At 33.9% G+C, this 105,381-nt stretch carries 96 protein-coding genes and 3 pseudogenes; 42 read left to right on the plus strand and 57 right to left on the minus strand.

What is annotated here, in order from left to right:
- The first annotated feature begins 272 nt into the window (after nucleotides 1-272).
- The 3 genes from ACTF54_RS11130 to ACTF54_RS11140 all read left to right on the plus strand — a co-directional run bounded on the left by ACTF54_RS11130 (nucleotide 273) and on the right by ACTF54_RS11140 (nucleotide 3,903).
- Nucleotides 273-662 (plus strand): hypothetical protein, encoded by a 390-nt coding sequence (locus tag ACTF54_RS11130; RefSeq protein WP_438969366.1) that lies wholly within the window; start codon nucleotides 273-275, stop codon nucleotides 660-662.
- A gap of 161 nt (nucleotides 663-823) precedes the next feature.
- Nucleotides 824-1,693 (plus strand): cation diffusion facilitator family transporter, encoded by an 870-nt coding sequence (locus ACTF54_RS11135; protein ID WP_100871389.1) that lies wholly within the window; start codon nucleotides 824-826, stop codon nucleotides 1,691-1,693.
- Nucleotides 1,694-1,935: 242 nt separating this feature from the next.
- Nucleotides 1,936-3,903, plus strand: a complete 1,968-nt coding sequence (locus tag ACTF54_RS11140) for a DUF2075 domain-containing protein (RefSeq protein WP_438969367.1) — start codon at nucleotides 1,936-1,938, stop codon at nucleotides 3,901-3,903.
- Between the two features lie 54 nt (nucleotides 3,904-3,957).
- Here the strand turns inward: ACTF54_RS11140 and ACTF54_RS11145 are convergent.
- Nucleotides 3,958-4,311: pseudogene (locus tag ACTF54_RS11145) on the minus strand (transposase); the annotation flags it as partial.
- A 746-nt stretch (nucleotides 4,312-5,057) separates the two neighbouring features.
- Here ACTF54_RS11145 and fumC point away from each other — a divergent pair.
- The 5 genes from fumC to ACTF54_RS11170 all read left to right on the plus strand — a co-directional run bounded on the left by fumC (nucleotide 5,058) and on the right by ACTF54_RS11170 (nucleotide 10,504).
- The gene (gene fumC, locus ACTF54_RS11150; protein WP_438969368.1) at nucleotides 5,058-6,452 is read left to right on the plus strand and encodes a class II fumarate hydratase; all 1,395 of its coding nucleotides are present in this window, start codon (nucleotides 5,058-5,060) and stop codon (nucleotides 6,450-6,452) included.
- A gap of 223 nt (nucleotides 6,453-6,675) precedes the next feature.
- Nucleotides 6,676-7,866: an NAD(P)/FAD-dependent oxidoreductase gene (locus tag ACTF54_RS11155; RefSeq protein WP_347197556.1), complete on the plus strand. Its 1,191-nt coding sequence runs from the start codon at nucleotides 6,676-6,678 to the stop codon at nucleotides 7,864-7,866.
- A gap of 148 nt (nucleotides 7,867-8,014) precedes the next feature.
- The gene (locus tag ACTF54_RS11160) at nucleotides 8,015-9,022 is read left to right on the plus strand and encodes an iron ABC transporter permease (RefSeq protein ID WP_347197557.1); all 1,008 of its coding nucleotides are present in this window, start codon (nucleotides 8,015-8,017) and stop codon (nucleotides 9,020-9,022) included.
- Nucleotides 9,022-9,780 carry an ABC transporter ATP-binding protein gene (locus ACTF54_RS11165; RefSeq protein ID WP_347197558.1) on the plus strand — a complete coding sequence of 253 codons (759 nt, stop codon included), beginning with the start codon at nucleotides 9,022-9,024 and terminating at the stop codon, nucleotides 9,778-9,780. Before ACTF54_RS11160 ends, ACTF54_RS11165 begins: the two co-directional genes overlap by 1 nt.
- A gap of 499 nt (nucleotides 9,781-10,279) precedes the next feature.
- Nucleotides 10,280-10,504 carry a hypothetical protein gene (locus ACTF54_RS11170; RefSeq protein WP_438969369.1) on the plus strand — a complete coding sequence of 75 codons (225 nt, stop codon included), beginning with the start codon at nucleotides 10,280-10,282 and terminating at the stop codon, nucleotides 10,502-10,504.
- A 306-nt stretch (nucleotides 10,505-10,810) separates the two neighbouring features.
- Here ACTF54_RS11170 and ACTF54_RS11175 read toward each other — a convergent pair whose 3' ends face one another.
- Both ACTF54_RS11175 and ACTF54_RS11180 read right to left on the minus strand, forming a co-directional pair.
- Entirely contained in the window at nucleotides 10,811-10,987 is a 177-nt protein-coding gene (locus tag ACTF54_RS11175; RefSeq protein WP_347197560.1) for a hypothetical protein, read from the minus strand.
- Nucleotides 10,988-11,088: 101 nt separating this feature from the next.
- Nucleotides 11,089-14,811 (minus strand): metallophosphoesterase, encoded by a 3,723-nt coding sequence (locus ACTF54_RS11180; protein ID WP_438969370.1) that lies wholly within the window; start codon nucleotides 14,809-14,811, stop codon nucleotides 11,089-11,091.
- A gap of 44 nt (nucleotides 14,812-14,855) precedes the next feature.
- Between ACTF54_RS11180 and ACTF54_RS11185 the strand changes: the two genes are divergently transcribed.
- Nucleotides 14,856-16,055, plus strand: a complete 1,200-nt coding sequence (locus ACTF54_RS11185) for a Pycsar system effector family protein (protein ID WP_347197562.1) — start codon at nucleotides 14,856-14,858, stop codon at nucleotides 16,053-16,055.
- Here ACTF54_RS11185 and ACTF54_RS11190 read toward each other — a convergent pair.
- Nucleotides 16,036-18,402: a GAF domain-containing protein gene (locus tag ACTF54_RS11190; RefSeq protein ID WP_347197563.1), complete on the minus strand. Its 2,367-nt coding sequence runs from the start codon at nucleotides 18,400-18,402 to the stop codon at nucleotides 16,036-16,038. The two genes, ACTF54_RS11185 and ACTF54_RS11190, sit on opposite strands and share 20 nt — an antisense overlap.
- A gap of 111 nt (nucleotides 18,403-18,513) precedes the next feature.
- Between ACTF54_RS11190 and ACTF54_RS11195 the strand changes: the two genes are divergently transcribed.
- A complete protein-coding gene (locus ACTF54_RS11195; RefSeq protein ID WP_438969371.1) occupies nucleotides 18,514-19,635 on the plus strand; it encodes a redoxin domain-containing protein in 1,122 nt (373 codons plus the stop codon).
- Nucleotides 19,636-19,639: 4 nt separating this feature from the next.
- On the opposite strand, the gene ACTF54_RS11200 is transcribed toward ACTF54_RS11195, so the two are convergent.
- Entirely contained in the window at nucleotides 19,640-20,275 is a 636-nt protein-coding gene (locus ACTF54_RS11200; protein WP_347197565.1) for a rhomboid family intramembrane serine protease, read from the minus strand.
- A gap of 49 nt (nucleotides 20,276-20,324) precedes the next feature.
- On the opposite strand from ACTF54_RS11200, the gene ACTF54_RS11205 reads away from it, so the two are divergent.
- Nucleotides 20,325-21,236: a lysophospholipid acyltransferase family protein gene (locus tag ACTF54_RS11205; protein ID WP_347197566.1), complete on the plus strand. Its 912-nt coding sequence runs from the start codon at nucleotides 20,325-20,327 to the stop codon at nucleotides 21,234-21,236.
- Here ACTF54_RS11205 and glmM read toward each other — a convergent pair.
- Entirely contained in the window at nucleotides 21,196-22,590 is a 1,395-nt protein-coding gene (glmM, locus tag ACTF54_RS11210; protein ID WP_347197567.1) for a phosphoglucosamine mutase, read from the minus strand. The genes ACTF54_RS11205 and glmM overlap by 41 nt on opposite strands.
- Nucleotides 22,591-22,780: 190 nt before the next feature.
- On the opposite strand from glmM, the gene ACTF54_RS11215 reads away from it, so the two are divergent.
- On the plus strand, nucleotides 22,781-23,365 hold the full coding sequence (locus ACTF54_RS11215) for an acyl carrier protein phosphodiesterase (protein WP_347197568.1): 585 nt from the start codon (nucleotides 22,781-22,783) through the stop codon (nucleotides 23,363-23,365).
- An 89-nt stretch (nucleotides 23,366-23,454) separates the two neighbouring features.
- On the opposite strand, the gene ACTF54_RS11220 is transcribed toward ACTF54_RS11215, so the two are convergent.
- The 4 genes from ACTF54_RS11220 to ACTF54_RS11235 form a co-directional block, all read right to left on the minus strand.
- Entirely contained in the window at nucleotides 23,455-23,718 is a 264-nt protein-coding gene (locus tag ACTF54_RS11220; protein ID WP_438969372.1) for an OmpA family protein, read from the minus strand.
- Nucleotides 23,719-23,883: 165 nt separating this feature from the next.
- Nucleotides 23,884-24,258 carry a hypothetical protein gene (locus ACTF54_RS11225; protein WP_347197570.1) on the minus strand — a complete coding sequence of 125 codons (375 nt, stop codon included), beginning with the start codon at nucleotides 24,256-24,258 and terminating at the stop codon, nucleotides 23,884-23,886.
- 63 nt (nucleotides 24,259-24,321) lie between these two features.
- Nucleotides 24,322-24,570 (minus strand): hypothetical protein, encoded by a 249-nt coding sequence (locus ACTF54_RS11230; RefSeq protein ID WP_347197571.1) that lies wholly within the window; start codon nucleotides 24,568-24,570, stop codon nucleotides 24,322-24,324.
- A gap of 142 nt (nucleotides 24,571-24,712) precedes the next feature.
- The gene (locus tag ACTF54_RS11235; protein WP_347197572.1) at nucleotides 24,713-25,723 is read right to left on the minus strand and encodes a threonine aldolase family protein; all 1,011 of its coding nucleotides are present in this window, start codon (nucleotides 25,721-25,723) and stop codon (nucleotides 24,713-24,715) included.
- Between the two features lie 188 nt (nucleotides 25,724-25,911).
- On the opposite strand from ACTF54_RS11235, the gene prfB reads away from it, so the two are divergent.
- The 3 genes from prfB (at nucleotide 25,912) to ACTF54_RS11250 (ending at nucleotide 30,142) form a co-directional block, all read left to right on the plus strand.
- Nucleotides 25,912-27,018 carry a peptide chain release factor 2 gene (gene prfB / locus ACTF54_RS11240; protein ID WP_347197573.1) on the plus strand — a complete coding sequence of 369 codons (1,107 nt, stop codon included), beginning with the start codon at nucleotides 25,912-25,914 and terminating at the stop codon, nucleotides 27,016-27,018.
- Nucleotides 27,019-27,088: 70 nt separating this feature from the next.
- The gene (locus ACTF54_RS11245; RefSeq protein ID WP_438969373.1) at nucleotides 27,089-29,548 is read left to right on the plus strand and encodes an outer membrane beta-barrel protein; all 2,460 of its coding nucleotides are present in this window, start codon (nucleotides 27,089-27,091) and stop codon (nucleotides 29,546-29,548) included.
- A 96-nt stretch (nucleotides 29,549-29,644) separates the two neighbouring features.
- Nucleotides 29,645-30,142 carry an outer membrane protein gene (locus tag ACTF54_RS11250; protein WP_438969374.1) on the plus strand — a complete coding sequence of 166 codons (498 nt, stop codon included), beginning with the start codon at nucleotides 29,645-29,647 and terminating at the stop codon, nucleotides 30,140-30,142.
- 58 nt (nucleotides 30,143-30,200) lie between these two features.
- On the opposite strand, the gene ACTF54_RS11255 is transcribed toward ACTF54_RS11250, so the two are convergent.
- The 16 genes from ACTF54_RS11255 to ACTF54_RS11330 form a co-directional block, all read right to left on the minus strand.
- On the minus strand, nucleotides 30,201-30,680 hold the full coding sequence (locus ACTF54_RS11255) for a protease complex subunit PrcB family protein (protein WP_347197576.1): 480 nt from the start codon (nucleotides 30,678-30,680) through the stop codon (nucleotides 30,201-30,203).
- On the minus strand, nucleotides 30,634-31,770 hold the full coding sequence (bshA, locus tag ACTF54_RS11260) for an N-acetyl-alpha-D-glucosaminyl L-malate synthase BshA (protein WP_347197577.1): 1,137 nt from the start codon (nucleotides 31,768-31,770) through the stop codon (nucleotides 30,634-30,636). The genes ACTF54_RS11255 and bshA overlap by 47 nt, the downstream gene beginning before the upstream one ends.
- Before the next feature lie 11 nt (nucleotides 31,771-31,781).
- Nucleotides 31,782-34,715: a glycoside hydrolase family 3 N-terminal domain-containing protein gene (locus ACTF54_RS11265; protein ID WP_438969402.1), complete on the minus strand. Its 2,934-nt coding sequence runs from the start codon at nucleotides 34,713-34,715 to the stop codon at nucleotides 31,782-31,784.
- A 131-nt stretch (nucleotides 34,716-34,846) separates the two neighbouring features.
- Complete coding sequence (locus ACTF54_RS11270) at nucleotides 34,847-36,157, minus strand: DUF3570 domain-containing protein (RefSeq protein ID WP_347197579.1); 1,311 nt, start codon at nucleotides 36,155-36,157, stop codon at nucleotides 34,847-34,849.
- A 24-nt stretch (nucleotides 36,158-36,181) separates the two neighbouring features.
- Nucleotides 36,182-36,394, minus strand: a complete 213-nt coding sequence (locus ACTF54_RS11275) for a DUF4266 domain-containing protein (protein ID WP_438969375.1) — start codon at nucleotides 36,392-36,394, stop codon at nucleotides 36,182-36,184.
- Nucleotides 36,391-37,386, minus strand: coding sequence for an FAD:protein FMN transferase (locus ACTF54_RS11280; protein ID WP_347197581.1), 996 nt, complete (start codon nucleotides 37,384-37,386; stop codon nucleotides 36,391-36,393). The genes ACTF54_RS11275 and ACTF54_RS11280 overlap by 4 nt, the downstream gene beginning before the upstream one ends.
- On the minus strand, nucleotides 37,370-37,810 hold the full coding sequence (locus tag ACTF54_RS11285; protein WP_347197582.1) for a thioredoxin family protein: 441 nt from the start codon (nucleotides 37,808-37,810) through the stop codon (nucleotides 37,370-37,372). The genes ACTF54_RS11280 and ACTF54_RS11285 overlap by 17 nt, the downstream gene beginning before the upstream one ends.
- 363 nt (nucleotides 37,811-38,173) lie before the next feature.
- Nucleotides 38,174-38,656 carry an ABC transporter ATPase gene (locus ACTF54_RS11290; protein ID WP_347197583.1) on the minus strand — a complete coding sequence of 161 codons (483 nt, stop codon included), beginning with the start codon at nucleotides 38,654-38,656 and terminating at the stop codon, nucleotides 38,174-38,176.
- A gap of 326 nt (nucleotides 38,657-38,982) precedes the next feature.
- On the minus strand, nucleotides 38,983-39,204 hold the full coding sequence (locus ACTF54_RS11295; RefSeq protein ID WP_347197584.1) for a hypothetical protein: 222 nt from the start codon (nucleotides 39,202-39,204) through the stop codon (nucleotides 38,983-38,985).
- A gap of 4 nt (nucleotides 39,205-39,208) precedes the next feature.
- Complete coding sequence (locus tag ACTF54_RS11300; protein WP_347197585.1) at nucleotides 39,209-39,421, minus strand: hypothetical protein; 213 nt, start codon at nucleotides 39,419-39,421, stop codon at nucleotides 39,209-39,211.
- Entirely contained in the window at nucleotides 39,418-39,630 is a 213-nt protein-coding gene (locus ACTF54_RS11305; RefSeq protein ID WP_347197586.1) for a hypothetical protein, read from the minus strand. The genes ACTF54_RS11300 and ACTF54_RS11305 overlap by 4 nt, the downstream gene beginning before the upstream one ends.
- A gap of 4 nt (nucleotides 39,631-39,634) precedes the next feature.
- Nucleotides 39,635-40,426 carry a (Fe-S)-binding protein gene (locus ACTF54_RS11310; RefSeq protein WP_347197587.1) on the minus strand — a complete coding sequence of 264 codons (792 nt, stop codon included), beginning with the start codon at nucleotides 40,424-40,426 and terminating at the stop codon, nucleotides 39,635-39,637.
- Nucleotides 40,427-40,528: 102 nt separating this feature from the next.
- Complete coding sequence (locus ACTF54_RS11315; protein WP_347197588.1) at nucleotides 40,529-40,960, minus strand: LNS2 domain-containing protein; 432 nt, start codon at nucleotides 40,958-40,960, stop codon at nucleotides 40,529-40,531.
- A 3-nt stretch (nucleotides 40,961-40,963) separates the two neighbouring features.
- Nucleotides 40,964-42,304: a (Fe-S)-binding protein gene (locus ACTF54_RS11320; RefSeq protein ID WP_347197589.1), complete on the minus strand. Its 1,341-nt coding sequence runs from the start codon at nucleotides 42,302-42,304 to the stop codon at nucleotides 40,964-40,966.
- A gap of 6 nt (nucleotides 42,305-42,310) precedes the next feature.
- Nucleotides 42,311-43,264 carry an MlaD family protein gene (locus ACTF54_RS11325; protein WP_347197590.1) on the minus strand — a complete coding sequence of 318 codons (954 nt, stop codon included), beginning with the start codon at nucleotides 43,262-43,264 and terminating at the stop codon, nucleotides 42,311-42,313.
- Between the two features lie 73 nt (nucleotides 43,265-43,337).
- Nucleotides 43,338-44,420 (minus strand): N-acetylmuramoyl-L-alanine amidase family protein, encoded by a 1,083-nt coding sequence (locus ACTF54_RS11330; RefSeq protein ID WP_347197591.1) that lies wholly within the window; start codon nucleotides 44,418-44,420, stop codon nucleotides 43,338-43,340.
- A 142-nt stretch (nucleotides 44,421-44,562) separates the two neighbouring features.
- On the opposite strand from ACTF54_RS11330, the gene ACTF54_RS11335 reads away from it, so the two are divergent.
- From ACTF54_RS11335 to ACTF54_RS11345, 3 genes are all read left to right on the plus strand, one after another.
- Nucleotides 44,563-47,274, plus strand: coding sequence for a putative LPS assembly protein LptD (locus ACTF54_RS11335; RefSeq protein ID WP_438969376.1), 2,712 nt, complete (start codon nucleotides 44,563-44,565; stop codon nucleotides 47,272-47,274).
- A 90-nt stretch (nucleotides 47,275-47,364) separates the two neighbouring features.
- A complete protein-coding gene (locus tag ACTF54_RS11340) occupies nucleotides 47,365-47,751 on the plus strand; it encodes a DUF6122 family protein (protein WP_438969377.1) in 387 nt (128 codons plus the stop codon).
- A gap of 440 nt (nucleotides 47,752-48,191) precedes the next feature.
- A complete protein-coding gene (locus ACTF54_RS11345; protein ID WP_347197594.1) occupies nucleotides 48,192-48,539 on the plus strand; it encodes a DoxX family protein in 348 nt (115 codons plus the stop codon).
- Here the strand turns inward: ACTF54_RS11345 and ACTF54_RS11350 are convergent.
- Complete coding sequence (locus tag ACTF54_RS11350; RefSeq protein WP_438969378.1) at nucleotides 48,536-48,907, minus strand: DoxX family protein; 372 nt, start codon at nucleotides 48,905-48,907, stop codon at nucleotides 48,536-48,538. The genes ACTF54_RS11345 and ACTF54_RS11350 overlap by 4 nt on opposite strands.
- Before the next feature lie 619 nt (nucleotides 48,908-49,526).
- On the opposite strand from ACTF54_RS11350, the gene ACTF54_RS11355 reads away from it, so the two are divergent.
- Nucleotides 49,527-50,732 (plus strand): sensor histidine kinase, encoded by a 1,206-nt coding sequence (locus ACTF54_RS11355; RefSeq protein ID WP_347197596.1) that lies wholly within the window; start codon nucleotides 49,527-49,529, stop codon nucleotides 50,730-50,732.
- Between the two features lie 93 nt (nucleotides 50,733-50,825).
- Here ACTF54_RS11355 and ACTF54_RS11360 read toward each other — a convergent pair whose 3' ends face one another.
- The 7 genes from ACTF54_RS11360 to ACTF54_RS11390 form a co-directional block, all read right to left on the minus strand.
- Nucleotides 50,826-51,254: a PepSY-like domain-containing protein gene (locus ACTF54_RS11360; protein ID WP_347197597.1), complete on the minus strand. Its 429-nt coding sequence runs from the start codon at nucleotides 51,252-51,254 to the stop codon at nucleotides 50,826-50,828.
- A gap of 83 nt (nucleotides 51,255-51,337) precedes the next feature.
- Nucleotides 51,338-52,888 carry an SDR family oxidoreductase gene (locus ACTF54_RS11365; RefSeq protein ID WP_347197598.1) on the minus strand — a complete coding sequence of 517 codons (1,551 nt, stop codon included), beginning with the start codon at nucleotides 52,886-52,888 and terminating at the stop codon, nucleotides 51,338-51,340.
- Between the two features lie 135 nt (nucleotides 52,889-53,023).
- Complete coding sequence (locus tag ACTF54_RS11370) at nucleotides 53,024-53,944, minus strand: EamA family transporter (protein WP_347197599.1); 921 nt, start codon at nucleotides 53,942-53,944, stop codon at nucleotides 53,024-53,026.
- Between the two features lie 577 nt (nucleotides 53,945-54,521).
- Nucleotides 54,522-54,716: a cold-shock protein gene (locus tag ACTF54_RS11375; RefSeq protein ID WP_015363839.1), complete on the minus strand. Its 195-nt coding sequence runs from the start codon at nucleotides 54,714-54,716 to the stop codon at nucleotides 54,522-54,524.
- A gap of 345 nt (nucleotides 54,717-55,061) precedes the next feature.
- Entirely contained in the window at nucleotides 55,062-55,511 is a 450-nt protein-coding gene (locus tag ACTF54_RS11380) for a KTSC domain-containing protein (RefSeq protein WP_347197600.1), read from the minus strand.
- A 160-nt stretch (nucleotides 55,512-55,671) separates the two neighbouring features.
- Nucleotides 55,672-56,661: a UDP-3-O-(3-hydroxymyristoyl)glucosamine N-acyltransferase gene (gene lpxD, locus ACTF54_RS11385; protein WP_438969379.1), complete on the minus strand. Its 990-nt coding sequence runs from the start codon at nucleotides 56,659-56,661 to the stop codon at nucleotides 55,672-55,674.
- 126 nt (nucleotides 56,662-56,787) lie between these two features.
- Nucleotides 56,788-57,837, minus strand: coding sequence for an NAD(P)-dependent alcohol dehydrogenase (locus tag ACTF54_RS11390; RefSeq protein WP_438969380.1), 1,050 nt, complete (start codon nucleotides 57,835-57,837; stop codon nucleotides 56,788-56,790).
- A 191-nt stretch (nucleotides 57,838-58,028) separates the two neighbouring features.
- Here ACTF54_RS11390 and ACTF54_RS11395 point away from each other — a divergent pair, with 191 nt between their 5' ends.
- Complete coding sequence (locus ACTF54_RS11395; RefSeq protein WP_347197667.1) at nucleotides 58,029-58,478, plus strand: tRNA (cytidine(34)-2'-O)-methyltransferase; 450 nt, start codon at nucleotides 58,029-58,031, stop codon at nucleotides 58,476-58,478.
- Between the two features lie 117 nt (nucleotides 58,479-58,595).
- Here ACTF54_RS11395 and ACTF54_RS11400 read toward each other — a convergent pair whose 3' ends face one another.
- Nucleotides 58,596-59,027 (minus strand): Hsp20/alpha crystallin family protein, encoded by a 432-nt coding sequence (locus ACTF54_RS11400; RefSeq protein ID WP_347197668.1) that lies wholly within the window; start codon nucleotides 59,025-59,027, stop codon nucleotides 58,596-58,598.
- A 106-nt stretch (nucleotides 59,028-59,133) separates the two neighbouring features.
- On the minus strand, nucleotides 59,134-59,544 hold the full coding sequence (locus ACTF54_RS11405; RefSeq protein ID WP_347197669.1) for a hypothetical protein: 411 nt from the start codon (nucleotides 59,542-59,544) through the stop codon (nucleotides 59,134-59,136).
- Nucleotides 59,545-59,616: 72 nt separating this feature from the next.
- Here ACTF54_RS11405 and ACTF54_RS11410 point away from each other — a divergent pair, with 72 nt between their 5' ends.
- The 3 genes from ACTF54_RS11410 to ACTF54_RS11420 all read left to right on the plus strand — a co-directional run bounded on the left by ACTF54_RS11410 (nucleotide 59,617) and on the right by ACTF54_RS11420 (nucleotide 60,919).
- Nucleotides 59,617-59,739: a hypothetical protein gene (locus tag ACTF54_RS11410; RefSeq protein WP_347197670.1), complete on the plus strand. Its 123-nt coding sequence runs from the start codon at nucleotides 59,617-59,619 to the stop codon at nucleotides 59,737-59,739.
- A 134-nt stretch (nucleotides 59,740-59,873) separates the two neighbouring features.
- Nucleotides 59,874-60,071: a DUF2254 family protein gene (locus ACTF54_RS11415; RefSeq protein ID WP_438969381.1), complete on the plus strand. Its 198-nt coding sequence runs from the start codon at nucleotides 59,874-59,876 to the stop codon at nucleotides 60,069-60,071.
- Nucleotides 60,068-60,919, plus strand: coding sequence for a DUF2254 family protein (locus tag ACTF54_RS11420; RefSeq protein ID WP_438969382.1), 852 nt, complete (start codon nucleotides 60,068-60,070; stop codon nucleotides 60,917-60,919). Before ACTF54_RS11415 ends, ACTF54_RS11420 begins: the two co-directional genes overlap by 4 nt.
- A 62-nt stretch (nucleotides 60,920-60,981) precedes the next feature.
- Here the strand turns inward: ACTF54_RS11420 and ACTF54_RS11425 are convergent, their stop codons facing one another.
- From ACTF54_RS11425 to nadC, 4 genes are all read right to left on the minus strand, one after another.
- Nucleotides 60,982-61,407, minus strand: a complete 426-nt coding sequence (locus ACTF54_RS11425; protein WP_438969383.1) for a DUF2147 domain-containing protein — start codon at nucleotides 61,405-61,407, stop codon at nucleotides 60,982-60,984.
- Nucleotides 61,408-61,475: 68 nt separating this feature from the next.
- Nucleotides 61,476-62,039 (minus strand): chalcone isomerase family protein, encoded by a 564-nt coding sequence (locus ACTF54_RS11430; protein WP_347197673.1) that lies wholly within the window; start codon nucleotides 62,037-62,039, stop codon nucleotides 61,476-61,478.
- A 26-nt stretch (nucleotides 62,040-62,065) separates the two neighbouring features.
- The gene (locus ACTF54_RS11435) at nucleotides 62,066-62,998 is read right to left on the minus strand and encodes a YihY/virulence factor BrkB family protein (RefSeq protein WP_347197674.1); all 933 of its coding nucleotides are present in this window, start codon (nucleotides 62,996-62,998) and stop codon (nucleotides 62,066-62,068) included.
- On the minus strand, nucleotides 62,991-63,857 hold the full coding sequence (gene nadC / locus ACTF54_RS11440; protein WP_438969384.1) for a carboxylating nicotinate-nucleotide diphosphorylase: 867 nt from the start codon (nucleotides 63,855-63,857) through the stop codon (nucleotides 62,991-62,993). Before nadC ends, ACTF54_RS11435 begins: the two co-directional genes overlap by 8 nt.
- 119 nt (nucleotides 63,858-63,976) lie before the next feature.
- On the opposite strand from nadC, the gene rlmH reads away from it, so the two are divergent.
- The 5 genes and pseudogenes from rlmH to ACTF54_RS11465 form a co-directional block, all read left to right on the plus strand.
- Complete coding sequence (gene rlmH / locus ACTF54_RS11445; RefSeq protein ID WP_438969385.1) at nucleotides 63,977-64,450, plus strand: 23S rRNA (pseudouridine(1915)-N(3))-methyltransferase RlmH; 474 nt, start codon at nucleotides 63,977-63,979, stop codon at nucleotides 64,448-64,450.
- A gap of 32 nt (nucleotides 64,451-64,482) precedes the next feature.
- Nucleotides 64,483-65,319: a DUF6671 family protein gene (locus ACTF54_RS11450; protein ID WP_438969386.1), complete on the plus strand. Its 837-nt coding sequence runs from the start codon at nucleotides 64,483-64,485 to the stop codon at nucleotides 65,317-65,319.
- A gap of 296 nt (nucleotides 65,320-65,615) precedes the next feature.
- Nucleotides 65,616-67,799, plus strand: a complete 2,184-nt coding sequence (locus ACTF54_RS11455) for an endonuclease MutS2 (RefSeq protein ID WP_347197678.1) — start codon at nucleotides 65,616-65,618, stop codon at nucleotides 67,797-67,799.
- On the plus strand, nucleotides 67,799-68,200 hold the full coding sequence (locus ACTF54_RS11460) for a thiol-disulfide oxidoreductase DCC family protein (RefSeq protein WP_438969387.1): 402 nt from the start codon (nucleotides 67,799-67,801) through the stop codon (nucleotides 68,198-68,200). The genes ACTF54_RS11455 and ACTF54_RS11460 overlap by 1 nt, the downstream gene beginning before the upstream one ends.
- A gap of 458 nt (nucleotides 68,201-68,658) precedes the next feature.
- Nucleotides 68,659-68,814 (plus strand): annotated as a pseudogene (locus ACTF54_RS11465) (IS256 family transposase); the annotation flags it as partial.
- A 156-nt stretch (nucleotides 68,815-68,970) separates the two neighbouring features.
- Here ACTF54_RS11465 and katG read toward each other — a convergent pair.
- The 5 genes from katG to ytxJ form a co-directional block, all read right to left on the minus strand.
- Nucleotides 68,971-71,208: a catalase/peroxidase HPI gene (gene katG / locus ACTF54_RS11470; RefSeq protein WP_347197680.1), complete on the minus strand. Its 2,238-nt coding sequence runs from the start codon at nucleotides 71,206-71,208 to the stop codon at nucleotides 68,971-68,973.
- Between the two features lie 252 nt (nucleotides 71,209-71,460).
- Nucleotides 71,461-72,354 carry a DUF6252 family protein gene (locus ACTF54_RS11475; RefSeq protein WP_438969388.1) on the minus strand — a complete coding sequence of 298 codons (894 nt, stop codon included), beginning with the start codon at nucleotides 72,352-72,354 and terminating at the stop codon, nucleotides 71,461-71,463.
- A gap of 10 nt (nucleotides 72,355-72,364) precedes the next feature.
- Nucleotides 72,365-73,705: an MFS transporter gene (locus ACTF54_RS11480; RefSeq protein WP_438969389.1), complete on the minus strand. Its 1,341-nt coding sequence runs from the start codon at nucleotides 73,703-73,705 to the stop codon at nucleotides 72,365-72,367.
- 49 nt (nucleotides 73,706-73,754) lie between these two features.
- On the minus strand, nucleotides 73,755-74,579 hold the full coding sequence (locus ACTF54_RS11485) for a M48 family metallopeptidase (RefSeq protein WP_347197683.1): 825 nt from the start codon (nucleotides 74,577-74,579) through the stop codon (nucleotides 73,755-73,757).
- A gap of 3 nt (nucleotides 74,580-74,582) precedes the next feature.
- A complete protein-coding gene (gene ytxJ / locus ACTF54_RS11490; protein WP_438969390.1) occupies nucleotides 74,583-74,981 on the minus strand; it encodes a bacillithiol system redox-active protein YtxJ in 399 nt (132 codons plus the stop codon).
- A gap of 228 nt (nucleotides 74,982-75,209) precedes the next feature.
- Here ytxJ and clpB point away from each other — a divergent pair, with 228 nt between their 5' ends.
- The 4 genes and pseudogenes from clpB (at nucleotide 75,210) to ACTF54_RS11510 (ending at nucleotide 79,678) form a co-directional block, all read left to right on the plus strand.
- The gene (gene clpB, locus ACTF54_RS11495; protein ID WP_438969391.1) at nucleotides 75,210-77,816 is read left to right on the plus strand and encodes an ATP-dependent chaperone ClpB; all 2,607 of its coding nucleotides are present in this window, start codon (nucleotides 75,210-75,212) and stop codon (nucleotides 77,814-77,816) included.
- Nucleotides 77,817-77,925: 109 nt separating this feature from the next.
- Entirely contained in the window at nucleotides 77,926-78,264 is a 339-nt protein-coding gene (locus ACTF54_RS11500) for a hypothetical protein (protein ID WP_438969392.1), read from the plus strand.
- A 9-nt stretch (nucleotides 78,265-78,273) separates the two neighbouring features.
- Nucleotides 78,274-79,089, plus strand: a pseudogene (locus tag ACTF54_RS11505) (glutamate synthase-related protein).
- Between the two features lie 70 nt (nucleotides 79,090-79,159).
- The gene (locus tag ACTF54_RS11510) at nucleotides 79,160-79,678 is read left to right on the plus strand and encodes a hypothetical protein (RefSeq protein WP_347197687.1); all 519 of its coding nucleotides are present in this window, start codon (nucleotides 79,160-79,162) and stop codon (nucleotides 79,676-79,678) included.
- A 16-nt stretch (nucleotides 79,679-79,694) separates the two neighbouring features.
- Here the strand turns inward: ACTF54_RS11510 and ACTF54_RS11515 are convergent, their stop codons facing one another.
- Complete coding sequence (locus ACTF54_RS11515; RefSeq protein ID WP_438969393.1) at nucleotides 79,695-81,878, minus strand: M1 family metallopeptidase; 2,184 nt, start codon at nucleotides 81,876-81,878, stop codon at nucleotides 79,695-79,697.
- Between the two features lie 70 nt (nucleotides 81,879-81,948).
- Between ACTF54_RS11515 and ACTF54_RS11520 the strand changes: the two genes are divergently transcribed.
- On the plus strand, nucleotides 81,949-82,476 hold the full coding sequence (locus ACTF54_RS11520) for a methyltransferase (protein WP_347197689.1): 528 nt from the start codon (nucleotides 81,949-81,951) through the stop codon (nucleotides 82,474-82,476).
- A gap of 6 nt (nucleotides 82,477-82,482) precedes the next feature.
- On the plus strand, nucleotides 82,483-83,346 hold the full coding sequence (locus ACTF54_RS11525; protein WP_438969394.1) for a glycosyltransferase: 864 nt from the start codon (nucleotides 82,483-82,485) through the stop codon (nucleotides 83,344-83,346).
- Here the strand turns inward: ACTF54_RS11525 and ACTF54_RS11530 are convergent.
- A complete protein-coding gene (locus ACTF54_RS11530) occupies nucleotides 83,336-83,827 on the minus strand; it encodes a DUF6646 family protein (protein WP_347197691.1) in 492 nt (163 codons plus the stop codon). The genes ACTF54_RS11525 and ACTF54_RS11530 overlap by 11 nt on opposite strands.
- 55 nt (nucleotides 83,828-83,882) lie before the next feature.
- Entirely contained in the window at nucleotides 83,883-85,577 is a 1,695-nt protein-coding gene (gene pafA, locus ACTF54_RS11535) for an alkaline phosphatase PafA (RefSeq protein ID WP_347197692.1), read from the minus strand.
- Between the two features lie 97 nt (nucleotides 85,578-85,674).
- Between pafA and ACTF54_RS11540 the strand changes: the two genes are divergently transcribed.
- The 3 genes from ACTF54_RS11540 to ACTF54_RS11550 all read left to right on the plus strand — a co-directional run bounded on the left by ACTF54_RS11540 (nucleotide 85,675) and on the right by ACTF54_RS11550 (nucleotide 87,872).
- Nucleotides 85,675-86,412 carry an MlaE family ABC transporter permease gene (locus tag ACTF54_RS11540; RefSeq protein ID WP_347197693.1) on the plus strand — a complete coding sequence of 246 codons (738 nt, stop codon included), beginning with the start codon at nucleotides 85,675-85,677 and terminating at the stop codon, nucleotides 86,410-86,412.
- Nucleotides 86,412-87,176 carry an ABC transporter ATP-binding protein gene (locus tag ACTF54_RS11545; RefSeq protein ID WP_347197694.1) on the plus strand — a complete coding sequence of 255 codons (765 nt, stop codon included), beginning with the start codon at nucleotides 86,412-86,414 and terminating at the stop codon, nucleotides 87,174-87,176. Before ACTF54_RS11540 ends, ACTF54_RS11545 begins: the two co-directional genes overlap by 1 nt.
- Nucleotides 87,177-87,272: 96 nt before the next feature.
- Nucleotides 87,273-87,872: an MCP four helix bundle domain-containing protein gene (locus tag ACTF54_RS11550; protein ID WP_347197695.1), complete on the plus strand. Its 600-nt coding sequence runs from the start codon at nucleotides 87,273-87,275 to the stop codon at nucleotides 87,870-87,872.
- A gap of 103 nt (nucleotides 87,873-87,975) precedes the next feature.
- Here ACTF54_RS11550 and ACTF54_RS11555 read toward each other — a convergent pair whose 3' ends face one another.
- The 3 genes from ACTF54_RS11555 to ACTF54_RS11565 are packed head-to-tail and all read right to left on the minus strand — an operon-like array spanning nucleotide 87,976 to nucleotide 91,195.
- Nucleotides 87,976-89,472 (minus strand): DUF389 domain-containing protein, encoded by a 1,497-nt coding sequence (locus tag ACTF54_RS11555; RefSeq protein ID WP_347197696.1) that lies wholly within the window; start codon nucleotides 89,470-89,472, stop codon nucleotides 87,976-87,978.
- Entirely contained in the window at nucleotides 89,472-90,548 is a 1,077-nt protein-coding gene (locus ACTF54_RS11560) for a mannose-1-phosphate guanylyltransferase (RefSeq protein WP_438969395.1), read from the minus strand. Before ACTF54_RS11560 ends, ACTF54_RS11555 begins: the two co-directional genes overlap by 1 nt.
- Nucleotides 90,548-91,195, minus strand: coding sequence for a SprT-like domain-containing protein (locus tag ACTF54_RS11565; RefSeq protein ID WP_438969396.1), 648 nt, complete (start codon nucleotides 91,193-91,195; stop codon nucleotides 90,548-90,550). The genes ACTF54_RS11560 and ACTF54_RS11565 overlap by 1 nt, the downstream gene beginning before the upstream one ends.
- A 141-nt stretch (nucleotides 91,196-91,336) precedes the next feature.
- Between ACTF54_RS11565 and ACTF54_RS11570 the strand changes: the two genes are divergently transcribed.
- The 5 genes from ACTF54_RS11570 (at nucleotide 91,337) to miaA (ending at nucleotide 99,236) form a co-directional block, all read left to right on the plus strand.
- A complete protein-coding gene (locus ACTF54_RS11570) occupies nucleotides 91,337-92,026 on the plus strand; it encodes a TIGR00730 family Rossman fold protein (protein WP_347197698.1) in 690 nt (229 codons plus the stop codon).
- A 127-nt stretch (nucleotides 92,027-92,153) separates the two neighbouring features.
- Complete coding sequence (locus ACTF54_RS11575; RefSeq protein WP_438969397.1) at nucleotides 92,154-94,979, plus strand: aminopeptidase; 2,826 nt, start codon at nucleotides 92,154-92,156, stop codon at nucleotides 94,977-94,979.
- Nucleotides 94,980-95,038: 59 nt separating this feature from the next.
- Nucleotides 95,039-97,453 carry an alpha-ketoacid dehydrogenase subunit alpha/beta gene (locus ACTF54_RS11580; RefSeq protein ID WP_438969398.1) on the plus strand — a complete coding sequence of 805 codons (2,415 nt, stop codon included), beginning with the start codon at nucleotides 95,039-95,041 and terminating at the stop codon, nucleotides 97,451-97,453.
- Between the two features lie 3 nt (nucleotides 97,454-97,456).
- Entirely contained in the window at nucleotides 97,457-98,332 is an 876-nt protein-coding gene (locus tag ACTF54_RS11585; RefSeq protein ID WP_347197701.1) for an ion transporter, read from the plus strand.
- Nucleotides 98,325-99,236 carry a tRNA (adenosine(37)-N6)-dimethylallyltransferase MiaA gene (miaA, locus tag ACTF54_RS11590; RefSeq protein WP_438969399.1) on the plus strand — a complete coding sequence of 304 codons (912 nt, stop codon included), beginning with the start codon at nucleotides 98,325-98,327 and terminating at the stop codon, nucleotides 99,234-99,236. The genes ACTF54_RS11585 and miaA overlap by 8 nt, the downstream gene beginning before the upstream one ends.
- Before the next feature lie 6 nt (nucleotides 99,237-99,242).
- Here the strand turns inward: miaA and ACTF54_RS11595 are convergent, their stop codons facing one another.
- The 6 genes from ACTF54_RS11595 to ACTF54_RS11620 form a co-directional block, all read right to left on the minus strand.
- On the minus strand, nucleotides 99,243-99,959 hold the full coding sequence (locus tag ACTF54_RS11595; RefSeq protein WP_347197703.1) for a response regulator transcription factor: 717 nt from the start codon (nucleotides 99,957-99,959) through the stop codon (nucleotides 99,243-99,245).
- Between the two features lie 18 nt (nucleotides 99,960-99,977).
- Nucleotides 99,978-101,501 carry a sensor histidine kinase gene (locus ACTF54_RS11600; RefSeq protein WP_438969400.1) on the minus strand — a complete coding sequence of 508 codons (1,524 nt, stop codon included), beginning with the start codon at nucleotides 101,499-101,501 and terminating at the stop codon, nucleotides 99,978-99,980.
- Between the two features lie 113 nt (nucleotides 101,502-101,614).
- Complete coding sequence (coaE, locus tag ACTF54_RS11605; protein ID WP_347197705.1) at nucleotides 101,615-102,211, minus strand: dephospho-CoA kinase; 597 nt, start codon at nucleotides 102,209-102,211, stop codon at nucleotides 101,615-101,617.
- Nucleotides 102,212-103,141 carry a hypothetical protein gene (locus tag ACTF54_RS11610; protein WP_347197706.1) on the minus strand — a complete coding sequence of 310 codons (930 nt, stop codon included), beginning with the start codon at nucleotides 103,139-103,141 and terminating at the stop codon, nucleotides 102,212-102,214.
- Nucleotide 103,142: 1 nt separating this feature from the next.
- Complete coding sequence (locus ACTF54_RS11615) at nucleotides 103,143-104,135, minus strand: glycosyltransferase (RefSeq protein ID WP_347197710.1); 993 nt, start codon at nucleotides 104,133-104,135, stop codon at nucleotides 103,143-103,145.
- A gap of 82 nt (nucleotides 104,136-104,217) precedes the next feature.
- Nucleotides 104,218-105,381 (minus strand): T9SS type A sorting domain-containing protein (locus tag ACTF54_RS11620; protein WP_438969401.1); only part of this gene is annotated, 1,164 nt, incomplete at its 5' end.

Raw genomic sequence — 105,381 nt, forward strand, 5'->3', positions numbered from 1 at the left:
GTATATAATAACCTTATTCCTCTCTTTTGTTCTTTCTTATTTATATCTAAATGTAATAAGATTCAAACTTAAGACGTATATAACTCATAGCTAGTCAGTTGCTTTAATGAAGTTAATGCATATTTGCCAGTCCGCCAAATTTTTTAATTTGGCTTATTGAGAAAAAAGGTAATAAGAAAAATTAAAAAATTCGGCTCGTGCTCAATCCGAAAATATTTTCATAATTTACACGCTACGAGCCATATACAAGACCGTTGGCAAACATTTGAAAAATGAAAATACCTTATAAGAAAAAACAGTTGAATATTAATCTGATACTTGGAATTGTTTGGTTGATTAACGGAATTGTCCAAACATATTTTGACGAAAAATTGAGATGGTATAATTTCGGTTGGTTTTTTCTCTCGGGAGTTTATTTTATCATTTATATAAATCAGAAAACGAAAAATTATCTGACAATAGAAAACGGAATTATTAAAGAAAACTATCCATTTGGGAAGAAAATAAATCTCGACGAAATCAAATTGATTAAACATTTTGCTGGAGATATTATCTTGAAAACAGGAAAAACTGAATTAACAATCAATACACTTCTGATTGATGAAAAATCAATACCTGAGTTAAAAACGGAATTGAAAAAGCTAAATGTTGAATGGAAATAAAAAACGATTTGCCAACAATGTATAAAAATAATTGCTCAATTTTGGGCTTAACCAAAGGTCGTTGCAAGTTTACTACGTCTGATTTTCCTTCGGAAAATCCTCGCACGTAAACCCGCAACTATTCTTATACTAGACCGTTGTGTGCAACCTAAAAAAAACGAATGAATAACGAACAAACTGCAATACGAACAACTTATTTCAGCATAATTGGAAATACTGCGTTGGCTTTGATAAAAGGACTTGCAGGATTTTTTGGGAATTCTTATGCTTTAATTGCAGATGCGATTGAATCAACAACTGATATTTTTGCTTCATTTTTAGTTTTATTAGGTTTTAAATATGCAAAACGACCAGCAGACGAAAATCATCCCTATGGACACGGAAAAATTGAACCATTAATTACATTTGGAGTAGTTGCTTTTCTTGTTGTTTCTGCCACAATAATCGCTTATGAAAGTATCCTAAACATTCAAACACCACATAAAATCCCGAAATCTTGGACTTTGATTGTTTTGGGTCTAATAATAGTTTGGAAAGAAATCTCATTTCAAATCGTAATTAAGAAAAGTAAACAAACGAATAGTTCTTCCCTAAAAGCAGATGCTTGGCATCATAGAAGTGATGCAATAACTTCGGTAATGGCATTTATCGGAATTTCAATAGCAATCATATTTGGAAAAGGTTATGAAACAGCAGATGATTGGGCTGCATTATTTGCTTCCGCATTTATCTTATATAATAGTTATTTAATCTTACGACCAGCTTTAGGAGAAGTTATGGACGAGCAACTTTATGAAGACCTAATACTTGAAATTAGAGAAAAATCAATAGAAGTTAAAGGTGTTTTGGATACTGAAAAATGTTTCATTCGAAAATCAGGAATGAAATATCACGTTGATTTACACGCAATTGTAAATAGTGAAATAACAGTAAAATCAGGGCACGATATTGCACATAAATTAAAGGACTATTTACGAGAAAAAATACCGAATTTAGGACACGTACTAATTCATATTGAACCGAATGAATAAAGGCAGCACACAACAATGTATATAAAAAATAGCGCGAGCAGTTGCTAACACAGAGGTTCGCACATTTTTTCGAGGTCGCCAAATTTTTAAATTTGGCTATTTGAGAAAAGAAAAAAAATAGAAAAATTTGAAAATTCGACTTGAGTTTAACCGCATGGATAGCGTGCAAATCAGCGCTACTTTTCATATACTCGACCGTTGTGTTTCATGCGAACAAACCGAAATAATCAAGAAGACCATATATGAGAAGAGCCTATTACTCGAATAACATACAAGACTTTTTACTAGATCCTGATTCGAGTATTCTGGGTGAATTAACCGCCAATCATAGCAACAGAACTCTTGAAGAGTTACAAGTAAATGCATGGCGTAAACAAATCACGATTCTTAAAAATCAATTAACTGAATTTGATGGTCAAATTTATTTTGAGTTTGCTATTCCAAGAATGGGTAAGCGAGTTGATAATATCGTAATCATTAATAGTGTTGCCTTCATAATAGAATTTAAAGTTGGTGACGGTGGTTATGAAAAACATGCAATTGAACAAGTAATTGATTATACCATTGATTTGAAAAACTTCCACGAAGGAAGCCACGATATTAAGCTCATACCAGTTTTGGTTGCCACAAATGCAGCAAGTGTTGCTGAACAGAATAATCAGGTTCTAGCCCATAAAACTGCCGCTAAATCTAATCGATTTGGTTTAGCCGAGACACTCAAACTATATTTAAAGGACAACAGTAAATCTATTGATATTGAATATTGGGAGAACTCTATTTATAAACCAACACCTACAATCGTAGAAGCCGCTCAAGCTCTGTACAAGGGACATAATGTCAAAGAAATAACTAGATCAGACTCAGGAACCATTAATCTGTCTAAAACCGCAGAGTGCATTAATTCCGTCATTGATAAATCAAAATCAAAAGGAATTAAATCAATTTGTTTTGTGACCGGTGTTCCTGGAGCGGGAAAAACCCTGGCAGGTCTGAATATAGCGGTAGAAAGAATGAAAACTGATGAAGATGAACATGCAGTTTTTTTATCTGGTAACGGACCGTTAGTTGATGTTTTAAGAGAAGCGTTAACAAGAGATGAAGTGTTAACGGCAAAAGAATATGGCGAAAAGCTGAGCAAGAAGCAGGCTGCAATTAAAGCAAATGCTTTCATTCAAAACATTCATCACTTTCGAGATGATAATTTACTTTCAGATAAAGCACCAATAGAAAAGGTTGTGGTTTTTGATGAAGCTCAAAGAGCTTGGACAAACGACCAAGTAAGTTCATTCATGAAAAGAAAAAAGGGAGTTGAAGATTTTAACAAATCCGAACCCGAATTTCTGATTGATGTAATGAATAGACATTCTGATTGGTGCACTATAGTTTGTTTAATTGGTGGCGGACAAGAAATAAATACAGGTGAAGCAGGATTGGAAGAATGGGTGAGTTCACTAAAGAATCATTTTCCTGACTGGGACATTCATTATTCGAGCTCAATATTGGAAAGCGATAATTACTTAAAATCCGAAGAATCAAGAAAATGGTTAATTGGTAATGGAATAAGTGAAATCGAATTACATCTTGCAGTATCTGTAAGATCATTTAGATCAGAACAACTGTCTAATTTCATACACGAGTTACTCAATGTGAAAATTGATAACTCAAAACGCATATACTCTGAGATAGAAAATTTATATCCAATAGTTCTAACTCGAAATCTTGAAAAAGCAAAAGAATGGCTTAGACTTAAAGCCAAGGGAAGTGAAAGGATTGGATTAATAAGTTCGTCTGGTGCAAGACGACTTAGGCCATTAGGTATTGACGTAAAAAATGAAATATCTGCACCCAGTTGGTTCCTTAATAATAGCCAAGATATTCGTTCTTCTTATTTCTTAGAGGAAGTAGCTACAGAATTTGATATTCAAGGACTAGAAATAGATTGGGCTTGTGTTGCTTGGGGTGGTAATTTCTATATGAATAACACGGATTGGAAATATCAGAATTTTAAAGGGACTAAATGGCAAAATATCAACAAAGAAATTGACAAGGAATACCTGAAAAACACTTACCGAGTTCTTCTAACCAGAGCAAGACAAGGTATGGTAATATTTGTTCCCGAGAGTAGTGATCTTGACCACACGAGACCCAAGGAATTTTATGACAGAACTTTTGAATACTTAAAGGAAATTGGAATAAAGGAAATTGAATAAATAAAACACGAAAACACAACAAAGTACTGTGGTAAAAAACAAGTAAAATCTACTTTATTTTATCACTAAAGAACTTCTGTACGAATCATCATAAATGAGTCCTGATTTTGCAATGGCAAAGGCTTGTTTTAAGAGCTTATTACAGACCGCGATTAGGGCTAGTTTTTTGCTCGTGTCTTCCTCTCGATCGTGCCTCACTCGTCGGAGACAAGTCGCAACAATTCGTTCATAAATTTCTCTACAGGCCTTGTTGTATTTGCACGCGTTAAAACTGTACATAAATAATAGGTTTCTTAATTTTTGATTACCTATTTTACTGATTCTGGCGCGTCCGTTTACGCTGGTGCCACTCTTTCTTATCACAGGTGTTAATCCGGCATAACTACATAATTCTGCAGCGCTAGTGTAGGCTTCCCCTTTTTGGGGAAGCCTACATTTTTAGGGAAGCCTACATTATCTTTTCTGAGGTCAATAATAAATTGAGAAATACCGATTTCAAATCTGAAAATGAGGTTTTAGAATTTTTCAGAGAAAACATAGATAAAGAAGATTTCTTTATCAACCCAACCCAATTGATCCGGATATAAAAACGCTTTAAAATAGAAAACTGAGATAAAAAATCTCAATTATGAGATAGAATTATTAAGGTTTTTTTTATCTCTTTAATTTGAAATTTAAAGCAAAAAAAACCGTCTAGAATTCTAAACGGTTCATATGATATAAAATTAAAAAGATTAAGAATTACTTTCTTCTTCTTTTCTTTTTGCTTCTTTTTTCAATTTTCTTTTTTCTAACAATGTACCAGTGATCCAGTAAGGAATGATACCGGTTAAAAAAATCATTAACCAAAATCCTATCGTTAAGATTGCTAAAAATGCTAAAAAGCCTAAGTATTGATCAAATTCGAACATTGTCTCTCTTTATTTGAATGCAAAGATAAAGACTACAATTTAATAATTCAATGACTGGCGCGCATTTATCAACAAAAATGTGTTCATAACGCCGGTTACAACCTAAAATGCCTTTAATTCTTTGAGAAGATGGTAAGGATCTCGCTTTCGCGAAAGCGGAACACGTATCCATCATGTTATAATTATCCTTAACCATAAGTGTAAACTACTTCTAGGTTTTATATTTGTAAAAAAAATTATCACATGGAATATAGAATAGAAAAAGATACAATGGGTAACGTTGAAGTCCCAGCAGATAAGCTTTGGGGTGCACAAACACAACGTTCTAGAATGAATTTTAAAATAGGTGCTGCTGGAAGTATGCCGCTAGAAATCGTTTATGGATTTGCTTATTTAAAGAAAGCTGCAGCTTATACCAATTGTGATCTAGGTGTTCTAACAGAAGAAAAACGTGATTTAATAGCACAAGTTTGTGATGAAATTCTAGAAGGAAAACATGATGACCAGTTTCCATTAGTAATCTGGCAAACTGGATCTGGTACACAATCTAATATGAATGTGAATGAGGTGATTGCAAATCGTGCGCACCAGCTAGCAGGAAAAACTATAGGTGAAGGCGATAAAACGATACAACCTAATGATGATGTAAATAAATCACAGTCTTCTAATGATACGTTCCCGACAGGAATGCACATTGCTTGTTATAAAAAAGTGGTGGAAGACACTATTCCTGGAATCAAGCAATTACGTAACACATTACACAATAAGTCTATTGAGTTTACAGATGTTGTAAAAATAGGTCGTACTCATTTAATGGACGCAACGCCTTTAACCTTAGGACAAGAATTTTCTGGTTATGTATCTCAATTAGATCATGGAATTATTGCTTTAGAAAATACATTAGCTCATTTAAGTCAGCTGGCTTTAGGTGGTACTGCGGTAGGAACTGGTTTAAACACTCCAGAAGGTTATGATGTAAAAGTAGCCGACTATATCGCTCAATTTACAGAATTACCATTTGTAACGGCTCACAATAAGTTTGAAGCTCTCGCAGCACATGATGCTTTGGTAGAAACTCATGGCGCATTAAAACAAATCGCTGTTTCTCTTAATAAAATTGCACATGATATCAGAATGTTAGCTAGTGGTCCACGTTCTGGAATAGGTGAATTGATTATTCCTGCAAACGAGCCAGGAAGTTCTATCATGCCAGGAAAAGTAAACCCTACACAGGCAGAAGCGATTACTATGGTTTGTGCTCGAGTGATGGGTAATGATACGACCGTTACTGTAGGTGGCATGCAAGGACATTTTGAATTGAACGTTTTTAAACCAGTAATGGCTGCTGCAGTTCTAGAAAGTGCTCAATTGATCGGTGATGCTTGTAGAAGTTTTGACGAGAATTGTGCCGTAGGAATTGAGCCTAATAAAGAAACGATTAAATCTTTACTAGATAATTCATTGATGCTGGTAACTGCTTTAAATACTAAAATAGGATACTATAAAGCTGCCGAGATTGCAAACAAGGCTCATGAAGAAGGAACAACTCTTAAAGCTGCCGCCCTTGTCTTAGGATACGTGACTTCAGAAGAATTTGACGAATGGGTAAAACCAGAAGATATGGTAGGTCATAGATAATCCATGATCACTACAAATAGTAAAAGCCATATCATTTTTTGATGTGGCTTTTTTAATGATTGTTGTTTCGCTTTCGCGAAAGCGAGATTCATTAATAACTTGTTAGAATTCTATTATGCTTAAATTGTACTGATAATCAAATGTAGCTTATATTTTTATCTATGTAAAGATGTATTTCACAAATAAAACAAAGGTTTTATCATAGTATCCCTACTTTTGCCCCATGAGAAAAAAGGTAGCAATTATAGGTGGTGGACCATCGGCATTTATGCTTGCTGCAATCTTAGATCCAAAAAAGTTTAAAGTCACTATCTACGAAAAGAATAAAACTTCTGGTCGTAAATTTTTAGTTGCTGGAAAAGGTGGTTTTAATTTGACTCATTCAGAATCTATGGAGCAACTGGTTCAAAAATATACACCTCATAATTTTCTAGAAGCTGCCCTACTCCATTTTAATAATGTGGATTTTAGAAACTGGTTGGATCAAATAGGAATACCAACATACATAGGAAGTAGCAAAAGAGTCTATCCAAAAAAAGGAATCAAACCTATAGAAGTTCTGAAGGCTGTTTTAAAACACCTGAAAGAAAAAAGTGTAAAAATCAATTACGAGCATAGGTTTACTGGCTGGAATGAACAGAATCAACCTATTGTAAATGATACAGCCATAGCATCAGACTACACCATTTTTTGTTTAGGTGGTGCCAGTTGGAAAGTAACCGGTTCTACTGGAAACTGGTTAGATGTATTTTCAAAAAAAGAAATTAAAACCAAATCGTTTCAAGCCTCTAATTGTGCGTATGACATCCACTGGAAAGGTGATTTCATCAAAGGTCATGAAGGAACACCATTAAAAAACATTGCGATCTATTGTAATGAATATTTACAAAAAGGTGAAGCGGTGATTACAAAATCTGGATTAGAAGGAAATGCTATTTATGGTTTGAGTCCGCAAATAAGGCAGCAACTTCATACTTCTTCCAAAGCATTGATCTATGTTGACTTCAAACCTTCTTTAAGCCTTGAACGTATACAAGAAAAAATAGAACAATCTATCTATAGCAATACAACGCGTATTCTTAAAAAAGAACTCAGATTAACTGCTGCACAAATTGATTTATTAAAACTATACTTGAGTAAAGATCAATATTTAAATAACACCACTTTATCTCAGTTCATTAAAAAATTTCCGCTAGAAATAACTGGTTCAGCAACTATTGATGAGGCCATATCTACCGTTGGTGGTATTTCTTTGAACGCGATTACTGAAAATTATGAATTAATAAAATTACCCCATCAATTTTGTATAGGTGAGATGCTAGATTGGGATGCGCCTACTGGTGGTTATTTATTACAAGGCTGTATGAGTATGGGAAGTTTTTTAGGCGCTTATTTGAATGAGGAAAGTTATTGATTTGCCCACTTCAAATTATGTTTGAACAATGAAATTTGATTCAATTATTATAAAATTTTTCAATTTCACAAACGGAAGCTATGATTCTCTCACAATCTATTTCAGAATATTATATTCGTAGCCGAATCAAAACGAGTTCAAAAACCCATTGAAAAAACAATTTCTCATACTATTCATTTTACTCATCGTCTTCTTTATTGCAGATGTTTGTTTGGGAACGGTTTACATTGAGCCTGGTCAAGTATTAGATGCCATTTTAGGACTTAAAAACCCACAAACAGGTAAGACAGTGCGTTATATCGTTACAGAACTGCGATTACCACGAGCCATTATGGCTGTGCTCACAGGCGCAGGACTCGCTATTGCAGGATTATTGATGCAAACCTTATTTAAGAATCCGCTGGCAGGACCATTTGTTTTAGGTATTTCTAGTGGTGCAGGATTAGGCGTTGCCCTAGTAATTATGGGAGCAACCGCTTTTGGATTAGGTGTGATATCTGGAATAGGAATTATCACCGCAAGTGTTGTAGGAAGTCTTGCTGTTCTCTTACTAATTATTTTGATGTCCTTAAGAATAAAGGACACCATGGGATTATTGATTGTAGGTCTTATGGTTGGAAGTCTAAGCAGTGCAATTGTAGGTATTCTAAGTTACTTCAGTAGCAGTGAAGAGCTGAAACGCTATGTGTTCTGGTCTTTAGGAAGTTTAGGGAATATTAACTGGGATGATTTATTGATTATCACCTTTTTATTTTTGATTGTGATTGTTCTACTGTTTTGGATCATCAAGCCTTTAAACGCTTTATTATTAGGTGAAAGCTATGCATTAAGTCTTGGAATCAACATTAAAAAAACTCGCTGGATTATTATTATCATTACCAGTATTTTGGCCGGTAGTATTACGGCTTTTGCAGGTCCTATAGCCTTTATTGGACTTGCAGTACCACACTTATCACGATTAATTTTACCTACAGTGAATCATAAAATTTTAATACCTATGGCTATTTTATTAGGCGCCACGCTCCTACTTTTTTGCGATTTGGTATCACAATTACCGTTTTCAAGTTATTCTTTGCCTATTAATGCTGTTACTTCATTGTTAGGCGCGCCGCTTATTATCTGGTTGATCATGAGAAAACGTAACCTACACTTTTAATGATACAATTAGAAAACATACAGGTAGGATATGGTCATTGTGTTGTGGCACAAATGGAAGGTGATCTCGCTTTCGCGAAAGCGAAACTCATAGCCATCATAGGACCAAACGGATCTGGTAAATCAACATTTTTAAGAGCCGTCGCAAGTGGTCAGCATATTATTGATGGAACAGTCAAACTAGAAGACAAAAACTGGAACGATTATAGCGCAGAAGAAAGGTCGAGATTCATCTCTATCGTATTAACCGAAAGAGCTTTCAGTTATTTCTTAAGTGTAAGAGAATTACTAGAATTAAGCCGTGCGCCGTACACGAATTATATAGGAAAACTGGCCGATGAAGACCACGCCATCATTAATAAAACACTGGAAAGTTTTGACCTAAAATCACTCGAAAAACGTAAAGCAGGAACATTGAGTGATGGACAATTACAACGTGTATTAATTGCCAGAGCCATAGTTCAAGATACCCAATATATATTGATGGATGAACCTACAAGTCATCTAGACATCAACCACAAAGCAGATCTTCTGGTGCTACTACGCGATTATTGTCATAAAAATAATAAGACGGTAATTTTTGCTACTCACGAGCTGCAACTAGCCATGGCATTAAGTGATGAAATAGTAAGCATTCATCACAGAAATATCAAACATAATTCTACACAGGATTTCATGAACTCTAATGAGCTACAAAAGATATTTCCATCACCACATGTTAATTTTGATAAAGGAAAAGTCGATTTTAGGTTTGAATAAAGTCTATAGTCTTTTAAAACCATCGTGTCAAACCCTTTAAGTAAATCGCTATTGCTTCTTTACTTTTTTACCTTTTCAAAGGAAAAAGCTTTGTTTCGATATCAATTTATTGATAGATTGTAAGCAATTACATAGTATAATTACATAACAAAAAGCTTATTATAATTCTATTACTAAAGGCCAGTCACATAAATCAGATATTCCTATTAAAAAAACCTTGATCTCTCAAGGCTTTTTATTTTGATAATGTATCACGTCCTAAAATAGGGATACACTAAAACTTTAGTGTAATGGAAACACCATTTAATAGTGATTATGTAAAACAAACCCAAAAGACTACTCGCTTTCTTTTAAGCTTTAAGTAGTAGAAGAAATTGAGTCAGGTCAACTTGATAGATTCAATGCGCATTTAAAATATGGCATTAAAACTAGATCAACAATTACTGCGTGGCTTCGTAAATATGGTACCTTTGATTAGGAAAACCTATCCGTTTTAAGCATGACCAAAACACTTGAACAAAGAGTTATAGAACTGGAAGCAAAAGTTAAGCTGCTTGAAAAGCAGAAAGCAAGAGCTGAACATCTAGCAGAGCGAGCAGACAAGAAAGTAATTATTTTTGATATGCTAGTAGATATGGCAGAAAAGGAATACGACATTGAGATCAGAAAAAATTACAAGCCCGAGTCATCAAAAACTTCAATGAAGAACATAAAGAAACAATAATAGTTTGTGCCTATAACTACTTAGGCCTAATAGACAGGTCTATTATCGAGCTTTAAAGAAAAGAGCTCATAATCAACATACAGCATAAAAAGTTATTGCCTTAGTTAATGATATATGTCCTAAAGTTTACATTTAATTACTAACGATAATAAATTAAATTATCAAACCAGCTGGTTAGGTAACGTGTCGATAGGATTACTTCATGATGAACTAGGAAAACTTTATTTACCCATGAATAAAACTCCTTTCCACAAAAAATAAACTAGCTGCTTCTTTATATCTCATGGTAGTGATGTTTTACATTTATTACTTTTTTTGACGCTTTTTATTTTGCCAATAAAAGTAGACACCAACAAGCTCTGCAAAAAAGCCTATGATAATCATTCCTTTTGATCCTACTATTTCAGTTAGATACATTACAGCACCTAGTATAACTATCACGCTACCTAGTGCTATAAGATAAATGGAGCCTTTTATATTCATATTACAAAAATAAAGGCTTCTCGATAATAAACGAGAAGCCTTTTGATAAAAGGTTCTAAAATTATAGATATTGACTTATACTAGAATGACTCTTATATCAATTAAAAACTAAATCCGACTTGAAAGCTAAAACGAGGTCCATCTTCTCCTGCAAAAAGATTGAACGTTGCTCCTATTGCTTCAGAACTATTGATCCAAAAACCGCCACCTACATCATTATTCCATCTCTTGCTATCCTCTCCATCAAACCATACACGACCAACATCTGCACCTAAAAATATACCCATTTGTAAAGGAACAAGCCCAGTTTTAAATTCGTTAAAACTATACCTTACATCTGCACTAGTTGCAAAAGCACTTTCACCAGAAAAACGCTGGGTACGGTAACCTCTTAAACCATTATTTTGCCCTAGTTGTGCACTTTGATAAAATTGGAAATCATCTCCTATGTTAACGGTAGCTTGCACTAATGTTTTAAGAACGAGTTTGCGATCACGACTTAAAGAATTATAAAACCCTAACTTAGGCATAATATAACCAAATGCGCTGCCTAGGTCATCTTTGTCCACATTAATACCGGCTTTTACATCAAATAACATTCCTCTAGTTGGATTAAGGTTGTTATCGTAACTCTCATAATTATAACCAGCATTTAATTCTATAAACCACTTGCGTTCATAAAACTCTGGATTAGTATCTGGATTTGCATTAGGAAGTGTTTCTAAAAACCTGCCTTCATCATCTTCTACTTCAAATCCTTGAATTTCTAATCCTCCGAACACATTAGATCCATATTCTCCTCTATAGTTAATTCCTAGACCTGCAGAAAGTTCACTTAATCGTACACGATTAAAATCAAAATCTACATTACTATCGTTATTAATGGTCTCATTTCCAAAACCGAAAAAATTCTCTGCAAAAGTTGGTGCAGAATATCTTGCTTTAACTGTTAGATTTACTTTATTAAAAATACCTGCAAAAGTTCCATTGTAATTGATATCAAATCCATCTGTAGCAAAATAATAACCAGCTTTAATTTGATGAGTTCTTGTATTAGGATTACGATTAAATCCATTTACCATAAAAGTATTTTGAACACCTATTTTAAAACCATCATCAGGATTGAATCCTAGACCTGGCGTTAAAACATTAGAAGTAGAAATACTATTTTTAGGATTATAAAGATTAGTGTTGTAACTATCAGAAAGCCTTACACGAGCACCGGCTTTATTTTTGAATGTATTCTCTTTAGATTTATGATCATAAATAGAAATACCTTTACCATTTTGTAGATCATAAATATCATTATTCTGTCCACCAATAACTCTCACTTTAATACGATCTTTTCCACTTCCTATGGCTTCAATAATGTCATCATCATCTAGAGCATAAACCCAAATCTCTTTAGTATCTTCTTTTAGAAATAATCGATCAACTACTACATCTGCTTTTTTACCATCTTTATTTCTATAAATAGTTACTCTAGTCTGACCATCTACTACTCTATTTACAACTATATAATCATCTTTATCAGTACCAGTTACAATAGCAAGGTCTGATAAGTAATCGTAATACCTCTTTGCAATATCAACTATTTTACCTCTACGTATCTTCATGTTTTTTATAATCTTTGCTGTAGAAGCATCTGGATAAATTGCTGCAGGAAGATCTTTAAATGCGGCCTCTATAACTTCATCAGATAGATTATCCTTAATAAATTGTGCTTGAGAAACCCACATGTCTCTATCTGCTTCTTGGGCAAGAGTTCTATCTAAATAAGTAGCAGCTGTATTGAACCATTTTACATTATTCAAATCTTCATCATAGGTAGCAAATTGTTTAGTTAAGCCTATCATTGTTCTCAAAGTAGCAAATAAAGCACCATCAAAATTAGAGTACACTTGGTCTCTATCTCTTGGGATAGGTTTAAAAATGCTGCTTCCATCTTCTTGTTTAAATTGAGACCATCGCCATTGATCCTGATGCCTATCCCAGTCACCTAATAACATATCAAACAAACGTGCTCTTACAAATGCCTCTTGATCAATAGAATACTTTTCATCTTCCCTTAATTTCTCAAAAATATCTCCTGTACTTTCAATATCATCTGGCTTTCCAAAACTAGCTAGATCTTTATGGTTCTCTTCTGGTCGTTCTACCAATAGATAGAGTTCATCACCGTATTCATTATTGTAATTACCTAGGGCTTTTTGTTTTGGAACATAATAAACCTCTGGATTAGTGTGATATATACCGACAGCGTCACTCAGTTTTGGTAACGTTAATGCACCATACGGATGTGCAGCTGTATAGAAGTCAAATAACAAATCTTCTGCAGCGGTATCTTCAAAAGAGGCTGCAACAGTATTTTCTTTAAAAACTGTTGTCTGTAAGAATTGGACCGCGCTTTTCTTTAAAGCTCGTAAGTTGTATTCCTTACCATCTTTATCAATAAGTCTCAATGACCTAGTTTGATGACCACCACCAGCACGATCTACTCTTAATCCACCTTTTAAGGTATCTAATATAGCGACTTTAGCATCAATATTAGTCCCATATAAATCTCTATATTTTGTTCCCCATACAGATTCAAAGACAGCGCTTTTCTCTACTCTCTCTTGTTCGTACACACTCGCTTTCGCGAAAGCGGGAAATGTATCTGGCAATTTTTCTATATCAAATTCTATAGGTGCATCAATAGCTTTATGGGTGAAAATTAATTTTTCCTTTCCTTTTTCAAAACCGTAATAGCGCACCCAACTACTGCCATCTTTCATAACATCCAGTCTTGCAAAACCCATCCCACCATAAGAAAACAAACCATCATTACTTAAAGTAGCATAACTTTGCTTTGCTCCACTACCAGAAACAATCTGACGTATACCTTCATTTTCTATGTATTGTAATGTGTGTTCATGACCACTAGTGAATATAATTCTAGGTGCTGCAGATGCGCGTGCAAGAGTGGCAATTCTATCTACCATTTCTTGATATCTTTTGTTTTGCTTATCCTGTGCGCTTACTCCACCACTGGTCCTAATTTGAGTAGCTAGTGATCCTAAAATAGGAACAGGAATAGCAGATTGTGATGGATACAAATGCTTGATCGCAGCATATTGACCGCCGTGAATACCATTAGTGAACAAAGGGTGATGTATAGCAAATACGATGGTTTTATCTTGATTCTTTTTAAACTCTCCTTCAATTTCTAGGAAAAACTGATCTCTGGTTTTAATTTGATCACAATCATCATTGATCGTGGGATGTTGATCCCATTTTGCAAGATACCACTGGCTGTCTACTACAATAAGTTGGATCTCCTTACTTATATCTATACTACTAATAGGACAACCCACTTTGGGCTCCCATACGTTTTTATTTTTCAGGGCTTTTTCAATGTACTTTTTTTCTCTCTCTACATTATTTAAACCTTCATTATACCAGTCATGATTACCAGGAATAAAAATAGTTGATCCGTTAAAAGATTTGGCTACATCGATTTGCGCATCTAAATGATTCTCTGCAATAGGTCTGAAGTCAGATTCTTTAGAAGGCATGCCCGTTGGATAAATATTATCGCCTAAGAATATAAGGTGATCTTTATCTGTAGTTTGTTTTTTAAGATAGCTTTCTAAAGCTAGTAATCCATCACTTTTTCCACCTATAGGTGATTTTCCAACATCTCCTATCAAATAAAAAGACTTTTGAATTTCTGGGTCAACAGGATATTTATCTTGTACTTCTTCTGCATACTGTGCTTTAAAACTGGCACAACCAGAAATAATTAAAGCGATAAGTAATAAAAGAATGTTATTTTTAGACATAAGTTTAGGAATGATATTAATTTTAGCAAAAATAAAAGTTTAGAATGAGCGATATTTTCAAAGCAACTGATGATTTTGTACTTAATCTGTTAAAAAATCAACTTGATGCTATATATGTTTACCATAATTATACGCATACTAAACGAGTTGTTAAAAGTACGCAGGAAATAATCGACAATTCTCAAATCGATGTTAATGATCAAAAAGCATTATTACTTGCTGCATGGTTACATGATACCGGTTATATAAAAGGTGCTGAAGGACATGAAGAAGAAAGTGCTCGTATCGCAGAAACTTTTCTTAACGAGCAAAATGAAGATAAAGATATTATTGCTAGCGTTAAAAAATTGATACTAGCCACTAAATTTTGTGGTGTCCCTACTGATCCATTAGAAGAAATCATTAGAGATGCTGATGCTTCTCATTTTGCTAAAGAATACTATAAAGAAACTAGTGAACTACTGAAGCAAGAGCTAAAACTAAGAGGTAAAGTATATACTAACAAAGAGTGGCGTAAAGAAAATATAATCGTTTTTACAGAAAAACATCGTTATTATACGTCTTATGCTATTAAAAACTGGAATACTTCAAAAAATGATAATCTTTTAAAATTAATTAAAAAGAAAAAAAAGAAAAAACAAAAATACGCTAAGGAAAAAGTAAAAGTAGACCTAAAAAATCAAAGTCCAGAAAGAGCTATTCAAACTCTTTTTAGAACTACACTACGTAATCATATAAAATTAAGCGACATAGCAGATACTAAGGCTAACATACTTCTATCTGTAAATGCGATTATTATTTCATTAGCGCTGGCAAATATTATTCCTAAATTGGATCAAATAAGTAATAGACACTTGTTATGGCCTACATTGATATTGATTTTATTTTCAGTGGCTAGTATAATATTATCAATAATGTCTACCAGACCCAATGTTACCACAGGAGAATTTACTGATGAACAGGTACAAAATAGACAAGTAAATTTATTATTCTTTGGTAACTTTCACAAGGTACCTTTTCAAAGGTATCAAAAGGCCCTGATGGAGTTGCTAGAAAATAAAGAAGAAGTGTATGAGTCTTTATTAAAAGATTTATGGCTTTTAGGACTAGTACTCAATAGAAAATATACCTTACTTAGATGGACCTACACGATATTTATGATAGGTATTATCGCTTCTGTGATGGCATTTATTATTGCATTTATGACCACCGATTTTCAGCAAATTACAGATGTAATTCCTTAACAAGATCATTATAAGTTAAGGTTTCATCAATAATATCAATATTATAAAGAACGTTAACTCTTATGGCTTTAAGACCTACAACACCTTGAACATCTTCCAGTTCAAGGTGTTCTATTTCTTTACCTAACAGTTTATTATGTTGAAGAAAGCTGATGTATCTCAAATATTCCCTTTGCGTTTCTTTATTCGTATAGATAATTGCAATTTTACCTTTTTGCGTGATACGTTCCTTTGTTCCTTTAATGTTTGCTTTATCAATACGCTTTTTGATCACCTCATAACGTGCGTTATAAGTACCATCTACATCAAATCTTTTCTCATCAATACGATACCTGATACTTAGTGTATTATCAAAAACAAGAATCATACTCGCAGCCTGTATGACCTCAGGTAAATTTTCTTGTAAAGCATAAAACCTATTCTCCATTTCAATCATGGTCTGTAATTGCCATAATCTTAAATTATATAGATATACAACATTAAATTCTTGATCTGTGGCTATACTGCTACCTATATAAATATTATGCTCAACACCGTCGGTTTTAAACCGTTCAAAGAAATGTGGGAAAATTTGTTGCGCTTCTTTTTGTCTTTGATCAATAGTATGTGAAAGTGCTTCATTAATAGCTTGTACTGTATTATCGTAATCGTTACGTTTTTTGTAAATAACACCACTACTCAATTCAATTTGAGATTGATAATTAGTAACTAATTCTATTATGTTAGGAGACAGTTTCAGTAAATGTTTCATTACCGGATTAATTTCATCGGTAAGCAGTTTAATAATATCTCTTTCAGAGTTTGCGTCAATCGTACCTTGTTCCAGTTCATTACGATACTCTTTTACACGATAAGATATTTGATCGTAAATAGGTAGTTTTTCATACGCTTTCGCGAAAGCAAATATTTCTCCTACTTGATCCAGTTGGTCTATTAAATCTCGTTTAATAGCCTCGTTACGAGCATCACTACTTCCTACAATGTCAATCTGACCATATAGAGGATGGATGTCTTGGAAACTTATATCCTTAAAATACTCATTACTAGATCCAGTATTACGAGCTTTCAATATCCTACGAGATTCTTTCTCAAATTTCCACTGAACACTAGGATGTATAGAAGTACATTCTGTCTGGATAAGTGCTTTTAAACTATTATCATATTCTTGCTCTGATCTGACAAGGGCAGCCTTTATATAACCAGAAACGTCATCAATTTTTGAAGCATTAAATGAATTCAATGCAAATTTCTTAATACTTACAATTTCTAAAACACCGATTAATCTACTGGATTTTGTTATAGGATAAAAAATAGCACTTTGAATCCCTTTTTTTAATAGGTTATCAGTTAAAAATTTATTCTTAATTTTTGTCGCATAATCCTCTACATCTGTTATAACCAACGGCTCAGAATTGCTTATTAAATGCTCGTAGCTGTCAGCACAAAGAACACCATTACAATCACTTTCTGAAATATTTCCTAAAATAAAACTCTCTGTCTCATTATAAGTATTTATTTCAAACGATTGTTCACGGTGATCGTACGAAGTAAAACCTACTCTTAAGTTCTCGAGATTAAAAATATTTCTAAAAATAGATTCTATTTTACTCGTTTGATCCTTTTTTGAATTGGTATCTAATAAAATTGTTTTTAAGTCTGAAATGGCCGCATCTATTGTAACATCAGTCAAAGAAATGATAACAAAACCACTGAATGTATAACTAAATTTAGGAAAACATTTGTTCCAAAATTTTTGATCATCAGGCATACGTAACAAATTCTTAACATCCTCTTCAGACAATAAATAAGAATCGTCATTTATTTTAACATCTATAAAATCTGCATTATATGTAACTCTATATGTGCGCTTGTGACCATTTTTATCTGGAATGTAAACATGCATAGGTCTACTTAAATCAATAGATTGATCATAAACTTGATTAAGGATGATACCACAAGATATTCTAAACATATCAAATTGTGAATCTTTCCTAAGATTAAGTGTAAAATCGGGACCTGCATTATCGATTATATTTTCTAAACGCTCAGTTTTATTAAATAATATATCAGTAAAAGGTATTGTTGCAGCTTTTATTTCATTTTTTGAAAGGGCTGCTGGAAACAGGTCTGACAATAAGATACTTATTGACTCTTCAAATCTAGAAAGTTCATCAAGTTGAATACCGCTTATAAGCTCTTCATTTTCATCCACAAATCGCAATATAGATGATATATAAAGCTTTTTAAAATTGCTCTCTTCATTTACTAGCCTACTTTTATAATGATCTACAATCTTCTTAAAAGTAAGCTGCACATTCATAAAACTGGGTGAGCTTTCATTTTCCATAAATCAAAGATACTTTTTATGTGTTAAGACTAGACAGTAGTAGGATAATTTTTGATTTCTTTAACCTGTATACTACACTCAAATCAATTATTTTAGCCAAAAATTTAATCAATGAAGTATTTATTAGTCTTTTTATCATTCTTAGCTATTAATCAGTGTAATGAAAAGAAGAAGGAAACTCATTTTATAAATGGTAATGCGCCAGGTGTTGCAAATGGTATGCGTGTATATCTTAATGATTTAGATCAAAATGGTCGAACCGTGATTATAGATACCAGCATTGTAATGGAGGAATCATTCTTTTTTGACAAAAAAGAACAACTAAGCAGTGAAGAAGTGCGCTTTTTAACTCTAGACGGAAGTGAAGGTAATTTTATTATCCTAGTTCAAAATAGCGCATTAAATATAAGGCTTAAAAAAGATTCTTTATATGATAGTGAGGTCATAGGAAGTAAATCAAATCAGGCCTTAAAAACTTTTAAAAAGCAACAAACTTCTTACGCCTCACAATCAAAAATATATAGAGACGAAAGAGCTGCGGCTTTAAGAAGTAATGATAATACAAAGGCAACTGATGTAACGGCAAAATGGACACAAGCAGAAAAGGATTTTAAAGAATATGCGATAGAAACTATTACCAGTAACAACTCTAGTGTTATCGCTCCTATGATTTTAGGAGAGTTACTTAATAGTAAATTTATAGATGCCGCAAAATCTAGAGAAATTTATAATGATTTTAATACACAGGTAAAACAATCTGTAATGGCACAAAGGATCGATGCTTATCTTAAAAAAACAGAGTCAGTAGCTATCGGTGCTAAAGCACCAGAATTTGAAGGAACCAGTCCTGACGGTTCTATTATTAAATTAAGTGATGTGTTAGGTAAGGTTACCTTGATTGATTTCTGGGCTTCCTGGTGCGGACCATGTCGTAGAGAAAATCCTAACGTTGTAGCGGCATATAATAAATACCATGAAAAAGGTTTTAATATTATTAGTGTTTCATTAGATAAAAAAAATGGAGAAAAAGCTTGGAAAGAGGCTATTGTCAAAGATAAAATGGACTGGAATCATGTTTCCAGATTGATGTACTTTGGTCCACTTGCAAAATTGTATAATGTGAATGCCATTCCAGCGACTTTTTTATTAGATGAAAATGGGATCATTATTGCTACTAACTTGAGAGGTCAGCAACTACACAATAAACTTGAAGAACTATTAGGAAACTCTTAAAATTCTAGTTTTTCATAAATCGCATTAAAAAAAATAAGATGATAATAGTAGCAAATAAAGTTATTACCGTAATTGTATTGGTATAAATCAAGTCAAAATCGTAAACTAAAGATAGTAAGACACCTGCTACTGCACCACCAAAATGTGCATCGTGACCTATATTATCATTAAGCCTTTTCATACCATAAAAAGAATAAATTAAATATCCTATTCCAAAAATAAAACCTGGAATCCCAAAGTAAATTCTCATGGTAGGATCTAGAACAATAGCGCTGTAAATAATGCCAGAAACGGCACCACTTGCTCCTAGAGCACTGTAATGGTATTCATCTTTATGAAACAAATAACTTAAAAAATTACCTGCTAGTAAACTAGAGAGATAGATGATTAAAAACTTTATATCTCCTAATCTAGTTACCACAGTTCCCGCAAAAAAGAACAGTGTGAGCATGTTGAAAAGTAAATGCCTTTGGTCTGCATGAAGAAAACCACTGGTAAAAAACCTAAACTGTTCTCCTCTTTGAATACCAGCTATATTGAATAAGTACTTACTCTTAAAACTATAATCTTGAAAGCCTTTAAAACTGATAATTATATTGGTTGCGATAACAACTATGGTGACTATATCTAAATTATACATGTATGATTTTAATAGATTACAAGATAGTATATTTGCTCAAAAATAGTTCATGCAAGCCATTGCTTTTTATCTTATATATCCGCTGCTTTGGATCATTTCACGTTTGCCTTTTTCTATAGTCTATCTGATCAGTGATTTTTTCTATTTTATTACGTATTATGTAATAGGTTATCGTAAAGATGTGATTAAAAGCAATTTAAGAATTGCTTTTCCAGATAAAAACGAAAAAGAGATTATTCGGTTATCAAAAAAAAGTACACAGCATTTCTGTGATATTTTTATTGAAATGATCAAGTCTATGGGAATGAGTAAAAAATCGATGAAAAAACGATTTACTTGTAAAAACCCTGAGTTAGTTAACGCTTTCGCGAAAGCGAGAAAACCGATCATAGCGATGTTTGGACATCAAGGAAGTTATGAATGGACTATGGCCTTAGGTGATGACATTGATTATAAGGTTTATGCAGTTTACAAGCCTTTAAAGCATAAAAAATTCAATCAACTAATTGTAAATATTAGAAGAAAGTTTGATGGCGAGTTAATCGCAATGAAACAAGCTACAGCTTTAATGAGCACATCTGCACAAAAAGAAGCTGCATTATTTGCACTAGTTGCGGATCAATCGCCTAAAGCAGCTAGAGCTCAATTTTTTACTAATTTTTTCAATGTTCCAAGTGCGGTGTTCAAAGGTGCAGAACGTATTTCTAAAGATTATAATACAGCAGTTGTATTCTTAAGAATAGCTAAAATAAAAAGAGGATACTATGAAACTGAATTTGTCACCATAACGGATAATGGATCTGAAACTGATGACTGGTATATTACCGACACTTTTTTCCAACTGCTTGAAGAACAAATCTACAAGCAGCCAGAATATTATTTGTGGTCGCATAAAAGATGGAAATCTACTTTAGCAAATACTAAACGTGACGTTGTGCTATCTCCTCGAGTTCAGAAATAAAACGATCTGCTAGATCGTCAGCCTCTTTTTGTGACGTAGCTTCTGTATAAATACGTATGATAGGTTCTGTGTTAGATTTTCTCATATGTACCCATTCGTTTTCAAAATCTATCTTAACACCATCTATACTAGTAACGTCTTCATTTTTATATTTAGTTTGAATCTCTTCTAGAATTGCATCTACTGGCATTCCTTTAACAAGATCCACTTTCTTTTTACCCATAAAGTATGAAGGATAGCTAGCTCTTAATTCACTAACCTTCATTTTTTTCTCAGTAAGAAGAGATAAAAACATGGCAACACCAACTAATGCATCTCTTCCATAATGAGAATCTGGGTAGATAATACCACCATTTCCTTCTCCACCTATAACGGCATTTTTTTCTTTCATCGTGTTTACCACATTAACTTCTCCTACAGCTGCCGCAAAATAGGATCCGCCATGTTTTAATGTAACATCTCTCAAAGCTCTAGAAGATGATAGATTAGATACTGTATTTCCTTTTTTATGACCCAATATATAATCTGCACAAGCGACTAAAGTATATTCTTCACCAAACATTTCTCCTGTTTCATCAACAAAAGCAAGTCTGTCTACATCAGGATCTACAGTAATACCCATATGTGCTTTGTTTTCAACGACCGCAGCACATAAATCAGCTAAATGTTCTTTTTTAGGTTCAGGATTATGAGGAAAATGACCAGTAGGATCGCAATATAATTCTACGACCTCTACACCTAGCGCTCTACACAATTCTGGTATAGCAATTCCTCCAGTGCTATTTACTCCATCAACAACAACTTTAAAACCAGCCGCTTTTATCTGTTCCACCTTTGTAACAGGCATATCTAATACCATCTGAATATGTCTAGGTATGTAATCCTCAATAATTTCAACAGTACCTAAATGGTCTACTTCTGCATAAGAAAAATCTTCCGCATCAGCAGTGTCTAAAATTTTCTGTCCTTCAGCACCATTTAAAAACTCTCCTTTATTGTTCAATAATTTTAGAGCATTCCATTGTTTAGGATTATGGCTTGCAGTTAGTATAATTCCTCCATCAGCGTTTTCATTTGGCACTGCTAGTTCAACCGTAGGTGTTGTACTCAGGCCTAAATCAACAATATGACAACCCATTCCTATTAATGTGTTTTGTACTAACGCTTGTATCATCGATCCACTCAATCTCGCATCCCTTCCAATAACTACCTTTGGTGCTGATTTTCCCGAATTTGCTTTTATCCATACTGCATAGGCACTAGCAAATTTAACAGCATCAAGTGGCGTTAAGTTTTCACCAGGTTCACCACCTATAGTACCACGTATTCCTGAAATAGATTTTATAAGAGTCATTCTATGTTTTTATTGGTTTACATTTACAACAAAAGTAATCTATCTAAAAAATATTTACCAGTTAGACGATCATAATACTATTAAAATTAGAAAGAAAGTATTTCGTTTAAGTGTGTTTAATAACAAAAGACCTTTCGACTAATAAAGCATTTCAATTCAAGCTATTTGCACCATAAAACATCTTTAATAAATGAATTACCTTGCTCACATATACCTTTCTAAAGAAGATAAAGAATTGAGAATAGGTAATTTTATTGCAGATTCTGTAAGAGGAAAAGATTTTAGCATGTTTCCCGATCGTGTAGCGCAAGGAATAATACTACATAGACATATAGATACTTATACTGATAAGCATGCTGTGGTTAAGCAAAGTAAAGATCTTATTAGGAAAGAATATGGACACTGGAGTGGTGTTATTGTAGATATTTATTATGATCACTTTCTAGCTGCAAACTGGTTAGATTTTCATGCAACACCATTATTAGATTATGTGAATGACTTTTATAAAGATCTTAAAGAAACACATGACATTCTCCCGGAAAAGGTTAAGCGATTTTTGCCTTATATGATAGAACAAAATTGGTTGCATAGTTATGCAACCGTTGAAGGAATTTCAAGAATCTTTGATCAAATGAATCATAGAACTAAAGGAAGAAGTAAAATGAATTTTGCTCCAATAGATTTGATCAAGTATTATAACGAGCTAGAGCAGCACTTTAGAGTGTTTATTGAAGACTTAAAAATTTATGTAGATCAGAAATTGTTAGAATTGTAAGAAAAAATTGCATTCTAAAATATTACACAAAAAAAGGCTGTCATCTCTGACAGCCTTTATAATTGGTTTAAGTAAATAATAGTAGACTATTAGTTGTTGATCAAACGGAATTCAGTACGACGGTTTGCTCTGTGCTCACGCTCAGTAAAAGAAACACCATCAGCACAACGATTCTTCAAACGAGTTTCACCATAGCCATTTGCTACGATTCGAGAAGAATTAATACCTTTAGAGATTAAATAATTAGCAACAGACTGTGCACGTCTTTCAGATAAAGCTTGATTAGAAGTTCTAGAACCTCTAGAGTCAGTATGAGAAGCAACTTCAACTTTAGAACCTTCAGTACCATTCAATACAATTTATAACTTTGCATCAATTTCAGCTTTATCGGCTGCAGTTAGCGTTGAGCTAGTTGTTCTCCAGTTGATGGCAAGACCATTGTACTCTACTAATTTACAATCAACTTCCGACCATACAGTAAGACCACCTTTAGAAACTAATTTATTACGTGATACTGTTTAAGAAGTAGAAGGCAAAGTTTCTTTAGTAGGAGTAACATCAGACTTTAAAACAGTCTTAGTAATGTTTGCATATTCTGCAGAGATCTCAATCTCTTCACCTCTTGCCGATTGGTCTAGTACAAGTACAGAATAGGTTGCTGTTTGTTCTGTAGTAGCCGTACGATCAAAAGATGCATCACTTGCAAGAGTAGTTAAAGAAACAGTAGTGTATTCTGCTGGGTAACCTTTATAACACCAGTAACGACAATCATCTGGGTTAGAAGAAGTATACTCAGCTGGTGGTACAGAACTCATTTCCCGTTGTGCATAAGCTGGCTTAACCTCAACATCTTTATCAGTTATGCCAAAAGTTGCTGCAGTAGTTGTAATCATTGAACCTGCTTGTATCTTTACATAAGTTCTTGTTTCTGTCTGATAAGTAGCAAGAATTACTCTCTACTTCTCAGAAGCCTGTTTAATCATTACTCTTTCTTTAACCGTTTCATAAGTGGCAGGAACAACTTCTAAGTTCTTATAAACAGAAGTTAATACAAAGCTTACCGTTTCATTTTCATAAACATCAGGTGTTGTACAACGTACGTAACATTTACCTAGTTCTGTATTAGTAGGTAAATCTTGTGCGTAAGCAAAACTTACGGCCATGATTGCTACTAGGGATAGTACTAATTTTTTTATTTGTGGCACATTTCTAATGGTTTATAGCTTGTTTTGCAAGGTCCATAAATCGCTTGCTCATCTATTTAAAAAACAAGTGAAAAATATACTGATTAGTTAAAACGTCCTTAAAATCTGACAACTTGTACTACAAACATTGAACAACAAAATATTAAATAAAACTCTTTAATAATTGAATAATCTTTAAATGATTATCATGATTATAATCTAAATGTGTGACTAATCTTAGCTTTCCTTGCCCCATATTACTAATAATTAAATCATTGGAAGTACAATAATCCATAATCGCTGTTTCATCCTTTACTTCAAAAATGACAATATTCGTCTCTACTGGTTCCACCTTAATTACATAAGGTAAAGTGGTTAGCGCATCACCTAGCTCTTTTGCTCTTTGATGATCATCTTTTAAACGTTTTATATTATTATCAAGTGCATAATTTGCTGCTGCAGCCATAAAACCTATTTGTCGCATTCCTCCTCCTAAAACTTTACGCACTCGCATAGCTTTTTTCATGATCTCTTTTTTACCAGCTAGAACTGTTCCTAATGGTGTTCCCATACCTTTTGAAAAACAAACCGATACAGTATCAAAGATGTCACCATAATCTTTAGAGTTCTGGCCGGTAGCTACTAGCGCATTCCACAAACGTGCACCATCCAGATGTAATCCTAACCCATGTTTTGTACAAACCGCTTTAATTGCCTGAAAAGTTTGTAGATCATAACATGCTCCACCACCTTTGTTTGTAGTGTTTTCTAAACATACTAAAGTAGTTAAAGGACTGTGATAAAAATCTGGTGGGTTAATAGCCGCTTCTATTTGAGCAGCAGTAACCATACCTCTATCACCATCAATCAACTTACAAGAAACACCACTATTAAAAGAAACGCCGCCACCTTCATAATTATAAACATGCGCGTATTTATCGCAAATTAATTGCTCTCCAGGCTGTGTATGCATTTTTATAGCAGCCTGATTTGCCATACTTCCAGTAGGAAAAAATAGTGCATCATCCATACCAAACATTTCTGCCACACGTCTTTCTAGTTCGTTAACTGTTGGATCTTCTTTATAAACATCATCACCTACCTGTGCTTTGAACATCGCTTCCATCATACCTTTTGATGGTTTAGTTACCGTATCACTTCTTAAATCAATCATTTTTTTAAATTTATTATACCACAATCATAACTATGACTATGGACATTCTACATCATTTTAAAATGTAATAATTATTGTAAAAGTTCCGCTTTCGCGAAAGCGAGATAAAAATAATCTCTATACCTTATATAGACTGTGATAATAGCTAAGAATTTAATTCTATTTTTGCAAGAGTCGAAAAAAACATTATGATTACTGCCGAACAGGTTAAAGAATTACAGGAACGAGTTCAAAAGTTAAAAAGTTACCTACAGATTGATGCCAAGCAAGTTGAAATCACAAATCTGGAAGAAAAAACCTTTTCTCCTGATTTTTGGAACAAGCCTAAAGATGCAGAAGTCATCATGAAACTACTACGTAATAAAAAACAATGGACTACCGATTATGCCGCTGCGGTGACTCTAACAGAAGACCTTGAAGTTCTTTTTGAATTCTTTAAAGAAGATGAAGCTAGTGAACAAGATGTTGTTACAAAATACGATGCAGCAAATGATCTTATTGAGAAGTTAGAGTTTAAAAACATGCTTTCTAATGAAGGTGATGATATGAGTGCTGTTCTTCAAATTACTGCTGGTGCTGGTGGAACAGAATCATGTGATTGGGCAGAAATGTTGATGAGAATGTACATGATGTGGGCAGAAAAAAATGGCTATAAAGTAAAAGAGCTCAATTTTCAATCTGGTGATGTGGCTGGTATAAAAACAGTAACACTAGAAATCGAGGGAGATTATAGTTTTGGTTGGTTAAAAAGTGAAAATGGTGTTCATAGATTAGTACGTATCTCACCATTTGATTCTAATGCAAAACGTCACACTTCTTTTGCCTCGGTATACGTTTACCCATTAGCAGATGATTCTATTGAAATTGATATCAATCCAGCAGATATTAATTGGGATTTTGCTAGATCTAGTGGTGCTGGTGGGCAAAATGTGAATAAAGTAGAAACCAAGGCTATTTTAACGCACCATCCATCTGGTATAGTGATCCATAATTCTGAAACGCGTTCACAACTTGAAAATCGGGAAAAAGCAATGCAAATGTTAAAGTCACAGCTTTTTGAGATTGAATTACAAAAACGTAATGCCGCTAGAAAAGAAATTGAAGCTGGAAAAATGAAAATAGAATGGGGTTCTCAAATACGCAATTATGTATTACACCCTTATAAACTAATTAAAGATGTGAGAACTGGACATGAAACTGGAAATGTAGATGCTGTTCTTAACGGTGATTTAGATGCTTTTCTTAAAGCATTCCTAATGGAAGATAGCAAAGAAATACCTAGTGACGAGCTTTAACTTAAGTTTAGTAAACATCGATTAACCCTTCTAATAGTTTTAGAGTCCTAAAGAAAACTTTAAAACTGTTATGAATAAGATTTTTACTTTCCTGATGCTGCTGATGGTGTCAATTAGTTACTCACAAGTTTCCGACCCTATTACTATTAAAGGAAAATTAATTGATAAGAATTCTGGTAGCCCTTTAGAATTTGCCACGGTATCATTTATTAGTAAAAATCCAGAAAAACTACCACAAGGCGGTGTTACTGATTTAGATGGTAATTATTCTTTTAAAATTACTCCTGGAACATACACTATTAGATGGGAATACATCACATTCAAAAGTGTTGTTAAAGAAAATCAGGTGATCACTGAAGATAAAGATTACGGTACAATCTCACTAGAAATTGATGTTGCAGAGCTAGATACTTTAGTTATTGTTGCTGAGAAAACGACTGTTGACATAAGATTAGATAAAAAAATATACAACATAGGAAAAGATCTTACAGTACGTGGTGGTAGTGCCAGTGATGTCTTAGATAATGTTCCTTCAGTATCGGTAGATGTAGAAGGAAATGTTGCTTTAAGAGGTAATGATAACGTAACTATCTTAATTGATGGTAGGCCAAGTGCTCTCGTAGGTTTTAATGGTGCTGAGGCATTGAGACAAATTCCTGCAGATGCCATTGAAAAAGTAGAAGTAATAACCTCACCAAGTGCAAGATATGATGCCGAAGGAACAGCAGGAATTTTGAATATCATTCTTAGAAAAAATAAATTAACTGGATTTAATGGAACATTACAATTAGATGCTGGCTACAATCCGCAATTAGGATCTTCATTTAACGGTAACTTCAGAACTGACAAATGGAACTTTTTTACAAATACCGGATTTAGATATAGAGAACGTCCAGGAAACGCTTCTAGCAATACAGAGTACTTTGGATCTACAGCATTAAATAAGTTTGTGAATGAACAAAGAGATTTTGATAGATTAGGCCGAAACTTTTTCACAAGTATAGGTGCTGAATACTTTATTGATGATCAATCAAGTATTGTAGCAAACGTGGTTTACAGAAAAGGTAATGATGATGATGTTAGTACCAACATTATTGAAAGATTAGATGATAATAGAAACCTCAATGAAGCTACTGAGCGAATTGAAGAAGAAGCTGAGGACGATACAAGAATTCAATACTCTCTAGATTATAAAAATGATCTAGATGATAATGGTCAAAGGATCAATGCTACTTTACAGTACTCTACTTCTATCGAAGATCAATTTGCAGACATCATTGAAACAGAAACTACAACAAATACCATAAATGATGTGGAAAGAACAGTGAGCAACGAAGACGAAAAAAACGTAAACGTTCAAGTAGATTATGAACTTCCTATAGGAGAAGATACTCAATGGGAAGCTGGATATAGAGGGAATTACCGTGATATCTCAAATACTTTTTATCTTGAAGAACAGAGAGGTTTTCCAGTTGGTCCTATAGTTCCGGACCTAGGCCTTAATAATACCTTTGATTATGAGGAATTGGTAAACGCGTTTTATGGGCAGTTCGGTAAAGAATTAGGAAAGTTCTCTTTTCTTGCTGGTTTGAGGTTTGAACAAACTAATGTAGTAATCAAACAAGCAACAACAAATAGTGAAGACAATAAAGATTATGGTAGCCTCTTCCCTACTGTTAATTTAGGTTATGAGATTAAAGACGGAGAAAATATAACATTAGGTTACAATAGAAGAGTAAGACGACCTCGTGGAAGATTTTTAAACCCATTTCCTAGTAGGTCTAGTGAGTCTAACGTTTTTCAAGGAAATGTAGATTTAGACCCAACATTTACAAACGCTCTAGACTTAGGTTATTTGAGACGATGGACTAAATTTACACTTGCAACATCTGTGTACTTCAATCGCAGTACTGATAATTGGGAATTTATTCAAAGAGAAACAGGTGAAAACACTGATAATGGAGATCCTGTAATAAGCCGCTCTCCGGTAAACCTTTCTACACAAAACCGTGTTGGGTATGAGCTAACTCTTACTTACAGACCTTTTAAGTGGTGGACGATCAATTCTGACTTTAATTTATTTAGAGAAACATCAGAAGGTGATATAGATATAATAATTGATGATGAATTAGTAAATCAAAATTTTGATTTTGACAATACAAGTTATTTTGCAAGACTAAATCAAAAATTTAGTTTACCGTCTGGTATTGATTTGCAAACTCGTATGAATTATCGAGGTGCAAGTACCAGTGCACAAGGTAGTAACGATGGGATTTTTACAATGAATCTAGCAGCAAGTAAAGATATACTAGGTGATGATGCGACAATCTCTTTGAATGTGAGCGATTTATTTAATAGCCGTATTAGACAAAGTACGGTTACCACAGACTCATTCATATCTTCTAGCGAGTTTCAATGGAGAGAAAGACAAGTCAATTTGAGCTTTGTATATCGTTTCAATCAGCAAAAGAAACGTGATCGAGGAAACCGATCTAACGACGATGATGGTGATGATGGTTTTGAAGGATAGTTTTTAACAATTTTTATAATTATGGCCTAAATTATTTAACAAATAATGAGAATTATATTGAACTGAAAAAATCAATTTTGTTCAAAATAAAAAAAGATGAAAAAAATATTTTTAACGTTATTACTGACTGTAATTACATTAACAATAACAAATGCTCAAGAAGTATCTAAAAACGCAATCGGAATAAGAGCTGGTGATGGTGATGGATTTGGAACAGAAATTTCTTATCAAAGAGCATTGAGTGGTAACAACCGTTTAGAAATTGATTTAGGTTATGAAAACGGTGATAACTTTGATGGTTTTAAAGCAACTGGTATGTACCAATGGTTATGGAATATTGAAGGTGGCTTTAACTGGTATGCTGGTGCTGGTGCTGGAGTTGGTACAATAAGTCTTGATGATGATTTCCCTGCGAGAGGAAACTTTAACGATGATTCTGAGACATTCATTTTTGCTGCTGGTCAAGTAGGAATTGAGTACAATTTTGATCTACCTTTATTGATCTCTTTAGATGTAAGACCAGAATTTTATTTTGGTGACTTTAGAGATGGAAATGATTTAGATATTGCCTTAGGTATAAGATATCAGTTTTAAATGAATTAATTTCTTATTCAAAAACGGCGATCCTTTCAGATCGCCGTTTTTTTTGGACTTACTTTTTGCTTATTCTAATGGAAATTTTATCAGATGGTTGGTTGGCTAGAATTACTATACCTGGTGTAGTCATACTCATCGTTACCATACTGCCTTTTGCAGGAAATTGGTATCTAAACTTATAGTAAGTTTCTTCTCCTTCTTCAATAAATTGTGGCGCAGTAACTGTGAATCCGCCTGAGTTTTTTTCTCCCATACTTACCACAATTAGAGATTGTGCTTTAAAATTCACAACAGGAACCTCAAAAGCTGGTGATCTAGTGGCATTAAGTTGCTCATAAAACGCGATAAGATCTCTTTGATTATCGATAATTATTGACTTCTCTTCTACAACATTGATATTGCTACTCTCAACTAGAACTAGATAGTCTTCAGCATTTGACTTTAATGTTTGATTTGCTATATCCTTTTTACTATTGCAAGAACTAATACTAAATAGACTTAGTGTCAGCAAGAACAGTATCGTATAATTTTTCATATTGTGGTATTATGTTTAATATGTCGTATTGTTCCGCTTTCGCGAAAGCGGCATTTTTATAATCATTTAATACATGATCATCTTTTAATATTTTAACTGCATTTGCAGCCATTTCTTCAATATTTCCTACGTCACTAGTGAAACCAGAAACACCATCTTCATTTACCTCTGGAAGACCACCAGTATTAGTAGAAATAACCGGTGTGCGATTTGCCATAGCTTCAAGAGCTGCAAGACCAAAACTTTCTTTCTCTGATGGTAATAAAAACAAATCAGAAAAACACAGAATACGGTCTATTTCTCTACTGTTTCCTACCCATTTAATTTTCATTTTTAATCCAGATTTATTTGCATATTCTTCTGCTGCAAAACGCTCTGGTCCGTCACCTACCATTATCAAAATTGCAGGAATTTCTTTTTCAACCAATTCAAAAATTTTGACCACATCCATAATACGTTTTACCGGTCGCATATTGCTAATATGAGTAATGATACGTTCTTGAGGAAATGCCATGACCGTGCGATCACAATCTTTAAATTCTGTCTTATATAAAGACATATCAATAAAGTTAGGAACCACATCTATTTGCTTAGAAATATTAAAAAGATCTAAAGTATCGCGCTTTAAACTAGCAGAAACTGAAGTCACAACATCGCTATTATTGATGCTAAAAGTTACTGAAGGCTTATAAACTGGATGATTACCTACTAAAGTAATATCTGTACCATGTAAAGTGGTCACCATTGGTATCGTTATTCCTTCATCTTTTAACATTTGTTGCGCCATGTAACCTGCATATGCATGAGGAATGGCATAATGTACATGCAGTAATTCTATTCCATATTCTTGAACCACATTAACCAATTTGCTGGAAAGTGCCAGATCATATGGTTGGTAATGAAAAAGTGGGTATTCCTCCACATTTACCTCGTGGAAAAATATATTTCTAGCCAGTAAATCTAGTCTCACTGGTTGTTTATAGGTAACAAAATGTACCTCATGACCTCTTTCTGCAAGTGCTGTTCCCAACATGGTTGCTACTACTCCACTACCACCAAAGGTAGGATAACAAACTATGGCTAGTTTCATTTATTCGTTTTTTAGTCTATGATCGAGTCATAAATAATTTGTTGAATGTTAGTTCTAATATTTTCTGTAATAATAAATCTATTACTAGCATCTGGATGTACTCTATTTGATAAAAAAACATATACTATTTCCTTATCTGGATCTGCCCAAGTATAAGAACCAGTAAAACCACTGTGACCAAAACTACTTCTATCCACACAACCACAAGTAGGACCTGAATCTTCTAATTGTGGTTTATCAAAACCTACACCTCTTCTCACATGATTTTCACAATAATAGCAAGTATTAAACTTATCAATAGTTTCTTGCTTTAGGTATTGTCTTCCTCCATAATAACCACCTTGAAGATACATTTGCATCATCTTTGCAATATCATTTGCAGTAGAAAAAACTCCGGCATGTCCACCGATGCCACCTTGCATCGCAGCACCTTGATCATGAACATAACCATGTATTAATTGATTTCTGAAAGTTGTATCCTCTTCTGTAGGTACGATCTGATCTTTAGGAAACTTATTTAAAGGCAAATAACCTGTTCTATTCATACCTAAAGATGTATAAAAATGATCTTGCGTTAATTGGTCCAGGTTCTTATTGTAATGCTTTTCTATATACTTTTTCATTAAATAATAAGGCAAGTCACTGTATTTGTATTCTAAATCTGTACTTAAATCACTTCTTATGATGCGATCAAAAATCGTGTCTTGAACTTGGTCATTTGTAAACAAACCTGCTGCTACAGGAATCTTAAAACTTGCCTTTGATCCATTACTATAGTATTTACTAGATGGTTTGTTAGTTACAGAATCTAGTGTATACACATAAAAAGGAATCCATGGTTTTAATCTTCCATAGTGAGAAAGCATTTGTTTAATTGTTATCTGTTCTTTATTTGTGCTTTTGAGATCTGGATCTAATTTAGAAATAGCATCATCTAAGGAAAGAACATTTTTTTCTTCCAGTTCCATAACTAAAGGTAATGTTGCTAGAATTTTTGTCACAGATGCTATATCATAGACATCAGTTCCCGTTATCGCATCTTTTTTGCTATAAGTATGATGCCCATAACTTTTATTAAGAATTACTTTACCACGGCGTGCGACTAAAATTTGCATTCCAGGTGCTCCTTTTCCATTTATGGTATGCCTTGCAACACTATCTATTTTTGCTATCATACTAGGATCAAAACCAACACTAGATGGATTGTTTCCGTAACTTAAACGTTTAATATGATTGACTTTTAAACCATCATTTACTTGAAACAAACCAGAACTTACAGGTAAATTCCCAACCGCATCTCTAGCACCAAAAATAATTTGAGCGCTTACCTTCTGACTCCACTCACTGTTTTGGTAAGACATTAAAATACCTTCAAAATTTTTAATCGTCTTAAGTTGATCGAGCATATAAGGTCTTACAAAACCGTCAAAGATCACATCGTGCTTTCTAGCAATTTCATATAACCAGGTTAACTCACGTTCTTTTAATTGATAAGATTTCCATGGATTATCATTACTTCTATGTAAACCTATAATCACAGTGTTATAGCTTTCTAAGCTCTTAAGCAAACCATCAAGCTTTGTTCCTTTCACTCGATCGACCTTGGTATACTTATTCAATTCATTAAAAAATACTTCTCCAGAATCATCACCTAGTTCTACGTAAGCGATTTTTTTAGTCTCCAAATTCTGAATAGGTAGAATTCCTTTTGAGTTTTTTAGAACTGTAATGGATTTTGAAATGGCATTTTCATAAACTATATCATCTCGTTCTGTATTTAAATCTTGTATTAAACTCGATACAACTACAGGTTGATATTTATGAAGTCCTACAATATATTTAGACATTAAAATCTTTTTAACCGAATGAGCTAATCGCTCTTCAGTTATTTCTCCAGCTGCCACTGCGGCGGCGATTTTATCAATAGATTTTGGAACATTTTCTGAAATGAGCAGTACGTCATTTCCAGCTTTAAAGGCTTGCAAATCTATCTCACCAGGCGCGCTAAAGTTACTTGCCCCTTTCATATTTAAAGCATCAGTAAAAATTAAACCTTTAAATCCTAATCTTGATTTCAATAAGTCGGTAACTACTTTTTCACTAATACTGGTAGGATAACCAGCTCTAGGTTCTAAACTAGGGATGTTTAAATGAGCTACCATCACGCTAGCCATTCCTTCATCAATTAGTTTTTTATAAGGATATAATTCTACACTATCAATACGCTGCGCGCTAAAGTCTACTGTAGGTAGTGTTTTATGACTGTCCGTATCCGTATCACCATGACCAGGAAAATGTTTTGCGCAAGCCAGTGTTCCCGTACTTTGCATTCCTTTCATAAACGCACCAGCTTTATTTGTCACGTTATACATGTCTTCACCAAAACTTCTATTTCCAATAATAGGATTCAACGGATTAGTATTGATATCTACATCAGGAGCAAAATTAATATGTACACCTAATCGTTTACAGTGTTCACCTATGCGTTTTCCCACTTCATAACTGGATTGTTTCCCTGGTGTTGCACCTAGTGTCATGTTCCATGGAAAAGCATACGTACTGTCCAGTCGCATAGAAAGTCCCCATTCTGCATCCATTGCAATTAATAAGGGCGTTTTAGATTTAGATTGTAACTCGTTTGTTAAATAGGCTTGTTGAACTGGTCCACCTTTTGAAAAGATAATACCGCCTATTTTATAGTTTTCTACTAATTTGCGCACGTTGTCTGCATGCGCTTTTCCCTTATTGGAAAACATATCGACCATAAATAATTGACCGATTCTTTCCTTAGGAGATAAGCTGTTGTAGACACTATCCACCCATTTCATCTGTGCGATAGAGTCCTTTGCTATAAGTGGCTCATTACTTGTTAATTGTGCTTGTGAAGTGTATGCTTTCGCGAAAGCGAATACCACAAAAAGCCTAAAAGCATATTTAAATTTCATATTATTTTCCTGCATTTTCATAGGGAAACCAAAAATCATTCCTCAATCGAAAGATACCGAAAAACAAAGGCATGACATAAAAAAACCAGCCTAATTTAGGCTGGTTTTTGAACTGTTTTATGAACCGATTATTAATCAGAAACAAACTTAACACCTAGATTAATCATGGTAAAATTAAAGGTGGTATCTCGATCGTATTTTACAAACTTAGCATCAATGCTTTTTAGTCCAAATTTTGAAATATGGAGCTTAGTAAATATATCAGTGTACGTCAAACCTAAACCATATTGATTTGCTTGATATTCTGAAAGATCAAAATCTGAGGTATAAAATTCTTGAGTAGAAAGATGCTCTTCATAAGGTGCAAAATAATCTGCAGCAGTCTGATTATAAAATCGATAAGAAGGGTAGACCGTTAATTTATCAGTTAACTTTATAGGTACTTCAAGACTTAGTGTATGTGAGTCAATCCCCCAATTATCAGTGTAATAGCGGTAAGAAGAACGTAATACAAACCGCTCAGTTAGGTACCAGTTTAAACGACCACCGACAGCGATTTTAGTTCTAGAATCTGGGAGTCTTTCAACATCATCAGCAAGTTGAAATTCATCTATAAATGAGTCTGCAACATCACTAAAATAGACTCTTTGAAAAGGTGTGGACAATAATCCTTGCTGTTGAATTAAATCTAGTGATAAAGAACCTTGAACATTTTTATGTAATATCTGAGAGAATCCTAGTCCTAAAGAATAGGAATTACGTCCTTTATCAGAGATTTCATTAAAATTAGGATTATAATTAGCATTACCTGTGATGGTATTTCTTGTAAATAATTCTGCAGCTAATCCATTTCCATTGGTTCCAAAAGATCTTAACTCTGTAGGATGAATGATTTTCCAACTGTCTAAGAACACATTTGCATTCACACTCAACTCGGTATTTTTTTCATTAAATAGTCTTGTATAGCTTCCGCCAAGGCCTAAAGAAAAATAATCATACTCTGAAGATACGGAAGCCTTTGCACTCCATATTTTATTGCGATCGTCAGAACTATGAGAATAATTACCTGTCATATTTGCCCATAAATCGCCACTAGACGCACCAGAAGATGCTTGAAAAGGACTGGCAGGGCCATCATCAAAAGGTCCTACATTACTAGAAGATGCCGAAGTATAAGCGCTAACACCGGCATCTATGGTTAATACGTCATCATCATTTAAAGGAATAGCTACTATAAATGTAGCTGTTACATCATTTAACTCTTCTGTACCTATTCCACCGCTTACTGCGGCATTATCTCCATCTTGAGTATAAGTACTTGTTAAAAAATCTATTTCGGCTGTTTCTAAAACTCGCTTTTTATAAGTCTGAGTATTATTTTCTATTTCTTGTGCCTTTACTGTGGTAAAGGTTAATAGAAATATGACACTTAATAGTGTCATTAGTATTGGTTTATTTTTCATCATTTAATTACAGCCGCAGCCGCCACCTGTTTTACCTCCATTAGCACCTACTGCTGCTTCTCTATAAGAATGAGCAGTTGCAATGTTACGATCTGCTTTTTTATCTCCTAGAACCATGTCTGGATCATTAAGATTTACCTTTTCATATTCTTTAACCACTACGCAGCTGCTTAGCGAGAGAATGACCAGGATTAGAATCACTATATTTTTCATCATAATTTGTCTATTTTAATATTGTTCGAAGTGACTACATTACCCTGCTCATCAATGATGATGCATTCAATATTTGGCAATTGATTAATCCTATTCAATCCTACCTCTTTGCCCATCACAAATACAGAAGTCGCAAGTGCATCAGCAAGTTCTGCTTTGGGAGAAAAAACTGTCACGCTTATAATACCTGTAGATGGATAACCATTTCTAGGATCGATTATGTGAGAATATCGCGTATCATTAAAGGTTACAAACTTTTCATAATTGCCCGATGTAACAACTGCTCCATTAGAAATAGGAAGTAATGCAAAGGACTTATTCTTATCCATAGGATTTGTGATAGCTACCTTCCACTCTTCTCCATTAGGCTGTTTTCCCCAAGTGTTCATATCTCCTGATGCATTAATTATACCAGCAGTAATACCTTTAGACTTCAATAACTCTTTAGCTTTATCTGCTGCATATCCTTTTCCTATGCCACCAAAACCAATTTTCATTCCTTCTAATTTCAAAAACACGGTAGAATTTATTTCGTCTAATATAATGTTTTTGAATCCAACTTTTGAAATAGAAGCGCTAATAAGTTGATCAGATGGCATTTCCTTCATGCTTCCATCATACTTCCAAATTTTGTCCATAGACGCATAACTGATGTCAAATGCTCCATCAGTCAGTTTTGAAATGGAAATGGCTCTTTTAATTAAGTTGAATAATTCCTTATCGACTTTAACAGCTTTAACACCTGCGTTTCTATTAACTTCAGAAGTTTGAGATTTGGGATCCCAAGAAGAAATTAAATTTTCAATGCGTTTGATCTCAGCTATAGCAACATCCATGGACTTTTCTCCTAGCTCTTCATTGTTTGCAACTACAGTAATATCAAAGCGACTACCCATTAATTTTAAGGTACGCTTAAAAGTTCCTTGTGCACTTAATGAAGAAACACTTAGAAATAAAAAGAAAACAACTACTCTAAAATTAACCTTTAAATCCATCTATAATTTTGATAAAACCTTCTGCACCAACTTTCTTATAACTTTCTTTGCCCAAAACTTTACCAGTAGTATCTAGAACAACTACAAAAGGGAAAAAACCTTGAGGATTATATTTATCTGCCAGCAGAGCATTTGCTTTACTTTGTTCCTTTGACAATCCATTTTTCCTTTTTCTTGGAAAATCTGCTTGCAGCATAACATAATTTTCTGTGGCATGTTGTTTAAAAATATCAGTACTCCATACCTCTTTGTCTAATTTAATGCAGGGTGCGCACCAATCAGAACCTTGAAAAACTAAAATAATTACCTTATTTTCTTCCTTTGCAATGTTCTTTGCTTTTGAAAAGTCAGTGATCCATTCTTGAGCATTCATAGAATTGATAGACAGAAAAAATAGGGATAGTATTAAGAATACTTTGTTCATGGGTTATGTTTTAATATTGAGGTAAAATTAAACAATATAAAAACGTCTTTACGTAACAATTATTACATATAAATAAAAACCAGCCTAATTTAGGCTGGTTTTTGAACTGTTTTATGAACTAAAAGTAAGATTACGAACACTCACATTTACAAATATCTCCTTCAAAAAAATTATAACGATGTTGGTATGATTTAATCCCATCTGGGCAAAGCATCTCTGCAGTTTCTAGGCACTTTTCTGAATTGTTACTATTTTTAATATTTGCCATTACAATAAAAATAGTGGCAACTGCGATCACACTAGAGATAATAATTAAAAGATATTTTCAATTCATAAATATAAAATCTTAAACTTATAAATTATCTAAAAGAATCGTGAATGCCAGCTCTCGCTAGCAGGTACTTCCCAGTGTTCTTTGTATTCTCCTACGGTTTCTACTAGATTATTAAATACAATGGTATTAGGAGATACTGATTTTGCCTTTGCCATTGCTTTAAAATCAGAAAGTTCCTTATGGGCAACATACTGTCCATTTTTAAAAGTTACATTCATCTTATCCATTAAATCAATGTTATATGCTTTCTCTACAGATTGTATAAAACGCACACATGCATCTATAGAACAACCTGTAGCACCAGCTTCTGTTTGATCTAATCCTATAACAATAAAACGATTATATGGGTATTCTACACCAGCTTTTAAACTTAGCCCGTGTGCGGTCCATTTCTCTAGGAAATTATCCATTTGTGGTTTCAACTCATTTAATTCGTCGTTGGTAAACGGTCTATTTGCTTGATAGATCCATACTCTTGAATCGTCTGGAAGATCTTTAAAATTTGCGTGCATAGTTTATTTTTTTGTTACTTTTTTTCTAAAGGCAATTGCCATAAAGAAGCCAAAGAATATGAAATGAAATAAAAACTTATAAATATGAAAAGTAGAACCATCTAGGTAATCAAAAAGCGCCATTCCAGATGCATAAAAAAAAACCAGTAGCAATACCTATGGCAAAGATAGATTTTAATGATCTTGGTTCAACAGTATCTTTCATTGTCTTACATTTTATTAATAAATGACTAATTATAAAAAAACAAAATAACAGCAAATATTATAACCAATTGTCCTAAAAGTCTAAAGGTAAGCGTTGCTGTAATTACTTTTTATACGATCAATTAGAAATTCTTTTTTAGTGCAATTCCTGCAAAGAAAAAACCGAATATTGACATTCCAAGAAATGAAGCTAAATAATAATCCCAACCCAAATCTGAAAGATCAAAAATAAAATCTGCAAAAAAGGTACATAAAGTAACAGCCGCCCCATATATCAATCCATAAATAACTCTAGTTTTTATATTAATTCTTATAAAGTCTAAAATTGATTTATAGCTATTCATAATACTAGTCTTTATTGTTATTAGGCCTTAATTTTATGGTGAAAAATCCTACAATAAACATGATTACAGCCATGTAAACGTAAAAATAAATGCCGTAAGCGGTATCTAATAAAAATGAATTAATTAAAAACACAAAAAATGGCGATAAAATAGCCATTAACAAACCATAGATCAATCTAGTTTTAACAGGCACTTTTTTAAAATCAAATAAACTCATTTCTTATTATTCTTTTTCTCTTTTCTCATAGACCACCAGATTATTCCAGCAATTAAGAGACCAAACAAAAGAAAATCAATAGCAAACTTGACAATATTGAAACCTCTTTCTTCTGTGAACTGATAGAAAATAGACATAATTATCGCATAGACCAATCCGCCGAAAGAGCCAGACAATACGATACTTTTGTAATCTAATTTTTGTTTCACAATATTACAAATCTTGTGCGCTTACGATTAACTCTGCGATATCCATCACCTCTACTTTGCCTTCTTTTTCTGCTGCTTTAACACCATCTGTCATCATCGTATTACAGAAAGGACAACCAGCGGCGATAATTTCTGCACCAGTATCAATCGCTTCATCTGTACGTTCTATATTGATGTCTTTATTTCCTTCTTCAGGCTCTTTGAACATTTGAGCACCACCAGCACCGCAACATAAACCGTTGCGACGGCTGCGTTTCATTTCTACAAGAGCAGCATCTAGTTTTTCTAAAAGTTCTCTAGGTGCTTCATATTCATTGTTAGCTCTTCCTAAATAACAAGGGTCGTGATATGTTATCTTTTTACCTTTAAATTTCCCACCTTCAATCTTTAAACGACCATCAGAAATAAGTGATTTAAGAAATTGTGTATGGTGCACTACTTCATAATTACCACCTAACTCTGGATACTCATTTTTTAAAGTATTAAAACAATGCGGACAGGCAGTTACAATATTTTTAATCTCATAGCCATTTAAAACCTCGATATTCATCATGGCTTGCATTTGGAAAAGAAATTCATTTCCAGCGCGTTTTGCTGGATCACCAGTACAGCTTTCTTCTGCTCCCAAAACAGCAAATTCTACACCTGCTTTATTTAAAAGTTTTACAAAAGCTTTGGTTATCTTTTTTGCTCTATCATCAAAACTACCGCTACAACCTACCCAAAATAAAACTTCAGGTTGTTTGCCTTGAGCAATAAATTCTGCTACTGTAGGTACTATTAAATTGTTACTCATATCTTTTTAATTGAGAATTCAAAACTTTGAATTCAAAAGTGATCTTAACTTCTATTATTTACTAGAAGAACCTCGCTTTCGCGAAAGCGAAACAGTTAACATCTACTGGTGATTTTTAAAAACTTCTATTGTTACTTCCTTTTCTACCAATTGCGTGAACTCGCCTGTGTATCGAGTCGCTCTTACCATATGGTTATCTATCCAGTGGTAATTACCACCTCTAGGTTTACCCATTAAAAGGCTGTGAAATTTAAAACCGTGCTCATTAAGCCAGTTTTCTGTAACCTCGCGATGCTCTTCTGTTCTGGATGTAAAAAAACAAATGATATGTCCTTTTTCATACCAACTATTAAGTGTTTGCAAAGCGTCTGGGAATGGCTTACAAGTAGCCATTCTTTCTGGTTCTTCATTAGGGACGTCTTCAGTGATCGTTCCATCAATATCGATCAGGTAATTTTTTACACCTTCCTGAAGTACTGGACTTGCTTTTGATCCGTCTTCATTCAATGCATCTTTATATTGCTCTTTACTCATAAATTATTCTTTTACCCAGTTTAAACGATCCATCTGATTGTATGGCCACGGTGCACCGTTATTTTCAATATTACTCATCGTTCCATTTAATTCTGTTGGAGCAGCACTATTTTCTAACACCAGGTATCTTCTCATTTCCATGATAATCCCTAATGGGTCGATTCCTATAGGACAAGCCTCTGTACAAGCATTACAAGTGGTGCATGCCCATAGTTCTTCAGTAGTAATGTAATCGTTTAACAATGTTTTACCATCATCTTTCCATTCTCCTTCTTTATTGATAACAGCACCTACATCTTCTAATCGATCACGAGTATCCATCATAATTTTACGAGGGCTCAATTTTTTACCTGTAATATTTGCTGGGCATTCTGACGTACAACGGCCACATTCTGTACAAGTGTAAGCGTTTAACAATTGAACCTGATCTAGATCAAAAATATCATTTGCTCCTAATGCTGCAGGAACTTCGTCTGCTTCACTAGGGTCTGGTGCTGCAAATGGATCTGCATCTGGATCCATCATCATTTTAACCTCTTTGGTTACCGCTTCCATGTTAGTCAACTGTCCCTTAGGAGTCAACTTTGCAAAGTATACATTAGGAAAAGCTAACATGATGTGTAAATGCTTTGACCAATATAAATAATTGAGAAAAACAAGTATTCCTGCGATGTGCAGCCACCATGCCGTTCTTTCTACAATAACTAAAGTACCATCTGACATGGTTTCAAATAGTATCGCCACATATTGAGATATAGGAAAAGAACCGTAAATCTGACCTCCATGACCATAACCAGCAACATCTCGAGTTTGTAATATAAAGTCTGTCGCATTCATGATCAAAAACAGACTCATTAAGACTACTTCAAAATAAAGAATATAATTAGCATCATTTTTAGGCCAGCCTTTTAATTCTCCCATAGTAAAACGCTTGATATTCATTGCGTTTCTTCTTATCCAGAAAATAACAACAGTTGCCAGTACTAAAAATGCTAATATTTCAAATACTGCGATCAATACATCATAAACACCACCTAAATAAGGGGCAAATATTCTATGGCTACCGGTGATTCCATCAATAATTATTTCAAGAACTTCAATATTAATTATCACAAATCCTACGTAAACGACTATGTGTAAAATACCAGCAACAGGACGACGCACCATTTTAGATTGTCCTAAGGCAATGCGTGCCATTTGTGCAAAGCGTTCTTTCTTATTATCAGAACGATCTACTTTTTTTCCTAGCTTGACATTGCGAATCATCTTTTTAATGTTACTAGCAAAAAGTCCAATTCCTGCTACTAGAAGCAGTATAAAAATAATATTAGGTATGTATTCCATTGGTTTCTATTTCTCTCTTTCTTCTGGTTTTTCATATTCTCCAGGATTTTTTCCAAATACGGAAAAATGCACATAACGTTTAGGATTCAATTTGATATCTTGCATCAACATCTCTGCTTGCCTGGTCGTCTTTTCTAAATTTTCGTAAAGTTTATCGTCAGTCATTAATTTACCTAGACTTCCTTTTCCGGATGCAATGTCGTCCAGTACGATGTTAAACTTTGCAATAGCACTTTCTAATTCTTTAACCGTTCCCGCAATTTCTACTTTTGCTAGTGTATCAGATATAGCAGCAAAATTCTTTGTTGTAGTATCTAAATTACCAATAGTTCTATCCAACTGCTCTCTATTATCTGTCAATAACGAATTTGCATTTAGAGAAAGTTTTCTAATTTGAACTAAGGTTTTGTTCACCTCTTCAAGACTGCTAGAAATTGTTAGCCTAGTTTTCGGATTTAAAGTTTCGTTCACGGCAGTTAAAACGGAATCTGCACTTACTATCATGTGCTCGATTTTATCTTTCATAGGTAAAAACTCGTCCATTACTTTACCTTGAAAACCGTCATCTGTGTTTGATTTTAAAGTATCACCTGGTTTTGCAAGTCTTGCTTTACTATCATAATCAGGAATTATAGCCAAAGCTTTACCACCTATTAAACTAGTACTATAAACAGAAGCTACACTTTCTGAAGAGAAATTGAAAGATTCATTCACATGAAACTTTACTAATAACCTACCAGAACCATCTAAAAAATCAATGTTATCAATATTTCCTACTCGCAATCCATTAATAGTAACTGGAGCAGATGCAGTAAGACCTTCTACGTTATCATAAACAGCATAAAAAGTACGGTCATCTTCTAGAAGATTACGTCCTTTTAAATATTGATATCCAAAAATAAACAGTGCAATGGCAGCAACTGTAAGGATACCAACCTTTATTTCTTTAGAGAATTTCATAAAAAAGCCTTTCTTGCGAATGTAAAGATAAGACAAGCGATATTTATAAGGGCTAACATTTTATTAGTAATTATTACAACCTACGGCGTATACCATTCTCGTAAACAACTATAAATGCTGATGTATAACCTTTTGAAACCGCTAGTGCTCTTAATTCTGAAGCAGGCTTTAAAGAAGAAAAATTTCCAGTGAAGTAACGATAAATGCCTCCTTCTTTTTCCCTTGAAATCTCTGGTAGTTGTTTAAAATTATATGATTTTGTTTCTACCTTATTACCACTGGCACTAATCTGTACTTTATATATAGTATTATTTGCAACAGGTTCTAGGACAACATTAGAGGTATCAATCTCTTCTACTTCAAAGAGGTTCACATCTCTATTCTTTTGATAATCCAGCACTGCATTGTAAATAGAGTTGGCTACTTTCTTTTGACCTGACTTACTTCTTAAAAAAGTTCGTTCTTCTTTATTGGTTAAAAAACCTGTTTCTATAAGAACACTAGGCATATAAGAAAGTCTTAAAACCGCAAGACCTGCTTGTTTCACACCTCTATTTTTACGTTTTAAGTCTTTGTCAAATTTTGTTTGAACATTTGCAGCTAGTTCAATACTGTTGTCTAGATATTCTTCTTGTATCATTAAATTAGTGGCAAAACTAGAAGGATCATTAGGATTAAAACCTGCATATTTCTCTTCATAATTTTCTTCTAATAAAATTACAGAATTTTCTCGTTTCACTACTTCTAGGTTTGCGGCATTATTATGCAGTCCCAAAACAAAGGTTTCATTTCCTTTTGCGCTAGTAGCCGCAGCGGCATTGCAGTGCACAGAGACAAATAAATCTGCCTTTGCTTTATTAGCAATGGCAGCACGTTGATCTAGTCCTACAAATACATCTTTTGTGCGTGTATAAATAATTTTAATGTCCCTATGACTTTCTAACTGCTTGCCTAAAAGCTTTACTACTTTAAGCGCTATGTCAGACTCTTTTGTATTTGCCACATACTTTCCAGGATCCTTGCCTCCATGACCTGCATCTAGTACGACAGTAAAAAGCTTTTTGCCGTTCGTTTTTGTAGAATCGATAGGTATATTTGCCATCGATATAATTGGAATGATCAATAAGACAATAATAAGATATAACTTCGTTTTCATATACAAACTATAAGTTGTGAATGTGTTGTTTATTAGTTCGCTTTCGCGAAAGCGGATTTATTAAAAACGCTTAAAATTTATATGTAGTTTTGACGTTTCAAAAACTGGACCATTTCTAACAACGAAAATAGTACAACCTAGATTGCATTTACATATTAAGCATATAATTTTATTACTACTGTTTTTAACAAGTGCCACTGCCGTTATAGCACAAGAACTTCCTGAAAATGGGACTCCTATTCCTGCCGAAGTGCCTGAAAAAGAAGAGGAAGAAAAGAAGGTACCGGTAAAAGAAGAGGTCATTCAAATACCTTTAGTAAAGAAAGATAGTGTTCCACAAGATTCTATTAAATCAAAGACTTTTCTTGAATATCGTATTGAATCTTATGCAAAAGATTACAAACGCATCGACAAAAAGGGAAATACGATTACTCTTTATAACGAAGCAAAAGTTATTTATGGTGATATCACCATAGAAGCGGGAAAAATTATTATCAATAATAATACAGGTGATGTATTTGCCTATGGAATTGTTTTAGATTCTACCGGTTACCAGCAAAAACCAGTTTTCACCCAAGGTGCAAATGTGGTAAAACCAGACTCTATCATTTTCAATAAAGACTCGCAAAAAGCGATTACCTACAACTCTAGAACCACGCAAGGAGAGTTTAATGTACTAGCAGAGACTACTAAGAAAGTAAACGACTCGGTTTTTTACATGCAAAATGCCCGTTTTACTACCTCAAAAAATCCTGAAAATCCAGAGTATTACTTTTTTGCGCGTAAGATCAAATTTGTTCCTAAGAAGAAAATCGTTACCGGATTAGTCAACATGTACATTGCAGATGTTCCAACACCATTAGGTCTTCCATTTGCATTCTTCCCTATGACTACAGAACGTAAGAGTGGTGTTATTCTACCTAACTTTGGTAACAACAATAATCAAGGATACTTCTTGCAAAATGGTGGTTATTATTTTGCAGTGAACGACTATATGGACCTTACTGTTTTAGGTGATTACTTTACAAACGGTAGCTATGGTGCAAGAGTAGAGAGTGATTATAGCGTGCGTTATAAATACAGTGGTAGTTTAAGATTTTTGTATGAAAACCAATTGCAAAGTGAGCGTGGTTTTTCTGACTTTGCACAAACGAATCGTTACAACATCAACTGGCAGCATTCTCAGGATTCTAAATCTAATCCTAATTCCAGATTTAGCGCTAGTGTCAATTTAGGAAGCAGTCAGTTTTTCAGGCAATCCTTTAATCAAGTGAATCAAAGTGCGACATTAGTAAATAACTTAAGTAGTTCTGTTTCATATTCAAAATCATTTCCTGGAGAACCTCAAGTAAACATAAGTACCAGTGTCACACACAATCAAAATACCAACACAAATGTTGTTAACCTGACCTTGCCTACTCTACAGGCTAGTGTCTCGAGAATTTTTCCTTTTGCACCCAAAGAAGGAACTAAAAAAGGAATCGTTCAAAACATTAATTTACAGTACAATTTAAGAGGTGAAAATCGACTTACTACGACCGATGAAGATTTCCTTTCCAGTAATATGTTTGATAACGCTATCTCTGGATTAACACACAGTATTCCTATTGCGACCAACTTTAAGGTGGGGTATTTTAGTTTTAGTGCCAATGCCAATTATGATGAAAACTGGGTATTTCAAACCTTTAGGCAGCGATTAGTAGAAAATGATAACGGTGTTTTTGAAACCGTTAGAGATACCATCAACGGCTTTGATGCTTACCGCACCTATAATTATGGTGCTAGTGTAGGAACTACAGTTTACGGTAGCTGGAAATCAAAAAATCCAGAATCAAAAATACAAGCTGTAAGACATGTCATACGTCCTAATATTTCTTATTCGGCAAATCCTAGTTTTGAGCAATATTATGATAGATTAGTAACAGAACAAGGACTTGATGCTCCTGGAAGAGAAGAACAGTTTTACAGTCGTTTTCAAGGCTCTTTTGCCGCTGCTCCAGGACGTAATTTCTCTAGTAATATTGCTCTAGGTGTTCAAAATAATATAGAAGCAAAAGTGCGCGATCGCGACAGCACAAAAACCGAACTTAAAAAAATACAGATTCTCAAAAGTTTAAGTTTTAATACATCCTACAATCTAGCAGGTGATTCCTTGAACTGGAGTCCACTGCAGATACGTGGTGTGATACCGATAACAAAAAATATAGATATCAATCTAGATGCAAATCTAGATCCCTATGCATTAGATAATAATAACAATCGTATCGACACTTTTAATGTGAATAATGGTGGAAGCTTATTGAGACTTACACGAGCTGGAATAAGAACCAGTTTTAGAATAAGCAGCACAGACTTTGAAAAAGACAAGAAAGAAGAAAAAGATACAAAAGCAAATGATAGAACGTTGCAAAATGGTGGTCGTGCAGATGATTTATTTGGTCAATCCATAGACTACAGTAGAGAACAAAATCAAGAGCCAGAAGAACAAGAGGTAGATATCAATAAAGATCGTTATCGATTTAAAATCCCATGGAATTTGAATTTTGCTTATACCATGACCTACAACAATGCACAAAGGCAAAACGCTATCAACCAGCAAAGTTTAATGGTAAGCGGTGATGTAGAACTATCGCCACGCTGGTCCATAGGTGGAAATACTGGTTATGATTTTGCCAACAAAGGAATCTCTTTTAGTACCATACGTTTTCAAAGAGATCTAGAAAGTTTCAGGATGAGTTTTAATTGGACACCTATTGGACCTAGGAATAGTTGGTTCTTTTTTATCGGTATAAAGGCCAGCGCATTAAGTGATATCAAATGGGATCAAAGAAGACAACCAGATCCTACTTTTTAAAATAGTTCCAATCATAGCAGACTCTCTTTCAACTATACATTAGGTTAAAAAGTGAATCAATTATATAAAGTCCTAATTCCATTTAAATAGATGCAAACTTTTACGCATTACTTTTTACATTTTGGCTTTCCTCTTTTGATAGCTTTGGTGTTTTTTAGAAAAGAATGGAAAATGGCTTACCTCCTATTTCTTGCGACTATGTTGATAGATCTAGACCATTTACTGGCGACACCGGTATTTGCAGCAAACAGATGCAGTATTAATTTTCACCCTTTACATAGCTATTATGCCATACCTTTCTACATCATTTTGTTGTTTTTACGCAAACCTTTCCGCATCATTGGCATAGGTTTGTTGTTTCATTTATTGACCGATTTTATCGATTGCTTATTTTTGTATGCCAGCTGTAAAGAGTGTCTTGCCACTTCACCTGCACTAGATCTTATAGAAACAGTTGCTAGCTGGATACATATATAAAGTGTCAAAGATCTTTTTGTGATTTCGCTTTCGCGAAAGCGAAAAAAATAAAGACACAAGCAAGTTGTAGTAGTAAAGGAAGATAAATTCTTAATCCTAAAATTTCAGATCACTAAAAAGCAAAAGTTTATAGTTTTATCTGATGCAAAATCAGAACTCATTTATAATGATTCTTAGAGAAGTACTTTAGTGATAAAATAAAGCAGATTTTACTTATTTTATCACAGTATGTTGTTATGCATAGTGCTTTTTACGGTTTAATTTTCACTATTTTATCGCATTTCATTATCACAAGCTCGCTATTCTTAGTTTGCTTTAATTCGAGAAGTCTTTCATAATCTTTTTCAAGTCCTTTAACAATATTATCTTTTAATTCCATTTGTTTATCTTTCTAGGTTAAAGTAATAAATGCAACATGTAATTTGCACTAATTTGTGATTATGAAAACTTTTGATCTGATCCTCTATTTCACTATAATTTCTTTTTTGTTTTTCGGCACAACCTGCCTTTTTTCAAAACACATGAGATTAGAATTCACAAGATTTGGTCTGAACACACTGCAAAGACTTATCACTGGAATGTTACAGTTACTAGGTGCAATAGGTTTAATAATCGGTATCTACAACGTTAAAGTAGGTGTTGTAGCATCTGCAGGATTAGCATTGTTAATGCTTGCTGGCTTTCTTGTACGACTTAAAATTAAAGACGGAATTTATAAATCGTCTCCTGCTTTGATATTTTTATTTTTAAGCAGTATCATTTGTTATCAATTTATCAAATTACTTTAAATGTAAAGTGTAATTAATGACAATATTAGAAATATTCCTGCAGGTAATGATTTTTTAATAGGATCATTAATTTTTAAATGCATTATTATAGCGCCTGCCATTAGCACAGCAATTCCAATAGCACCTGTATATTCTGTTACTGAAAAAATTATAGAAATCAATAATAAAACTGCAAATAGACATTTAAGCGTTCCAACAATAATCATCATATTTTTAGATAAACCATAAGCCGCAAACTCTTCTTGCATGCTATTTGCATTTCCACCACGCCATGGTGTTAATTTATTACGATTGACTAACCACACATTAAGAATACTCAAGCCCACTACTAATTTGATTATTATTTCTACAATATCTATGAGTTCCATTTTATTCTATTTTTACCTAAGATAAAAATAAAGAATCGGTTGCTATGTCAAATTACTATTAAAAAGTAATTCTTTAACATGATGATTGTAAACATTCCGTTTTCGCGAAAGCGAAACAAGTAACCAACAATTGCCAATTACTTCCTTTCAAAATACTTTCAACTAGGACAGGTTTCATTGATATGGTTAATAGTTGTTCTGAGATTGATACATCAGATGCATCATATGATATGGTTATTTAAAACCATAGTGACCTACAAGGAATCTTTATTATAGACTACACTTTTTGAGATCTTATATTTTAAGAAATCTAAATACGTTACTTCCAGGTCGCTTTGAATAGATATCTATTCAAAATTAACAATTACAGGTCTTGCTAGTGAAACAAATTCCCAACGCCTGCTTTTCTTTAATTGACTTTGATATATTCTAAGTAGTTCTCTAATAAATACATCTTATTTTTTATATTAATTATGTATTTTTAAGATCTATTTAAATTGAAAATAAACCTACGGCACATAACTACTTATGGTGAATTGATCGTTTACATGTTAAAACAAAATTTGTTTCAATTTAAATAGTACAAAATGACTTACTTTATAAGCTTATAAACAACTAAATGATTGCACCACCTATTCTGGAAAATGAGCCTGAAAGACAGGCAGCTGTTGAAAAATACAGATTGCTAGACACTATGCCAGAAGATAATTACGATAATATTACCTCAATAATTTCTAATATTTGTAAGGCTCCTATTTCCTTAATTACCCTTCTAGACAAAGATCGAAACTTTTTAAAGTCTAGACATGGTCTAGATATGTCAGAGTCTCCTAGAGAGCTGTCTTTTTGTGGTCACGCGGTTGCAGGAGATGAAGAAATAATGATTGTCCCTGATGCTCGTGAGGATATTAGGTTTAAAGGCAATCCTATTGTCACTGATTTTAAAGCAATTTTTTATGCTGGTGTTCCTTTAGTAGATAGAAATGGATATAAATTAGGCTCTTTATGTGTATATGATCATCAACCTAGAATATTAGAAGAAAATCAAATAAAGGCACTTAAATCCATGGCAAAACAAGTCATGATGCTTTTTGAAGAACGTTTTAAGACTTTTGAACTAGAAAAACTACAGTCTAAATTGTACTTACGCAATGAAGAGTTAAAAGACTTTGCAGGAATCGTTTCTCATGATTTAAAAGCACCATTATCTAACATTATAATGATTAGTGAACTCCTTAAGGAAAGCGAGAAGAACTTGTCATATCAATCCTTAGAGTATTTGGGTTATTTAAAGGACAGTTCAAAAAGCATGAGTCGTTATATAGACGGTATGTTGCAATTTTATCGCAGTGAAGAACTAGTTACAGAAGAATACGATCATGTAAGTTTTGTGGATTTATTAGAGGATGTGATTTCATTAACTATAGTTGATGATAGTGCCACTGTTGTTTATATGCCAGAAATAGACACTACATTAATAACTAATGAAATAGCTCTTAAACAAATCTTAATTAATCTAGTTGCAAATGCCGTAAAATATGGGGATAAAACACCAACTAAAATCAGTGTTAATCTAGTTGAATACAAAACAGAATATGAAATTAAAGTGCGGGATAACGGATCAGGAATCGCACCAGAGAATCTTACATCTATTTTCAAATTATTTTTTGTAGCAACTAATGAAGATAGAAATGGTAAACAAGGCACAGGAATAGGACTAGCAACTGTTGCAAAACTATTAGAATATATGGATGGAAGTATAAGTGTTCAATCAGAGCTAGGAAAATGGACAGAATTTAGCATCAAACTTCCTAAGAAAAACTAACTGTATAAGCTTTTTAATAGACTTGTTTAAATAAAAAGCTCTTACTTCAATTTATAAGTAAGAGCTTTTTGATATTATGTAAGCTGTTAACAGTTAGACTTTAGTACCATCTTTACGATACATCACATCCATGTTCTTACCTTTTTGTTTAAATTCAATATCCCAAAATTCTCCTAGCGTGGCACTAATTACATGTTCTGCCTCTGTAATTTTTCTATCTGGAAATTCTTTTTCAATTGCTTTTTGAATCGCTTTAGGTATTTCTTTGTCTTTTATCGAGTTTTCAGTTTCCCTCCATCTGCCATCAGCATAAAAGTCTGCTCTATATTTTTCACCATCTTTCTTAAAATGCGCTTCCCAATAACCATGTGCGTCTAACTCAAAATCTGGATCATGTTCTCCTGGATATTTTACCTCAAAAGCAGCTATTACAACATCTGGTACTTTACCTGCTTGTTTATTCTGGCAACTTGCGGATAACGAAGTAAATAGAAATGTTAAAAATATAACTGCAATTCTCATAATAACTTTTTATTACAATTTAATAAGGTCTATGCGATGGTCTACTTAAATCTATATTAATATATGTTTTCAATTGTTAAAAGCTACCAGCTTATAGGTCTATAATCTTTTAAAAATTTACCACACCAATGTTTACCAGTATTTATACCATCAAAAAGCGGATCCATAACTCTTGCTGCACCATCTACAATATCTAATGGCGGCTGGAAATCGTGAATCTCTTGTTTCTTTTTAGAAAGTTGCACTGGATCTTCATCAGTTACCCAACCAGTATCTACTGCATTCATATAAATACCATCTTTTGCAAGCGTTCCTGCAGCAGTATGTGTCAACATATTTAATGCTGCCTTTGCCATATTGGTGTGTGGATGGCGATCTTCTTTATGAAAAGTATGAAACTTACCTTCCATCGCGCTTACATTAATGATATGTTTTTTACCAGTGTTATCTTTCTTCATTATTTCGGAAAGACGATTACAAAGAACAAATGGAGCTACAGAATTAACCAGCTGTACTTCAATCATCTCTGTAGTTTCTATCTCACCTAATTTCAAACGCCAGCTATTGGTCTTTCTCAAATCTACTTGTTGTAAATCTGCGTCTAGTTTACCTTCTGGAAATACCTCTTGCGTTACTAGCGCTTTATCAAAGCTATAAGGTATTTGTGACAATTTTGCACTAGCACGCAATCCTATCCCAGGTTCTGGACCATGCCAGGTAACGGGCATATTCTTATTTGATGATGCTGCTGGTGATAATTCTTGTAATTCATGTAGACACTTATAATGATCTGTAAGTGTTTCTTGTGCAAATACTGGTAATTGATCAAAGGTCAACTCTTCATTAGGCATTAAATGTGCATAAAAACCAGATGGCCTTCTTACAGTTTGTGCTGCATTATTTATTAGGATATCTAATCTATCATATTTCTGTTCTATGTAATTACAAAAGATTTCTACACTAGGAATATGTCTTAAATCTAATCCATGAATGTGAAGGTTATGTCCCCATTCTTTAAAATCTTCTTCCTGAGAAAAACGCAATGCACTATCATGAGGAAAACGTGTCGTGGCAATGACAGTAGCGCCACCACGTAAAAGCATAAGAGTAATATGATAACCTATTTTTAATCTTGATCCAGTAATAATTGCCACTTGTCCTTTTACATCTGCATTTTGAAAACGCTTTGCATAATTAAAATCACCACAATCTGTACACATTTGATCATAAAAGTGATGTAATTTTGTAAACATCGTTTTACAAACATAACAGTTGCGAGGTGATTCTAACTCGCCAGTGTCTTTTTGAGACAGATCTGCAGCGGCTAGTAATTTAGGCGCCTTGAAAATCGCATCTTCTCTGGCACTTCTTATACCAGTTTCTTTACGAGCGTGCTTATCACGCTCTATTTGTTTTCTTTTAGCCGCTTTCTTAGCATCCTTTTTAGAGCGTTTATATTCTTCCCTAGTAGGTCTAGAAATTTGACCAGCAGCTTTGATTAGTGCTACACGCTGGTCTTCTGGTAAAGCAAATACTTGTTTAGGATCTTCTATGAATTTATGAAGTGTTTGGATACAAGCATCTATTTCTTCCTTAGAAGTTCCGTTTATATCCGTATCCTTATACTCGTTCATAGTGTTCGATTAAAAATGCAAATTTAAAGGTAATCTAGTAATTTAGGGTAATTATCAGTAGCGGTTGTAAAGCTTGTGTGGATTACGCTTTCGCGAAAGCGAGAACTGAATATACCAGTTCACAATACAAATAGTTTATCGAGGTTTAATGGACGGTTTCATATCGTGTTTATCTCGTTTTCTGCTATTAATAAAATAGACACCTGTGAGCATAACAGCAGCAGCAATAATTGATTGAAGCGAAATTTCTTCATCAAGAAAATACCAGCCTAAAAACAATGCAATCAAAGGGTTAACATAAGAAGAAGTAGCGACTTTTTCTGTAGATATATTCTTAAGTAGGTAATTAAATGAAGTAAACGCAGCAATTCCACCAAATAATATCAAGCAAACTAAGGCGATATAAGTAGGCTTGCTCCACATTAGTGGTGATTTCCACTCTTCTCCAAAAAGTATACTTCCTATGGCTAACATCATACTCGCAGCAATCATTTGATAACCAGTGGAAACAAAAAAGTTCTTTGGAACATCTGCTTTGGCAACAAATAAACTTCCAGCACTCCAGCTTAAAATACACGTAAGAATCATAATCATACCGGTAATAGTTCCTTTTTGAGTTGTGATTTCATTTTGGCTTACCAGAATATACATTCCGACGAGGCCTAATAAGACGCCTATTATTGATTTGATTTGCAAGGACTTGCGTTGTACTAATCGCATCAACAAAAGAATAAATAAAGGTTGTAAAGCCGCCAGCAAGGCAGCAAATCCAGTATCTACATATTTCAATGCCCAAACAAAAACACCATTTCCGTATGTAAGGAATAGAAATCCGGCAAGAGCAGAATTAAAAAGTTGTTTGCGTGTTATTCTAAGGCTATATCCTAAACTTTTTGCTATTATAAAAATAATGGCACCTGCACAAAAAAAACGTATACTAGCGAGCATAAGTGGCGACAGTTCTTTTACGGCCATTTTATTCCACAAATAGGTAGATCCCCAAAATACATAGGTGGAAAAAAACGCTAAAATTATCAATACACCACTTCTTTTCATAGCCGCAAATCTAGCTCTTTTACAAAGGGTTTTGATCAATAAAATATAGGTGTTCTTTATTTATAGACATAAAAAAACCGCTAACAAATAGCGGTTTGAGTCTCAATAGATTTTCCGGCTTAAGAATATATATAGCTTTTGCATTAATAAATTCCTTTATTCAAAAGCCAGCGTATTCTCTACCGCATCAAGAATCTTGTAGATCAACGAATGGTATGTGATCTCTGCCACACCAAAGGAATTGATGAAAATAACATTATTAATAAAATCATACATAAATAGTTGGACTTATTTACCTATACCTTTACTTAACATCATACTAACAAAACCAAAACAACTATCATTTACAATGCCCGAACCAATTAAAAGCCAGAAAATTACAAGATGGAATACCAACAATAGAAAAGGATTTTCTTTAATGAAGTTAAAGCTTGATAAATCAACCGTTGTGAAAATCAATGAGGAATAGTAAAGATTAAAAACTTTTACTTTTGAAAGGAGCTGTTATTCAAATTATGAGCACAAAAAAAACCCATCTAAACTAGATGGGTTTTGTACAAAAATATAAAGTATCGAATTAGTCGATTACTCTTACATTAACGGCGTTTAAACCTTTTTTTCCTTCTTTAAGTTCAAATTCAACTTTGTCACCTTCACGGATCTCGTCGATTAAACCTGTTACGTGTGCAAAATGTTCCTGACCTGATCCTTCTTCTGTGATAAATCCAAATCCTTTTGCGTCATTGAAAAATTTTACTGTACCTGTACTCATTTGTAATAATTTAAATTAATAATACTTCTTATTTAGCTTCAAAAGCCATGCCACAAGAGTATTCACCGTGGAAAAGCTCGTTATAACTGAAAAATGAATAAAAAATAAATAAGAAATCCTACTAACTCTTTATGACCAATGTTCCAATCATATTACAAAAATACTTCTTTTATTTGATCTACATGTTAAATTAAAAGAAATTGACGTTATATTTTTTACATATACAATAAAAAACCTATTAAAACATTAGATAACAGTGTATTAAATCTATATATCTGCTTATATAAAAAATAAAAAAAGCCACCTCAAATTTGAAATGGCTGAAAGATAAATGGCATAATAATTCTATGCTTCCTCTAAATCCTTTTTAGATTTACGGTAAAGAAAATTATTAAAGATATTACGTTTAGCATAACGATAACGATTATCTGCATTTACTAATTTCTTAAATATTTTTACGTCAACACCAAAATATTCATAAGTTTTACCGTCCGTAAAAGTAACTTCTAGGACACGACCTTTATGATCAAAATCTTGAATACCAGTGTTTGTTATTGTTTCTGTATATTCTTCAAGGTTTGCTTCCTTTGTCTCCGGTGCAATACTTACTAAGAAATGGTAACCGTCAATGATCTCGCGACTCATTACCTCGGCCTCTTCTTTCTTTGCATCTCCATCTTGAAATTTATCTGGATGCCACTCTTTTACAAGATTACGGTAACTTTTCTTTAAATCTTTAAGGTTGATGTCTTTCTCTACGTTAAACATCTTTTTGTACTGATTAATACGCTTCATAAACTCCTCTTTTTAAGGCGGCGCAAAAATACATATTAAATAAGGGATCACCATGTTAAATAATCAACGCATATTTCGGTTGATTATTAGGAAGTAAAATGCTTAATTCTACCAGCGTAATTGTCAGAATATCGCTTTCGCAAAAGCGGGATAAAAAAACCTATTTAACCAACTTTCTTAATGCTACCCATTGCTTCAACATTAGACGAGCGTCCTCTGCCGGATAACCTAAGACTGTTTGCCCTGCTTTCACATCTCTTAAAACACCACTTCCAGCACCTACTGTCGCACCAGATTCAATGGTAGTATGATCCTTAATACTCGCACTTCCTCCTATTATTACACCATCGCCTAAGGTAACTGATCCAGCCAGTCCACTATGACCAGCCATAATACAAGATCTACCCAAGACACAATTATGGGCAATTTGAACCAGATTGTCTATTTTACAGCCATCACCTATTATGGTAGAATTGAATTTTGCTCTATCTACACAAGAATTTGCTCCTATTTCAACGCCGTTTCCTATAACAACATTTCCTATATGAGGAATTTTCACGAGTCCACGACCATCGTCTGCTGGACGATAACCAAAACCATCTGCTCCTATACTTACATTGTTATGAAAAATACATTGCGCTCCTATTTCAGAACGCTCACGTATTACAGTTCCAGACCAGGCAACTGTTTGTGTACCAATTGTAGTATCGTCAAACACACTGACATTGTGATACAAAACAACACCATCGCCTAAGGTTACATTCTTTCCTATATAACAATGAGCACCGATTTGAACACCTTTCCCTATTGTAGCAGTTTCATGAATAATAGCCGTTGGGTGGATATCTGATTCAAAAACTGGTGTAGATGGTTGAAATGCTTCTAAAAGCTTTGCCATGGCTAGATCGGCATTTTTTACTTTTACAAGCGCACGATTCTCCCCAGGTTCTACATCTATATTATCATTTATAATAGCAACAGCAGCTTTAGAGTCAGACCAAAACTTAGCATACTTTCTGTTTCCTATAAAAGTAAGATCTGTTTCTTTTGCATTTCTAATTTCCTCTACTCCAGTAATTTGGACAGAAGTATTTCCTACTAATTCTCCGTGAAGTATCTCGTTGATTTGTTGTGCGGTAAATGAATGCATAAATAGTTAATGTTAATTTGTAAAACTAATACTTAAAAGTGAGATTTTACAATGCACTGAATAAGGACATAAAAAAACCGCTTAGAAAAAATCCTAAACGGCCCTGTTATTCATTTATATTAAAAATTAATTCTTCAAACTCTCCATATCAATTACAAAGCGATACTTTACGTCGCTGCCCTGTACGCGAGCAAAAGCAGTATTGATTTCTTGCATATTAATCATTTCTACATCAGACACAATATCATGTTTGCCACAAAAATCTAACATTTCTTGAGTCTCCTTGATACCACCGATTAAAGAACCGGCTAGATTTTTTCTTCTCAAAATAAGATTAGCACCATGAATATTCTCTAAAGGTTCAATAGCACCTACAAGACACATAGTTGTATCTCTTTTTAACAATGCGAGATAAGGATTTACATCATGTCCTACTGGAATAGTGTTCAAAATAAAATCAAAAGAATTGGCATGGGCTTTCATTTGCTCACTATCCTTTGAAATAATAACGCTGTTTGCACCTAATCTTTTAGCATCTTTTGCCTTTTCTTCACTTGTAGTGATCATTACTGTTTCTGCTCCCATGGCAGCAGCAAACTTAATTCCCATATGACCTAAACCACCTAATCCTACTATACCTACTTTGTCACCTTTCTTTACTTTCCAGTGTTTTAAAGGAGAATAAGTGGTTATTCCTGCACATAATAAAGGAGCAACGGCTTTAATATCTAAATTTTGAGGAATGGAAAGTACAAATTCTTCACGTACGACAATAGCTGTAGAGTAACCGCCCAAAGTATGTCCACCTAGAAATTTGTCTTTACTGTTATATGCGCTAGTAGATCCATTTTCACACCACATTTCCATATCTTCTTCACATGCACTACAGGTCTGACAAGAGTCTACCATACAGCCTACTCCTACTAGATCGCCTAAGTTATATTTAGAAACATTACTTCCTATTTGCGTCACTTTACCTATAATTTCATGACCAGGAACGATAGGGTATTTTGCATTTCCCCAATCATTTAATTTTGCGTGAATATCACTGTGACAAACGCCACAATATAGAATGTCAATTTTCACATCATTATCATGTAAATCTCTTCTTTCTATCGATATTTCTTTTAAATCAGCATCAGATGCTGCTGCTGCGTAGGCTTTTACTTGTGGCATTTTTATATTTTGTTTTAGGCAAAGTTAATTTTATTACCATTAAATATGGGTTAATTGTGAGTTAAAGCAATAAGCTGGTGTTATACAGATCTCGCTTTGAAATAGTTAACTAAAAAAGATGATTATCGTTATTTCGCTTTAGCGAAAGCGATACAACAACAAGTATATTTGTAACTTTTACTATCTATCTTATGCATATCGTACTTATAGAACCAGAAATCCATACCAATACCGGAAATATAGGCCGCCTAAGCCTGGCGACTGGCTCTCATTTACATTTGATAAAACCCTTTGGCTTTGAGTTAACAGATGCTAGATTAAAACGAGCTGGTCTTGATTACTGGCAACATATTAAGTTAAGTATTTACGAAAATGTAGATGATTTTTTTGATAAAAATAAAGATCGAGATATGGCTTTTTTGAGTAGTCATGGGACTAAAGATTATACTGAGATTCCTTATAATAGCGATACCATGCTTGTTTTTGGAAAAGAATCTAAAGGACTTTCCAAGGAGATCACAGACAGGTTTAAAGAACATCTTTATAAAATACCACAGTACAGTAAGCATATACGTAGTATCAATCTTGCAAATGCCGTTGCAGTAATTACGTATGAAGGCTTGCGGCAGCTGAGAATGTAAAGCATTTATATTCTTAAAAGAATAAAACGCCTACTTTAAGCAGCAACTATTTATAGAAAATTAAAAAGCCAGCGTATGCCGGCTTTTTAAATTGCTTAAGATTTAATTATTTGATAATTACTTCAAAGAAATCAATCTCTTAGGCTGTGGCAATGCTTCATCTTTCTTAGGAAGAGCAATAGTTAAGATTCCGTTTTCATAAGTAGCGTCAATCTTATCCTGATTTACAGTTTCTGGTAAATTAAAAGCTCTTCTAAAAGACTGCTTACTGAATTCTTTTCTAGTAAATTGTTCTGTAGCTTCTTCATTAGACGTTTCTACATCAGAAGAAATCGTAAGTAAGTCTTTATCCACTTCTATAGAAATATCTTCCTTTTTAAATCCTGGAATACTCATTTCTAATAAAAAGGTATCGTCCTTTTCTGAGACATTTACAGCTGGTACAAAACTTTTTCTTATTTGTTCTGTGCCACCTAGGTAATCATTACTAAACATTTCATCAATCAAAGATGGTAACCAATTGTTTGCTGTTCTAGTTGCTAATTTCATAATTATAATTTTTTAATAGTTATGATTTCTATTAGTCAAACAAAATACCAAACCATAAAAAAGACATTATGTCATAATTAAAAGGGTTTTTAATGACAAAAAGTCGTTAATTACTATTCCTGATGTGTATTTCCATCAACTCTGACGCTGGAATCTCGCCATGTGGATATCGTGTCATTGATTGAAGTAAGGCATCTACGGTTCCTTTTCTAAAACCATATTGTAATGCAACATCATGTAATAGTTGCAGCTCTTGATCATCTACATGACCGTCTATGTGCATCATTAACATCATTCTATGAAAATGAACGATGCGTTTTGTATAATCTTTAGGAACTAGGGTTGTTAATTCTTCAGGATGTTGAATCATATAAATAATATCATCATCATCCAATTCCATACGTTTTCCAACAGATTTTATGAAAGCTATTTCGGCTTTTTTTAAATGCTGATCTGCATGCGCCATAAGAATCAATTCACTTATGATATGCTTTTTCTCTTCTGTTGTGTACACCATAATTATTATAATAGTTCGTGAAAATACATATTTGTTGGGATTTACTTAACCTTAAAAATGCTACATTTAAAAATGAATTCAATTTTTATAAGAATAAGATCTTTTTTTAACACCATTACAGGTAGTATCGCTTTTTACCCTACGTTTTATGCTATCAGTGCTGTATTATTTGGTTTAGTGATGAAATATGCATAGAATCAGAATATTTCTAAATTTCTACAAGAGCATATACCTCAATTAGTTATTAATGATGTTGAAACAGCTAGAAATATCCTAACCACTCTGATCGCTGGTGGCATATCGATGTTAGTGTTTTCTTTTCTATGGTGATGCTATTACTAAGTCAGGCAGCAGCAAATTACTCACCAAGAGTGCTACCTAATTTGATTTCAAATCGCAAGCATCAATATATTCTAGGAGCATTTCTAGCCACCATTTTATACAACATAATAACTGTAATAGGATTAGAACCTAAAGGCGATGGATACCTGCTTCCAGGATTTTCTGTACTATTAGAGGGGTTTTGAGTGCCTTTGTTGCTTTAGCAGCTTTTGTTTATTTTATTTATAGTATATCTTCCAGTACACAAATCAATAATATTTTAGAGAATATTTATAATAAAGCAGCTATAAGATTAGAGAACTTAATTGAACAAGAAAAAAATCAGAAAAAATTTCCAGACACTAGCAACTGGCATGTTTATCAAACAGAACAAAGTGGCACCATCCAAAATATTAGTGTTGAAGGTTTAAAAAAGTGTGCAAAAAACTTTGAAACCCAACTAGAAGTAGTGATTGTAAAAGGGCAATATATATTGAAAGAAACAGATATGTTTATCTCTAAAAATGAATTAGAAGCATCTGAAATTCAAGAAATATTAAAAAACTTTAATTATTCCGAATCAGAATTAGTTAGTGATAATTATGCATTAGGGTTTAAACAAATTACCGAAATAGGAATAAAATCTATGTCACCAGGAATCAATGATCCTGGAACAGCCATTAATACTATAGATTATTTAACAGATCTGGTACGTATACGTATGCAAAAAGAAGATCATAGCATCAGTTCTAATGATAATAATGAACCTATTTTAAAAATGAATGTCATCGCCTTTGAACTATTACTGCATAATGTACTTGCATCTTATCGCAATTATTGCAAACACGATCTTTCTGTGATGCAAAAATTATTACAACTTCTTGATTTATGTTTAGGAAGAACCGCTTGCCATACTGAATATTATAAAGTGCTGTACCAGCAAGCAGAATTACTGATTGACGATGCTAAAGAATCTATCTCTAACCAACATGATTTAAACTTACTTCAAAGTCAATTTAAAAAGATAGCATCAAAGTTTCAAGAATACTCTTAGTCTTAGATACAAAAAAATCGCCTTTTCCTAGCGATTTTTTTATTTTTAAAGGATACTTAAGTTTATAAGCGTTTCCAAGATTGAGTTCTATAAAAGAAAGCCACATAACCTCGTACCATAAGCACATCCTTATTATCAGCTGCTAACCAAAGTTTACAGGTATAAGACTTTCCGTTTTCAGGATCTAGTATCGTTCCATTTTTATATTCGGTACCTTTTTTCTCTAATCCTTGAATAATTTCTAACCCTATAATAGGTGCATTTTTGAGAGATCCGTCACATTCTACACAAAGTGGAACTTCTGGAGCACTTTTATCTAGCACTTTAATGACTTTTCCATAAACCTTTCCATCACGTTTATAAATTTCTACATGTGACATAACTTCTCCTGTATCATCATCTATAGTTTCCCATGTTCCTGTGATGTCTTGAGAACTCGCTTTCGCGAAAGCGATAACCACCAAAATAATTGTAACAAAATACTTCATATATACAGAATTAAAAAGCCCGTGTATATAAAACACAGGCTTTGCTTATTTATTTGAAAAGAATACTCTTAATTATTTAACATTCCTTCCTTAAGATCTTCATCTGCAGGATCGTTTCCTAACCAGATACCGAATAATCCTTTTTTGAAATTAAGACCTTTAATAGTCCCTAAATTTTTACCATTTTTAGTCACTACTGTGCCAGTTCCTTTTACATAAGCGATTTCAAAATGATCACCTTTAACAATAGCATCCTTGAAAAAGCCTATAAATGTATTAATTTCTGACTGTATCGCCTTACGTTCTTTGTTAGAAACACTGTCGCCAAAACCTTCTTCAACAGCCGTTTTCATTTTTTCTTGAGTAACTGCTTCATCTGTAATATCAAGGGTGATTGCCATTGTCTCATCTGCAGCAACCAGTCGGTTACCATCGCTAGACTTTGATGTCACGTACAACGCGCCTACATATAAATCATACCACAATTTCTCTCTCATACCTGCGCCGTTCAATACTAATTCCTGACTTGCGACAGTAATGCTTTTTTCAACAGTTACACCATTAATCGTTTTTTGTGCCGTAGCAGAATAAGTACCTAACAGTGCTAACGCTACAAGAAGTAATTTTTTCATTTTATAAATTTTAGATTTTAAATATACTAAGTTGTTTTCAAATTCCGTGCCTTTAATGTACGAAGTGATGCATTTAATTCAAATCCTAACAATAAAAGGTTGGCATTAAGCCATATATAAACCATCAATATAAGCAATGCGCCTATCGATCCATAAATCTCATTATAAGAAGAAAAATTATCGATGTAAATACCATACAAATAAGAAAAAATAAGGATAAGTACTGTCGTGACTAGAGCGCCTATGGATAAAAATTTTGTTGTTCTTCCTTCTTTGGTTCCAGTATAATAAAGAGTGCAAATAAATAAGAAAAGCATGGTAATCAAGGTTATGTATCGAATAAGTTTTAACCATATTTCCATGGAGTCTTGCGTCATAAAATCTCTAGCTCTTAAAACTGCAATCCAGTATTCTACTACACCTGATAGAACAACACCTATAAATAGGAACAATACTAAAACGATGGAAACGCCTATTGCTACAGCATACTGCCTGAAAAAACCTCTATTCAATTCTGAATGATAACTGCGTTCAAACCCATTGAAAATAGCGTTAACTCCGTTTGCCATTAAGAATAACGATGTTAAAAAAGCAACCGTAAGTAAACCGGTATTTTCTTGAAGAGCAATTTCTTTAAAAATATCATCAAATGCTCCAGCAGCCTGTGCTGGCAACAAATCATTTACAAATAATAAAACTTCTTCTTGAAAATTATCAATATTAATGAAAGGTATCAAGTTAAGAATGAATAGTATAAAAGGAAATACAGCCATAAAAAAGCTATAAGAAATCGCACTAGCTCTAGCTGAAAATGCTCCTTGAACAATACCTACAGAGTAAGCGTCCCAAAGATCCCAAGCAGTCATACCTTCAAAGCCTGGTAACTTCCACTTATCAATTAATCCTGCAAACCATGAAACAACTGGAATGCGATCCAAGGTTTTCTTAAAATTACTCATGTACGGCTTTAAGACTCAAATCTATATTGTAAACACTATGCGTTAAAGAACCACTAGAAATAAAGTCTACACCACATTCAGCATATTTCAGTGCCGTATCAAGAGTGATCCCACCACTACTCTCTGTGAGGCATTGATCACCTATTAATTCTACAGCTTTTCTAGTATTCTCATAATTGAAATTATCGATAAGAATACGGTAAACGCCTTCATTAGTAAGGATTTCCTTAATTTCATCCATATTTCTTGCCTCGACCACAATTTTCAAATCGCGGTTCATATCCTTAAGGTACTTTTGGGTCTTTTGAATCGCTTTTGACACGCCTCCTGCAAAATCGATATGATTATCTTTTAACATGATCATGTCATACAATCCAAATCTATGATTAACGCCACCACCAATATCTACCGCCCATTTTTCTAAAATACGTATTCCAGGTGTCGTTTTACGAGTATCAAGAATTTGTGTTTTTGTTCCTTCCAGTAGATCTACAAATGCTCTCGTTTTAGTAGCAATGGCACTCATACGTTGCATTGCGTTAAGAGCTAGTCGTTCTGCTTTCAAGATAGATTGAGAAGAACCAGTTACATAAAAGGATTCATCACCATATTTGACTGGACTTCCATCTTTTATTTTAATATCTAATTTTAAATTAGGGTCTACAGCTTTAAATACCGCTTGTGCAAAAGCTACTCCTGCCAAAATCCCTTCGTCCTTAACCAGTAATCTAGCTTTACCAGTTGCAGTATTAGGAATACAAGATAAACTACTGTGATCTCCATCACCTACATCTTCTCGTAATGCATTTTGAATGATACGATTGATTTCTTTTTGTGCTTCTGAAGAATTGTAGTCCATGTATAGTAATTTTATCTTCAAAAATACGGTATTCTTAAAATAAAGTACGTGGTGATTACTGGCTTTTACTCGTTGTATTGAAGAAACTAAGTAATTTTGATTTGTTATAAATTTGTCAAATGAAAATCACACTTCTCGCAGTAGGTAAAACAGACGATTCTCGTATCGAGCAACTCACACAAATGTATGTCGATCGATTAGGGCATTATATCAATTTTGATCTAGAGATCATACTTGATTTAAAGAAAACTAAAAATCTGAGTGAAGACCAACAAAAGAATGAAGAAGGAAAACTGATTCTTAACAAGCTAGAGAAAAGTGACTTTGTGACTGTTCTGGACGAAAAAGGAAAAAAATACACCAGCATGCAATTTGCAGATTTGATCAATAAACGTAGTGTTTCTGGATTAAAACGATTGGTTTTTAACATTGGTGGACCTTATGGTTTTTCTCCAGGTGTTTATGCTAGAGCCAACTCAAAATTATCCTTGAGTGATATGACTTTTTCACATCAAATGGTACGCTTATTTGCTGTAGAACAGGTGTACAGAGCATTTACTATATTAAGAAATGAACCTTATCATCATGAGTAAATTATACGGTTTTATTTCTAAAAAAGTATCCAATGTTTGAAGGTAGAAAACTAGTCATTGCAACCCAGCACAAAAAAGAAAGTGTCATAGCTCCTTTGTTAGAAGAGGCATTGCAAGTAAAGTGTTTTGTAAATGAAGGTTTTGATACGGATGTTCTGGGAACATTTACAGGCGAGATAGAACGTAAAGAAGATCCTATTTCCACAGCAAGGCAAAAATGCTTGATGGCAATGGATGCCAGTAATTGTGATCTTGGTATTGCTAGTGAAGGTTCTTTTGGGGCGCATCCTTTTGCTTTTTTTGCTAGTGCAGATGATGAATTCCTAATCTTCATCGATAAAAAAAACAACCTAGAAATAATCGCTAGAGAATTGAGCATGGACACCAATTTCAATGGTCAAGAAATCACTACCGAAAAAGAATTGATGGAATTTGCCCAGGTAGCACAATTCCCTTCTCATGCATTAATTCTAAGCAAATCTCAAAATGATAAGACTGATGTAGTTAAAGGAATTACAGATATAAATAACCTAAAAAATGCATTTGATGATCTTATTGAAGTTTCAAATTCTATTTATGTAGAAACAGACATGAGAGCTATGTACAATCCTAGCCGGATGAATGTGATTGAACAAGCTACTATAAAATTAATAAGTAAGATCAAAAACACTTGTCCTGATTGTAAAACGCCAGGATTTGACATTACCGAGGTAAAAAAAGGACTGCCTTGCGATCTTTGTGGGCAACCTACAAAATCTACATTTAGTTATATATTTCAATGTCAGCAATGCTCCTATTCTAAAGAAGAACTATATCCCAACAAAAAAGAAAAAGAAGACCCTATGTACTGTGACTTTTGTAATCCTTAAGTCATTCTGTTTTAATCTATGAGGTCAGCCTTTTGCATTAATTTGACATTTTATTCAAATTCATTTTAAAAATTATTTTGCAGCTGGATAATACACTCAAAAACTTTAAGGTTACTTTATCAGCTGCTGGATAACAACAATTTATAAATAAAGTAATAACACCATTATCAGATAGCTACTATTCCAACTCGAGTTCAATTTTCAGTTCAATTTCAAGTTCGTTGATCCTCTTTCCTTAATTTCTTGTAAAATTCACAAATTACCATTCTTTACTAGCTTATTTTTGTAGAGCTTTTATGAAAAATATATCAACAAAAACGATTCAGGACTTAGAATTTGATGTGGTACTATCTCAGGCTGGCGCTTATTGCGTTACTGAAGATGGTAAAACTGCTATCAAACAACTGCAACCTTTAACTACTAGATTCTTAATTAATAGAGAATTAGACTATACTAACGAGTATTTATGGTCCTTCTCTAGCGAGCATAGAATTCCTAATCACGGCTTTGATCTTATTGAGAAAGAGCTTCAATTACTAGGTATTGAAAACAGTACACTAGAAAAAGACAGCATTAGAAAACTAGCTGTTTTGCCGCGTACCGTTAATGAACACATCAAGTTTTTCAAAAAGTTACAAGAGCACTTTCCTCAACTATACAAACGACTAGAAGACATTTCCTATAACGATATCATTCCCAATCAGGTAGATGCTGTTATGGATCGTTTTGGAGAGATTAAAGATGATGCTTCTCCGCTTCTCAAAAATTTAAGAAGAGAAATGAACATCGTGCGTGGTCAATTAAACGGTAGTTTCGGTCAGGCTCTTAGTCATTATGGACAGTTAGATTATCTGGATGACATAAGAGAAAGCGTTGTAGAAAATCGTCGTGTGCTAGCCGTAAAAGCGATGTACAGGCGCAAGGTAAAAGGAAAAATGATGGGAAGCTCTAGAACTGGAAGCATCTCCTATATTGAACCAGAGCGCGTGTTGACGCTTTCGCGAAAGCTATCAGAACTAGAAATTGAAGAACTGGAAGAAATCCAGAGAATTCTCAAAGAATTGACCGAGTTTTTGAGGGCGTTTATTCCAGAATTTGAAGAATATAGAGATTACTTAACGCATACAGATATAATTGCTGCAAAGGCAAAATACGGTCGGAAAATAAACGGTTGTTTACCTATGATGGTAGATCATCAAGAACTAGAATTAGTAGACGCTTATCATCCTTTACTATGGGTTGCCAACAATGAACGTGGAGAAAAAACCTATCCACAAACGATAAGACTTGCTCCTGACAATCGGATTATCGTAATTTCTGGTCCTAATGCTGGTGGTAAATCTATTACTTTAAAAACAATAGGTCTTCTACAATTGATGATTCAAACGGGTATGTTGATACCTGTTCATGAAAAAAGTAGGATCTGTATTTTTGATCACGTTTTAACAGACATAGGTGATAATCAAAGTATTGACAATCATTTAAGCACGTATAGTTATCGATTAAAAAACATGCGCGGTTTCTTAAAAATAGCTAATGATAAGACCCTATTTCTGATTGATGAATTCGGTACAGGATCTGATCCAGAACTAGGTGGCGCGCTAGCAGAAAGTATGCTAGAAGAACTTAACGAACGTAAATCTTACGGTATAATAACGACGCATTATACTAATTTAAAGATGCTCGCTAATGAAACGCCAGAGATGACTAATGCAAATATGCTATTTGATTCTCGATCTTTAGAACCTATTTATCAACTTCAATTAGGTGAGGCTGGAAGTTCGTTCACTTTTGAAGTAGCTCAAAAAAACGGTATTCCATATTCTTTAATTAATAAGGCAAAAAAGAAAGTAGAAAAAGGTAAAATACGTTTTGATAAATCTATTGCTGCTTTACAAAAAGAGCGATCTGCATTGCGACGTAATAATGATAGTCTACGAGATAAAGAAGTCAAGGCGACACAAAGAGCCACAAAGCTTGAAGATACTCAAGAAAGAGTACATCAAAAACTTCAAGATTTTCAAGAACTTTATGATGGTTACCAGCGTTTTATACAATTAGGTAAAAAGTTGGATAGCCTCGCCGCTAATTTTGATAAGAATAAAAAGAAAAAGCTTTTACTAGATGAGGTAATGAAATTAGTCATTACAGAAAATGTAAAGCGCAAACCAAAAGAAAAGAAAAAAACGGCCAACCCTAAAAAAGATAAAGCAGAAAAAGGGAAACAAAAACAGGTTGAAAATGAGGTGATTCAAAAGGTTCAAAAAATTAGAACTGAAAAAATAAAGGCAAAAGTTGCTCTAGTTAAAGAAGAAGAGCCTAAAGTAGAAACAGTTTATAAACTTAAAGATAGAGTACGTCTTATAGGCTCTCGATCTGTAGGAACTATAGATTATATAGAAAAGGGGAAAATTACTGTTAACTATGGTATTTTCACCACAATTGCTTCACCAGATCAATTAGAAAAAGTGGGAAAATAATGCAACAGAAACATGAAATAGTGCTTTTTGACGGAGTTTGTAATCTTTGCAACGGTGCCATTTTGTTCATTATTAAGCGCGATAAAAAGGATCGATTTCGTTTTGCAGCCATAGAAAGTGAAATAGGTCAAAAACTCCTTGATAAACACGGTATTGATCCTAATAAGATAGATTCGATCGTATTAGTAAGTGGTGATACCGCTTTCGCGAAAGCGGAAGCAGCATTACGCATCTCAAAACACTTAAGCGGTTTATGGCCACTACTCTACTCGTTAATTATAGTACCAAAATTTCTAACTAACGTGGTGTACGATTTCATAGCTAGAAATCGTTATAAGTGGTTCGGTAAAAAAGAGAGCTGTATGATCCCTACACCAGAATTAAAATCAAAGTTTTTATAGAAAAGATTAAAATGTTAATTCTTTAGCACTTAGGAAGTATATTTAGCCCAAATTTACTTTTTGAAACATTTCAAGTCTATTCTTTTGACATTCGTGCTTTACACAAGCGCCTGTTTGTTTTTATTGAATTTCTACGTTCTCAAAAAACATCTTATTAAAGGACTAACAGAATCATCAAAAAGTCAACATCTGTAATGCCCATAAAGCAGGAGTCTCAACCACTTGAAGAAAACAATATAGATTCTCTAATTTCAAAGTCTTTAATCCCTACTGACACAGATTCACTTATAAATACATCTCACGTTCAAGAATAAATATTAAATCCTTCTGAAGCTGAGATAGCAACTTCTACTTTGTATAAAAGCGATGAGGATCTGAAGTATGTACCGCAAACCTTTACCATATTTGATAATAACGATGAACAGCTTACTGATTGTGATTCTTTTGCAACTATTTATAAAATTAAATTATCATTTCCAACAGATAATGCCGTTATGAAATCTGTATATTATGCAGTAAGGGAAGCGACTAAAAAATGGTCTATGCTTATCAGAAACAGAGGTATTGTACTCAATCAGTTACTGACCATTTATAAAGAAAGGAATCAACTATAAATTAATTTAAAGTCAAACCCAAGCTGTTTTTACTTACATACTTTACGAGATAGTGTTCAAAAAATGTAAAGAATAATATCAAAAGTTTGTCTAGTCCTAAATAACCGATACAGATTATTGAATTGAGGATTTTTATACTTTTCCATCTACAAAAAGTTATTTCAAATCAAAACGATCTAAATTCATGACTTTAGTCCATGCTTTTGCAAAATCATTTACAAATTTATCCTTGGCATCATTTGAGGCATACACTTCTGCAATAGCTCTTAATTCTGTATTAGAACCAAAAATAAGATCTACTCTAGTACCTTCCCATTTTTTTTCACCAGTCCTACGGTCAAAACCTTCAAATAGTAATTCTGAACTAGATTTTGCTTTCCATGTTGTGGATAAATCAAGTACATTAATAAAGTAGTCATTTGTTAGTTGTCCCGGTTTATCTGTAAACACACCATAATGTGAGCCATCATAATTTGTATCCATTGCTCTTAAACCAGCAACCAGAACAGACATTTCTGGAATTGATAAGGTTAAAAGGTTTGCTCTATCTATTAAGAAATTTTCTCCAGCAATTCTTTCGTTGCTCTTGATATAATTTCTAAAACCGTCAGCACGTGGTTCTAAATAACCAAAAGAATCTATATCTGTTTGTTCTTGAGTAGCGTCTGCTCTACCAGCATGAAAAGGTATATTGATAATTTTACCAGCGTCTTTTGCTGCTTTCTCTACACCTACGTTACCAGCAAGAACTATCAGATCTGCCATAGAAACTTGTTTGTTTCCTGATTGAGATTCATTGAAGTTATTTTGAATATTGTGAAGAGCATTTAGAACCTTAGACAATTGCTTTGGATTATTTGCTTCCCACTGATTTTGTGGTGCTAAGCGTATTCTACCACCATTAGCGCCACCTCTTTTGTCCGATCCTCTAAACGTTGACGCGCTTGCCCAAGCTGTAGATATCATTTCTTGAATTGATAATCCAGAATTTAAAATAGAATTTTTCAAACTGTCTACATCCGTATCATTAACCAATTCATAAGAAACAACTGGAATAGGATCTTGCCATAGCTCTTCCTTCTCTGGAACATCTGGACCTAAATATCTGGAAATAGGTCCCATATCTCTATGTGTTAATTTATACCACGCTTTTGCAAAAGCGTCTTCAAATTCCTCAGGATTATCTCTAAAATGTTTTGAAATTTTCAAATATTCAGGATCGGTCTTAAGAGCAATATCTGCTGTAGTCATCATCAAATTTTGCTTCTTACTAGCATCACCAGCCATAGGTGCTTGATCTGCATTTGAAGCAGCAGTAGGTTTCCATTGATGTGCACCTGCTGGACTTTTAGTCAGTTCCCATTCATAATCAAATAGTACTCTAAAGTAATCGTGATCCCAACGATCTGGATGAGGAGTCCAAGCTCCTTCAATACCACTCGTGATGGTATGATCTCCTTTACCTGACTCAAATGAATTTTTCCATCCCATACTCATTTCTTCAATTTTTGCGCCTGCAGGTTCAGTTCCTACAAATTCGTCTGGATTTGCAGCTCCATGAGCTTTACCAAATGTATGTCCTCCAGCAACTAAAGCCACAGTTTCATAATCGTTCATTGCCATACGTCCAAAAGTTTCTCTTATATTAGCTGCAGACCCCATAGGATCTGGTACTCCATTAGGCCCTTCTGGATTCACATAAATCCATCCCATCATAACAGCACCTAGTGGCGATTCTAAATCACCTTCAGAATAACGCTCATCATTAGCGCCCCATTCTGTCTCACTACCCCAATAAATATCCTGTTCTGGTTCCCAAACATCTTCACGTCCACCAGCAAACCCTAATTTTTTGAGTCCCATGGATTCCATCGCTATATTACCAGTAAGAATCATCAAATCTGCCCAAGATATTTTATTACCGTACTTCTTTTTAATAGGCCATAATAACAACCTAGCCTTATCTAGATTTCCATTATCTGGCCAGCTATTTAATGGTGCAAATCTTTGCGAACCGCTACAAGCACCACCACGACCATCACCTATTCTATAAGTCCCTGCACTGTGCCATGCCATTCTTACAAAAAATCCTCCATAATGGCCATAATCTGCTGGCCACCAATCTTGAGAATCTGTCATTAGATAAGTGAGGTCTTTTTTAAGCGCGTTTAAATCAAGACTTTTAAAAGCTTCGGCATAATTAAAATCAGAATTCATAGGATCAGACTTTAAAGCATTTTGCCTGAGTATATTTAATTTAAGCTCATTGGGCCACCAATCACGATTAGTAGTTCCTTGTCCTGCTGTCTTTGATGGAGAACCTCCCATAAAAGGACATTTTGATGCCGCTTGAGAATTGTTTAAATCAAATGCTTTGGTGTTTTGAGCGCTCATAATTATTGTTTTAAAGTTGAAACTTCTCAAAGATATTTTATTTTAATTTCAAAAGGACGATTATCTAAACGATAAACATTAGGAAACTATAAACATAATCTATTGTAAAATATTATTCAAAGTTTTTAACTATTACTACAATCACGTAGATCATTTACATTAAAACTTCTAATTACAATAATTTATTTGAGTTGTGTTCAAAAAAAAGCTCTAACAAAATTGTTAGAGCTTTTTTCAAAATCAATTAATGTTTTAGTTTATATCCATAATAAAGGATCCGTTTGTTATATCAAAAGAACTACTCATATCTGCAGGGTCTACTGCAGTAAAATTAAAAGTTCCTGTAATTACACCTGCGGTAACATCTGTGATCACTAAATCTCCTGAACCAGCAACAGATCTATGCGTACTACCATTATTTACATTATCATTAGAATAAGTTCCTAAATACATTGCTCCCGATCCGAAAGCTTCAATAGTATAAGTCCCTGGAGTAATGTCTAAAGGAAAGGTCAATCCTATTTCTTCATTTACACTATTGCTAAATGTTACCCCAATAGAATTTCCTGATTCAGCAGTTGCAAAAAGGTTTGCTACAAACATGTTCCCATTTACGGTTGCAGAAGCCATATCAGTTGCCATTGCTTCGGTAAAAGTAATATTTTCAAAAACTCCGTTTGTTATTACCACATCTGGATCTACTCCTCCTACATCTTGCATTATACCATTAAAGGTACCTGTTACTGTTCTATTTGTACTGTCGTATGCTGTAATAGTAACCGTTCCGCTTGCTGGTACATAAAGACTATTAGTTCCAGATGAATAAAGTAAAATAGCTCCTGTATTTGTATTTGCGGCATCAACAGTAAAACTTCCAACACTAGGATTAAATATCTGAATGACTAAAGTAGGATTACCTAAAGTACCAATAGACAGACCGTCCTGACTTTGTTCTGCTATGATCGAAGATGAAAAATCGTTAAATGTTCCATCAATATCTGCTGTAAAAATAGCATTTCCATTATTTTCATTACCACCGCCATTTAGATTAGGATTTAAACTAGGGTCCAATGGTTCAATATCTGTTGTACATGATAGCACTAAAGCACTGAAACATAATAAAGCGATTATTCTTTTAAATATCATAATTTTATTTTTAGTCTAATTGTTCTTTGAGTTTGGGTACCCTGTATAACAGGATTACTCCGATAATAAAAAATACTACTAAAAAGAGAATAGGTTCTCGCATAGAACCACTAACTTCTCCAACAATGGCAAAAATAAGCATTCCTATAACAATACCTATTTTCTCTGCTACATCATAAAAACTAAAATACGATGCTGTATCTGGATTACCATTAGGGATCATTTTAGAATAGGTACTTCTTGATAAGGACTGGATAGAGCCCATTACAAATCCTACACATGCTGCTGTTATATAAAACTGCATTGGAGTAACTACAAAATAACCATAGATACAAATCATCACCCAAAGTATATTTATAATGATTAGGGTTTTAATGTTGCCTATTTTTCGCGAAAGCAAACTTGCCAACCAAGCTCCTATTATAGCGACTATTTGAATTAACAATATACTAGTAATTAATCCCATTGTAGAACCATCTTCCTCCCATGCTACTTCTTCAGTACCGAAATAAGTAGCGACTAGCATCACCGTTTGAACTGCCATACTGTAGATAAAAAAAGCACCTAAGTAACGTTTCATTTGTAAGTTTTCTGAAAGGTTTTTCCAGATTTTTTTTAATTCTTGAAAGCCATTGGTGAAAATGTTTTTTACATCGCTCCTATCCTTTTTAGTACCTAGTGGCAAATAGGCATAAGTGTATTGGGCAAATCCCATCCACCAGACGCCTACGAGAATAAAAGAGACCTGAACTGGTGTAAATTTCAGATACAAATTGTTAGGATAGAGCCCATCTTCTGGATAAAATCCACCTTTTAATAATGCTAAACATATAACAAGTAGTAAAACACTTCCTATGTAACCCATTGAAAAGCCTTTAGCACTTATTTTATCTTGCTGCTCTGGAAAAGCGATGTCTGGTAAATAAGAATTGTAAAATACCAAACTGCCCCAAAACCCTATTAAAGCAAGCATATAAATCAATAAGCTGATCCATAAATAATCAAAGCTAAACATCGATAAACCAATGCAACTTAAAGCACCTAAATAACAAAAGAATTGAAGAAAACGTTTTTTCTGTCCAGAGTAATCTGCGATACCAGAAAGTATAGGAGATAATATGCTTACGATTAAAAATGCAATAGCAGTAGTAATTATGATGATGGATTCATTATTTACATCTTTAAGCAGATCTGGCACATTGCCTTTTTCAAAAGCTTCTATACTAACTGCTGCATAAAAAATAGGAAATATAGCACTGTTGATTACTAAAGAATAAACAGAGTTAGCCCAATCATAAAATGCCCAAGCATTTAATAGCTTATAGGAACCACGTGGTAGAATTTTTTTCATAAAAAAAGGGTTCGTTAAGAACCCTTTAAAAGTATGTATTTTAAAACTCTTATTTGAAAGAAGTCACTCCATATTTTGCAGCTTCTGCTCTTGCCTTAGGGGCAAGTTCTTTCAGATTAGCAATACGGCTGTCATTTGAAGGGTGCGTACTCATGAATTCTGGTGGCGCTTCTCCACCACTATTGGCTTTCATGCGTCCCCATAATGCAGCTCCTTCATCTGGATTATAACCTGCGATTGCAGCAAGGTAAAGACCTATCTTATCTGCTTCAGTTTCATGAGACCTAGAAAATGGCAACATCACACCGACTTGAGAACCAATACCATATGCCTGATTGATAATTTGTTGTGTTCCTTGATCTACACCTGCTACCTGACTTCCTAATGCAACGCCGGTACCTACTATTGACTGTAATTGAGAGCCACTCATACGTTGCGCACCATGATTTGCCAGTGCATGCGCTACCTCATGTCCCATTACAATAGCTACACCTGTTTCATCCTTGCAAATAGGTAAAATACCAGTATAAAAAACAATCTTACCACCAGGCATGCACCAGGCATTAACCGTAGGATCATCTACTAACTTATATTCCCATTGATAATTAGCAAGGTATTGCTCTTCACCTATAGCGTTTAACCATCGTTGAGCCGCCGTTTTTATTTTCTGACCTACTCTAGTAATCATTTCAGCATCTTTAGAATCAGTAATCACTTTATTTTCATTAAGAAATTGATCGTACTGATTAAAAGCCATAGGAAACAAGGTACTATCTGGTACAAAATTTAAGGTTCGTTTACCTGTCAACACATTTGTCTTGCAAGAAAACAAAACGAACACTAAGGCAAAAAAAATATATTTACTGTTATTCATAAATTACTTTTTATTGGCAACTATTTCTTGAACCTTTTTGATATCAATCCCCTGATGAGATTCAATGTGTAGAATTTCTCTGTTATATAATACGATAACTTGTGGTGATTGATGGGTCACATTCAATTTTTCTGCAACCGCATTACTTACATCTCTATGATTAAGTAAGTCTAAAAAGTAAAAAGTGACATCATCATCATTTTGTTCATAACCTCTTTCAAATTGGTTGAGCACCATTCTCGATATACCGCAGCGAGTACTGTGCTTAAAAATAACTTTAGGCTTGATTTCAGAATTGTTAATTACATTTTCTAATTGACCTATTGATTCTAAAGGATCCCATTGAATTCCTGTCAACTCTTCCTTTGCAATATTGCGCTGCGATTTAAACAGCTTATCCATAAATCCCATAATCTTTTTCTGAGTTACGCTTTCGCGAAAGCGGTATAAAAATAGTAACCTTTAATTACCCAATACTAAAATACAAATTTAAGCTGTTTTCTATAATAAAATCATAATGCTTTTACAAACACGTCACAATGTCTGTTAAAATGTAATAAAAATCTGTCTAAATGTCAATTTTTGTAAAAGGAATAACATTTGACTAACTCTGTTCAAATAAGAAAAACTATGAATCTCAATAAATTAACTATAAAATCACAAGAGGCTTTGCAACAAGCACAGCAACTGGTTCAAGAGCATGGACAGCAGCAAATTGAAAATGCACACCTTTTCCTTGCGATCACAATCGTAGATGAAAACGTATTGCCGTTTTTGTTTAAAAAATTAGGTGTTCATCTAGAGTTGATTGTACAACTTATTAAAAGCCAAATCATCTCTTTACCTAAAGTGGAAGGTGGCGAGATGCAATTATCTAGAGAGACCAACCGTGTTTTAAATAGTGCAATGAGTCTAGCCACAAAAATGGAAGATGAATATGTAAGCATTGAACATATTTTACTTTCCATTTTTGACGGTACATCAAAAACAGCACAAATATTAAAAGATCAGGGCATTTCTAAGAAAAATCTAGAAACAGCTATAGAAGAATTAAGAAATGGAAATAAAGTAGATTCTCAAAGTGCAGAAGAGACCTACAATAGTTTAAATAAATATGCTAAGAATTTAAATTTACTTGCAGATCAAGGCAAACTTGATCCTGTAATAGGACGTGATGAAGAAATAAGACGTATTCTTCAAATTCTATCCAGACGTACTAAAAATAACCCAATGCTAGTAGGTGAACCTGGTGTAGGTAAAACCGCAATTGCTGAAGGTCTTGCGCATCGTATAGTCGGTGGTGATGTACCTGATAATTTAAAAGACAAACAAATCTTTTCTCTAGACATGGGAGCACTTATTGCCGGTGCAAAATATAAAGGAGAATTTGAAGAACGTTTAAAAGCAGTTATTAAAGAAGTGACAACAAGTTCTGGAGACATTGTTCTATTTATAGACGAGATTCACACACTAGTAGGCGCTGGTGGTGGACAGGGCGCAATGGATGCAGCAAATATCCTAAAACCAGCCTTAGCAAGAGGTGAACTGCGTGCCATAGGTGCAACCACTTTAGATGAATATCAAAAGTATTTTGAAAAAGATAAAGCGCTAGAAAGACGTTTCCAACGTGTACTGGTTGATGAGCCAGATACAGAAAGTGCTATCTCTATTTTACGTGGTATTAAAGATAAATATGAAACGCATCATAAAGTTCAAATTAAAGATGATGCCATTATAGGTGCTGTAGAGTTATCACAACGATACATCACCAATAGATTCCTACCAGATAAAGCAATAGACTTAATGGATGAAGCTGCTGCAAAGTTGCGTATGGAAATTAATTCAAAACCTGAAGAACTGGATGTGCTGGATCGCAAAATCATGCAGTTAGAAATCGAACATGAAGCAATTAAACGAGAAAATGATGAAAACAAACTCAAAAGCCTACGGTCAGAACTAGCCAACCTGAAAGAATCTCGCAACGAATTAAATGCACAATGGGAAAACGAAAAAAGTGTTGTTGACAATATTCAAAACGCAAAGACAAACATTGAGAACTTTAGATTAGAAGCAGAACGTGCCGAGCGTGATGGTGATTATGGAAAAGTGGCAGAGCTGCGTTATGGAAAAATAAAACAAGCCCAAGAAGAGTTAGATCGACTTCAAGCTGCGATGGAAGCTAGCGATAATAGCAATAACTTAATTCAAGAAGAAGTTACCTATGACGATATTGCCGAAGTGGTTGCAAAATGGACAGGAATACCTGTTACTAAAATGCTTCAAAGCGAGCGAGAAAAACTTTTAAAACTAGAAGATGAACTGCACGATCGTGTTGTTGGGCAAAGTGAGGCTATTCAAGCAGTAAGTGATGCAGTAAGAAGAAGTCGCGCTGGTCTACAAGATCAAAAGAAACCGGTAGGATCATTTCTGTTCTTAGGAACAACAGGCGTTGGTAAAACAGAACTTGCAAAAGCTCTGGCAGAATACCTGTTTAATGATGAAAACTCGATGACACGTATTGATATGAGTGAATATCAAGAACGTCATAGCGTAAGTAGATTAGTAGGAGCGCCTCCAGGATATGTAGGTTATGATGAAGGTGGCCAACTTACAGAAGCGGTAAGAAGAAAACCTTATTCTGTCGTATTACTGGACGAAATTGAAAAAGCACATCCAGATACTTTCAATATATTGCTTCAAGTTCTTGATGAAGGAAGATTGACAGATAACAAAGGACGTATAGCAGACTTTAAAAATACCATCATCATCATGACTTCAAATATGGGCGCAGAAATGATCCAAGAGCGATTTGAAAAAACAAAAGTTGTTACAGAAGATTTAATTGATCAAACTAAAAAAGAGGTACTTACCGTATTAAAGCAACGTGTTAGACCAGAGTTTATCAACCGTATAGATGACATCGTAATGTTCACTCCATTGACACAGATGGAGATTCAACAAATAGTAGGACTACAATTTAAAGGTGTTACAAAATTACTAGCCCAACAAGGTATTGTTATAGATGCTACAAAAGAAGCTATTCAACTCCTAGCAGTAAAAGGTTATGATCCTCAATATGGTGCTAGACCAGTAAAACGAGTTATACAAAAAGAAGTTCTCAATGAACTGTCTAAACAAATCTTATCTGGTAAGATAACAACTGATAGTATAGTGTTAATAGATTCTTTTGAAAATAACCTAGTGTTCAGGAATCAAACCAACAGTTTTGAAGTTTAAATCATATATTTTTAATGCCATAAAGCCATTACAAAAATGTTTGTAATGGCTTTATTATTTTTGAAAGCGGTCACGTCCTAAAATAGCGATACATTAAAATCTAAGTGTAATGGAAACACCTACAAACATTAGTTATATAAAACATACCCAAAAGGACTATTCGCTTTCTTTTAAGCTACAAGTAGTAGAAGAAATCGAATCAGGACAACTCGATAGATTGCATGCTCACTTTAAATATAGTATTCAAACTAGATCAACAATTACCACATGGCTACGTAAATATAGTGCCTTTGTTTGGAAAAACTTATCGATTGTAAGCATGTTTAATACATCTGAACAGAAAAGTATAGAGCTAGAAGCAAAAGTTAAGTTACTTGAAAAGCAGAAAGCAAGAGTAGCATATCTAACAGAACGAGCAGATAAGAAAGTGATTGTTTTTGATTTATAACTTACATTCATGGAACAAATTTGGGAATTTATAACTGGTGTCGTTTGGTATTGGTATGTATTAGCTTTTATAGTCATCGTTGCGCTCTATGATATTTTTAATAAGAAACATATAATACTAAGAAACTTTCCTGTAGTTGGACACATCAGATATTGGTTAGAAAGTATAGGACCAGAATTGCGTCAATATATCGTTGCAAACAATCGAGAAGAACTGGCAGATATTATGAAAGCTACTGGAAAAGGACCAGATTTTATCACCGTTGATGGTGGTGAAGGAAGAGCTGGTGACGCACCACCTATTTTTGGAGTTCATGTTTCCCTACCATGGTTTTATGGTTTTAAGGATTTGTATCAAATTTTTCAGAAACGAGAAATGACACAAGACATCGTTTTTATTGCTTCTGGTAAATTAGGCTTTCCAGCAAAAGCGGCCATAGCATTTTATATGGGAGCAGATGTTATCAATGTAGCAAGAGAAGCAATAATTTCTATAGGCTGTATACAAGCACAGGCATGTCATAATAATACATGTCCTACTGGTATTGCCACACAAAATAAATGGTTACAACGAGGTATTGTTGTACCAGAAAAAGCAGACAGACTTGCAAGCTATTTTAAGAAGTTTAATAAGGAATTACTTGAAATAACACACGTTGCTGGATATGGGCATCCATGCCAGTTTGATATGCGTGACGTGGACGTAAGTGTAGGCGATAGCAACATGACCCAAACACTGTAACATACTTACAAGTATCAAAAAACACCAGTACCTTTTCAAAGCATGCAAGAATTGAAAAATTGTTTGCATCTGGGCGGAAAATGATTTCCTAATTCTTGGACTCATTTAAAATAACAGCTTATTTTTGAGCGTTCGGTTTTATCAACATAACATTATGCAAGAGACAGTTTTTTCATTATTCCAAACTTTATTACCAGCTTTTATTGTAGCTGTTATCGCTTATTACTTTCTATCTTCTTTTATGAAAAATGAAGAACGTAGAAGAAGGTTTATCACGGTTAGAGAATCGCAGGCAAAAACGCTTCCTACTCGCATGGCGGCTTATGAACGTTTGGTACTTTTTCTAGAAAGAATAAAACCAGCAAGTCTAGTGGTGCGTACAAAATCTGGTAGTATGAACAAGGCAGATTATGAGCAAAGTTTAATTGCCGCCATAGAAGTCGAATTTGAGCACAACATAGCACAACAGGTTTATGTTAGTGAAGAATGCTGGAACATCATTAGAGCAGCAAAAAACACAACGATACAGAAAATACGTCAGGTTTCTATGAGCGATAAAGTCACCACCGCTGACGGTTTGCGACAGGCGATTATTAACGAACTTATGGACAAGCGTGCTCCTAGCGCAACTGCAATTAGTTTTTTAAAGACAGAGGTAAACGACTTGTTTTAATACGTCTATTTTGTAACTAATTTAATCCTAGTATCTTTTTTAGCTTTTGCTGATTAGAGATTTCAAAATCGGTCAATGCGTTATTTATAAAAAACTTGCCGTCTTTTCTTTTGTACTGCGCCTTTAAAATACCGCGAGCATTTTCGTAAAATCGCCATACATGATGTAAACTGGCCTGCATCAAATCTTTATAATTTTGCTGGCTCATTGCATTAAGATTGATTAGATAATCAAAAGCTGCTGTTCTAGTTTCAGTACTGTATTGAGCACCTGTATAGGATTGCAATCTAATCAATAGAGGCAATAATTCTTCGTTTGAATATCCCGTTGAATTAAGTGCGAGAACATTCCATGACATATCAAGAGTTGGATTTACTTCACTCCATTGGGACTTTGCATTTTCTAGAACTTCTCTTTTTTCAAGAGAATCATTCCATAATAGAAACAATGCAGCTTCTCTAGTCACATAAGACGGATCGTTAAGCATACCGCTGATCAAATCTCGATTATATTCATTTAATTCTTGTGTACTTAAAACAATCAGCTGATTCACCTCAACGTTCTTTAACGCAGCAGCTTGTTTTAGAAGATCGTATTTTTTTATGTTATCATGAATGCTTAGCTGGGCAACCATTTCCTTCACAAACTCGATTTCTACTGGTTTCTGAAGCGTTTCTTGGTATGAATTATACGACTCATCAAAAGTGGAAATACGCCTTGCGGCAAGTTGAAAATATTGTTCCATTATCGGTTCTTTTCTCAATATTTTCAAAGCTTCGGCAGTAGGAAACACATCAGAGGTCAACCAGGTGGTTGTAAACTCTGTTAGATCTTCTTTACTCACCTCTTCTACTACATCCAGAAAACTAGAAGTATCCACGTTTTTAAATTTATTTTTAAGCAGGTACCGTGTTACGCTTTCGCGAAAGCTGAACGCTCCAACTTTATCTTTCAATGCATGTAATGCCCAGGCACCATGTTGATAAAACGTTAGTGAATTTGCCTTTGGATCTAATAATGCCGTACTCTTTCCTTTTGAAGTTTGCTCATTTAAAGCTTCGGCATACTCATATAATTGGATTTGAAAATAAGAATTACCGTATAAGTGTTTTTCTGCTAGTAAGGCATAATAACTAGCAAATCCTTCATGCAACCAATGGTGTTTTGCATCTGTTTCTGTCACTAAATCGCCGAACCATTGATGTGCTAATTCATGTGCATTTACATTTATATAACTGCGATCATTTGCACCTAATTCATCTGTAAAGAACTGATCGTTAAAAATAGTCAACCCAGTATTTTCCATACCAGAATACAAAAAATCCTTAACAGGAACTTGCTTATAATTTTGCCATGGATAAGAAACACCTATTTCATTTTCTAAAAAATCAAATATTTTTCTAGAATTATGGTAGGTAGGATCTACTTTAAATTCCTGACCTGCATAGTAATAAAACTCTAATGGCACGCCAGATAAACTAATCTCTTTTTTCACTTGATAATCGCCTACAGCAATAGCCAAAAGATAACTAGACATAGGGTTTTCCATTTGATATGTCCATATCTTTTGAGATGTAGAAGGTTGCATTTTTTCAAGTTTCCCATTTGCGATAACCGTTTTATCATCTGGTGCAGTAATTTGTAGCGACCAGGTTATTTTATCGTTCATATTATCGATACTAGGTAACCAATTACTGGTGTATTTGCCTTGCCCTTGCGTCCATAATTGATCCCATTTGCGATCGTCATCTTCATCAATATGATACATTGCCTTTGATGGATAACTAGTAAATGAAACATGAAGTTGTTGAGAAGTGCCTGATTTGAATGGGTGTTGAATCGTTATCGTTTCTCCGTTATAAATAACTTTTACTTCTTTGTTATTTAAAGTAGCCGTATAACTGACTAGATTCTTTGCATCCAAAAATATGGAAGGAGTATCGTTTAAGATGTTTATGCGATAGGTCACATTACCTTTAACTTCTGTAGAGTTTTCATCAAGCAGGATATCGACTTTTGCCGTCTCAAAATCTACTACATTCAATTGGCTTGAAGTATTCTGAGAAGTAGCAATAAATAAGGTAAATAACGTGATTAATAAGGTCCATTTCATAGAAGCGAAAAATACAAAAGATGTACCACAACTAGATGAACCTTGCGGAAGCTTAACCTTTATTAACTTTTTAGGTTCGTAATTCATTATTTTCACCACAGACCTACTACTCAAAGAATAGAAACCTTTATTTTCGTGATCTAAATAATACGATACCTTGTACGAGAATAACTTTCCACATAAGCGATTCAAAATCACGCTAGAATTTCTAGAAAAACATATTTCTAAAACAGATCATATTCTTGATCTAGGTGTGGAAAATCCATTTTCTAAAATTATGAAAACGGCTGGTTATAAGGTCCAAAACACTACAGGAATAGATCTAGATGATGATGTGAGCGAAATAAAAAACTTTAAGGGTGAAGTCGTTACAGCTTTTGAAATTTTTGAACATCTAGTTTCTCCCTATACTTCTCTTAAGGCCATTCCCTGTGATAAATGTGTGATTAGTGTTCCTTTAAAATTATGGTTTTCTAGCGCTTATCGCAATAAGAACGATATAAGAGATCAACATTATCATGAATTTGAACCATGGCAGCTGGATTATGTATTAGAAAAAGCAGGCTGGAAAGTTATGGACCGTGAAAAGTTTACAAACCCTGTAAAGAAATTAGGTATACGACCTTTATTAAGAAAATTTACAGATCGTTATTATCTAGTGTATTGTGAACGCGTAAATAAATAATTGGTTTTGAAAATAGCCATAATTATACCAGCTCATAATGAAGAGCAATTTATAAGACTAACGCTAGATAGCCTTGCATCACAGTCGTTTCTTGTTTCAAAAATTATTGTTGTTGATGATAATTCTACAGATGCAACTTTTGAAATAGCTAGTTCTTACTCTACTTATTTACCCATTCAAGTAGTCCAAACTTCATCTAGCGCTCAAAATATACCTGGTTCTAAAGTAATTAATGCCTTTAACTTTGGTCTTTCTCAAATATCGATAAAGGATTTTGACATTATTTGTAAATATGACGCCGATTTAATTTTTACGTCTAATTACATAGAGGTTTTAGTATCTCGCTTTCGCGAAAGCGAGAAAACAGGAATGGTTGCCGGACATTGTACCATTGAAAAAAATGGAAGTTGGGAAATTGAAAATCAAAACAATCCAGATCACATACGCGGTGCTTTGAAAGCCTACCGTAAAGAGTGCTTTGAACAAATAGGTGGTTTAAGACCTTCGATCGGTTGGGACACCATCGATGAAATGCTAGCACGATTTTACGGTTGGGAAGTCGTTACCATTCCAGATTTACATGTAAAACATTTAAAACCTACCGGTGCAGCATATAACTCAAAGTCCAAATACTTGCAGGGCGAGGCTTTCTTTAAAATGCGTTATGGATGGTGGCTCACTTTTATTACTGCTGCAAAGATGGCTTGGAATAAAAAGCAAATAAAATTAATACCAGATTACGTCAAGGGTTATCAATTAGCACAAAAAAAGAACCTTGCTCATTTAGTAACAAAAGAGCAAGGTCAGTTTATAAGAAACTACCGCTGGCACGGTATTAAATCTAAATTAGGTTTATCACCTAGAAATTAAATGCAAGACCTAGGGCAACAGTGAACTGGTTATACAATTCTTCTGAAGGCGTTAAATCTTCTGTTTTATATTTAGCAAGTGGAAAAGCAGCTTCAGAAAAGATTCCAAAACCGTCAGTGAAAAAATATCTAGCACCTAGATGACCGCCAAAGCTTTTAGAACTAAAATGAAGTCCTGGATATACATCAAACATAGGGTCGATATTTATGACATCTCCTATGTTTGCATTGAAACGTAATTTTAAGGTTGCTCTTTCATCAAAATCTGCATCAATAGAATCATCTAAACCTAGAGCATAATTTACACCTAATCCGATTGAAAAATTTTGTGCGATTCCATAATCATAGGATCCTTGAATACCAGTAGCTCCATCTTGAAAATCGGCCCCAATTTGTACTTTTTGATCTCCTTTTCCAGAATAAATTTGTGCGTTTGCGACCATGCTAGCCATTAAAGCTACAACAAAAATTATTTTTTTCATATTTGGGTTTTGGTTTAAGATGGCACAAATATACTATTATCAAGTTAAAAGCGTCCTAATGTTTAAGCACATCATTTATTGGATTTCCAGTAGCACCGTTAGGAAAACCAATCTTTAATAAACTAGAAATGGTAGGTGCAACATCTATAATCTCTGTTCTTTTACTACTCGATCCTTTGCGTATACCATTACCATAAAATAATAAAGGTACGTGCGTATCATAGCTTTGTGAACTTCCATGAGTAGATCCTGTTTTAGAATAGGAAATGACTGCTGGCTCTAAGACATAAATGACATCACCACTGCGCTTGTGATGAAAACCGTTTTGGATCAAATAACCAGTACCGTCATGCATTTGTCCAGAAACCAGTGCATTTCTTGTATAGGCTTTATCAATTTGATCGTAATCTGTGATTTTTGAAGCAATAAAGTTTTCTAAATCAATTGGATTGATATCATTAAGGGAAAGGCTAGCTTTATTAAAAAATATCTGATTGTTAGAAATATTTGAAATTAAATCTTCTTGATTATATTCTTCTTTCAGGTCCTTTTCTAATTGTTTTTTGAAAGAAGAAGTACTAAAATAACCTGCATTTATCTTTTGGCTTTGTAAAAATGCTGGGTTGTGAACTGCTCCATGATCTGCTGTTAAAAAAACAGTATATTTTCCTTCTCCTACTTCTTGATCCAACGATTCTAGCAAACGTTCTATATCACGATCTAGTCTTAAATAGGTATCCTCTATTTCAATAGAATTTACCCCATATTGATGACCTATATAATCTGTACTAGAAAAACTAACAGCAAGAAAGTCAGTGATATCATCCTTACCCATTTCTTCTTTTATTAGTGCTTCAATAGCAAAATCTGCAACAATCGTATTACCGTAAGGCGTTGCTTTTATTAGACTGTAATTTCCATTATCAGATCTTAACGTATTGAGATCATAAGGAAAAACCGCATCTTCCTTACCTCTAGGCGCTTTTTCAAATTTATTCAAATCGCTACCACTAGCTGTATAAGTGCTTATAGGATATAATGTTTCCCAAGTTTTTAAGTACTCATTTGCTTTTTTAACGGCATTAAAATCAATTACCCATTGAGGCAAGGTATTCATGTAAAAAGTACTAGAAATGAAATTACCTGCATCGCCGCCTTCAAACCAGTAGGCAGCATCTGCCGCATGACCTGCAGGCAAGATAGCACCACGATCCTTTATGGAAATACCTATAACTTTTGCTCTTCCTTGAGTATGCAATTCTAGTTGATCAGTTACCGTGGTGGTTAACATTCTACGTGGTGACATTTTACCTTCATCGCTAGTTGTTCCTACACTATTGTAATCAACATCACTAGCATTGTAAATAACACTACCTTCAAATTTATCATACCAGTTGTTACCTATAATACCATGGTTCATAGGTGAAGTTCCTGTATAAATAGACGCATGACCTGGCGCTGTATAAGTAGGTACAAAATTGTAATGATTATTGGTTAAATTATAACCATCGTTCATTAATCTTTTGAAACCACCAGTACCGTATCGACTGTAAAACCTACTTAAGTAATCATAACGCATTTGATCCACCACAATTCCAACAACAAGTTTTGGAGTATCTAATTGTGAAGACTTTATGATAGATTCATCTTGTGCATCTGTTGGATAGGTATTCGTGTCTTGCTTTCGCGAAAGCGTGCCACAAGAAGCTAAAAAAACGAAAATAAAGATAAGAGAAAGTAAGTTTTTCATCAGTTGTATTTTATTGCAAAAGTAACCCAAGAAAAAATGAAGAAGTTTAAGAAAGCATTAAATTGTGTACTGATATTTTTATCTATTTTTACCAACCATGAGATTCTTAAAACACATAGGTCGTTATATGATTATGCTTTATGGCGTTTTTAGACGACCAACCAAAGCAATAGTTCTTAAAGAACTTATTTTAAAAGAAATAGATGATCTTATCATAGGATCGATAGGTATAACTGCGTTCATCTCGTTATTTATGGGTGCGGTAGTGGCACTGCAAACTGCTTTAAATCTTGATAATCCTCTTATTCCTAAGTCTTTAATAGGATTTGCTACTAGACAATCCATTATACTTGAGTTTGCTCCTACCTTTATTTCTGTAATTATGGCTGGAAAAGTAGGTTCCTACATCACTTCAAGTATAGGTTCTATGAGAGTTACTGAGCAAATTGACGCTCTAGAAGTTATGGGTATTAACCCTTTAAATTATTTGATCTTTCCTAAAATTGTAGCTTTACTCTTTTATCCATTTTTGATTGCTATTATCATGTTTGTTGGTATAGGTGGTGGTTATCTAGCTGCGGTTTATGGAGGTCTTGCTAGTAATGAAGATTTCATTGTTGGACTTCAAGAGAACTTTATACCATATCAGATAGTTTATGCTTTCATTAAGACAATGATATTTGGTATCATTCTAGCCACTATACCTAGTTATCATGGCTACTATATGGAAGGTGGAGCACTAGAAGTAGGTAAAGCCAGTACAACTAGTTTTGTATGGACCTGTGTAGCTATAATCATCGCAAATTATATTTTAACTCAATTACTTTTAAGCTAATGATACAAGTAAACGACTTATGTAAAAGTTTTGGGGAAGATGAAATACTTAAAGGTATAACCGCGACTTTTGAAAAAGGAAAAACAAATATGATCATAGGCTCAAGTGGCTCTGGGAAATCTGTTTTTCTAAAAAACATGTTAGGTTTATTTATACCTGATTCTGGTGAGATTATTTATGATGGTGAAGCGTTAAACGAAATGGAAATTGAGCGCAAAAGTGACTTGCGTAAAGACATGGGAATGCTTTTTCAACATAGCGCGCTATTTGATTCACTTACAGTAGAAGAAAATATTATGTTTCCGTTGAGAATGTTTACTAAAATGAGACTTAATGAAAGACGGGAAAAAGCAAGCGAAATTTTAGAAAGAGTAAATCTAGTAAACCTCAACAAAAAAATGCCCAGCGAGATCTCTGGTGGGCAACAAAAACGTGTAGCACTAGCTAGAGCCGTTGTTAACAATCCAAAGTTCTTATTTTGTGATGAGCCCAACTCTGGTCTAGATCCTAAAACCGCAACGGTAATTGATAACCTTATCCAAGAAATAACACATGAACGTAACATTACCACAGTAATTATATCTCACGACATGAATTCTGTTATGGAAATAGGAGAAACTATCGTGTTTCTTAAGGATGGTAAACTGGCATGGAAAGGAACTAATAAAGAAATTTTTAAAACAGATAATGAAGCCGTTACTGATTTTGTTTATAGTTCTAACCTTTTCAAAAAAGTTCGTATTGCCCAAAACGAAGGATTTTAGGCGAATTTTAATTTATTATTATTTTTGTTAATTTTAATATAACTGGATGTTAATTAATTTGCCATCCCGTATTTTTAAAAGCTAAATTATGGTAATATGATAGGTAATAAAATTAAATGGTCGGTAGGGTTAATATTAGTTATTTTGTTAATTGTAGCAACTAATTTTATTGATAGGAATAACTTCCAGCGTATTCAAGATTCTGTTTATTCTATTTATGAAGATCGATTAATCGCAAAAGATTATATTTTTGATATACAGTTACAAATACATGAAAAAGAACTTCTTCTAGCTGATAAAAATGATTCTATTTATTTTTCAAAACGTTCTGTAGGGAATAAAGAAATAGCAAATCTTGTAGATGGATTTTCTAATACTACCTTGATAAGAGAAGAAAAAAGGGTTTTTGCAAATTTAAAAGAAGAAGTAGATGCCTTATTTAAGATGGAAGCTACTTATTTGAACAACTCAAATAAAACACCTGATGCTAGCTCATTAAAATCACAATTAAACACTATAAGTAATTCTTTAAGCGACTTATCTGATATTCAAATAGCAGAAGGAAAAAGACAAATGCAAGTCGGAAAAAAAGCTATAGAATCTGTAGAACTATTAACCCAATTAGAAATTTGGATTATGGTGGTTTTAGGAATAATTGTTCAATTTATTATTCTTTACAATCCTAAAAAAGACTAGGACACCACTAAATAAAATTACTTTCAGACTAGAAAAGTCCTTTTAAAATCTAAAGATTTCAAAAGGACTTTTTATTTTTTTTAATTAAAAGCATTGATCAACACTACTCTACCGTTTTAGATGGTATTTGAGTTTCTTTTTTGGTGCTTTCTACAGGTATAGTAAAACTGCGTTTGATCTCATTCACCTTTAATTTTTCTGTCTGTAAACGGTAGCTTAACCATTTTCCTATACGAGTTTTTATTTCTACACGATTAGGAACGGTCAATGTTGTGTCATTAAAAATGATATTATAAATCGCAATAGTATCTACCTGCTGAGTAATAAAGTCCTTATTGATGGACTCTGCATAACTCATACTAGATATTTGAGGATAATTTAGTCGTACTTCTTCACTTAATCTATTAAAGTCTTTTTCCTGCTCATTTGCCTTTCTCAACTCATTTTCTAATGCAGCAATGCGCACATCTTTGTTTTGGATCAATCTTAATTTATCTATGAGTTCTTCTTGAACGACTTCTACACCTTCATTATTTTCAGTAGGCAAAGAACTACCTTGATAAAATCGTACCGTAGATTCTTCTAGACCTTTTTGTAATGTAAATTTCTTTTCCCATTCCTTTAGAACATCTACAGGAACCGGCTCACCAACCATCCATATATCTAACATATTAGGATCCTTTTCATTCCAATCATAACTAGGACGCATCCCATCAAACTCTACATAGTTCTCAATAAATTTTGCGCCAGCAGCTTTTTTCACTTCTTCTTGATACAGTTGATAGAACAACCACACAGAAGGTAATAAAACTAAAAAACCAATCAATGAAGCAATGCGAGAAACACGTTTACGTTTTGCTTGATTAGCATATTTCACCATCGGAAACTTAAGAAGTTTACAAACTAAAAAAGTAGCTAATGCAATAAATACAGCGTTAATACAAAACAAATACATCGCACCTCCAAAGACTTTTAAACTTCCAGTAGCAATTCCAAATCCTGCAGTACATAAGGGTGGCATTAATGCCGTGGCTATCGCTACACCAGCAATAGCATTAGAAATAGTTCCTTTTTTTGCTTTGGCAACAATAAGTGCAAGACCTCCAAAAATAGCTATCAAAACATCCAAAATAGTAGGAAAAGTCCTTGCCTTTAATTCATCCGTAATACCATTAATAGGTGCAATAAGAAAATATAAGCAGGCTGTCAATAAGGAAAGACCTACCATTACAATTAAATTGATCCATGAACGACGTAACATAATAGCGTCATTTATAGCAGTCCCTAAACCCATTCCAACAATAGGTCCCATAAGTGGCGATATTAACATCGCTCCTATTACTACAGGTGTTGAATTTGCGTGCAAACCTATGGAGGCTACAAAAATGGAAAATATTAGAATCCAGGCATTATGTCCTTGAAATGAGATATCTTTTCTAACCGCTTCAATAGTCTCATCTCTATCAGAATCCTGTCTAATGTCCAGCAACTCATGTAAAAAAGCCATGATGTTATCCCATATTCCAGAAATACGTTGCTGATTTGAATCTAAATTACTATCAATAGTAGACTCTTGCTGCTGTGGCTCTTGTTGTTCCATTACCCTATTTCTTTACCATATTTATCCATGGCAATATTGCGTATTTCTTTGATCTCTTGTTCGGCAGTTTTCGGAATGATCATTAAAACATCATCTTGATCAATAACAATATAATCTTCCATGCCTTGAATAATCACTTTCTTTCCAGCTGCGGTTCTTACCATATTCCCATTAGAATTAATGGATGTAACGCTAGCATTAATAATAGCATTTGCATCTTCATTCTTGTCTAGCTTGTCGTACAATGAGCCCCAAGTTCCTAAATCATTCCAGGAAAACCGAGCTGGTAAAACATATACGGCATCACTTTTCTCCATTATGGCATAATCGACAGAAATGTTTTCTGCTTTTGGATAATTTTCTGAGAGCCATTTAGTTTCTTGTGCAGAATTAAAAACAGATAATCCATTTTCAAACAATGTAAATAATTGAGGTTGCGCTTTCGCGAAAGCGGATACCACACCATCTACATTCCATATAAAGATACCTGCGTTCCATAAGAAATTACCTGCTGCAATAAACTCTTGAGCAGTTTCTAGATTAGGCTTTTCTCTAAATTGAGAGACCTTTTTAATTTGATTCTCTTCTTTATTATATTCGATATATCCATAACCAGTATTAGGAGATGTAGGCTGTATACCTAATGTCATTAATGCTTTGGGATTGTCTTTGCAAAATTGAAATGCGGTTGCAAGATCTTCATTGAATATATCTTGCTGTGCAATGTAATGATCACTAGGCGCGACTATCATACTCGCATCAGGATTCATTTTCTGAATTTTTAAAGCAGCTAATAAAATACAAGGAGCTGTATTGCGCATCGCAGGCTCTGCAACAATGTTACTAAAGTTCATCTCTGGTAACTGTTCTTTTACCAGGTCTACATAATCTTCATTAGTCAGAACTAGTATTTGCTGTGAAGGTATTTGCTGTTTCAAACGATCAAAGGTCATTTGTAGTAAGGATTTTCCCATACCTAGCATATCATGAAATTGCTTAGGGAAAGTCTGTTTACTGACTGGCCAAAATCGAGAACCAACACCACCGGCCATTATAACTGCATACTTATTATTCATTACTGTGTCTTTAAAATAGTTACTTGTGCGTTAGGTTGAAAAAGATATACTTTCCCAGTGCTTATTTCTACACATTGATAACGCTTGCGCAGCTTTTCACCTTTTTGAAACTTCCGCCCACTAGGACCTACAAAAAGAGTCTGTTGTGGCAATTCAAAGATATAGCTTTTATCAGTTTCTAGATCATAAGATTTTAAAGCTATACTCATCATTGCATCCGTATCACTGCTCGCTTTTGGGTTTTTAAAATGTCGCGCTAGAACTGGCAACAAATCATTAGGAAAAATGTCTGGTCTTAAAAATGGAAGCATGAGTTTTTGAAAAGTATGCTTCCACTCTGCTCCATGCGGTTTTATTGTTCTCCCATATTTTTGAAAAGCCACTAAATGTGCGATTTCATGAACTAGAGTAATTGTAAAACGATATTTATTGAGGTTTGCATTTATGGTAATTCCATGAGAACCATCTGGATTTTTGCGATAATCTCCATGTCTCGTTTTACGCTCGTCTACGATTTTGAGATGTACCTGATTTTGCTGCAATAGTGCGGTCAATGGCGCAACTGCTAAACGAGGTAAATATTTTTCTAAAACACTCATAATTGTAAAACTATTCTTTTCTAACGATATAATAAATGATATTAGCATATCTTAAGTTATAACCGATTAATTAATACTAAAATAACGGTTAAAACCCAGATTTATATTTGTATAGTAGTTATGTTTGTAAGTCTGTCTAGAAGACAGAGTTTTACAAAGATAGCATCATACCTAATTAACTGTAATATAATGAGAAAAGAAGCAAGAGAAAAAGGCTGGAATGAGAAAAAAACCAATGACAGTTGGGCAACTTTTAAGATATTATCTGAATTTGTAATGGGTTTTGAACGCATGAGCCGCATCGGACCATGTGTCTCTATATTCGGTAGTGCTCGATTAAAACCTGATCATGAATATTATAAGCTAGCCACAGAAATAGCGACTAAAATAGTAGAAAATGGCTATGGTGTTATTACTGGTGGTGGACCTGGTATAATGGAAGCTGGTAATAAAGGAGCACATCTTGCAGGTGGTACATCTGTAGGATTAAATATCGCGTTACCGTTTGAGCAGCACGATAATCCTTATATAGACCACGACAAAAGCCTTGACTTTGATTACTTTTTTGCACGTAAAGTAATGTTTGTAAAATACTCACAAGGTTTTGTAGTAATGCCAGGAGGATTTGGTACGCTCGATGAATTATTTGAAGCAATTACATTGATTCAAACTAATAAAATTGCAAAATTCCCTATCATTTTAGTTGGTACAGAATTCTGGAGCGGCTTGATCGACTGGATCAAAAGCACGCTAGATACTAAGTTTATGACCGTCAGCCCTACAGACATAGATCTATTGCATGTAGTAGACACAAGTGATGAAGCAGTAAATATCATCAATGAATTCTATGCAAAATATAGTCTAAGTCCTAACTTCTAAAAACTGAATACCGTAAAAATTACGTAAATGTAATATGAATAAGATATTCTTGTGATACGTAGTTTTTAAACTTCGGCGTTACTTTTACTAAATATTAACAACCTGCCAAAAGCAATCCTATACCTATATGATTAAAAGGCTCACGCTTATAATGCTTTTGTTTACAGGTGCTTTACAAGCACAACATAAAACTGAAATTATTGCTTTCTTAGAAAGTGATCAGGATGTTCTTAGGATAAAACAAAAATTAGAAATATACAATAACAGCGACACATCTTGGGATCACATTGTTTTATTAGACTGGGCAAATGCCTTTTCTTCTAACCAAACACCTCTTGCTACAAGGTTTGCTGAAGATTTCAAGAATAAATTTCAATTCTCAATAGAAACAGAAAGAGGTAATACAATTATTGCCACAGACTCTATTGAACAAAAAAAATATAGAATAGAACGTGTTGCAAATCAACAAGACATCGTAAAGCTTTTCTTAAAAGAAAAATTAGCTCCTAATCAAAGTGTTGTTCTGGACATAAAATATACCGTTAAAATCCCTGTAGACGACTTTACCGGTTATGGAAAAAATAGTAATGAAGACTATTCTCTAAAATATTGGTATTTACATCCAGCACCTTTTATAGATGGAAAATGGGATTACTATTCTCATAAAGATCTAGATGACTTTCATGGTGCGCAGACAGATTTTTCTGTATCATTACACTTACCTGTTGAATATAGAGCAATCAGTGATCTTACTAAAATAATTGAAGCAAATCAACCAGATCGCAATAGCTATTTGTTTGAGGGTAACAAAAGATTTGAGGCTGTTCTTTATATTTTAAAAAACACAGATAACTTTACAACCTATAGCGTTCCTGGTATAAACGTGGTTACAGATATCAAAGATGACAACGTACCTCTAGAAGTTAAAGTGATTTTCAATGATAGAATTGCTAGTTTTCTACAAGATCGCCTAGGTAAATATCCTCATGAAGATATTTTTATTTCTGAGCGTTATTATCGAGAAAACCCCATTTACGGTTTAAGCTCTTTACCCAGTTTTATCAATCCATTTCCTGCAGGTTTCACCTATGAAATTAAGATGCTCAAGGCTTTATCGCGCAAATGGATTGAAAATGGAATACATGTTAACCCCAGAGAAGAAGCATGGATCCAACAGTCTATGATGATTTATCTCATGATGCAATATCAAAAGTTATATTATCCAGATCTTAAAATAGGTGGTAAATTAAGTGATATATGGGGCATAAGAGGTTTTAACGCTTCCCAACTTAAGTTTAATGAAAGTTATCCCTTACTTTATTTGAACAGCGCTAGAATGAATCTAGATGAGGCTGTTAATACTCCTGCAGATCAATTGATTAAATACAATCAACAAATAGGAATACCCTATAAGGCTGCCATAGGTTTAAACTTTCTTAATGACTATCTAGAAGATGATAGTTTAGAAAAATCCATTCGTGAATTTTATTTAGAGAATCAAATTAACTTAACTAACTCTAACACATTTAGAGCTATACTGGATCAAAATGCTACTAAAAATGTGGACTGGTTTTTTGAAGAATATATCACGACACACAAGAGACTGGACTGGAAAATCAATCGAGTAAACAAAACAGCAGATTCTGTATTTTTTAGAATCAAAAACAAATCAAAATTGAATATTCCTGTTCCTGTTTACTTAATGAATAATGACAGCGTTATTACAAAGAAATGGATAGAAGGGATAAAGGGTGATAGTTTGATCTCGCTTTCGCGAAAGCGTGCTAACAGAATAGCCGTAAACCATGAAGAGCTCATTCCAGAATTCAATCCACGTGATAATCACAAAACTTTAAAAGGTTTCCCATCATTAGACAGACCTATTGAATTTAGATTATTTAAAGATATTGAAGATCCTGAAAGAGCACAGATCTTTTTAATGCCAGATGTAGAATTTAATATTTACGATGGGCTTACCTTAGGAACTAGATTTTATAATGGAAATTTATTACCTAAACCTTTTAGGTATAGTATCAAACCAGGTTATGGAACAAATTCTAATAAATTGGTAGGTTCTATAAGTTTAGGGTATGCGCATCCTATACAGGATCGAGATGAGCGATTGTATGAAGTGCGTTATGGTGCTAGCGCAAATACCTTTTCTTATGCTGATGACTTATTGTATCGACGTGCCAGTGGTTGGTTACAATTCAGTTACCGACCTAAAGATTTGCGCAGTAACAAAAATCAAAGTTTAACCTTTAGAAACATCTATGTGGATAGGGATAGAGATCCATCTACTCCTGTAGATGAGCCTGATTATAATGTATTTGCGATCAACTACTCGCATTCTGACAATAATTTAAAACGAGTTTTCAATTACAGTATAGGAACTGAAGTTTCCAGTCAGTTTAGCAAGGCTACTTACAGACTGAGATGGAGAAAATTATTTAAGAATAACAGACAATTAGATTTTAGAGTTTTTGCAGGTGCGTTTTTAAGAAACGATTCTCAGTCTAGTGGTGATTTTTTCTCTTTTGCTTTGGACCGACCTACTGATTATTTATTTGATTATAATTATTACGGTAGATCTGAAGATACTGGATTATTTTCACAACAGCTTATAGTTGCAGAAGGTGGATTTAAATCCCAATTAGAGCCAGCATTTGCTAACCAATGGATTACCACTGTTAACGGTTCTTACAGTTTATGGAACTACATTCATGTTTATGGAGATGTAGGCTTTGTAAAGAACAAAAATCGCGATGCAAAATTTGTTTATGATTCTGGCATAAGACTTAATCTTTTGCAAGATTTCTTTGAATTTTACTTTCCAATATACAGCAATAATGGATGGGAAGTAGGACAGAACAATTATGATGAAAAAATACGTTTTATCGTTACCCTAGATATTAACACTTTTGTCAAACTTTTTTCAAGACGCTGGTACTAGGATTGTCATTGCATTTAGCGTGTTTAAAACGTACCTTTGCATAAAGGACGAAATATACCATGCAAAACACCGTGAAAGAGCCACAGAAACTAGCCAAAGAAGATTTTAGAGAAGAACTTTTAAACGATTACAAAATTGCTGTAACCAGTCGAGAATGTAGTTTATTAGGTCGTCGTGAAGTCCTTACTGGAAAGGCAAAGTTTGGAATATTCGGTGATGGAAAAGAATTACCGCAACTAGCATGGGCAAGATCATTTGAAAACGGTGATTTTAGAAGTGGTTATTATAGAGATCAAACCTTTATGATGGCTATAGGAGAACTGACTATAGAACAGTTCTTTGCAGGACTTTATGCTAACACAGACATCAATGACGAACCTATGAGCGCTGGTCGTCAAATGGGTGGCCATTTTGCGACACATAGTTTAAATGAAGACGGAAGCTGGAAAAGACTTATTGATCAAAAAAACTCCAGTGCAGACATATCTCCTACTGCTGGACAAATGCCTAGACTTTTAGGACTGGCGCAAGCTTCTAAAATTTACCGCCATAACGATTTAATAAATGACGATAATGGTTTTTCTAATAAAGGTAATGAAGTAGCATGGGGAACCATAGGAAATGCCAGCACTAGTGAAGGACATTTCTGGGAAACATTTAATGCCGCAGGCGTGCTTCAAGTGCCTATGGTTATAAGTGTATGGGATGACGATTACGGTATTTCTGTTCATGCAAAACACCAAACGACAAAAGAAAGTATTAGTAAAATACAAGCCGGTTTTCAAAGAGATGAGGAAGATGAAGGTTTTGAAATCATGATGGTTAAAGGCTGGGATTATGTGTCTCTAGTAGAGACGTATGAAAAGGCTAGTAAAATATCTAGAGAAGAACATGTACCTGTCATGATACATGTTGAAGAGTTAACGCAACCACAAGGACACAGTACTAGTGGTTCCCACGAACGTTATAAGAACGAAGAACGCCTAGAATGGGAACGTGAATACGATTGTAATGTTCAATTCAGAAAATGGCTTATTGAGAATGAATTTGCAACAGAAGAAGAACTTAGTGAGTTAGAAAAATCTATAAAAAAAGAAGTACGAGAAGGAAAAAAAGCAGCATGGAATGCCTACTTAAACCCTATTCTTGCAGAGCGTGACGAAGCTGTAGAGTTGATAAATGAGGTAGCAAATATCTCTGAAAACGGTGTTTTTATTCAACCTCTTGCTTCAAAGTTAAAGGATGAAAAAGAACTGTTTCGTCGTGATTTTCTTGAAGCCGTTAGAAAAACCCTGCGTTTAACCCTTAAGGAACAACACGATTCCATAACAAAGTTGAACAATTGGTATATAAATAATCAAAAACAAAATCAAATCAAATACAGCAGCATGCTGCACAGTGAGTCTGATACTGCTGCAATAAACATTGAAGCTGTTGCTCCAGTATATGATGATACTAGTGAAGAAGTAGATGCTAGACTGGTAATGAGAGATAACTTTGACGCTTTATTTGCTGCACATCCGGAAGTAATGGTTTTTGGTGAAGATGCTGGTAAAATAGGTGATGTAAATCAAGGTCTTGAAGGAATGCAAGATAAGTACGGTGAATTAAGGGTAGCCGATACTGGAATTAGAGAAGCAACTATCTTGGGTCAAGGAATAGGCCTTGCTATGAGAGGTTTACGACCTATCGCAGAGATTCAATACTTAGATTACCTACTCTACTGCTTGCAATTAATGAGTGATGATCTAGCCACTATTCAATACCGTACTGCTGGTAAGCAAAAAGCACCAGTAATTATAAGAACAAGAGGTCATAGACTTGAAGGAATATGGCATAGTGGTTCTCAAATGGGAGGAATCATCAACCTAGTTAGAGGTATTCATGTACTCGTTCCTAGAAATATGACTCAGGCTGCAGGGTTTTATAATACATTGCTAGCTAGTGATGAACCTGCACTTATTGTAGAATGCTTAAATGGCTATAGACTAAAAGAAAAATTACCAAGTAATTTAGGAGAGTTTAGAACCGCTATTGGTAAAATAGAAACCTTAAAAGAAGGAAAAGACATCACACTTGTTTCTTATGGTTCTACTTTGAGACTAGTTGACCAGGCCGCAACAGAACTAGAAAGAGCAGGAATTGATGTAGAGATTATTGATGTTCAATCTCTTTTACCTTTTGATCTTACACATGAAATAGTAGAAAGTGTAAAGAAAACAAACAGGCTTCTTGTAATAGATGAAGATGTTCCAGGCGGCGCAAGTGCCTACATTCTACAACAAATTGTAGATATTCAAAATGCATGGCCACATTTAGATAGCAAACCTCAATGTCTAACAGCACAACCACATAGACCTGCATATGGAACTGATGGAGATTACTTCTCAAAGCCGAGCGTGGATGATATATTTGACAAAGTGTATGATATAATGAATGAAGTAAATCCATCTAAATACCCTAAGCATAGCTAGTTTATGGATGGTACACAACATCATGTTTCCAGTAAAAAATGGCGTAGAAAAATTCATGAAGTAATTTATGAAGCAGATACTCCATTAGGAAAATTATTTGATGTGGTACTTCTTGTAGTCATCATTATCAGTTTGATATTGGTTATGCTAGAAAGTGTACCTGATTTAGGAAAAGCGTATCGCAATGAGTTTATTACGGCAGAATGGGTGATAACCATATTCTTTACCATTGAGTATTTTTTGCGCATCATTTCCATAAATAAACCAAGTAAATATATTTTCAGTTTTTATGGAATTATAGATCTTTTATCTACCATTCCTTTGTATCTGACTTTCTTTTTTGGTGGATTAAATGCTTTATTAGCAGTACGCTCTCTTAGACTACTAAGAGTTTTTAGAATCCTTAAAATTACCAGGTACATAGGCGAAGCAGACAAACTAAGTAAGGCTATAAAGTCTAGCGGTCCTAAAATAGCCGTTTTTCTATTTGCTGTTATGGTGGTTTCTATCATTTTTGGTACGCTCATGTACCTAATTGAAGGTCCAGAACATGGATTTGATAGCATTCCTAAATCAATTTACTGGTGCATTGTAACCTTAACTACGGTTGGTTTTGGAGATATTGCACCAGAAACGGCTTTTGGTCAGTTTCTAGCTACCATAATTATGATTATGGGGTATGGTATTATTGCCGTTCCTACAGGTATCGTTAGTGCAGAATACTCTCAAAGTAAAAGGGAAAAATCTGACAAGAAAACTCTAAAAAACGAATCTAATTACAGACATGTAAATACGCAAGTTTGTCAAAATTGCCATTCTAAAAAACATCAAGACGGTGCACTTTACTGTCACAACTGTGGATATTCGTTAGATGAATAAGAATACTCTTTTATGTATAGTTGGTCCTACCGGAATAGGTAAGACAGCTCTAAGTATAGCTTTCGCGAAAGCGTACAACAGTTCCATTATCTCTTCAGATTCTAGGCAGTTTTACAAAGAAATGACCATAGGTACTGCGGTGCCAGAGGAAGATGAATTAGCAGCGGCACATCATTATTTTATACAAAATAGAAGTATTCTTGAGAGTTATTCTATAGGCGACTTTGAAAGAGATGTGATGCTGTTACTGCCAGAATTATTCAAAAAAAACAATATTGTTATCATGGTAGGTGGCAGTGCTTTATATGAAAAAGCAGTCACTCATGGACTAGATGACCTACCAGATGTATCCGTAAAAATACAAGAAGAACTAAAAGAAGAGGCAGCAACCAAAGGAATTGTTTGGTTACAAGAAGAGCTTCAAAAAAACGATCCAGAATACTTTGAAACAGTTGATATTCACAATTCACATCGATTACTGAGAGCAATAGGTATCTTTCGCGCAAGCGGTAAAAAAATGAATGAGTTAAGAACTGGAAAAGCTCAAGAAAGAGATTTCAATATTGTAAAAATAGGACTTGAAGCTTCTAGAGAAGATCTTTATGATCGTATTAATAAACGCGTCGATATAATGCTAGAGAGAGGTCTTGAAGATGAAGCGAGACTACTTGAAAAACATAAAAATCTCAATGCTTTACAAACTGTAGGTTACAAGGAGTTATTTGGATTTTTTGATGGCAATCACGATTATGAGGAAGCTGTGAGGTTAATTAAAAGAAATACTAGACGTTTTGCAAAACGTCAACTTACCTGGTATAGAAAAGATTTAAGCGTAAATTGGTTTCACTACAAGACTCGCCATACAGAAATTGTACAGCGAGTAAGTGAAAAACTTATGGAATAATAGTATTTAATAATCTACTTGATCCTTAATCAATAAACGGAATCCTTCTCCGTGAATGTTAACAATTTCTACATTATCATCTGCTTTTAAATACTTACGCAATTTTGCAATGTATACATCCATTGATCTAGACGTGAAATAATTATCGTCTCTCCATATTTTTGTTAAAGCTAGCTCACGTGGCATTAAATCATTAAGGTGTAATGCTAACAAACGAAGTAATTCATTTTCTTTAGGAGATAGTTTTACTGGCTCTGTATCACCTAGAGATAAGAATCTAAGTTTAGAATTTAAATGGAAATTTCCTATTTGAAATTCAAACTCTTTAGAGTCTGCTAGACTATCTTGCCCTTTGCGCTGCATGATCGCTTTGATCTTCATAAGAAGTACCTCACTATCAAATGGCTTATTTAAATAATCATCTGCACCTACTTTGTAGCCTCTTAACACATCTTCTTTCATTGCTTTTGCAGTCAAGAATATAATAGGCACTTCTTCATTCTTTTCTCTGATCTCTTTTGCTAGTGTAAAACCATCTTTATAAGGCATCATTACATCTAGAATACAAAGATCATAGTTATCTTTTTTGAACTTTTCAAATCCTTCCATACCATTTTTAGCATGTACTACATCAAAATCGTTCATTAAAAGGTAATCTTTTAAAACTGTTCCAAAATTTGGATCATCTTCTACTAATAGTATTTTTTTATTTTCAGTTTCCATAAGTTATTATTTAAATGTTTATGTTATTATCGGTAAATGGATACTAAAGGTACTACCTTTTCCTTTAGCACTTTCTACATGAATTTCTCCATTACAATCGTCTAAAATTCTTTTTGCATAAGCAAGGCCTAGACCATGACCTTTTACATTATGTATGTCACCAGTGTGCTCTCTAAAAAACTTTTGGAATATTTTGCGTTGAGCTTGCTTGCTCATTCCTATTCCTTGATCACGGACTTTGATCACAAGTTTATCCTTTACGTTTTCAGTAAATACATCTATTACAGGTTCTCCTTCTGTATATTTAATGGCATTTTCTAGAACATTTACCATCACGTTTGTAATATGGCTTTCATGCACAAGCACTTCTGTTCTGAGAGCTCCTAAATGTGTTTTAATGACACCACCTTTTTCTTCAAGTATGAGTTGGATATGAGAAATACTATCCTCAATAATCTCGTTCATATCATGCCTCTCTTTATCTATATCTAAGTCTTCTTTTTCTAATTTTGAAATTCTCAACACATTCTCTACCTGGCTGTGCATACGTTTGTTTTCTTCACGTATCATCCTATGATAATTCTTTACTTTTTCTGGGTCTAAAGAAATTTTGGGATGTTTCAAAGAATCTAATGCAAGGTTTATTGTAGCAATAGGAGTCTTAAACTCATGCGTCATGTTATTAATAAAGTCAGTTTTTATTTGTGAAATCTGACGCTGTTTAAATATTTGTTTTACCGCATTAGAATATGCCACAACGATTACTGTAGTAAAAACTAATGAAAGTAAAGCCATTCCTCCTACCGAGGATAATATGTACTTTTTCCTATCAGGCATATTGAGATATAGAATATATGGCTCTGTATCTAAATTACTGTTTTTATAAATAATATAGTACCAAGTTGCATCTGCTTTAAAGTCAAAATTATCAGATTGAATGCGAGTTACGAAACCATCTTGATATATAGCAAACTCAAAAGATGCTTCTATATTTCTTGCTTTTAATTCTTGTTGAATGATTCTATTAAGCTCTTCTTTAGTGATGCGTTGTGCAATAGGTAATAAACTATTATAGTTACTTATAAGCTCTTCATCAACTTTTCTAGCGTACTTATCTAATCGAGATAATTCATTAAATGTTTTTTTATCTCTTTTAGGATTATTATTACGATTAGCATTACTTTTTTTATTAAGTAACTTATCAAACGTAAGACTGTCTATATCTAGATCTAACAATTGCGGATTAAGTTTATAATTTTCATTTAATAAGCTATTACTATATGCAGAAGTCTCATCTAGGTTTTGATTGCGCTGTATAAGCATAAGCTCACTCAAGGTTCTCGTATCTGGTTGCACACCTAAACTATCTCTAATTTGATCTAAAACGTTGTAGAATTTTGCAACCTCACGAGAATCTAACTCTGTAGAAACAGATGCCAAGGTTTGCTTTACTGCAAATGAAAATTGATCCTCTTTGTCACTTACACTGTTGATAATCCAATAAATTTGAACAATCACAATACCAATGAGAGAAAGGCTCATTAAACCGATAAGAAAATATAATGTTCTTTGTTGCACATCACAAATTTAACATATAGCCAAAGTGTTAAAAACTCTTTAACCATATATTAACTTTGTGAAAAATAAATGGTTAATCAATTTTTTAACAGAACTTCATGAATACTCAACACAAAACGTCGTGTTTTATGAAAATCTTCATTAATAATAACAAAATCTGATAATTCCAACCGCTGAGCATCAGACCATTGATTATGAAGTCTAGATTCTACATCCTTTCTAGTTACTTTATCTCGTTTCATCACTCTTCTAATTCTCTCTTCTAAAGGTGCGGTTATGGTAATTACATGATCACAGGAAAGATGCCCTTTAGTTTCAAAAAGGATTGCTGCCTCATAAATAATGTAAGGAGATTTTTGATCCAAAATCCATTTTTTAAAAAATGTTCTTACAGCAGGATGCAAAATTTGATTTAAAGAATTTAAAAGCATCTTATTATTAAAGACTTTTGATGCAATAAACTTAGTGTCTGGAACTACAAGACCTTTATCATTAGTTATATAGGAATCATTTCCTAATAAAGTACGAACAGCATCAATCACTTTTTCATTGGTAAAAAGTAACTTTTTTGATTCCTTATCTGCAATGAATACTGCTATTCCTAAACTCTCAAACTCTTTAGCGACTGACGTCTTACCACTACCTATTCCACCTGTTAAGCCTACTATTTTCATTTATTTGATAGTTAATACCTGAACCTGTTTTGGGTTCATGCGATATGACACTATTGCATCATTTGATGTTGTAATATTAGGTGTCGCTGCAATATTTAGATCCTTGATTAAATTGTAATCCAATAGCACATTAAAGTCTTTTTCATTCACCTTGTTAAAATTAGATACTGCTGTAGAAAAAACTACTTGAACATTATCGGGAATCACCTTTACATTATAACTGGATGGAACATTGATTAACTGAACAGGAACCTGAATTTTTCCTTCTGTCATTTGCGCGGCTTCTACTGTAAGTAGAACACGTTGCGGCACATAATTTAAATCTACATTTAACCCTTTTAAATCAATTTCTAGTGTGGTTAAAGAATCGTTGATGATTAATTTTGATTCTTGTGATACTAAGATTTCCTTTAAAGAATTTATTTTATCATCATTACCTGTAATTGTAACACTATCTCTATTAAAATAAGGCTTTTTAATAGCTAAATAGTTTTGGGTATATTCCAGTTCTACTTTGTTAATCAAAGGAACCCTTTTGGATTTGAATCTCTCAAATTTCAAAGGAATCTCAAGATCATCCGCACTTAAAATCTCGTAAGCAAAAGCCTTTGATCTCTTAATTTTCTTAATGCTTTTTGAAAAATTAAAAAATAAAGAATCGCTACGTGAGTACGTATTCTCTTTAAAATCTAGAACTGCCCTGTGACCAAATAATTTCTCCCATATCAGGGTAAAACCACTCGCTCTTATTTCAACAGGTAATTCTATTTGTTGTGCGTTTGAATTTAATGTGAGATCATTAGGTATATTTTTAAAACTTATAGTAAACAAAACTTCTTCTTGATAAGTATCTTTATATTTAGATATAAACCACAAGGAGGCAACTACCGCCACAACCAGAAGAAAACCAATTACACTTTTGTACTTCATTTTATTTGAAAAATAATTTCGGAAATGCTCGTTTTTCGTCTTGCCTCAAAATATTAATTTTCCACGAGGATAGTAGGAATCCAATTCCATAACCGAAAAATTGAATCGCAGCCGCAACTACAGATTTCAACCCAATGCCAACTCCATTTTTTAATGAAGAATCTAAAAACAAGATACAGAAATAAATACTAAAACAAAGAAAAAGATTATAAGACCCTATCGCTACTAATAACAAAGAGATCAAAAAAAGCAATAAAAATAAGCTTGGGAACCAATAGGTAACTTTAATCGTATCTGGATGCCATTTATTTAAAATCACTCTTACCTTGCCAAATTTATTAACCTGTCGGTAAAATAATTTCCAAGAAATACGGCGCTCATGATAGACATAAGCATCTTTTATAAGGACAGTTTCCAATCCTTTTTCCCATAATCGTATGGTTAAATCAGGATCTTCACCAGGATGAATTTTCCCAAAACCACCAGTTTTCTTAAAAGCATTTTTACTTAAACCCATATTGAAACTGCGAGGTTGGAACTTTCCTAATTTTTCACTTCCACCTCTTATTCCTCCAGTTGTTAAAAAAGAAGTCATGGAGTAATTAATTGCTTTTTGTAAACTGTTAAAACTATCATGAGCAGCATCAGGACCACCATAACAATCGACATAATTTTTAATTAGAAAGTCATCAACGACATTAAGGTAGTGTTGTGGTATGATACAATCACTATCTAAGATTATAAAATAATCACCAGATGCTCGATTCATTCCATAATTTCTAGAGTCACCAGGTCCAGAATTAGGTTTAAAAAGATATTTTATCGTTAAGCTTTCGCGAAAGCGAGAACACACTAATTCACTGCTTAAATCTGATCCATCTTCCACAATAACTACTTCAAAACCTCTCTGAAAAGTGAGCTGACTGAGACTTACAAGTAGTTTTTCAACCTCTTCAGGTCTATTAAAAACAGGAATTATAAAGGAGTAGTTGATCAATTTCACAGGTCAAAAATAGACAATAAAAAAAGGCCATTCCCTAAAGAATGACCTTTTTAATAATTATGCTCAATTTATTTTACTTGCGCATCACTTTTACCACTTTACTCTGTTCTCCTGAGGTTACCTCAATCAGATACATTCCAGATGGGAAAGTTGATAGATCTACGTTTGAAGAAGTCGCATTAGGTTTTGTAATCAACAATTGCTGACCTAATAAATTCTTTACAGAAATAGCATCTATAACCTGCTGACCATTAAAGTTAACCATATCACTCGTAGGATTAGGATAGAACGTAAAATCAAAAGAACTTAAATCTTCATTACTTGCAGTTCCATCTATTATAAATACACCTACATGGAAATCATAATCTTCCGTATTATCAGTAGTACCATCGCTTGCAAGGAAGGCAAATTGCACAGTTCCTGTATAAGAGGATAAATCAAATGTCATTCTTTCACCAGTAACTGCAGGTTGATTTGCAACTGTCCATGCCATTAATGAAGTCCATGTAGTACCTCCATCTGTGGTAACTAACAGATCCACTTGATCATCAGAACCCATAGTATCACCTACAGTATTAGAATTCCAGTTAGTAACTGCTACCTCGACAGTAAGAACATCATTATCAGTTCCCGTCATGTCATAAGACTCTGAAATCAGCCACTCTCTATCCTCAGCTCGATACAAATTAATAGCATTAGATTCTAGTAGATTACCAGCTGCATCTGTATAATTTCTAGCTCTCCATTCAGAATCTCCTAGACCCATAGGACCATCAGCAATCTCACCATCTTCAGCCTCATCCCAACATGCATTAGGCACATTAAGATCAAAATCAGTTATATAAGGGTATTGTGTCACAACATCACATGCTGTGGTAAAGGTAAAGGGTCCTATCCATTCAGAAAAATCTCCTGCACCACAATCAGATCTCACAAAATAATCATAAGTTGTATTTGATGATAAACCAGTAGCTGTAATAGGATTAGTAGCTGCCATATCTTCAAAAATGGCACCTGCAGTTCCTTGAGCAACCGTTGTAGGCTGTACTTCTACTTGCCATACGCTAGCCGTACCAACTTCTGTCCATGCTAAAACGGCAGAAGAGCTGGTTATTTGAGTAGCTGTCAACGTATTTACATCAGGACATGCTGGAGGTGGCGCACAAGTTACATTTGCTTCCCATCCATCTCTCTGACCTGAACCATCAGATGACCATACGAAAGTTAAACATCCTGA

The sequence above is a fragment of the Nonlabens sp. genome (assembly GCF_965657255.1).
Classification (GTDB): Bacteria; Bacteroidota; Bacteroidia; order Flavobacteriales; family Flavobacteriaceae; genus Nonlabens.

Excerpts from the sequence above, each read along its gene's own strand:
- ACTF54_RS11130 (WP_438969366.1), top strand. The coding sequence starts at position 273 with ATGAAAATACCTTATAAGAAAAAACAGTTGAATATTAATCTGATACTT.
- ACTF54_RS11135 (WP_100871389.1), top strand. The coding sequence starts at position 824 with ATGAATAACGAACAAACTGCAATACGAACAACTTATTTCAGCATAATT.
- ACTF54_RS11140 (WP_438969367.1), top strand. The coding sequence starts at position 1,936 with ATGAGAAGAGCCTATTACTCGAATAACATACAAGACTTTTTACTAGAT.
- fumC (WP_438969368.1), top strand. The coding sequence starts at position 5,058 with ATGGAATATAGAATAGAAAAAGATACAATGGGTAACGTTGAAGTCCCA.
- ACTF54_RS11155 (WP_347197556.1), top strand. The coding sequence starts at position 6,676 with ATGAGAAAAAAGGTAGCAATTATAGGTGGTGGACCATCGGCATTTATG.
- ACTF54_RS11165 (WP_347197558.1), top strand. The coding sequence starts at position 9,022 with ATGATACAATTAGAAAACATACAGGTAGGATATGGTCATTGTGTTGTG.
- ACTF54_RS11170 (WP_438969369.1), top strand. The coding sequence starts at position 10,280 with ATGACCAAAACACTTGAACAAAGAGTTATAGAACTGGAAGCAAAAGTT.
- ACTF54_RS11175 (WP_347197560.1), bottom strand. The coding sequence starts at position 10,987 with ATGAATATAAAAGGCTCCATTTATCTTATAGCACTAGGTAGCGTGATA.
- ACTF54_RS11180 (WP_438969370.1), bottom strand. The coding sequence starts at position 14,811 with ATGTCTAAAAATAACATTCTTTTATTACTTATCGCTTTAATTATTTCT.
- ACTF54_RS11185 (WP_347197562.1), top strand. The coding sequence starts at position 14,856 with ATGAGCGATATTTTCAAAGCAACTGATGATTTTGTACTTAATCTGTTA.
- ACTF54_RS11190 (WP_347197563.1), bottom strand. The coding sequence starts at position 18,402 with ATGGAAAATGAAAGCTCACCCAGTTTTATGAATGTGCAGCTTACTTTT.
- ACTF54_RS11195 (WP_438969371.1), top strand. The coding sequence starts at position 18,514 with ATGAAGTATTTATTAGTCTTTTTATCATTCTTAGCTATTAATCAGTGT.
- ACTF54_RS11200 (WP_347197565.1), bottom strand. The coding sequence starts at position 20,275 with ATGTATAATTTAGATATAGTCACCATAGTTGTTATCGCAACCAATATA.
- ACTF54_RS11205 (WP_347197566.1), top strand. The coding sequence starts at position 20,325 with ATGCAAGCCATTGCTTTTTATCTTATATATCCGCTGCTTTGGATCATT.
- glmM (WP_347197567.1), bottom strand. The coding sequence starts at position 22,590 with ATGACTCTTATAAAATCTATTTCAGGAATACGTGGTACTATAGGTGGT.
- ACTF54_RS11215 (WP_347197568.1), top strand. The coding sequence starts at position 22,781 with ATGAATTACCTTGCTCACATATACCTTTCTAAAGAAGATAAAGAATTG.
- ACTF54_RS11225 (WP_347197570.1), bottom strand. The coding sequence starts at position 24,258 with ATGATTACAACTACTGCAGCAACTTTTGGCATAACTGATAAAGATGTT.
- ACTF54_RS11235 (WP_347197572.1), bottom strand. The coding sequence starts at position 25,723 with ATGATTGATTTAAGAAGTGATACGGTAACTAAACCATCAAAAGGTATG.
- prfB (WP_347197573.1), top strand. The coding sequence starts at position 25,912 with ATGATTACTGCCGAACAGGTTAAAGAATTACAGGAACGAGTTCAAAAG.
- ACTF54_RS11245 (WP_438969373.1), top strand. The coding sequence starts at position 27,089 with ATGAATAAGATTTTTACTTTCCTGATGCTGCTGATGGTGTCAATTAGT.
- ACTF54_RS11250 (WP_438969374.1), top strand. The coding sequence starts at position 29,645 with ATGAAAAAAATATTTTTAACGTTATTACTGACTGTAATTACATTAACA.
- ACTF54_RS11255 (WP_347197576.1), bottom strand. The coding sequence starts at position 30,680 with ATGAAAAATTATACGATACTGTTCTTGCTGACACTAAGTCTATTTAGT.
- bshA (WP_347197577.1), bottom strand. The coding sequence starts at position 31,770 with ATGAAACTAGCCATAGTTTGTTATCCTACCTTTGGTGGTAGTGGAGTA.
- ACTF54_RS11265 (WP_438969402.1), bottom strand. The coding sequence starts at position 34,715 with ATGAAATTTAAATATGCTTTTAGGCTTTTTGTGGTATTCGCTTTCGCG.
- ACTF54_RS11270 (WP_347197579.1), bottom strand. The coding sequence starts at position 36,157 with ATGACACTATTAAGTGTCATATTTCTATTAACCTTTACCACAGTAAAG.
- ACTF54_RS11275 (WP_438969375.1), bottom strand. The coding sequence starts at position 36,394 with ATGATGAAAAATATAGTGATTCTAATCCTGGTCATTCTCTCGCTAAGC.
- ACTF54_RS11280 (WP_347197581.1), bottom strand. The coding sequence starts at position 37,386 with ATGGATTTAAAGGTTAATTTTAGAGTAGTTGTTTTCTTTTTATTTCTA.
- ACTF54_RS11285 (WP_347197582.1), bottom strand. The coding sequence starts at position 37,810 with ATGAACAAAGTATTCTTAATACTATCCCTATTTTTTCTGTCTATCAAT.
- ACTF54_RS11290 (WP_347197583.1), bottom strand. The coding sequence starts at position 38,656 with ATGCACGCAAATTTTAAAGATCTTCCAGACGATTCAAGAGTATGGATC.
- ACTF54_RS11295 (WP_347197584.1), bottom strand. The coding sequence starts at position 39,204 with ATGAATAGCTATAAATCAATTTTAGACTTTATAAGAATTAATATAAAA.
- ACTF54_RS11300 (WP_347197585.1), bottom strand. The coding sequence starts at position 39,421 with ATGAGTTTATTTGATTTTAAAAAAGTGCCTGTTAAAACTAGATTGATC.
- ACTF54_RS11310 (WP_347197587.1), bottom strand. The coding sequence starts at position 40,426 with ATGAGTAACAATTTAATAGTACCTACAGTAGCAGAATTTATTGCTCAA.
- ACTF54_RS11315 (WP_347197588.1), bottom strand. The coding sequence starts at position 40,960 with ATGAGTAAAGAGCAATATAAAGATGCATTGAATGAAGACGGATCAAAA.
- ACTF54_RS11320 (WP_347197589.1), bottom strand. The coding sequence starts at position 42,304 with ATGGAATACATACCTAATATTATTTTTATACTGCTTCTAGTAGCAGGA.
- ACTF54_RS11325 (WP_347197590.1), bottom strand. The coding sequence starts at position 43,264 with ATGAAATTCTCTAAAGAAATAAAGGTTGGTATCCTTACAGTTGCTGCC.
- ACTF54_RS11330 (WP_347197591.1), bottom strand. The coding sequence starts at position 44,420 with ATGAAAACGAAGTTATATCTTATTATTGTCTTATTGATCATTCCAATT.
- ACTF54_RS11340 (WP_438969377.1), top strand. The coding sequence starts at position 47,365 with ATGCAAACTTTTACGCATTACTTTTTACATTTTGGCTTTCCTCTTTTG.
- ACTF54_RS11345 (WP_347197594.1), top strand. The coding sequence starts at position 48,192 with ATGAAAACTTTTGATCTGATCCTCTATTTCACTATAATTTCTTTTTTG.
- ACTF54_RS11350 (WP_438969378.1), bottom strand. The coding sequence starts at position 48,907 with ATGGAACTCATAGATATTGTAGAAATAATAATCAAATTAGTAGTGGGC.
- ACTF54_RS11355 (WP_347197596.1), top strand. The coding sequence starts at position 49,527 with ATGATTGCACCACCTATTCTGGAAAATGAGCCTGAAAGACAGGCAGCT.
- ACTF54_RS11360 (WP_347197597.1), bottom strand. The coding sequence starts at position 51,254 with ATGAGAATTGCAGTTATATTTTTAACATTTCTATTTACTTCGTTATCC.
- ACTF54_RS11365 (WP_347197598.1), bottom strand. The coding sequence starts at position 52,888 with ATGAACGAGTATAAGGATACGGATATAAACGGAACTTCTAAGGAAGAA.
- ACTF54_RS11370 (WP_347197599.1), bottom strand. The coding sequence starts at position 53,944 with ATGAAAAGAAGTGGTGTATTGATAATTTTAGCGTTTTTTTCCACCTAT.
- ACTF54_RS11375 (WP_015363839.1), bottom strand. The coding sequence starts at position 54,716 with ATGAGTACAGGTACAGTAAAATTTTTCAATGACGCAAAAGGATTTGGA.
- ACTF54_RS11380 (WP_347197600.1), bottom strand. The coding sequence starts at position 55,511 with ATGAAGCGTATTAATCAGTACAAAAAGATGTTTAACGTAGAGAAAGAC.
- lpxD (WP_438969379.1), bottom strand. The coding sequence starts at position 56,661 with ATGCATTCATTTACCGCACAACAAATCAACGAGATACTTCACGGAGAA.
- ACTF54_RS11390 (WP_438969380.1), bottom strand. The coding sequence starts at position 57,837 with ATGCCACAAGTAAAAGCCTACGCAGCAGCAGCATCTGATGCTGATTTA.
- ACTF54_RS11395 (WP_347197667.1), top strand. The coding sequence starts at position 58,029 with ATGCATATCGTACTTATAGAACCAGAAATCCATACCAATACCGGAAAT.
- ACTF54_RS11400 (WP_347197668.1), bottom strand. The coding sequence starts at position 59,027 with ATGAAATTAGCAACTAGAACAGCAAACAATTGGTTACCATCTTTGATT.
- ACTF54_RS11405 (WP_347197669.1), bottom strand. The coding sequence starts at position 59,544 with ATGGTGTACACAACAGAAGAGAAAAAGCATATCATAAGTGAATTGATT.
- ACTF54_RS11410 (WP_347197670.1), top strand. The coding sequence starts at position 59,617 with ATGAATTCAATTTTTATAAGAATAAGATCTTTTTTTAACACCATTACA.
- ACTF54_RS11415 (WP_438969381.1), top strand. The coding sequence starts at position 59,874 with ATGCTATTACTAAGTCAGGCAGCAGCAAATTACTCACCAAGAGTGCTA.
- ACTF54_RS11425 (WP_438969383.1), bottom strand. The coding sequence starts at position 61,407 with ATGAAGTATTTTGTTACAATTATTTTGGTGGTTATCGCTTTCGCGAAA.
- ACTF54_RS11430 (WP_347197673.1), bottom strand. The coding sequence starts at position 62,039 with ATGAAAAAATTACTTCTTGTAGCGTTAGCACTGTTAGGTACTTATTCT.
- ACTF54_RS11435 (WP_347197674.1), bottom strand. The coding sequence starts at position 62,998 with ATGAGTAATTTTAAGAAAACCTTGGATCGCATTCCAGTTGTTTCATGG.
- nadC (WP_438969384.1), bottom strand. The coding sequence starts at position 63,857 with ATGGACTACAATTCTTCAGAAGCACAAAAAGAAATCAATCGTATCATT.
- rlmH (WP_438969385.1), top strand. The coding sequence starts at position 63,977 with ATGAAAATCACACTTCTCGCAGTAGGTAAAACAGACGATTCTCGTATC.
- ACTF54_RS11450 (WP_438969386.1), top strand. The coding sequence starts at position 64,483 with ATGTTTGAAGGTAGAAAACTAGTCATTGCAACCCAGCACAAAAAAGAA.
- ACTF54_RS11455 (WP_347197678.1), top strand. The coding sequence starts at position 65,616 with ATGAAAAATATATCAACAAAAACGATTCAGGACTTAGAATTTGATGTG.
- ACTF54_RS11460 (WP_438969387.1), top strand. The coding sequence starts at position 67,799 with ATGCAACAGAAACATGAAATAGTGCTTTTTGACGGAGTTTGTAATCTT.
- katG (WP_347197680.1), bottom strand. The coding sequence starts at position 71,208 with ATGAGCGCTCAAAACACCAAAGCATTTGATTTAAACAATTCTCAAGCG.
- ACTF54_RS11475 (WP_438969388.1), bottom strand. The coding sequence starts at position 72,354 with ATGATATTTAAAAGAATAATCGCTTTATTATGTTTCAGTGCTTTAGTG.
- ACTF54_RS11480 (WP_438969389.1), bottom strand. The coding sequence starts at position 73,705 with ATGAAAAAAATTCTACCACGTGGTTCCTATAAGCTATTAAATGCTTGG.
- ACTF54_RS11485 (WP_347197683.1), bottom strand. The coding sequence starts at position 74,579 with ATGAATAACAGTAAATATATTTTTTTTGCCTTAGTGTTCGTTTTGTTT.
- ytxJ (WP_438969390.1), bottom strand. The coding sequence starts at position 74,981 with ATGGATAAGCTGTTTAAATCGCAGCGCAATATTGCAAAGGAAGAGTTG.
- clpB (WP_438969391.1), top strand. The coding sequence starts at position 75,210 with ATGAATCTCAATAAATTAACTATAAAATCACAAGAGGCTTTGCAACAA.
- ACTF54_RS11500 (WP_438969392.1), top strand. The coding sequence starts at position 77,926 with ATGGAAACACCTACAAACATTAGTTATATAAAACATACCCAAAAGGAC.
- ACTF54_RS11510 (WP_347197687.1), top strand. The coding sequence starts at position 79,160 with ATGCAAGAGACAGTTTTTTCATTATTCCAAACTTTATTACCAGCTTTT.
- ACTF54_RS11515 (WP_438969393.1), bottom strand. The coding sequence starts at position 81,878 with ATGAATTACGAACCTAAAAAGTTAATAAAGGTTAAGCTTCCGCAAGGT.
- ACTF54_RS11530 (WP_347197691.1), bottom strand. The coding sequence starts at position 83,827 with ATGAAAAAAATAATTTTTGTTGTAGCTTTAATGGCTAGCATGGTCGCA.
- pafA (WP_347197692.1), bottom strand. The coding sequence starts at position 85,577 with ATGAAAAACTTACTTTCTCTTATCTTTATTTTCGTTTTTTTAGCTTCT.
- ACTF54_RS11540 (WP_347197693.1), top strand. The coding sequence starts at position 85,675 with ATGAGATTCTTAAAACACATAGGTCGTTATATGATTATGCTTTATGGC.
- ACTF54_RS11545 (WP_347197694.1), top strand. The coding sequence starts at position 86,412 with ATGATACAAGTAAACGACTTATGTAAAAGTTTTGGGGAAGATGAAATA.
- ACTF54_RS11550 (WP_347197695.1), top strand. The coding sequence starts at position 87,273 with ATGATAGGTAATAAAATTAAATGGTCGGTAGGGTTAATATTAGTTATT.
- ACTF54_RS11555 (WP_347197696.1), bottom strand. The coding sequence starts at position 89,472 with ATGGAACAACAAGAGCCACAGCAGCAAGAGTCTACTATTGATAGTAAT.
- ACTF54_RS11560 (WP_438969395.1), bottom strand. The coding sequence starts at position 90,548 with ATGAATAATAAGTATGCAGTTATAATGGCCGGTGGTGTTGGTTCTCGA.
- ACTF54_RS11565 (WP_438969396.1), bottom strand. The coding sequence starts at position 91,195 with ATGCTAATATCATTTATTATATCGTTAGAAAAGAATAGTTTTACAATT.
- ACTF54_RS11570 (WP_347197698.1), top strand. The coding sequence starts at position 91,337 with ATGAGAAAAGAAGCAAGAGAAAAAGGCTGGAATGAGAAAAAAACCAAT.
- ACTF54_RS11575 (WP_438969397.1), top strand. The coding sequence starts at position 92,154 with ATGATTAAAAGGCTCACGCTTATAATGCTTTTGTTTACAGGTGCTTTA.
- ACTF54_RS11580 (WP_438969398.1), top strand. The coding sequence starts at position 95,039 with ATGCAAAACACCGTGAAAGAGCCACAGAAACTAGCCAAAGAAGATTTT.
- ACTF54_RS11585 (WP_347197701.1), top strand. The coding sequence starts at position 97,457 with ATGGATGGTACACAACATCATGTTTCCAGTAAAAAATGGCGTAGAAAA.
- miaA (WP_438969399.1), top strand. The coding sequence starts at position 98,325 with ATGAATAAGAATACTCTTTTATGTATAGTTGGTCCTACCGGAATAGGT.
- ACTF54_RS11595 (WP_347197703.1), bottom strand. The coding sequence starts at position 99,959 with ATGGAAACTGAAAATAAAAAAATACTATTAGTAGAAGATGATCCAAAT.
- ACTF54_RS11600 (WP_438969400.1), bottom strand. The coding sequence starts at position 101,501 with ATGAGCCTTTCTCTCATTGGTATTGTGATTGTTCAAATTTATTGGATT.
- coaE (WP_347197705.1), bottom strand. The coding sequence starts at position 102,211 with ATGAAAATAGTAGGCTTAACAGGTGGAATAGGTAGTGGTAAGACGTCA.
- ACTF54_RS11610 (WP_347197706.1), bottom strand. The coding sequence starts at position 103,141 with ATGAAGTACAAAAGTGTAATTGGTTTTCTTCTGGTTGTGGCGGTAGTT.